We start from the raw sequence: 114,418 nt of genomic DNA, 5'->3' as shown, positions 1-114,418 counted from the left end.
TTGTCTACATCAGTCGTGATGCGCGCTTGCGTATGCCGTTCGTCAACCTGGGGCTGTGCCCGGAGTTTGGTTCGAGCCTGATCCTGCCGCGTTTGCTTGGGCATGCGAAGGCAGCTGAACTTTTGCTATTGGGCGAGGGGTTTACCGGGGAGCAGGCTGCCGCCAGGGGCATCGCCACTGAGGCGTTGGGCAGTGGTGAAGCGGCGTTGGCCAAGGCGCGGGAAATGGCCGAGCGTTTTGAAATCCTGGCGCCGGGGGCGGTGCAGGTGACCAAGCAATTGATGAAAAGTGTGGACCGTGATCAGTTACGCCAGGTCATCGAGGAGGAGGGCGCGTTGTTCGTCCAGCGCTTGAAGTCACCGGAGGCGATTGCGGCGTTATCGGGGTTTATCGCCAAACGCTAACCCACATGAAAAGCAAAAAGCCCCGCCATTCGCATGGCAGGGCTTTTTTTCAGCGTGTCACTCAGACCATTGGGTCGCCAACGTGCAGGATCTTCATGCCATTGGTGCCGCCGATGGTGTGGTAGCTGTCGCCCTTGGTCAGGATGACCCAGTCGCCTTTCTCCACGACGCCACGCTTGATCAGTTCGTCGATGGCCGCTTGGCTGACTTCATGGGGCGGCAACGACGCCGGGTCGAACGGAACGGTGTACACGCCACGGAACATGGCCGCGCGGGCCTGGGTTTCGCGGTGAGGGGAGAACGCGTAGATCGGAACCGAGGAACGAATGCGCGACATGATCAACGGCGTGTAGCCACTTTCGGTCAAGGCGATGATCGCTTTGACGCCCGGGAAGTGGTTGGCGGTGTACATGGCTGCCAGGGCGATGCTCTGGTCGCAGCTTTCGAAGACCTTGCCGATACGATGGCTGGAGGTCTTGCTGGTCGGGTGCTTTTCGGCGCCGACACAGATGCGTGCCATGGCCTGCACAGCTTCCAGCGGGTACGGGCCGGCGGCACTTTCAGCCGAGAGCATCACGGCGTCGGTGTAGTCGAGCACGGCGTTGGCCACGTCGGATACTTCGGCGCGGGTCGGCATCGGGTTTTGGATCATCGACTCCATCATCTGGGTCGCGACGATCACCGCTTTGTTGTGGCGGCGTGCGTGCAGGATGATCTTCTTCTGGATACCGATCAGCTCGGCGTCACCGATTTCCACACCCAGGTCACCACGGGCAACCATCACGGCGTCGGACGCTTTGATCAGACCGTCGAGAGTTTCGTCGTCGGCCACGGCTTCGGCGCGTTCGATCTTCGCCACCAACCAGGCAGTACCGCCGGCTTCGTCGCGCAGTTTGCGGGCGTATTCCATATCAGCGGCGTCGCGCGGAAAGGACACGGCCAGGTAGTCCACTTCCATTTCAGCAGCGAGCTTGATATCGGCCTTGTCTTTTTCAGTCAGGGCCGGGGCAGTCAGGCCACCGCCGCGACGATTGATGCCTTTGTGATCGGACAGCGGACCGCCGATGATCACGGTGCAGTTCAGTTCGGTCGGGGTGGCGGTGTCGACACGCATTACCACGCGGCCGTCATCCAGCAGCAACTCGTCACCGACGCCGCAATCCTTGACGAGGTCCGGGTAGTCGATACCCACGACGTCCTGGTTACCTTCGGTCAGCGGGTGGCTGGTGGAGAAGGTGAATTTGTCACCGATCTTCAGCTCGATACGCTTGTTGGTGAACTTGGCAATACGGATTTTCGGGCCTTGCAGGTCACCCAGCAGTGCGACGAAGCGGCCGTGCTTGGCGGCCAGGTCACGCACCAGCTTGGCGCGAGCCTTGTGCTCGTCCGGGGTGCCGTGGGAGAAGTTCAGACGGGCAACGTCCAAACCAGCCAGAATCAGCTGTTCGAGGACTTCCGGCGAGTTACTGGCCGGGCCAAGGGTGGCGACGATTTTGGTACGACGGACGGACATGCACAGACTCCTGAGTTCAAGCGCTGAGGAAGGCTACTATGCTCTTTGGTTGTAGTCATTGTTCGTTTGCACTACTTATCGCCGATTCACTTGTTTTCGCGCCGATTGAATAGATGAACATCTTTGAAGATTTTGGACGAGGGGTCGATACACTGCACAAGACAGGAGAACCTTCATGCGAATTTTGCTCATTGCTGCCCTGGCCGTCAGTGTTGTCGGCTGCACCCGCTGGTCGATGGACCACCATTTGAACAACGCCTACCGCGCTTACAAGGTCGGTGACTGCGAGCGTGTCACCTTGGAATTGTCCCAGGTCGACCGCGAGAGCCGCACCCGGCGTTATGTACAGCCAGAGGTCTCGATGTTGCGCGGGCAATGTCTGGAACGACAGAAACTGTTTGTCGACGCGGTGCAAACCTACCAATTCATCATTAATCAGTACCCGTCGAGCGAATACGCCTACCGAGCACGCGCAAGGTTGGACACCCTGCAACAACTGGGTCACTACCGCGGCGTGAGTGTTGCACAGCCGCGTCCAGCCTCATTGTGATGAGATTCGCCACTTTATAACTGGCCTCTTGCCAGTCTTGGGCTATTCTTTGGATGTCCGTTTGTATAGGTTTCTATTCAAATGGAGGCAGGGCCCGGATTCGGCAGCTGTCTAGTGACAGAGCGTTGTCTTTTGTCATACCGAGATCCAGGGAGAGCGAGCAATTACGCTCGTTCCGAATCACTGGACCGGCCACAACCATGGCCACTGCATGGCGATCTCACCATGTTTACCGACCGACGGATTGAGCGGCATCAACTACGTTATTTCCTCCAGGTGTTTAACCGTGTTACCGACAAGCCCATCGGCTATTTGGGCAACGTCTCTTGCGACGGGCTGATGTTGATCAGCGAGTTGCCCATGATGGTCGATGCTGATTTCGAGCTGCGCCTGAAAATTCCCGGGGCTGACGACACCTTCCATGCCGTTGACCTCACGGCAACCTGCCTGTGGAGCCGTGAAGATATCAACCCGCAGCGTTACGACTCCGGGTTCAGCGTGCTTCAGGCTCCAGCGGAATATGGGCAACTGATCAAGTTGTTGTTGCGGTACTTCAGCTTTGACTCATTGCAGGCTTCAGCCTAAGAAGCAGCGAGCGGTCGACGCGGCTGGGGTGTTGCTGTCCAGCCGTAGTCGTACGCTTTTTTCAGAACACTCCCGCTTTCTTCCAATCCAGATAGCGTGTCACCAAGGCTGCTCCCACGTCTGATGGCAGCGTATCCAACACCGACAGGCCGTGAGCGTTCAAGCGGTCGTGCAGTTCATTCCGGGTATTGAGGTAGTCGACAGTGCCGCTGTAGGCCAGGGCTTCGGGCAAGGTTTGCACAGGGGACTGGCGCAGTAGATCGAGCACTTCCTCTCGCATGCTGGCCACCATTACCCGATGTTGGCGACTGATGCGCTTGACGGCGCAGAGTAGCGCTTCATCGTCCTCGTCTCGCAGATTACTGACCACAATCACCAATGCCCGACGCTTTTGCCTAGAGAGCAGTTGACTGGCCGCCGCCTCGTAGTCGGCAGTTCGACGGGTGGTGTCCAGGTCATATACCGCATTGAGCAGCAGGTTCAACTGACTGCTCCCTTTGACCGGCGCCAAGTAGCGTGGCTGGTCAGAAGCAAAGGTGCACAACCCCACGGCATCGCCCTGGCGCAAGGCCACGTAACTGAGCAGCAGGCAGGCATTGAGTGCGTGGTCGAAATGGGACAGCTCATCATCCTGGCTCCGCATGCGTCGGCCGCAATCGAGCATGAACACGATCTGCTGGTCGCGCTCGTCCTGATACTCCCTTGCGATGGGGGTACGTTGCCGCGCCGTGGCTTTCCAGTCGATCTGCCGCAGGCTGTCGCCCTCACGAAACTCGCGCAGCTGATGAAACTCCAGCCCCAAACCGCGACGCTGACGTTGACGCACTCCCAGTTGACTCAACCAGTTATCCACCCCCAGCAGTTGTGCCCCGTACAGGCGAGCGAAGTCTGGGTAGACGCGGGTGGCATCCTCGACTTCGATGAAGCGCCTGGCGGACCAGAGCCCCAATGGGCTGGGCAGATGGATTTCGCAGCGGCTGAACGTGAAATGCCCTCGCCGCAGGGGGCGCAGGCGATAGCCCAGTTCACTGCGTGCACCGGGGCGCAACTCAATGGATTGGGGCATGTTCTCCATGCTCAACCCATCGGGGACGTGATCGAACACCTGAACCGTCAGCGCCTGCGAGGAGTCGTGTTCCAGGGCCAGACGTACGTCGCCCCAGCGACCCAGCGCCAGGCTGCCGGGCATATGCCGATGCACGCGAGGCGACGGTCGACGGCGCAGTCGCGCGGCGTCCAGCAAGGCCAGCAGCAACAGCGCCAGGAGCAAGCCCCACGCCACCGAGTGCAAGGTGGCGGGCACCTTGAACTGCAAGGCGGTTGCAGTGCCTAGCAGGATGCTCAAGCCCAGCAGTACGCCAAGCCAAGCTGATAACAGGCGGGTCGGTTTCATGGGCGATTCATTGCCGGGGAGCTGCAATCTGGTCGAGTAACTGTTTGAGTACCTGGTCGACCTCCAGCCCGTCGATGTCCAGTTCTGCCGCTATACGTACGCGATGACGGAGTACTGCAAGAGCGCAGCTCTTGACGTCATCCGGCGTGACGAACTGGCCCCCGCGCAACAATGCTCGAGCGCGGGCGCCGCGGACCAGTGCGATGGAAGCTCGCGGGCCTGCGCCGATGGCCAGACCTGGCCAACTGCGGGTGGCTCGTGCAAGGCGCACGGCATAGTCGAGTACGTGTTCATCCAGGGCTAGCTCACTGGCGATCTGTTGCAGTTGCAGCACATCTTCGGCCTGTAGCACGGTGCGCAACGGTTGCACATCCAGCATGTCGGCCCGTGAAGAGCGTGTCACTTCGCGCACCATATCCAGTTCCTGCTGCGCGTCGGGATAGTCCATGCGTACCTTGAGCATGAACCGGTCCAGCTCGGCTTCTGGCAGGGGGTAGGTGCCTTCCTGCTCGATAGGGTTCTGGGTGGCCAGCACCATGAAGGGTTGCCCGATGGGCAGCGCTTCACCTTCGAGGGTTACTTGTCGTTCCTGCATGGCTTCGAGCAGGGCGGCCTGGGTCTTGGCCGGGGCGCGGTTGATTTCGTCGGCCAGCAGCAGGTGGGTGAATACCGGTCCCTTGCGCAGCTTGAATTGCTCGGTGTGCAGATCGTACACGGCATGGCCAGTGACATCGCTGGGCATCAGGTCAGGGGTGAACTGGATCCGCGCGAAGTCGCCGTCAAAGCAGCGGGCCAAGGCGCGTACCAGCAAGGTCTTGCCCAGCCCGGGTACACCTTCAAGCAATACGTGGCCGCCGGCGATCAGTGCAGTCAGCACATCATCGATCACCTGATCCTGCCCGATCACCGCCTTGCGCAGTTCCATGCGCAAGGCCTGGGCTTGCTGGCTGGCGTGCTGTAAGGCTTCACCGGACAGGGTGTTAGCGCTGGGAATTTCGCTCATAGGGCATTCCTGAGAGTTTGCAGGCATGCCACCTGCCGGCTGAAATCGGCGCTGGAAAGCCGTTTTGCCGGGAGTGGGCCGAGGGCCTGGCTGATGACGTGAGAGGGTTGGCGCGTAAGGTGTTCCAGTACCCGCCATTGTTCTGAGTTGTCGAGATGTTCGAAGCCTGGATGGCGGCGTCGGGCCGCACGTAGGATGTCGTGCTGCAAAGCCTTCAGTAGCGTGCCTTGGCCGCTGCGGCGCAGCAGGAAGTCGGCGCTGGCTTTCAGGTGTTCGTGCAACTGCCGGCGCGCCTTCGAGGCGGGGGCTTGGATCGGGCCCTGGCGCATACCCGCCTGCCAGAGTACGAGGGTTATCAGCGCAATGAGTGCTACCACCGCCTGGGGGAAATATCGCAACAGCAGGGTGAACAGATCATCCACGTCGCTGTTGAACAACAAAGTCACGGCAGTCCCCTGGTTCAGGTGCCACAGCAGCCAGGCATTGTCGTGTTTGCCGATATCGGGTGTTTTCCACAGTTCGCTGTCGGTGATTACCGTAACGCGGCCTTGCCCGAGGTTAAGTTGCATCAGGTGGCTAGACCTGGCGCTATTGGCTGAAAATTGTGCGATGTGCTTGGGGTCGATGAGGTTGAAGTCAGTGTCGAAGCTGAAGTAGGCCGGAGCGGTGTCATTGTCGACATAGAGCTTGGTCAGGTCTGGCGTTTTGTTTTTACGGGCCGGTGCGGGTTCTTCGGGGTCGTCACTCAGCGTCTGGTGGATATGCAGGCGATCTAGCAACAGGTCGCCGCTCTTGCCGGTCTCTTCATCCCACAGCGCTTCGGCCACTAACAATAGATGTCCGCCGGATTTGGCCCAATCCAGCAGTTGCCCTACCTGGCGTGGCGACATGTTGCTACGTTCGCCCAGTAACAACAGGCTATTGCCGGCGGCGGGCAGGGTGGCCAAGCGTTCGAGGCTATTGGCATGTGCCACGGCCAGGCCTTGCTGGCGCAGAAAATATTCGGCAGCCAGATAGGGGTTGGCAAGGGCTTCCGGGGCGGGGCCGCGGTCCACCACTTTTTCATAGGGGGTCGCTTTGCTCCAGGCGTAAAATCCGCCCGCAGTAAGCAGGCATGCCAGGAGCAATCCTATCCCTAATAAAAAACGGTTCATCGGGCGCCCTCCGAGCTGAACAGGGCACGCCAATCGCTGCATAATTTTTGCTGTGCTGAGGCGGGTGGGAGTTGATGGCCGTAGGCTAGGTTTTGCCAGTGCCGAGTCAACTCTTCACTGAACGCCAGCAGTTGCGGTTGCTGCAGCAGGTAAACGCGTTGCAGCACCTGGCCTTCAGTGTCGGCGTTTTTAAGTGGCAGGTTGAAGTCATGCAACAAGCGGCTCAGAAGACCACGATACAAAAGACCCAGGGCTTCCCGTGGTTGGCTAGGCCAGAGTTGTTCTGCAGTGCTGGCGATATCCGTGGGCAAGGTCTCGGTGCCCAATTCGAGGCCGAAAAGTTGTGCGGGCACTGGCCTGGCTGCTTTGGGGCCGCGTGGTCCGCGCCGGGTGACAAAGGTGCGTAGCCAGTCACGATAGCGCCACACCAACAGGGCCAGGCCGCCGATAAGTACGCTCCACAGCAGCACTTCCAGGCCTTGGGCCACATGCTTGAAAGTATCGCTGTTGAGGTTATCCAAGAGTGTCTGCAGCCACGCCGGAAGTTTGCCGTCACCGTGTGCCTTGTTTTTAACGGCGGGCTTTTCCTCACCAAAGCGATAGCGGGTGACGGTTTCCGGGTTTTTGAACGGGGGCTTTTCCAGCAGCGAATGGATTGACTGGCTTGCGCTTTCAGGGCTCAGCGGTTTGCTTTCATCAGCCATGGCGGGTGGGGTGTATGGCAGTAATGTCAGCCCTAACGCCAGTAATAAAAGTGACGCCACATTGCTCAGGCGCTGGCGTAGGCGGCGGAATACCAGTTCCAGGTCCCAGGCTTCCAGCACGGTGCGACGATTGAGATAAAGGCTGAAGCCACAGGCGACATAGACGGGCTCCCAAAACACCAGAATCAAGGCGTAGAACGCGTTGCCCAGATGCTCCAGCCACACCGCTTCGGAGCCGGTCGCCAGCGCCAACCGCTGCCAATCCCAATCCAGTTCAAGTTGTTGCGGGATGAGTAGATAGAACAGCGCCATGCAGCCAAACCATAGGCCGATTTCCAGGTGCACCCCGACAGTGGTTAACCAGCGAGCGGCGCCGGCGTTGCGCTGCAGCAGTACACCCAGGCGTTGCTGACGCGCCTGGCCGTCCATGCCTTCAAGCTGACTGACCGGCATCACAAAACTGCGGCTGAGGCTGAGTCTGCGCCAGGTCAGGCTGGCCAGCAGTTGGCTGTTAAGCAGTTTTGGCCATTGGCGCACAGCCTGCTTTAGGCTAGGCGCTTCGCCGAACAGGGCTGTGGAGAGGATATATAAAGGTAAGCGGTCGAAAGCCGGTTTCAACCACCAGAACAGGAACATGGCCATGGAGGGGTAATTCCATAGCAGTGCGGTGAGCAACGCAAAAACCGGAAGGGTCACCAGCGCCCAGCTCCCCATCAACAGCAAGCGATGTTCCTGGGCCATTAATACGCCAAGATCCATGGCCTCCCAGGCGGTACGTGGGCGAATCACTACGCTGGCATCACTCAGACGCATGGCGAGCCCTTCCGGCAAAGGTCAGGTAAGCGCCCACCAACAGCCACAGTGCAGCGCCCACCAGGTATTTGATCCAAGGGGCTACCTGGGTGGTGGAAGACCAGTAGGCTTCGATAAAGGCTGCGATCAGTAGAAACACCATGACGCCGCACAGGAGTTGCACGCTCTTGCGAGCGGCAAGTCGCAAGGATTCGCTTCGTGTCAGTTGCCCAGGTGCAATCAGCGCCCAGCCCAGTTGCAAGCCTGCGGCGCCAGCGAGGGCGATAGCCGTCAACTCAAAGGCACCATGGCCGATGACAAATGACCAGAAGGTCTGCCCATAGCCGATTTCAGTCAGGTGCCCGGAAATCGCGCCGATGATCAGCCCGTTGAATATCAGGAAAAACACACTGCCCAGGCCGAACAGCAACCCGGCGGCGAATGTCTGGAAGGCGATGCCGATGTTGTGCATCACGTAGTAGCCAAACATCATCCAGTCTTCGCTCGATGCTCGCTCGGCGGCTCGACCCAAGCGGCTGGCATCGGGGTCATACATGCCCTGCATCTCCGCCACTTGCTGGGGGCTGACAATGCTGTAGATCAGGTCGGGAAACAGATAGACCAGCAAGGCAATGCTCAGCAGGCTGCCAAAGAACAGCAGGCTGGCGATCAACACGAAGCGCCACTGTTCCCGCACCTGTCGCGGAAAGTCGGCCAGCAAAAAGCTCAGCACATTCGCCGCCAATTGGCTGCGGTGGCGATAGAGTTGTTGATGTCCGCGCAACGCCAGTTGTTGCAGCGGGTCCACCAGGTAACTGCTGTAACCGCGCTCCTGGGCCAGGGCCAGGTGCTGGCATAGACGCCGGTATTGGTGAGGGAAATCGGCCATGTCACCGGCCTTGGCCTTGCCTTGTTCCAACTGTTTCAGTTGTTCGGCAAAGGCTTGCCATTGCGGTTGGTAACGGCTTTCGAAGAGGCTCTGTTTCATGCTGGCCCCAACAGGCCACGGGCCAAGCCATTGAGTTGCTCCACGGCTCGGGCCGGGGAGACTTGAAGTGGCGTTGCGAGGATGGAAGCGAGTTCGTGTACCCGCTCGGCGGAGAGTTCGCCTTGGCGTTCCGCGAAACCCAGGATCGCCCGCTGTTCACTCAGGTCCAGGGCAAACGGCAAGCGCAGTGCTACAGCTTGAGGCACCTGGGGGCGTTTCAGGGGCTGTTCTCGGTAGATCACCAGGGTGCCGGCGGCCAGGTCACCAAGGCGTTTGAAGTGAGGGTGTTGCAGGCAACTGATCGCGCCAAGAAAGTAGCCGAACGGCAGCATGTCGACAAACCGCAGCAGGTTGCGGATCAGCGAGGCTGACCAACTGATGGGCGTGCCGTCGTCCTGCACGACCCGCAAGCCCATAACCTGTTTACCCGGTGAGCAGCCCTGATTGAGCACCTCGAACAGCACCATGTACCACCAACTGACCAGGAACAGCAGCAGCGAGCCCAGGCCGATACCAATATTGCCGAGCAGGGCCAGTGGCACCAGAAGTACGCCCACTATCACTGCGCGGGCGACGAGGTCGAAGGCAAATGCCAGCGCCCGTGGCACCAAGCCGGCGGGGCGCAGTGGCAGGTCGATTCCTTCTGGGGTCTCGATCTGGTAGCGGGTATCCAATGGGATTGATGGCATCGCGATCCTTGGCAGTGCAGAGCGGCTGGGTGGCACGGATGCTAACAGCGTCGGCGATGGAAGCAACTATTCAAGGTTTTGCTGGATGTTTGTACAGGTTATTTGGTGCTGGCCCCGAACAGGGCTCAACGCCTAGACTTTGTGGATCTTCAGCACAGGAATAGCCCGTGACCTCCATTTTCTGGTACGACTACGAAACCACCGGCATCAACCCGCGTAGCGATCGACCGCTCCAGGTAGCTGGCATTCGTACGGATCTCGAACTGAACGAGGTCGGCCCACCTGTCAACATTTACTGCCAGCCCAGCGACGATATCCTGCCCCATCCCGCCGCCTGTGCCATTACCGGGATCACCCCTGCCATTCTGGCCGAAAAGGGCCTGGCGGAGGCTGATTTCATGACTCGCGTACATGCCGAACTGGCGGCTCCGGGGACGTGCGGTGCCGGCTATAACACGTTGCGGTTTGACGATGAAATGACGCGCTACAGCCTGTATCGCAATTTTTTCGACCCTTACGCGCGCGAATGGCAGGGCGGTAATAGTCGTTGGGACTTGATCGACGTGGTTCGCACCGCTTATGCCCTGCGCCCGGAAGGTATCGAGTGGCCGCAGCAGGACGGGCGCGTGACCCTCAAGCTTGAGCGTCTGACTGCCGCCAATGGTATCGACCATGGTCAGGCCCACGATGCGTTATCCGACGTGCGCGCCACAATCGCCCTGGCTCGATTGGTGCGCGAGAAACAGCCCAAGCTTTATGATTGGCTGTTTCAACTACGCAGCAAACAACGGGTAATGGACCAAGTGCGATTGCTGCAACCGATGGTGCATATCTCCGGGCGGTTTTCCGCCGAACGTCATTACCTGGGCATTGTGCTGCCCCTGGCCTGGCACCCGCGCAACCGCAACGCGCTGATTGTCTGCGACCTTGGGCTCGATCCTCAGGGGCTGCTGGATATGGATGCCGACATTTTGCGTCGACGCTTGTACACCCGCCGTGATGAGCTCGCAGAAGGTGAGTTGCCGGTACCGCTCAAACTGGTGCATATCAACCGCTGCCCCGTGGTTGCGCCCTTGAACGTACTGCGGGTCGAAGATCGTGAACGCCTGCAATTGGACATGAATGTTTTCCAGTCACGGGCTCTGCGGCTAACTGACGCACAGGAACTTTGGCTCGATAAATTGGCAGTTATTTACGGCGAGGAAGATTTTGCACCGAGTGTCGATCCCGAACAGCAGCTTTACGAGGGTTTTATCGGGGATCGTGATCGACGGTTATGTGAGCAAATTCGCGCGGCTGAACCTGCGCAATTAGCTCGTCAGCAGTGGCCTTTTGATGATCACCGTCTGCCTGAATTATTGTTTCGCTACCGGGCGCGTAACTTCCCCGATACGTTGAACAGCGAAGAGCTACAACGCTGGAAATTTTTCTGTCAGCAACGTTTGTCAAATTCCGAATTTGGCGCACCGAATACCCTTGAGGCATTTAATCAAGCGCGACTGGAGTTGATGGTTAGTGCGACGCCGTTTCAGCAGCAGGTGCTGGAGCAATGGCAGGAATATGCCGACTCTTTAGCTGCTCGTATGGACCTGTGATAGAGGTTTGTAAAAAATACGATCAATAAAAAACGCCAGCATGCTGGCGTTTTTAATGGGTCGCGCATCAGGCGCAGACCTGGTGAAGCTTAGCCCAGCAGGGTAGCCCAACCTTCAACCACGTCACCGCCCCACTTGGCTTTCCACTCTTTTAGAGTTTTGTGGTTGCCACCTTTGGTTTCAATCACTTCGCCGTTGTGCGGGTTTTTGTATTGTTTGACTTTGCGAGCACGTTTGGTGCCGGTAGTTTTCACAGAGCCACGTGGAGCTTTAACTTTCGACTCTGGGTCCAGCAGCGCGATGATGTCACGCAGGGATTTGGAGTACTCACCCATGAGGGTGCGCAGTTTGCCTTCGAATTCCAGCTCGGTTTTCAGTTTGTCGTCTTGGGACAGGTTCTTCAAACGAGCTTGCAGCTCTTTGATAGCTTCTTCGGTGGCGCGGTATTCGTTGATCAGAGACATGTGGACTACCTTATGTAGAACGCTGATTGACAGGGATAGTGGCCTAATAATAGTCAGGCGATTTGCTCAAGTAAACATTTAAGACTGCATTTAGGTGAATTACTTTGAATGTTTGTGAATGCGCTATGCAATCGAGTTAATTAAGTAGGTGATGCACCTGAAGATAATGCCGTTAATTTTTTGTATAACTGCGTCAGCCTGCGCTGTTCGTTCATATAGGGGTGGTAAAACCATACGCTATTAAGGGATGTGCCTCGGGGGCGGATCAGAATAAGGCTCATTGAATACTGCAGTTTTTCTGCACAATCGCTAGAATGGCGGCCTTTGCGAAGTTCTGGAGTTTCCCCCTAATGCGCACTTTTCGGCTGGTGATTGCTTGCCCGGACCGGGTCGGCATCGTTGCCAAGGTCAGTAATTTTCTGGCCTCCCATAACGGCTGGATTACTGAGGCGAGCCATCACTCGGACAATCTCAGCGGTTGGTTCTTCATGCGTCACGAAATTCGTGCCGACACACTGCCCTTTGGCCTGGAGGCTTTTCGCGAGGCATTTGCGCCAATCGCTGAAGAGTTCTCGATGACTTGGCATATCACCGACACCGAGCAGAAGAAGCGCGTGGTGTTGATGGCAAGCCGCGAATCTCACTGCCTGGCCGACTTGCTGCACCGCTGGCACAGTGACGAACTGGACTGCGAGATCGCGTGCGTAATCTCAAACCATGACGACCTGCGCAGCATGGTCGAGTGGCATGGCATCCCTTACTACCATGTGCCGGTCAACCCTCAGGACAAGGAGCCTGCATTCGCCGAGGTTTCTCGCCTGGTGAAGCAGCATGAGGCTGACGTGGTGGTGCTGGCGCGCTACATGCAGATCCTGCCGCCGGAACTGTGCCGCGAATACGCCGGCAAGGTGATCAACATTCACCATAGCTTCCTGCCGTCGTTTGTGGGGGCCAAGCCTTACCATCAGGCGTCTCTGCGTGGCGTGAAGTTGATCGGTGCAACTTGCCATTACGTCACCGAAGAGCTGGATGCCGGCCCGATCATCGAGCAGGACGTAGTGCGTGTCAGCCATAGCGACAGCATCGAGGACATGGTGCGCTTCGGTCGCGATGTCGAGAAGATGGTGCTGGCCCGTGGCCTGCGTTACCACCTGGAAGACCGCGTGCTGGTGCACGGCAACAAGACCGTCGTGTTCTGATCAAGCCGTTTTGATTGAAGAAAAAAGGGCCTGGGCGTTAAATCGTTGCAGGCCCTTTTTCTTTGTCTGTCGTTGAGGATTGATCGATGAGTGACCCACTGGAAAAAGCCACCTCCAAAGCACCGTCGACACTAGGTGAGGGGTGCTTGAGCCGTTACGACCCGGAAGATCTGGACAGTGAGGACGGCACCGAATTTCCCGGTGCCGCCGAGTTATGGGAACGCGAGCAGGCTAAGTCAGATCCCGCTGCAAAATAAAGCGAATCAGATCCGGAAGCTGCCCACCAATTGTTTCAACCGCGCCGCTTGCTGTTCCAGGTCGGAGCACGCGCGCAGGGTCGATTGCAGGTTTTCCACGCCTTCCTGATTGAGGGTGTTGATTTCAGTGATGTCCATGTTGATCGACTCCACGACCGAGGTCTGCTCCTCAGTGGCAGTCGCCACCGACTGGTTCATGCCGTCGATTTCCCCAATACGTTGGGTGACGCTGTTAAGACGCTCACCGGCCAGGTTAGCGATTTCCACGCTGTCATGACTGTGTCGCTGGCTTTCGCTCATGGTGCTGACCGACTCCCGGGCGCCGACTTGAAGTTCCTCAATCATCTTTTGTACTTGTTGCGCCGATTCCTGGGTGCGGTGTGCCAGGTTGCGCACTTCGTCGGCGACGACTGCAAACCCGCGTCCTGCTTCACCGGCACGTGCCGCTTCAATCGCAGCGTTCAGCGCCAGCAGGTTGGTTTGCTGGGAAATGCTGGTGATCACTTCGAGAATCTGGCCGATGTTCACTGTCTTGCTGTTAAGCGCTTCTATATTGCTGCTGGAGGCGCTGATCATCGCGGACAGCTCAGTCATCGCCTTGATATTGCGCTCAACCACCTGTTGACCGTCTTCGGCCAAATGCCGCGCATCGCTGGCCTGGTTGGAGGCTTGCGCGGCATTACGCGCGATTTCCTGAGCTGCGGCGCCCAGTTCATTGATGGCAGCAGCCACGCTGTTGGTGCGGTTGGCCTGTTCGTCGGAGTTGACCATCGACGAGTTGGATGCGCTGACAACCCGCAGTGCTACTTCATTCACCTGCTCGGTGGCCGAGGACACTTCGCGGATGGACGTGTGAATACGCTCCACGAAGCTGTTGAACGCATTACCCAGGATGCCGAACTCATCGTGGTTCTGGATGGTCAGGCGACGCGTCAGGTCACCTTCGCCGTCGGCGATGTCCTGCATGGCGCGGGTCATCACATGCAGCGGTTGCAGCAGGACGCGAATCAGCATGCCCAGCAGGGCAATGATGATCACTACGGCAATGATCGTGGCGATCACCGCTGAGGTGCGAAATTCGCTGAGCATGGCGAAGGATTTGTCTTTATCCACCGAAATACCCAGGTACCAGTTCACCGACGGCAGGCCTTTGATCGGTGTGAAGGTCACGATGTTGTCCTTGCCATTGGCTTGAACTTCACTGAAGTCGCCGCTGATCTTCGGCGTGCTTTTTGGATACATGTCGGCCAGGGTTTTCATCACCAGGCTTTTGTCCGGGTGTACCAGCACTTTGCCGTCGGCGCTGACCAGGAACGCGTAGCCCATGCCACCGAAGTTCAGCGCGCCAATGTTATCCACCAGGGTTTGCAGGCTCAGGTCGCCGCCCACCACGCCAATGCTCTGGCCGCCTTTGGCGCTGGGGGTGGCGATGGAAATGATCAATTGACCTGTAGCGGCGTCGATATACGGCTCGGTCAGGGTCGAGCCGTTGCTGCTCTGGGCGCCCTTGTACCAGGGGCGAACACGTGGGTCGAAGCCATCCGGCATCTTGGTGTCGGGGCGAATGGTGAAGGCCCCTTTGCTGTCACCAACGTAGGTTGCCATGAAGGACGACGTCAGGGTTTTCTGTTCCAGCAGGCTGGCAACGGTCGAAGGCTCAGGGTTGATAGCGATGTTTTGTGCAGCGTTTTCCACCAGCGCAATACGCCCGGTGAGCCAGGTTTGAATGTTGCTTGCGGTGACATCGCCCATTTCGTGCAGGTAGCTGTTGAGGTCTTCACGAATGGCGTTACGTTGCAGGTAGTCGTTGTAGAGGGTGAATAGAGCGAAGGCCGCGATGACGATAAGGGAGGCTGCAAGCAGGATCTTGTGGCTGAAACGCAGATTTTTATTCATAGCTTGAAGGGTCCGCTAAGGTCTTAATATCCAAAGCGCGTCCTTGTGGAACACGCGGAAGGGTAGCGTAAAAAAAGTTTGATATTTCCGTTGGTCCCTGTAGGAGATATCTGAGCGATTTTTAGACTTTATGGGTCTCACATCTCTCTTATCGACCTGGCGGCACTAAAGATTAACCATGGGTGACGAAATGCCTGACTCCACACAACTTCTTATCGGTGCCGGTCTTGATGGCCAGCCAATTGCCCAGGCCATGCGCCTTGCCAACCGCCACGGGTTGATCGCAGGCGCCACGGGCACAGGCAAGACCGTCACGTTGCAGCGCTTGGCCGAAGCCTTCAGTGATGCGGGCGTCGCGGTATTTGCGGCTGATATCAAAGGCGACCTCTGTGGCCTGGGTGCCGCCGCCAACCCTCAGGGCAAGGTGGCCGAGCGCATTGCCGGGATGCCTTTCCTTAATTACACGGCCAAGGCTTACCCCGTCACGCTGTGGGATATCCATGGGCAGTCCGGTCATCCGTTGCGCACCACCATCAGTGAGATGGGGCCGTTGTTGCTTGGCAGTTTGTTGGAGCTGACTGACAGCCAGCAGTCGGCCCTTTATGCCGCATTCAAGGTGGCGGATCGCGAAGGCCTATTGCTGCTGGATCTCAAGGATCTCAAGGCACTTCTCAATCACCTTCGCTACCACCCGGAACTGCTTGGCGAAGACGCGGCGCTGATGACCACAGGCTCCAGTCAGGCGCTGTTGCGGCGCTTGGCTGTCTTGGAACAGCAGGGTGCCGAGGCGTTGTTTGGTGAGCCGGCCTTGCAGCTTGAAGACATCTTGCAGCCCACAGGCGATGGGCGCGGACGTATTCACTTGTTGGACGCTAGCCGCCTGGTGCATGAAGCGCCGAAGGTGTATGCGACCTTCCTGTTGTGGCTGTTGGCAGAATTGTTCGAACAACTTCCGGAGCGCGGTGATGCGGACAAACCGCTGCTGGCGCTGTTCTTCGACGAAGCGCATCTCTTGTTTGCCGACACTCCCAAGGCTTTGCAAGATCGCTTGGAGCAAGTGGTGCGGCTGATTCGTTCCAAGGGGGTGGGGGTGTATTTCGTCACTCAATCGCCGGGCGACTTGCCGGATACCGTGCTGGCGCAACTCGGTTTACGGGTGCAGCACGGCCTGCGGGCGTTCACCACGAAAGAGCAGAAATCCTTGCGGGCGGTAGCGGACGGCTTCCGCCCCAACCCGACATTCGATGCGTTATCGGTTTTGACTGAGCTGGGCACCGGTGAGGCATTGGTGGGTACGCTGCAGGAAAAAGGCACGCCGGAGGTCGTTCAGCGCGTATTGGTCGCGCCGCCGCAATCGCGCATCGGGCCGCTCAGTGCGGCAGAGCGTGCCGCATTGGTGGCCACTTCACCGTTGCAGGGTCGCTATGACAAGCCGATTGATCGGGAGTCCGCCTATGAAGTGTTGATGGCGCGCAAGGAGCTGGGGCCTAACGAAGAGCCCCGGCAGGGCGCCGAGGAGCCCAGCTTCACAGACAAAGCTGGGGCGTTCCTTGGAACAACCGCAGGCAAGGCGCTGAAGTCAGCGATGCAGCAGGCGGCCAACCAGATGGGGCGTCAATTGGTGCGTGGTTTGTTGGGGTCTTTGCTGGGCGGCAGTAAGCGCAAGTAGTGCCTCAGGCCTTGGGCTTGCCATGGGCGGCCAAGCGCTCAAGCGCGGCGCGCAAGCCTGGATCGTTGATGCCGTCGGCCGTGGCCTGAATCGTCTCGGCCGCATGCTCCGACAGGTCCAGAGTGTGTCCGACTGCGCCTTGCTGCACGGTCGGTGGCTGTACCTTGAACTGGATACGCGTCAAGCTGGCGAACTCATCGAATGCCATCAATTGACGCTGCAGGCGTTTTTGCTGATAGCGCAAACGGGTCGCCCAATGACCGTCGGTGACAATCAATAGCAAATTACCTTCACGCCACGACGCCACGTGGCAATGCTCGCGGGCGGCGGGTTGTAGTTGGCTTTCGAGCAGGCGTTGCAAATGGCCCAAGCGTTGCGCGTGGCCAAAGATGGCTTTCAGCGGCTTGGCTTCGCGAAGCAACACGCTGGGCGCGCGGGCTGTAAGAGGGCGAAATGCCATGATTGGACACCTTAAGTAACAGAGCGGCCATCTTAGCAGAATGCGTCTGCGCGGCCCCTGACAATGCATTGCCGGGCGGTTTCCCAGGAAATCAATCGGCTCCATGGGTTGAAGTTCGCGCAAAAGCCCTTATTTTAAACAAGCCCTCTCACAGCACCATGCCAGCATCGGGGAACAACGCCACTTTCCTCACCCACGATTCCGGGTAGAATGCGCGTTCGCATGCGGCCGTGAGGGCTGCTCGGGCCACTCACGGTGCGCCCTCCATCCCTATGTGTGGAAGAACCTGCCGATATGTTTGCGCCTTTGTTAAAGAAACTTTTTGGAAGCAAGAATGAGCGCGAAGTCAAACGCATGCTCAAGACGGTGCAGCTGGTCAATGCCTTCGAAGAGCAGATGGTTGCCCTGTCGGACGAGCAATTGCGCGCCAAGACCCAAGAGTTCAAGGCCCGCATAGCCAAAGGTGAAACCCTCGACAAGCTGCTTCCCGAAGCCTTTGCGGTTGCCCGTGAAGCCGGTAAGCGTGTCATGGGCATGCGCCACTTCGACGTCCAGTTGATCGGCGGCATGACCTTGCATGAAGGCATGATTGCCGAAATGCGTACCGGTGAAGGCAAGACCCTGGTAGCTACTCTGGGTGTTTACCTCAACGCACTGTCCGGCAAGGGCGTGCACGTTGTGACGGTGAACGACTACCTGGCTCGCCGGGACGCCAACTGGATGCGCCCGCTGTATGAATATCTCGGCCTGACCGTCGGCGTAGTAACGCCGTTCCAGCCGCCGGAAGAGAAGCGCGCTGCTTACGCGTGCGACATTACCTACGGCACCAACAACGAATTCGGTTTCGACTACCTGCGCGACAACATGGCGTTCAGCATGGATGAAAAATTCCAGCGTGAACTCAACTTTGCCGTGATCGACGAAGTCGACTCCATTCTCATCGACGAAGCCCGTACCCCACTGATCATCTCCGGCCAGGCCGAAGACAGCTCGCGCCTGTACACCGAGATCAACAAGTTGATCCCGCGTCTGGAGCAGCACATCGAAGAAGTGGAAGGCGTTGTGACCAAAGAAGGTCACTTCTCCATCGACGAGAAGACCCGCCAGGTCGAACTCAACGAAGCCGGTCACCAGTTCGTCGAAGACATGCTGACCCAGATCGGCCTGCTGGCTGAGGGCGAGAGCCTGTACTCGGCGCACAACCTGGGCCTGTTGACCCACGTGTATGCGGGCCTGCGCGCCCACAAGCTGTTCCATCGCAACGTCGAATACATCGTGCAAGATGGCCAAGTGGTATTGGTTGACGAGCACACCGGCCGTACCATGCCGGGTCGTCGTCTGTCCGAAGGCCTGCACCAGGCCATCGAAGCCAAGGAAATGCTCAACATTCAGGCCGAAAGCCAGACGTTGGCTTCCACCACCTTCCAGAACTACTTCCGTCTGTATAACAAACTGTCCGGCATGACCGGTACTGCGGACACCGAAGCGTTCGAATTCCACCAGATCTACAACCTGGCTGTGATGGTGATCCCACCGAACAAGCCGCTGGCGCGTAAAGATTTCAATGACCTGGTGTTCCTGACCGCCGAAGAGAAGTACGCGGCGATCATCAACGACATCAAGGACGGCATGGCCCAGGGCCGCCCGATTCTGGTGGGTACCGCCACCATCGAGACTTCCGAGCACGTGTCTAACCTGCTCAACAAGGAAGGTATCGAGCACAAGGTTCTTAACGCCAAGTTCCACGAAAAAGAAGCTGAGATCATTGCCCAGGCCGGTCGCCCAGGCGCATTGACCATCGCCACCAACATGGCCGGTCGTGGTACTGACATCCTGTTGGGCGGTAACTGGGAAGTGGAAGTCGCCTCCCTGGACAACCCTACCCCTGAGCAGATCGCCCAGATCAAGGCTGACTGGCAGAAACGCCACCAGGCTGTGCTCGAATCCGGTGGTTTGCAGGTGATCGCGTCCGAGCGTCACGAATCGCGCCGTATCGACAACCAACTGCGTGGTCGTGCCGGCCGTCAGGGTGACGCCGGTTCCAGCCGCTTCTACCTGTCTCTGGAAGACAGCCTGATGCGCATCTTCGCCTCGGATCGGGTGAAGAACTTCATGAAAGCCTTGGGTATGCAGTCCGGTGAAGCGATCGAGCACCGTATGGTGACCAACGCCATCGAGAAGGCCCAGCGCAAGGTTGAAGGCCGTAACTTCGATATTCGTAAGCAACTGCTTGAGTTCGACGACGTCAACAACGAACAGCGTAAAGTGATTTATCACATGCGTAACACGTTGCTGGCCGCTGACAACATTGGCGAGACCATCGCCGATTTCCGTCAGGACGTGCTCAACGCGACCGTCAGTGCACACATCCCGCCACAGTCCCTGCCAGAGCAGTGGGATGTTGCTGGTCTGGAAGCCGCGTTGAAGAGCGACTTCGGTGTCGACTTGCCTGTCCAGCAATGGCTCGACGAAGACGATCACCTGTACGAAGAGACGCTGCGCGAGAAGCTGATGGCCGAGCTGCTGGCCGCGTACAACGAGAAAGAAGAGCAGGCGAGTGCCGAAGCACTGCGCACCTTCGAGAAACAAATCGTACTGCGCGTGCTGGACGACCTGTGGAAAGACCACCTGTCGACCATGGACCACCTGCGTCACGGCATCCACCTGCGTGGTTACGCCCAGAAGAACCCGAAGCAAGAGTACAAGCGCGAGTCTTTCACGCTGTTCTCCGAGTTGCTGGATTCGATCAAGCGCGATTCGATTCGCGTGCTGTCCCACGTTCAGGTGCGCCGCGAAGACCCGATCGAGGAAGAAGCTCGCCTGCGTCAGGAGGCCGAGGCACTGGCTGCGCGCATGCAGTTCCAGCACGACGAAGCGCCGGGTCTGGAAGCGCCTGAGGTGTTGGGCGAAGAGGTCGATGTGGCCTTGGCTCAGGCGCCGGTTCGCAATGACCAGAAGCTGGGCCGCAACGAACTGTGCTACTGCGGTTCGGGCAAGAAATTCAAACACTGCCACGGCCAGATCGAATAAGATTTTCGCCTGACGCTGCAATACCTAGCGCCGCGACCGGCCTCTGCCGTCGCGGCGTTTTGCCATTAATTTCACCGTCGATCACGACGGCACAGACATCATTTATCTTTAAGGAGCGCGTTCATGGCTGTTGGTCTTGGTCCTTTGCCCACATTGCACCCGGTTGCCGGTTTTGAGCTCGGTATCGCGTCGGCCGGCATCAAGCGCCCGGGGCGCAAGGATGTGGTGGTGATGCGCTGTGCCGAAGGTTCGACCGTCGCCGGCGTTTTCACCCTCAACGCCTTCTGTGCCGCTCCGGTGATCCTGGCCAAGCAGCGCGTTGCCGGCTCCATCCGCTACCTGCTGACTAACACTGGCAATGCCAACGCAGGCACCGGTGAGCCTGGTCTGGTCGCAGCTGCGCGTACCTGCGCCAAGCTGGCCCAGTTGACTGGCGTGGATGCCAGCCAAGTGTTGCCTTACTCCACCGGTGTCATCGGCGAGCCGCTGCCGGTTGAGAAAATCGAAGGCGCCTTGCAGGCCGCGTTGGACGACCTGTCTGTGGATAACTGGGCGGCCGCCGCCACTGGCATCATGACCACGGACACTTTGCCGAAAGGCGCGAGCCGTCAGTTCGTGCACGACGGCGTGACCGTCACCGTGACCGGTATCAGTAAAGGCGCGGGCATGATCCGCCCGAACATGGCAACCATGCTCGGCTACATTGCTACCGACGCCAAAGTTTCCCGCGACGTGCTGCACAGCCTGATCCTCGACGGCGCCAACAAGTCGTTCAACCGCATTACCATCGATGGCGATACCTCGACCAACGATTGCTGCATGCTGATCGCTACCGGCAAAGCTGATCTGCCGGAAATTACCGAGGCCAGCGGCCCGCTGTTCGCGGCATTGAAGCAGGCTGTGTTCGAAGTGTGCATGGACGTGGCTCAGGCCATCGTGCGTGACGGCGAAGGTGCCACCAAGTTCGTGACGGTTGAAGTCAACGGCGGCGGCAATCACCAGGAATGCCTGGATGTCGGCTACACCGTGGCCCACTCGCCGCTGATCAAGACGGCACTGTTCGCCTCCGACCCCAACTGGGGCCGCATCCTCGCCGCCGTTGGCCGTGCTGGTGTGCCGGATCTGGACGTGAGCAAGATCGACGTGTTCCTCGGTGACGTGTGCATCGCCAGCCGTGGCGCCCGTGCCGAGAGCTATACCGAAGCACAGGGCTCGGCGGTGATGCAGCAGGAAGAAATCACCATCCGCATCGAGTTGGGCCGCGGCGATTGCAGCGAAACCATCTGGACCACCGACCTGTCCCACGAGTACGTGAAGATCAACGCGGAATACCGTACCTGATAGAAGAGGATAACCGCGGTGAAACGAGTGCATGTAGCAGCAGCGGTGATCCGCGGTGTCGACGGCAGGATCCTGCTGGCGCGCCGCGCGGATACCCAGCATCAGGGCGGTCTCTGGGAGTTTCCCGGTGGCAAGGTGGAGGCCGGTGAGTCGGTCGCCACGGCCCTGTCCCGTGAATTACAGGAAGAACTGGGTATCCAGGTCGCCACGGCTCGGCCGTTGATCAAGGTGCAGCATGACTACCCGGACAAGCAGGTCTTGCTGGATGTCTGGGAAGTCTCGGCTTTTACCGGCGAGCCCCACGGTGTCGAAGGGCAACCCCTGGAATGGGTGGCGCCTCGGGATTTGCTCAACTACGAGTTCCCGGCCGCTAACGCTCCAATCGTTGCCGCCGCGCGCTTGCCTGCCGATTACCTGATCACCCCCGGCGAACTCGAAACCCCGACGCTGTTACGCGGGATTCAGAAGGCTGTCGCGGGCGGCATCAAGCTGGTCCAACTGCGTGCGCCGAACGGTTACGACCCCAAATACCGCGACCTCGCGGTAGATGCGGTGGGTCTGTGCGCTGGCAAGGCGCAGTTGATGCTTAAAGGACCGTTTGAATGGCTGGGGGATTTTCCTGCCGCCGGCTGGCACATGACCTCGGCGCAACTGCGCAAATACGCGAGCAAGGGCCGGCCGCTGCCGAAAGACCGTTGGTTGGCTGCTTCCTGCCACAACGCTGAAGAACTGGCGCTGGCAGAAATGATGGACGTGGATTTTGTCACGCTGTCGCCGGTGCAGCCGACCCAGACCCACCCTGATGCCCAGCCTTTGGGTTGGGAGCAGGCGGCAGAGTTGATCCGTGGGTTCAGCAAACCGGTGTTTCTGTTGGGCGGGGTTGGACCTGCTGATCGGGAGCAGGCTTGGGAAGCTGGGGCTCAGGGTGTGGCGGGTATCAGGGCGTTCTGGCCACAAGTTTGAAGCTGCTCTGGCGGGCCTCATCGGGTGCGACGATTCGACTTGCCCCCGATCAGGCCCTGCGAGTCAGCGAATCATGATCAGTGTGGCTTAGCCGCCGCCTGCCACAAAATCTCCGCAATCCCCTGGCGCCTGGCAATCACCCGCGCCGCCACAAACAGCAAATCCGACAGCCGATTGATATACGCCAACCCCACTCCCTCTAACGGCTCCACCGCGTTGAGGTGCTGACAGCGCCGCTCCGCACTGCGCGCCAGGCTGCGACACACATGGGCCTGGGCGATCAACGCCGAGCCACCGGGCAGGATGAAGTTTTCCAGCGGCCCGACCTCTTCATTCCAGCGATCAATCGCGGCCTCCAGCCGATCCACTTCCGCTGCGTTCAGCGCCTTGTACACCGGCATCGCCAGCTCACCGCCGAGGTCGAATAATCGATGTTGGCATGGGGTCAGTACCTCGATCACATCTTTGAGTTCCGGATGCTTGCCACTCTGCTCTTCCAGGCCCGCCAGTAATAATCCCAGTTGGCTGTTCAGCGAATCGACTTCACCGATGGCCTCAACTCGCGGGTGGTCCTTGGGTACACGGCGACCGTCGCCGAGGCCGGTTTCGCCTGTGTCTCCAGTACGGGTGTAAATCTTCGACAGGCGAAAGCCCATGATCAGTGCTCCAGTTGGGTCAGTTCATTGGGCGGCAGTTGGCTGCCCGCCAAGGGTAAGCGCAGGGTAAAACAGGTGCCTTGACCGAGGGTGGAATGCACCTCCATCTGCCCTTTGTGGTTGTTGGTGACGATGAAGTACGAAACCGAAAGCCCAAGCCCAGTGCCCTGGCCGATCTCTTTGGTGGTGAAGAACGGCTCGAAAGTGCGTTTACGTACGTTCTCACTCATGCCGATACCGTTGTCTTCCACCTGAATCTCTGCCCACGGCGGGTTAAGACGTGTGCGCAGGATGATGCGCCCCGGTTCGCGATCGTCTTCACGTAGATGAATGGCCTGGGCTGCGTTTTTCAGCAGGTTGAGCAGTACTTGTTCCAGCTCGTTGGCAGTGCCGGGCACCGGGCCCAGTTGGGGGTCGAACTGACGAATGATCGCCTGGCCCTTGAAGTCGAAACCGATGGCCAGATCGAAGTCGTTACCGGCAATTTCCACGGCCTGGTCGATCAGCGCCGGCAGGTCGCAAGGCGCCATCTGCCGATTACTGCGGCGGCTGAAACTGAGCATGTGAGTGACGATCTTGGCCGCTCGCGCACCGGCTTGCTGGATGCCATCCAGCAATTGTGGCACCTCACGGCCTTCCAGGTAGCGGTTGATCTTTTCCAGTTCGATACCTGCCTGCTCGGCGAATTCCAGGTTTTTGGGTAGGTCGGACGACAGCCGGCGCCGGATGTTCTGCACGTTATGCAGGATCGCCCCCAGCGGATTGTTGATCTCGTGAGCCATACCGGCGGCAAGCCCACCGACCGAGAGCATTTTTTCCGACTGCACCATCATTTCTTCCAGGGACAGACGCTGAGTGATGTCGTCGATACGGATCACCACGCCTCGCCCGGCACCGCCCATCAGCGGGTAGAAGGTCAGGGCGTAATGCTTGGGTTCATCATCCTTGATCCAGGTGACACGCTCGATGCGTTCTACCGTGTGCTGCTCCACCGTAGCCTTGATCTGCGGCAGGTACGGCTTGAGCGGTTGAAAAGCGAGGTAGATCGGCTGATTCAGCGCTTCATCCAGGCGCGTACCGGAAAGCGCGCTGGCTTCCTGGTTCCACTGGGTGACGTAGAGTTGTTCGTCCAGGGCGATCAACGCCGAGGGCATCGAGTCGATGATGCTGTTCAGGTAGTTTTGAAAACCGGTGAGTTTTTTCTCGATCTTGCTGCGAACCTGGACTTCCAGCTCCAACTTTCGGTTGGTATGGCGTGTTTCTTCGGCCAAGCCTTGGGCTTGGTCATAAGCGGCCTGGGAGTCGTCCCTTGCGCGCTTGAGCTGCTGTTCGCGAGCTTCGATACGCGAGAGCATAGTGTTGAAAGCTTCGGCCAGGCTGCCGATTTCATCGCGGTTACCACGGCCGGCGCGCAGGGCGTAGTTCTCTTCGCGGGTTACTTGGCGCGACAGTTCTTCCAATTCGTGGATCGGCCGGGTAATCAGGCGCTTGATCTGCCGGGCGATGATCAGCCATAGCAGCACACTGAAAATCAGGATACCCAGGCTGGCCGTCAGCGTGCCGGTGTAGAAGGCCACCGGCAGTTCGCTGCTGGCCACCAGCAGCAAATGCCCGGAAGGCTGGCCTGCCCGGGGCAGGGTGATGATCTGGTTACTGCGAAACTCGGTAACACGCCACGCCTCGATATGCCGATAGTTGTCCGGCAAGTGCAGGCGATCACCGTGTTGCATCTGCGCCAGCCGGTTGCCTTCGCCGTCATACAGGGCGGCGGCGCGTAATGGCGAATAGCTGGTCAGCTCACTGAGCAGGGCATCGGCTTGGGCGGGGGATTCGAGTGCTTCGGCGGCGAGGCCCGGGTTGGATACCAGGCGACCGATGGCCTGCAACGCCTGAGGTGCCATGCTTTCCTGGGAAATCCAGTACGCAGCGCTGATAAAGGTCAGGTTGGCCACCAGCAATACGGTGGTCAACAACACCAACAGGGCGGCCAGCAGTTTCTGCCCAACCGGTAGATTTTCGAGGCGCTGGCGCAGCGGCATCAGGGTTATCCCAGGTGATAGACAGGCGGGCAGGGTAGCGCGTGGTTCAGTCGCGGGGCAATCCGCGTGCAACTAACTGATCAATCAAACGCACCTGCAACTGCTGCAAATGCGGCAGGTTCAATTGGTGGCGTGCGGCCGCCTGGCAAGCATAGCCCAACAGGTAACTGATTTCGGTGCGGCGGGCGTTGGCGACGTCCTGGTACATGGAGGAGTAGTTAGCGGCTGTGGCGTGGATCACCCGTTCCACTTCGTGTTGCAGGTCCAGCGCGGCGTCGGGTTGGCCGCAACATTCCAGCAGCTCACCGAGTTCAGCGCACAGGGTTGCCACTTCACATTGATGGGTTTGCAGTTCGCCGTTGCGGCACTGGTAAAGCACGGTCAGCGGGTTGATCGCGCAATTGAGCGCGAGCTTGCGCCATAGCCTCGTAAGAATGTCGGTGCTCCATTCGTGGGGGATGCCGGCGGCGTGAAGGTCGTTCAGCCACAGCGGTGGGGCAGGGTGGGCTGCATCCCCCAGCCAGGTGTAGCCGTGGCCTGCAAACACCACGCGCCAATCGCCGTCGCGAAACGCGCCTTCGGTGCTGGAGGCGAAGATGCAGCGTGCTTGGGGGAACTGAGCAACCACTGCGTCCTGGCTGCCAAGGCCGTTTTGCAAAAGGACCAGCTCGGCGTGTGGCGACAGGCGATGCTGCAAATGTGCGACGGCGCTCTGGGCGTCGTAGGCTTTGCACGCAACCAGCAGGCGATGAATCGGCTCGGGGTTGTCAGGCGTTTCGCCAATCACCGGATAAGTCTTTTCTATACCGTGTTCGACCAACGTCAGCCCCTTACCGGCCTGATAGCTGGCAAGGCGCGCCTTATCGCGCAGAATCATCCTCACGGGCAGGCCGGCGCGAGCCAAGCGCGTGGCCCAGAGTGTGCCCAGGCTGCCGGCGCCGAGAATATGCCAGGTGGTCGACATCAGTTTGTGCTCCGTAGGGTCGCCTGCGGTGAACGGGGCGAAAGAACCGCTATAATGCCCCGGCATTTTAGCTCGGGCGCGCTCCATCTCTACTGAACCCGCCCCTTATATTGGAGAAATCACATGCCTTCGTTCGACGTGGTATCTGAACTGGACAAACACGAAGTCACCAACGCCGTCGAGAACGCCGTCAAGGAGCTGGACCGTCGCTATGACCTGAAGGGCAAGGGCAGCTTCGAGTTCAAGGAAAAGGAACTGACCGTCAACCTGACCGCTGAAGCCGATTTCCAGCTGGAAGCGATGATCGAGATCCTCAAGCTGTCGTTGGTCAAGCGCAAGATCGATGCACAGTGCCTTGAAATCAAGGACGCCTACGCTTCCGGCAAGCTGATGAAGCAGGAAGCAGTGTTAAAGGAAGGCATCGACAAGGAGCTGGCGAAGAAGATCGTCGCCCATATCAAGGACGCCAAGCTGAAAGTCCAGGCGGCCATCCAGGGTGAGCAGGTTCGCGTCACTGGCAAGAAACGTGATGACCTGCAAGAGGCCATCGCTGCCCTGCGCGCCAAAACCTTCGACATGCCGCTGCAGTTCAATAACTTCCGCGACTGATGGCATTTTGGGGAACCAGCGGGCGATTTTGACGTCCCACGCCCCATAACCTGTGCCTGCACTTGAGCCCTACGGGGCTCATTTGCGTTTTTAGGCCGTCAATAAAGCCGCACATCCGCCAAACAGGAGACGATAGATGGATTTCAATGCTGAAGTGGATCACCTGATCAAGACCTCACAGTCGTGGATCCCGATGATCATGGAATACGGCAGCCGAGTACTACTGGCAGTGATCACCCTGGCCATTGGCTGGTGGCTGATCAACGTATTGACCCACCGTGTAGGTCGCTTGCTGGCTCTGCGTAACGCGGACCTGGCACTGCAACACTTCATCACCAGCCTGGCGAACATTGCGCTGAAGGTCATGCTGATTGTCAGCGTGGCCTCGATGATCGGCGTGGCGACTACCTCGTTCGTGGCGGCCATCGGTGCCGCGACCCTGGCCATTGGCTTGGCATTGCAGGGCAGCCTGGCCAACTTCGCCGGTGGCGTGCTGATTCTGTTGTTCCGCCCATTCCGCATTGGTGACTGGATCGAAGCCCAAGGCACCTCGGGCACTGTCGACAGCATCCAGATCTTCCACACCGTGCTGCGCACTGGCGACAACAAGACCGTGATCGTACCTAACGGCATCCTGTCCAACGGCATCATCACCAACACCAACCGTCAGCCGACCCGCAAGGTGGTGTTTGATGTGGGCGTGGATTATGACGCCGACCTGCAAAAAGCCCGTGACGTGCTTCTGGAACTGTCAAAAGATCCCCGTGTACTGACTGATCCTGCAGCGGTTGCGGTGGTCTCGACCTTGGGCGATAGCTCCATCACGGTTTCCCTGCGTTGCTGGACCAAAACCCCGGATTATTGGGATGTAGTCTTCATGCTCAATGAACTGGCGCGTGATCGTTTAAAGGCGGCGGGGATTGATATTCCGTTTCCGCAACGGGTTATTCGTGTGGTTCAGGAAGCGGCTGTGTAATCAGTTGCTTTATTAACTTGGCCGCTTGGTCAGCTATTGCTGTTAAAGACAAGGGGCTTCATGCCCCTTGTTTTTTGTCACTCCCCTTTGGCAACTATCAAGTTTTAATCGACGCCGAGTAACACAACTAGTAAGCCTAGGTTTCTTAGTTAGCTTGCTATGTAAAATTGAAGCGCTTTTTGTAGGTCATAAAAAAACCGGCGACCTGATTAAGGGCGCCGGTTTTTATTAGCGTTACGCGTTAGCGCAATCAGCTGACCACTGAAATTACAAGATGCTCAGTGGGTATTCTACGATCACACGGGTGTCGACCAGGTTGTCGTAGTTGGTCGCGCGGTAATCGCTGTTGGTGCCGCTGTAGATTGCGTTACGAACGCGGAAGGACAGACCTTTGGCCGGGCCTTCTTGCAGTACGTACTTGGCTTCCACGTCCCACTCGTGCTCTTTACCATCGCTGGAATCTGCAACGGTAACGTTGCTACCGCGAGTGTAACGGGTCATGAAGCTCAGACCTGGCACGCCGAACGAGGCCATGTTCAGGTCGTAGCGAGCCTGCCAGGACTTCTCGTCTTCGCCAACGAAGTCGGAGATTTGCACGGAGTTGGCCAGGTAAACGGTACCGCCACCGTCGACACCGTAGTTGTAACCGGTTTTACCAGAGGACTGCTGGTAAGCCAGGGTGAACTTGTGTGCGTCGATGCTATACGCAGCTGCCAGGCTCCAGACGCGGTTGTCCAGGTCGCCGTTCAGCTTTTTGCCGTCGTCCTTGCTGCGGTAGCCGTTGAAGTCGAAACTCAACGATTGCTTGTCGCTCAGTGGCAGGGTGTAGAAGACGTTGACGTACTGCTTCTTCCAGTAGTCTTCAACATCGGAGGCGTGGAACGCGAAAATGAAGTTCTCAAGGCCCGAGTAGGTAAAGCCAGCGATATTCGCTGCACTCAGCCCTGGGTTTTGCTTGCCGGTAACACGGCTGCGACCGTTGATGCTGTCACGGCCCATGCCGGTTTGCGCGCTCAGTGCGGTGAAGCGGCCAGCGGTCAATTCCAGACCTTTGATCTCGTTGCTGGTGATCAAGGTGCCGGTGGCGACTTCAGGCAGCAGACGGCCGTCGTCGGTAGTGAAAACCGGGCTGGATACGAACTGGTTACCATATTTCAGCACGGTGTCGGAGATGCGGAGTTTCGCTGCCCCAGCCACTTTGGACTGAGTGGATTCTGGCTCGCCAGCGCCATTGGTTGCGAACAGACCGTTACCGGCACGGCCCGCACCGCCATCAAGCTTATAGCTGCCCATGCCCATGAGATCGACGCCGAAGCCGACGGTGCCTTGGGTGTAGCCGGATTGGTAGGTGAGCAACTCGCTGATACCGGTGTCCTGACGGTAGCCGCTGACTTTGTCGTCGGTGCCGGTGGTGTAGGTACCGTTACCACGACGCACGTTACCCACGCCGTCCTTGTAGTCACGGTTCATGTACATTGCACGGGTTTTCGCGGTCAGGGTGCTATCTTCGATAAAGCCCTTTGCGTCGTCCTGAGAGGACGCGATTGCGAACTGCGAGGTGCCTGCAGAAACAGCCAGGGCGATCATGCTCCACTTCATCACGCGCATCGTGATTTGCTCCTTTGGTTTTCGGAAGAGTACTGCCGTCCCACCTGTATTTTTATCTGGGCGGCTCTTTCTTTTTTGTGTCGGCGCAAAGTTATATCACGCAGACTCTAATGACGATACTTACCAAACTTTCCTTTCAGCTTCTTTACGAGGCTGTCGTAAATTGCTAGCTCCATGTCGCAAATTCACAGTCCTGAATGTTACGGGACTGACAACTTCAATGCTGTTTTCAGACCTCTTTCGAAGTTTGAAACCTTCCGTGGGGCGCATCGAAACGCTGCTGTTCTTTTATCGCGAAACACCTGCTTCCAAACGGGTGTCGTTGCCGACGATGTGAGTGTGAATGCAACAAGCGCGCCCAAACCGGTAACCGAATGTCATTTTTTCGTGAAAAGCGTGGTGGGCGTGTAAAAACCTCATAAGTACGGGGTTTTTACGCCGTTTTGTTTGGGCTTGACGTGCATGGGTTACGCCTGTTCGGTGGTACTAAAACACTGTGCCAGAGAAAAACGTTACCGGTTCACCCTACAAGTGGGTAGTCGGCGGATCCCTTTGATGCACAAGTGGGTCATTTTGGTGCGCCCTTGAAAGGCCCGGATTAGCGTAGCTCAAATATTTGCCTGCCTCTTAAGAGTGCAGGTTTTTATCGGTTTGCGTTACGTTGCTGCCATTCGCCGTGAAGCTTGGCGCGTTCAAAGGTATGCTGGCGCCTGAAACTGACCTGCCGAACGGAGTGCCCGTGGTGTTCGCCTTAGATCAACGTTTGCAACAAGACACACTGGTCATCGGGGACTTCCCGCTGTGCCGCCTGCTGCTGTCCAATGATTCGAACTACCCCTGGTTCATCCTGGTGCCGCGTATCAACGGTATCAGCGAAGTGTTTCAGCTGGATGTCGCAGATCAACATACCCTGTGGCAAGAGACCACTGCCTTGGCGCAGTGGCTGAATGAAGGGTTGGCCGCCGACAAGATGAACATTGGCGCGCTGGGCAACGTCGTGAGCCAATTGCATGTGCATGTGATCGTACGCAAGCGTGATGACGCTGCCTGGCCTGCTCCAGTGTGGGGCAAGCATCCGGCCCAGCCGTACACTGAAGAGCAACTGGTCGCCATTCGTTCGCGTCTGCGCGAGCTGCTGCCCGCCGACTTTATCTTTACCCAGGGCTGAACCATGGATCTGCAAGACCGCGTCACTGAACTGGAAAGCCGCCTGGCCTTCCAGGACGACACCATCGAAACCCTGAATGACATCCTGGTCACCCAGCAGCGGGCCGTCGAACGGCTGCAGTTGCAGATGACCGCGCTGCTTAAGCGCCAGGAAGAAATGGGCGGGCAATTCGAGTCATCTGAAGAAGAAGCGCCGCCGCCTCACTACTGATCGACAGGCAATAAAAAAAACCGCGACCCAGCCAGGCTGGATCGCGGTTTTTTTGCTGCGACGGCTGGAATCAGCGACGCGGCAATGCAGCGATCACGTCTTCGGCTTGTAGGCCTTTGTCGCGATTCATCACGGAAAACTCCACGCGCTGGCCTTCAACCAGAACACGATGGCCTTCGCCGCGAATGGCCCGGAAGTGGACGAAGATATCGTCGCCCGAATCACGGGAAATAAAGCCGAAGCCTTTGGATGTGTTGAACCACTTGACGGTACCGGTATCCCGATTGGTCATGTCGTAGTTTTGCGACGCGGCCGCGGGGGACGAGCGGTAGAAGCTGATAGCCAGGTGAAGAGCGATGGCGACCACAGCAATTACCAGGCTGAGCAGGATGGCCGGATGGCCGCCGACTTCAGGCATGGGTGCCAGGAGGGTGAGGGTTTGTACGACAACGGTCAGTACCAGCAGCGCGCTGACCAGGTTTTGCAGTTGATGGCGCGTGCCTTTGTTCCAGTAAGGGATTACTGGGGCGAGCGTCAGGTTAAGAAGGCCGAACAAGGCCAGGTACAAAGCGTCATGTTGTTGCAGGTAGGGCAGGCTTTCAGGCTGCAGGCTCGGGATAAAGGACAGCAGCAACGCTGCAACGCCCGTTAGCAGGTGGACGATTTTCAACATTTTGATTAACTCACGTTAAGACGGATCACAAGGAAGAGCTGACTGGCACGGTTCGCTTCTGAACAATGGGAGGCGTTGGGCACGTGCACGGGTATCAGCCTATGCCGCTCGCCGTGAAAAAACGGCGGCGACACGCTGCCTATTTAACAGCAAAGGCTGTGCCTACTCAAATCAAGCATTTTCGTGCTTTGCAGGGTGCGGGGCATTTCTGCGTGAAACGCTGGTCCTAGACAGGTGCGGGTGTTTTTTGGGCGTTTGGCGGGAATTTTCCTGCGTGGCTCAAATGACTTGGTTGCCGCCGAAGAGGGCGTAAAGCGCAGGACCATTTGCCGCACCGTGTCCTTGGCGGGCTGCGCGTCAGCAGCACTCTTGCTACAGTGGTCCTGCACCTGATCAATGAATGCTTGTCAATTGAAGGGGATAAACATGGCAATCGATATCGGTATCAGTGAAGAAGATCGTAAATCCATCGTCGATGGGCTATCACGACTGCTTTCCGATACCTATGTACTGTACCTGAAGACCCACAACTTCCATTGGAACGTCACGGGCCCCATGTTTCGGACGCTGCACTTGATGTTCGAAGAGCAGTACAACGAGCTGGCGCTGGCGGTTGACTCTATTGCCGAGCGTATCCGTGCCCTGGGTTTTCCGGCGCCGGGCGCCTATTCGATCTATGCCCGTCTGTCTTCCATCAAGGAAGAAGAGGGCGTACCCAGCGCAGAAGAGATGATCAAGCAGTTGGTGGCGGGCCAGGAAGCTGTCACACGAACCGCGCGGGGTATTTTCCCGTTGCTTGATAAAGTCAGCGATGAGCCGACTGCGGACCTGTTGACCCAGCGTATGCAGGTTCACGAGAAAACCGCGTGGATGCTGCGCTCTCTTCTCGAAAATCAGTAGTCGTTGACCCGGAGTGGCGCCATCGCGGCGCCACTTGCTTGTTTCCATGCATTTCCTAGCGTTGTCCTACGCCTTTCAACGTCCCGTCTTCTGGCTGCCTGCCTCGTCCTGCTGTTTTATAGGGTCACTGCCCAATGGGAGGACCCGTGGGCTGCTGTTTGGCAATGGAGTGTCAGGTGTATGTCACGTGGAGTGGATATTGGAGTAATGGAAACCGGTGGTTTTCATAAGATAAACGTCGACCCCTTCGCCAAGGGGTTCGATATGGGGCTGGCCAAGCCAATGTCCCGATCGGTACGGCTCAATGGGTTTTCCACTTGTCTGCGGCTCGAGCAGATCTATTGGAACATTCTCACGGAAATAGCCAGGATCAATGCCTGCTCTGTCAGTGCGCTGCTGTCATATGTCGATCGGGAAGTGCACTTGCGGTATGGAGGTGTGAAGAACTTCAGTGGCTTGGTCAGGGTTGTGTGCGTGGTTCATCTATTAAAAGGCCGTGTTGCCTCGCCAAACCCTGAGTGATCGGTCGGCTTTGGGGCCGGTCCGCCGTCGAAGTGGACCAGGCTCCGGGCAGAAAGCCGGCTGCGCTGCCTCGATTTACCAGATATAATCTCGCGCTTTGCTGCTGCCGGGGCTTTCTCCCTCTGCTCTACTCCAAGAGCGGGCGCGGCACAGTAACGATCGATCGCCGAGACATCGCCATGCCCATGTACGACTATCAATGTGCTTCCTGTGGACATCAGTTGGAAGCCATCCAGAAGATCAGCGCCGCGCCGTTGGTCGATTGCCCGGCCTGCCAGGCACCCGAGCTCAAGAAGATGTTGTCCATGCCAGGCTTCCGCCTGAGCGGCAGCGGCTGGTACGAGACCGATTTCAAGACCGGCTCGAAGAAGAATCTGGCCGGCGGCGACAAAGCAGACTGAGTTGAACTCCACGCGCAGGCTACTGCATTATCCGTCCCCTGCTTAACTGTGCGGTGACGAGGCAAGCCTCCACCGAATTTCGAATTACGAGAAGTGAAACCACGACCATGATGCGCAGCCACTATTGCGGCCAACTGAACGAGACCCTGGAAGGTCAGGAAATTACCCTTTGCGGATGGGTTCACCGTCGCCGCGACCACGGCGGGGTGATCTTCCTCGATATCCGTGATCGTGATGGTCTGGCCCAAGTGGTATTTGACCCGGACCGCGCCGAGAGCTTCGCCGCCGCTGACCGTGTGCGCAGCGAATACGTCGTGAAGATCACCGGCAAGGTTCGCCTGCGTCCGGCCGGTGCCGTGAACGCGAACATGGCGTCCGGTGCAATCGAAGTGCTGGGTTATGAGCTGGAAGTGCTGAACGAGTCGGAAACTCCGCCGTTTCCACTGAATGAATATTCCGACGTCGGCGAAGAAACCCGCCTGCGCTACCGCTTCCTCGACCTGCGTCGTCCGGAAATGGCCGAAAAGCTGCGTTTGCGTTCGCGCATGACCACCAGCATCCGCCGCTTCCTCGACGAAAACGGCTTCCTTGACGTAGAAACGCCAATCCTGACCCGGGCCACCCCGGAAGGCGCGCGTGACTACCTGGTGCCTAGCCGTACCCACGCCGGTTCGTTCTTCGCTCTGCCGCAATCGCCGCAGTTGTTCAAGCAACTGCTGATGGTGGCCGGCTTCGACCGTTACTACCAGATCGCCAAGTGCTTCCGCGACGAAGACCTGCGCGCCGACCGCCAGCCGGAATTCACCCAGATCGACATCGAGACCAGTTTCCTCGATGAAAAAGAGATCATGGGCCTGACCGAGCAGATGATCCGCAACCTGTTCAAGGAAGTGCTGGACCTGGAATTCGGCGAATTCCCGCACATGACCTTCGAAGAAGCCATGCGCCGCTACGGCTCCGACAAGCCAGACTTGCGTAACCCGTTGGAACTGGTGGACGTTGCCGACCAACTGAAAGAAGTTGATTTCAAAGTTTTCAGCGGCCCGGCCAACGACCCTAAATGCCGCATCGCGGCCCTGCGCGTGCCTGGCGGCGCGAGCATGCCGCGCAAGCAGATCGACGACTACACCAAGTTTGTCGGCATCTACGGTGCCAAGGGCCTGGCGTACATCAAGGTCAACGAGCGCGCCAACGGTGTTGACGGTCTGCAATCGCCGATCGTGAAAAACATTCCGCTGGACAACCTCAACGCGATTCTGGATCGCGTTGGCGCGGTCGACGGCGACATCGTGTTCTTCGGTGCAGACAAAGCCAAGATCGTCAGCGAAGCCTTGGGCGCGCTGCGCATCAAGCTGGGCCACGACCTGGACCTGCTGACTTGCAAGTGGGCACCGATGTGGGTTGTCGACTTCCCGATGTTCGAAGAGAACGACGACGGCAGCTTCAGCGCCTTGCACCATCCGTTCACCGCGCCGAAGTGCTCGCCTGAGGAATTGGAAGCCAACCCGGCTGGCGCACTGTCCCGTGCCTACGACATGGTGCTCAACGGCACCGAACTGGGTGGCGGTTCGATCCGTATCCATCGCAAAGAGATGCAACAAGCGGTATTCCGCCTGTTGGGCATCAACGAAGCGGAGCAGGAAGAGAAGTTCGGCTTCCTTCTCGACGCCCTGAAGTACGGCGCGCCGCCTCACGGTGGCCTGGCGTTCGGTCTCGACCGTCTGGTGATGCTGATGACCGGTGCCCAGTCGATCCGTGAAGTGATCGCCTTCCCGAAAACCCAGAGTGCTGCGGACGTCATGACCCAGGCTCCGGGTGTGGTGGATGCCAAGGCGCTGCGCGAACTGCACATCCGTCTGCGCGAGACGCCAAAGGCTGAGTAAGGCTGCTGCGTGAAAGCGCTATAGGGTTTTACGCAGTCAAAAAGGCGCATCTTCGGATGCGCCTTTGCGTTAAAGAGCTGTATCCCGCCTGGGGCGGGGTTGATCAAGGTTTCTAGAGAATTTCGGAGTTGTGTTATGGCTGGCCATTCCAAGTGGGCGAACATCAAGCACCGCAAAGAGCGTCAGGATGCCAAGAAAGGCAAGATTTTCACCAAGTGGATTCGCGAACTGACCGTCGCTGCCCGTCAAGGCGGTGGTGATCCGGGCTCCAACCCGCGTCTGCGCCTGGCACTGGACAAAGCGCTCGGCGCCAACATGAGCCGCGACATTATCGACCGCGCTGTGGCCCGTGGTGCCGGCGCTGCCGATACCGACGACATGGTTGAGCTGACCTACGAAGGCTATGGCCCAGGCGGCGTGGCGGTGATGGTCGAGTGCATGACCGATAACCGCAACCGCACTGCCGCAGCTGTGCGTCACGCATTCAGCAAGTGTGGCGGCAACCTCGGGACTGACGGTTCGGTGGCCTATCTGTTCGAGCGCAAGGGCCAGATTTCCTTTGCGCCTGGCACGGATGAAGATGCGCTGATGGAAGCCGCGATGGAAGCGGATGCCGACGACGTGGTGACCAACGAAGACGGTTCCATCGATGTATTCACCTCGTTTGCCAGCTTCTATGCCGTGCGCAACGCCCTAGAAGCTGCTGGTTTCAAAGGCACCGACGCGGAAATCGTGATGCTGCCGACCACCAGCGCCGAGTTGGACTTGGATGGCGCGCAGAAGGTGCTGAAGCTGCTGGATATGCTGGAAGACCTGGATGATGTGCAAAACGTGTATTCCAACGCCGATATTCCGGAATCCGTGGCCGAACAGCTAGGCTGAGGAATGACGTAGATCCAAATGTGGGAGGGGGCTTGCTCCCGATGGCGGTCGTCCAGTTAGACATAAGCTGACTGACACACTGCTATCGGGAGCAAGCCCCCTCCCACATTGGAACTACGGTGTATCAAAAAATGTGTTTATCCAACCTGCAGGCGTTATGACTTTAATCCTAGGTATCGACCCCGGTTCGCGCATCACCGGCTTTGGTGTGGTGCAACACACCCCGCGCGGCTGCGTCTATGTCGCCTCGGGCTGCATCCGCACCGGCGCGGGCGAGTTAGCCGAGCGCCTGCAGATTGTTTATCGCGGCGTGCGCGAAGTGATCCAGACCTACGGGCCGGTGACCATGGGCATCGAAAAGGTATTCATGGCAAAAAACGCTGACTCGGCGTTGAAGCTCGGCCAGGCCCGTGGCGCTGCCATCGTCGCCGGCGCCGAAGAGAGCCTGGAAATCGCGGAATACACTGCTACTCAGGTCAAGCAGGCCGTGGTCGGCACCGGCGCCGCTAATAAAGAGCAGGTTCAGATGATGGTCATGCACATGCTCAAGCTCACCTCAAAACCGCAGATTGATGCCTCTGACGCCCTGGCTATTGCCATTTGCCATGCACACACTCGTTCCAGCCTGCTGCCCCACGGGTTGGGCACAGCACGCAGTCGTGGCGGGCGGCTGCGTCTCTGATAGCATCAGCGCAATCGAAATTTGCGGTCAGGCCTCGATCTGACCCCCACGCTTTAAGGATTTGAACCGTGATTGGACGCTTGCGCGGCACCCTGGCTGAGAAACAGCCGCCGCATCTGATTCTGGATGTAAACGGGTTGGGGTATGAACTCGAAGTGCCCATGACCACACTCTATCGCCTACCGTCGGTCGGTGAGCCGATAACGCTGCACACCCATTTGGTGGTGCGCGAAGACGCGCAATTACTCTATGGTTTCATCGGCAAGCGTGACCGAGACTTTTTTCGCGAACTGATTCGCCTCAATGGCGTAGGGCCGAAACTGGCGCTGGCCTTGATGTCGAGCCTGGAAGTAGACGAGTTGGTGCGTGCCGTTTCGGCCCAGGACACCTCGGCTTTGACCAAGGTACCGGGTGTGGGCAAGAAAACCGCCGAGCGCCTGTTGGTCGAGCTCAAAGACCGCTTCAAGGCCTGGGAGGTTGTGCCGAGCATGTTCGCCCTGGTGCCGAACCAACCGGATATGCCGGCGAGCCAAGTAGCGAGCGCCGAAAGCGATGCGGTCAGCGCGCTTATCTCTCTGGGCTATAAGCCGCAGGAGGCAAGCAAGGCGGTGTCGGCTATTAAAGACAAGAACCTGAGCAGCGAAGACATGATCCGCCGAGCCCTGAAGGGAATGATTTAAGTGATTGAAGCTGATCGTCTGATTGCGGCCACTGGCCCGCGCGACCGTGAAGAAGTTCAGGACCGGGCCATCCGCCCCCTGAGCCTGGCCGACTACATCGGCCAGCCCACCGTGCGTGAGCAAATGGAGTTGTTTATCCAGGCCGCGCGCGGGCGCAGTGAATCCCTGGATCACACATTGATTTTCGGTCCGCCGGGGCTGGGTAAAACCACCCTGGCCAATATCATTGCGCAGGAAATGGGGGTGTCGATCAAATCCACCTCCGGCCCGGTGTTGGAGCGTCCGGGTGATCTTGCGGCGCTGCTCACCAACCTTGAACCTCACGACGTACTGTTTATCGACGAGATTCACCGGTTGTCGCCCATCGTTGAGGAAGTGCTGTACCCGGCGATGGAGGACTTTCAGCTCGACATCATGATCGGCGAAGGTCCGGCGGCGCGCTCGATCAAGCTCGACCTGCCACCGTTCACCCTGGTGGGGGCGACGACTCGTGCGGGCATGCTCACCAACCCATTGCGAGACCGTTTCGGCATTGTTCAACGTCTTGAGTTCTATAGCACGGCGGATCTGGCGACCATCGTCAGCCGTTCGGCGAGCATACTTGGCTTGCCCCTGGACCCGGAAGGCGCGTTTGAGATTGCGCGTCGTGCACGTGGCACGCCACGGATCGCCAACCGATTGCTGCGTCGTGTGCGCGATTTTGCTGAAGTGCGGGCCAAGGGGCATATCACCAAGGCAGTGGCTGACTTGGCGCTGAACTTGCTGGACGTGGACGAGCATGGTTTCGATCACCAGGATCGACGTCTACTCTTGACCATGATCGAGAAATTCGACGGCGGCCCGGTGGGCGTTGACAGCCTGGCTGCGGCCATCAGTGAAGAGCGGCACACCATTGAGGATGTTCTTGAGCCGTACCTGATTCAGCAGGGCTACATCATGCGTACGCCAAGGGGGCGGGTGGTGACGCGTCACGCTTATCTGCACTTTGGGTTAAACATTCCGTCACGATTGGGTGAGATGCCCGTGGTAGACGAATTCCTCGATGCAGTGGACGATTAAAAGCTTGATGGGAGTCGATTTATTCGATGTTTGTGCTGTCCCAGTGTCTGGCGTCGTCATTCAGTCACTGCAAATGTTTCAAAGAATGAAAAAACAGTTGCCCAGCCGGATTGGCAACCTCAGGAGTAAGCACTAGAGTATGCGCGCGCAAAACGGGGATCAGTCGTTCGCACATCGCTGTCGCGTTTATTACGAGGACACCGATGCCGGCGGCATCGTTTATTACGTCAATTACCTCAAGTTCATGGAGCGGGCTCGAACCGAGCGGCTACGGGAGCTGGGCTTTGCCCAATCCCAGCTGGCAGGGGAGGACCTGTTATTCGTCGTGCACTCCAGCGAGGCGCGTTACCACGCGCCGGCGCGACTGGACGACGAGCTTCTGGTTAGCGCTGAAGTAATCGAATTGAACCGTGCCAGCCTGCGTTTCAAGCAGCAGGTCAGGCGGGCAACGGATGCAACGCTGCTCTGTGAGGGGCAGTTCCTGGTGGCGTGTGTACGCACCAACAGTTTGAAACCTCGGGCCATTCCCGAAACTCTACGTGCGGCCTTTGCCGCCGTGAGCGGCGCGGGTAAACAATCAAAGCAGGAGATTTAGCGTGGAACCTACCGTCGTCGACCATTCCTCCATGTGGAGCCTGGTCAGCAATGCCAGTGTTGTGGTTCAACTGGTGATGCTGATCCTGGTAGCCGCATCGGTTACCTCTTGGGTCATGATTTTTCAGCGCAGCAACCTGCTGCGTGCCGGTCGACGTGCCCTGGAGAGCTTTGAAGAGCGCTTCTGGTCGGGTATCGACCTGTCCAAGCTCTACCGCCAGGCCGGCAGCAACCCGGACCCGGATTCGGGTGTGGAGCAAATCTTCCGTGCCGGCTTCAAGGAATTCTCGCGTCTGCGTCAGCAGCCGGGTGTTGATCCGGAAGCAGTGATGGAAGGTGTGGCTCGTGCCATGCGCGTCGCCATCTCCCGTGAAGAAGAGAAGCTGGAGCAGAGCCTGCCGTTTCTCGCCACTGTTGGTTCCGTCAGCCCGTACATCGGCCTGTTCGGTACCGTGTGGGGGATCATGAACTCCTTCCGAGGCCTGGCCCAGGCCCAGCAAGCTACCCTGGCCACAGTGGCCCCAGGTATTGCCGAAGCTCTGATCGCTACCGCGATCGGCCTGTTCGCCGCTATCCCCGCTGTTATCGCCTACAACCGTTTTGCCGCGCGCGGCGAGAACCTGATTGGCCGTTACTACACCTTCGCCGATGAATTCCAGGCGATCCTGCACCGTAAAGTGCACACCAGCGAAGAATAAGCAGGTACTCCCCGATGGCTTTAATCACTCGAGCTCGAACCAAGCGCAAGCCGGTCGCCGAGATGAACGTAGTGCCTTACATCGACGTGATGCTGGTGCTGCTGGTGATCTTCATGGTGACCGCGCCGATGCTCAACCAGGGTGTGAAGGTTGATCTGCCCAAGGTTTCCAGCGAAGCCTTGCCTCAGGACAACAATACCCAGGTCTTGACCATCTCGATCAAGGCTGACAAGACCTATTATTGGAACCTTGGCAGCGAAGTCGACACCCAGAAGCAGCAGGACAAGGCTCTGACCCTGCCGGCGATGACTGATGCTGTGACCAAGATCATTCGCTCCGGCAACGAAGGCGGCAAGCACACCCAGGTCTTCATTCGCGGCGACAAGTCGGTCGACTACGGCTCCGTCATGGGCGCCATGGGCGGGCTGCAGAAGGCCGGCGTCGGTAACGTTGGCTTGATTACCGAGGCGCCCTGATGCAGCAACAGCGAGAGCCGTCCGCCTCGGAAAGCTACTTCTGGCCTAGCGTCTGGGCAATTGCCCTGCACGTCCTGGTGTTTGGCATGTTGTTCGTCAGCTTTGCCATGACCCCGGACTTGCCGCCAGCCAAGCCGATCGTGCAGGCGACCCTGTATCAGCTGAAATCGAAAAGTCAGGCCACCACCCAGACCAATCAGAAGATTGCGGGTGAGGCCCAGAAGTCGGCTGCGCGCCAGACTGAAGTCGAACAGATGGAACAGAAGAAGGTCGAGCAGGAAGCGGTGAAGGCTGCTGCGGAACAAAAGAAAGAAGAGGCGGCTCAAAAGGCCGAGGAATCGAAAAAGGCTGACGAAGCGAAGAAGGCCGACGAGGCGAAAAAGGCTGATGAAGCCAAGAAGTCCGAGAAAGCTGCCGAAGCTAAAAAGGCTGAAGAGAAACAATTGGCTGATATAGCCAAGAAGAAATCTGAAGAAGAAGCGAAAAAAGCTGCCGAAGAAGAGGCCAAGAAAAAGGCCGCTGAAGAGGCCAAGAAAAAGATAGTCGAAGACGCGAAGAAGAAAGCCGCCGAAGACGCCAAGAAAAAAGCTGAAGCAGACGAGGCGAAGAAGAAGATCGCCGACGACGCGAAGAAGAAAGCTGCCGCCGACGCCACCAAGAAAAAGGCCCAGGAAGCAGCGCGTAAATCCGCCGAAGAGAAAAAGGCCCAGGCCTTGGCAGATTTGCTCTCCGACACGCCGCAGCGTCAGCAAGCCTTGGCCGATGAGCGTGGTGATGAAGTCGCGGGCAGTTTCGACGACCTGATTCGGGCACGGGCAGCAGAAGGCTGGACACGTCCACCTTCGGCGCGCAAAGGCATGACAGTAGTGCTGCAGATCGGCATGTTGCCGGACGGTACGGTGACTTCGGTCAGCGTGGCCAAGTCCAGTGGTGATGGTTCGTTCGACAGTTCGGCGGTTGCCGCAGTCAAGAACATTGGCCGGTTGACCGAGATGCAGGGAATGAAACCAAGCGACTTCGCTCCCTATCGTTCATTCAAGATGACATTCACACCTGAGGATCTAGCCTTGTGAGAAACCTTCTTCGAGGAATGCTTGTCGTTATTTGCTGTATGGCAGGGATAGCGGCGGCGGATGAAAAGAACATCCTGGTAACCAGCGGTAGCGACCGGGCCACCCCGATCGCTGTTGTACCGTTCGGTTGGCAGGGCGGCAGTGTGCTGCCGGACGACATGGCCCAGATCGTCAGCGACGACCTGCGCAACTCCGGTTACTACGCGCCGATTCCGAAAGGCAACATGATCAGCCAGCCCAACCAGGCCAGCGAAGTCGTGTTCCGTGACTGGAAAGCCGTTGGCGCCCAGTACCTGATGGTCGGCAACATCGTGCCGGCCGGCGGTCGCCTGCAAATCCAATACACCTTGTTCAACGTGGCCACCGAGCAACAGGTCCTGACCGGCAGCGTTTCGGGCACCACCGAACAACTGCGGGACATGGCCCACTACATCTCGGACCAGTCGTTTGAAAAACTCACCGGTATCAAAGGGGCGTTCTCGACACGCCTGCTTTACGTAACGGCTGAGCGTTTCTCTGTAGATAACACTCGCTACACTCTGCAGCGCTCGGACTACGACGGCGCACGTGCCGTGACGTTGCTGCAATCGCGTGAGCCAATCCTGTCGCCGCGCTTTGCGCCGGACGGCAAGCGCATTGCCTACGTGTCGTTCGAACAGAAGCGTCCGCGCATTTTCGTCCAGCACATCGATACTGGTCGTCGTGAGCAGATCACCAACTTCGAAGGCCTCAACGGCGCGCCAGCCTGGTCGCCGGATGGTTCGCGCCTGGCATTCGTGCTGTCTAAAGACGGCAACCCGGATATCTACGTGATGAACATGGCTTCGCGCCAGATCAATCGTGTTACCAGTGGCCCGGGTATCAATACTGAACCGTTCTGGGGCAAGGATGGTTCGACCATCTATTTCACCTCTGACCGGGGCGGCAAGCCACAAATCTACAAATCGAGCATTAGTGGTGGCGGAGCGGAACGAGTGACCTTTATTGGTAACTACAACGCTAACCCTAAGCTTTCGGCTGATGAAAAGACGTTGGTGATGATTCACCGTCAGGATGGCTTCACTAATTTCCGGGTTGCGGCCCAGGATTTGCAGCGTGGAACCGTAAAAATCCTCACAGATACCAACCTTGATGAGTCAGCTACTGTTGCGCCCAACGGCACCATGGTAATCTACGCCACCCGCCAGCAGGGCCGGGGAGTCTTGATGCTCGTGTCCATTAATGGACGCGTGAGGCTCCCGCTTCCTACCGCTCAAGGCGAAGTCAGAGAACCGTCCTGGTCCCCTTACCTGAACTGACGCGGCGCTACAAAAAGAAGTACTTAACACACTGGGGTTCATTAGGAGTTTCACGATGGAAATGCTGAAGTTTGGTAAGTTTGCTGCTCTGGCTCTGGCTCTGTCCGTAGCCGTTGGTTGCTCGTCTAAAGGCGGCGACAATGCCGGTGAAGGCGCAGCTGTTGATCCAAACGCTGGTTACGGCGCTAACACTGGTGCAGTTGACGGCTCCCTGAGCGAAGAAGCTGCTCTGCGCGCTATCACCACTTTCTACTTCGAATACGACAGTTCGGACCTGAAACCAGAAGCCATGCGCGCTCTGGACGTTCACGCGAAGGACCTGAAAGCTAACGGCGCTCGCGTTGTTCTGGAAGGTAACACCGACGAACGTGGTACTCGTGAGTACAACATGGCACTGGGCGAGCGTCGTGCGAAAGCCGTTCAGCGCTACCTGGTACTGCAAGGTGTTGCTCCAGGCCAACTGGAACTGGTTTCCTACGGTAAAGAGCGTCCAGTTGCTACTGGCCACGACGAGCAGTCCTGGGCTCAAAACCGTCGCGTCGAACTGCGTAAGTAATTCGTCATGCGAACGTGCCGTCGTGCTCTAACTGTATTGGCTCTCAGCTTCGCACCGCTTGCGGTGTGGGCTGCGGTTCCTGTGGAAGATAGCAACTCTGGCTATAACAATAGCGGGAGCAGCTATCCGCCAGCAGGTTATGGCACGAACGGCGCCTATGCTGGGGGGGCGGCTACGTCCGCCCCTTCGGCACAGGGCGAACTGTTCAACCAGCTGCAACGCATGCAGGATCAATTGGCGCAGCAACAAGGCACCATTGAAGTTCTGCAGAATGAAGTGCGTCAGCTGAAGCAAGAAGGCCTGGAGCGTTACCAGGATCTTGATCGACGCATAGGAGCCGGCGTTACACCTGCCGCTACTCCTGATAATTCTTCTGCCGGTGGCGCGCCAAGCGCCGCTGCCGGTGGTGCAGCAGTAGGGGCCGCGGCCGCGAGCCAAGCCCCTGCCGCCAGCAGTGAACCGGGTGATCCTGCGAAGGAAAAGCTGTATTACGATGCAGCCTTCGACCTGATCAAAGCCAAGGATTTCGATAAGGCCAGCCAGGCGTTTACCGCCTTCCTGCGCAAATACCCAAACAGCCAGTACGCGGGCAACGCCCAGTACTGGTTGGGCGAGGTGAACCTGGCAAAGGGTGATTTGCAGGGGGCGGGCCAGGCATTTGCCAAGGTCAGCCAGCTGTACCCCAAGCACGCCAAGGTGCCGGATTCGCTGTACAAACTCGCTGACGTAGAGCGCCGCCTGGGTCATACCGACAAGGTCAAAGGCATTCTGCAGCAGGTCGTTGCCCAATATCCGGGCACTTCTGCTGCACAGTTGGCTCAACGGGATCTGCAACGCTTGTAAGCGATGCTGCCCGTTTAGAAGAAACCCGCGCCTGGCGCGGGTTTTTTCGTTAGAATCCACGCCCTTTTATGACACCCGCTTCCTGGGGCCTACGCGTTGGCGGGGTTCCTTGAAGTGCCTGACGGAGGCGGACAGCCTGTTTAGCTGTTACGCCCGTGGCGACTATGCAAGACACATTACGCATCACCGAAGTTTTTTACTCGTTACAGGGTGAAACGCGCACCGCCGGCCTGCCCACAGTATTTGTGCGCCTGACCGGCTGCCCGTTACGTTGCCAATACTGTGACAGCGCCTATGCCTTCAGTGGCGGCACCGTTCGAACCCTTGAAGACATTCTGGAGCAGGTTGCCGGCTACCGGCCGCGTTACGTCTGTGTGACAGGCGGCGAGCCCCTGGCCCAGCCCAACGCCATTCCTTTGCTCAAGCAGTTGTGTGATGCCGGTTACGAAGTCTCCCTGGAAACCAGCGGTGCTTTGGATATCTCCGCGGTAGACCCGCGTGTGAGCCGAGTGCTAGACCTCAAAACCCCAGGCTCCAAGGAAGCGCACCGCAACCTTTACGAGAACATCGAACTGCTGACGCCCAACGATCAGGTCAAGTTTGTCATCTGTTCTCGTGAGGATTACGACTGGGCTAACTCCAAGTTGATCCAGTACGGCCTCGAACGCCGTGCCGGTGAAGTGCTGTTCTCCCCCAGCCACCATGACCTGAACGCACGCGATCTGGCCGACTGGGTGGTTGCCGATAACTTGCCCGTACGCCTGCAATTGCAGCTGCATAAATACCTGTGGAACGACGAGCCGGGGCGCTGAGATGACTGATCAAAAGCGCGCAGTCATTCTGCTATCCGGTGGTCTCGACTCCGCCACATTGGTGGCCATGGTGCGAGCGCAAGGCTATAGCTGTTACACCATGAGCTTCGATTATGGCCAACGTCACCGCGCCGAGTTGAACGCGGCTGCGCGTGTCGCCCGCGACCTCGGTGTGATCGAGCACAAGGTGGTTGGCCTGAATCTAGGCGGCATGGGTGGTTCGGCGTTGACCGACAACACCATCGACCTGCCAGAAGCACCCTCGGAAGGCATCCCGGTCACTTACGTACCGGCACGCAACACAGTGTTCCTGTCCCTGGCCCTTGGCTGGGCCGAAGTGCTTAACGCCCGCGACATCTTTATCGGCGTCAATGCGCTGGATTATTCCGGTTACCCGGACTGCCGTCCGGAGTTCGTCGAATCTTTTGAGCGCATGGCCAACCTGGCCACCAAGGCCGGTGTAGAGGGGCAGGGGTTTCGTATCCAGGCGCCGCTGCAAAACATGAGCAAGGCCGATATCGTGAAGGCTGGCGTAGGACTTGGCGTCGATTACGCGCTGACTGTTTCCTGCTATCAGGCAGACGAAGGCGGTAGTGCCTGTGGGAAATGTGACAGCTGCCGGCTGCGTGCAGAGGGCTTCAAAATGGCCGGAATTACGGACCCAACGCGTTATTTCTGATTTATTTCAAATAAGGTGTTGAATAATCCTTAGAAATCAGTATTATACGCGCCACCACACAGCGGGTCGTTAGCTCAGTTGGTAGAGCAGTTGGCTTTTAACCAATTGGTCGTAGGTTCGAATCCCACACGACCCACCATTTTTGGCGGTTTAGAAAATCCGGAAGGCCCACGTAAGTGAGGATTTCCGGGTTTTTTTTTGCCTGCGATTTGGAGCTTACCTGCCGGTGCGCAATGCACCAGGCTATACCAGCATTTGGCAAACCTCCCTGTTGACTCTCCCGTTACGGGCACACCCTATTCTGAACGCTCAACTTTCAGGATGAAGTGATGATGAGTAAGCGAGTTCTGGTGATTTTGGGGCATCCCTCAACCGACAGTTTCTGTGGAGCACTGACCGACACTTATGTGGAGGCGGCTACACGTGCGGGGCATGAGGTGCGTCTGTTACGGCTGGATGCGCTGCGCTTCGATCCCGTGCTGCACGATGGCTACAAGCAGGTTCAGCTCTTGGAGCCTGATCTGCTCAAGGCGCAGTCCGATATCACATGGGCTGAGCACCTGGCGTTTGTGTATCCCATCTGGTGGGGAGGGATTCCGGCCTTGATGAAAGGCTTTTTCGATCGGATATTCCTTCCCGGTTTCGCCTTCAAGTACCGCGAAGGCAAAGCCTTTCCCGACAAGCTCTTGAAGGGGCGCACCGCTCACCTGCTGGTCACGATGGATACCCCGCCGTGGTACTACAAATGGTTCTATCGCATGCCGGGGCTGCACCAGATGCGCAAGACCACGTTGGAGTTCTGCGGCATCAAACCGTTGAAGACCCTCACGTTCGGGCCGATCCTCGGTTCCGGCGATTCCCAGCGACAAGCCTGGCTCAAGCAAGCTCAGGAGATCGCTGCTCGTTGACACACCGCTGTACAGCATCGCCTTGCAACAGGCGATGCCTGCTTCATCTCTGCCACTGCATAGCCTTTTGACACTGTCGGGTTTCAGACGCCGCACACATGTGTGAAGATGCGGCGCGCCAAAGTGCGCACCCCCCGTCTGTGCCATAAAAAAGGACTTTTACATGTATATCGGCAAAGCAGCCCAGCTGTCGGGCACGACAGTCAAGACCATCCGCCACTATGAAGACATTGGTTTGCTGCCACCGCCTGCGCGCGAAGGTAAGTACCGGGTCTATAGCCAGCAAAGCGTTGAACTGCTGACGTTCATCAAATGCGCGCAGCAGCTTGGCTTCAAACTCAAGGAAATGCAGGCGATCCTTCAGGATCACCGCGGCCAGGAGCTGCCGTGGGATTTGGCCAACCAGGCCATTGCGGATAAAAAGCTGGAACTGAAGACTCAGATCGAAGGGTTGCAAAGCATCTACGACGGCCTTGAACAGTTCGAAAGCAGCCTCAAGGACGCCCAGTACCAATGCCAGTTTGAACATCTGTCCAAAACGGCCTGAACGAACGTGCTGCACAATCTCATGAAGCGGTGTGTGCGCTTCGCAAACGCCGGCAATCCGTGGGTGCTCAATGGATATGGCCGGCGTCGTCCTCTTCAGCGTCTATCCCAAAGCGCCCTGGCGTTCTGGGTGTTCGCGTTCATCTCCCCGTTGCTCGGGCACAATGGCTGCGAAGAACCACGGAGATATCAGCGTTACTAACAAAATGGTCATCACACCGCTGGAGAACAGAGCCAGCGCGACCAGCGTGCCCAAGTCAATGACCGGCTTGTAGGCGGAAAACAGCAGGGCCAGGAAACCTACGGAGAAAATCACCACGTTGACCACCGTCGAACGCCCGACACTGTGCATCGCCGTCAAAATCGCCTCGTCCACGTGGATACCTTCCTGGACCAGCAACTTGATACGCGACAGCAGGTGCACCGCGTAATCCACCACGCCCACTACAAGGAACGTTACCAGTGTCGTGCCAATGTTCAGCTCAATGTTCAGCAGGTACATAAAGCCGTACACCGTCACCGAGGTGGTCAGCAGCGTCAGCATGCCCAGAATCCCCAGCCGGACGGATTTCAACCAGAACATCATCATCAGCGTGACCACCAGCAGCGCGAGCGAGAAGCTCAGGACTTGGCCCTGGGTGATCTCCGCCAGGATGCCGGTCCAGATTTTCGGCGTACCGGCATGGGTCACCTGCAGGTTGGCCGGCTTGTTCACCAACAGCCAGGCGTCCAGGCGATCAAGCATGTCTTTGTAGTCGCTGGCCACCGAAGAGGTCATGGTGTAGAGCGTCAAGGCCTTGGAGTAGTCGGCATTGAGCACGTTCTGCAAGTCTGAGCCGCCGCCGTTCTCGAACATCATGATGTGTTGCTCGATCAGCGAGTTTCCGTCGACTTCAAAGGTTTCCGCCTGCCCCTCATCGTTGACTGACGTCACCTGCTCCACGGCCTGCGGTACTCGCAGGTATTCGGGGTTCATGTCATTGAGCACAAGGTTCATGCGCTTGACGTAGGCCGCCACCGAATAGGTATAGCTGACGTTGGGCTGGGACTTGAGAAAGTGGTCGAGTTTGTCGAGGAACTGCACGGTCTCAGTGGTCAGCGCGCCACGCGGAGTCTTGGTATCGAACGCAATCCAGCCAGGGGAAGTGCCCGCGATCCGTGAGCGGTTGATGAACTCATCGGAAACACGCACCGGGCTGTCTTTCTTGAAGTAAGCGATGCCTGAGTCTTCGATATCGACCATGAAGGTAAACACCGTCATCAGCGCCAACATCGGCAAGCTGACCAACAGCACCGGTTTGCGCCAGCGGATCAGGCGGGCACAAAAAGCCACCAGGTAGCGCGAGATAATCGACTCTTTGTGTACGGTTTTACGCAACGGCTGGTCTTTACCCCAGATGGAAATCCACGCCGGAATCAACAGCAGCGAGATGATCAGCGCGGCCGTCAGCCCGATGGACATGAATACCCCGAAATTGCGGATGCTGACGATGTTGTTGGTGGTGGAGATCATGAACGTGGCGATGGTGGTCACGGTGGTCAACACGACCGGGACCACCATGCGGCGCATAGTCTCGCGGTTGGCCTCGCGGTACGTCTTGCCCGCATTGAGTTGCTCATAGTACTCAGCCATCACGTGTATCGCGTCGGCACAGCAGATCGTGAACAAAAATACCGGCAGCACACTGGTAAGCAGGTCGATGGGCACCTTCAACAATGCCATCAGCCCCAGCGTCCAGATTGTGCAGAAGAGGATATTGAACAGCGGCAGGAACACGCCCAAGGGCTTGCGGAAAAAGAACACCAGCATGGAGGTCACGAGCAGGAACACGATCGGAAACAGCAGCGCCAGGTCGTGATCGATGATCTCTTGTTGGGCGGCGATGAAGATCGGGGTTCCGGCGATAAACACTTCATCGGTGAACTGCGGATGTTTGCTCTGATAGTCAGCGACGATTTGGCGAACCTGTTGGTAAGCCCGCAGTTGCGCCTGAGCATCGTCTTGCTTGGTGCCTAACTCGGCCACCACCACCGCGACTTTCCTGTCAGGGGAAACCACTCCACCGACCATTTGCTCATTGCCCATGATCTGGGCTTCGACGAGTTGCGGGTCCATGTCCAAGGCGTGCAGTGTCTTGTGAATCCACAGTTCGCCGTCGGCGCTAAGGCTGATGTTTTCCAGGTCCGCCATCGAGGCCATTTCCTGGATCGGATTGATCCGTTCTGCCAGGAAGGCTAGAAACTGCTGATCGCGTTCCTCCCAGCCCTGGCTGCGGGCGTGATCGCGCAGGGCTTTGGCTTGGGCGTAATCGTTCTGGCTGAACCCATCGCCGAGGATATCGCTGGCCAACAGTTGGGCGCGACTGTCGCTTTCGTGTTTGCCGACAATGCGGCGCAACTCGACCTCATCGTCGGCATTGGCCAGCATCAGCCGGCGAAGGGCCTGGGAGATTTCGAACTGGGCGTTAAGCGACTGAGTGTTAAACACACTGTGCGCATTACTCTGGGCCACCATGACCGAGTCATAGGTGCCGGTGAATTCGTGTTGCAGTTCAATAATGGTTTTTCGCGCTGGATGGCTTTCCTTGAGCAAATAGGGATTGGTGTCCGACATCAGCGAGCCGAGGGCATAGGTGAAGTAGGCCGTGATCGCCACCAGCACAAATACAATCGTGCGCGCATAGCGCTCAACGAAGTTCAGGTATCGTTCCATAGTTCAATCGGTTCCACGAAAGGCAGGCGCAGTATTCAGCGAGCGGAGACGGCAAATTCAGGCAGGTCGCCAGTTTTGAGGCCGCGTTTGATCGCGGTCTGGTTGAACAGCCAGTCGTCCAGTTCGACGTTGTACTGCAACTGGTTGAACTTCAGTTGGGAGCGCGTGCCGGCGATGAAGTCTTCGGTTTCGCTGAGGGTGATGCTGTCGATCTGATCGACTGTCTCGACTTTCAGCGTCCGCATCTGCTTGAACATCACGCCTTTGACGTCGAAGAAATCCTGACGCATGACCAGCCTGTTCTGCTTGTCGATCCAGACCTTGAGTTGGTTGTAGCCGGTTTTGGCCAGGATCTGCGCAGACACCGGCGTGCGCTCGATGACGTAGCATTCACGCCCGTTGATGGTCTCTTCGCCTACCAGTGTCTGGCTGTAGTCGTCGGCCCGGATCTTGTCCAAATCCGCGTAGGAGTAATCACTGCCCATGAATGCGCCACGCTTGTCGGTGGTCGAGATCCGGCGGGTTTGCCGGCTGACCGGCAGGTACATCCATTGGCTGTCCTCGGCACTCAGGGCTTCGTGGGGGTTTTCGATGTGGAAGGCGACGTTGCGGACATCGTTGGGGGCCGAGAAGTACATGGTGAACTTGTCACTGTCCGGGTAATCCTTTTGCAGGTAGCTGAACTCGCGCACCCGGCTGTTGCCTTGCTTGTCCAGCAGGATCAGCGAAACCTGCGACATGAAGCTCTTGCCGTCATTGCGGTCACGGGCCTGACGAATGATTTCGTCGGCGTTCGGGGCGGCCAGAGCCCCCATGCTGGTGAGCATCAGGAGGCTGGCGGTCAGGACCTTGAGGGGCGGCAACATAGAAATTTCCTTTTCTTGAAGTGGTTTTTTTATTGAGGTCGGAACGGGGCTCAGAACAGATAACCCGCCGACACACGCAGTTGGTCGCGCTGGCTGTATTGGCCAAACGTGCGGTCTTCTTTGCCAAAAAACACATCCACCTCCAGCCCCAGCTTCAGCCAGTCCACGGGGGTGTACGTGAAGACGCCTTGCAGCAAGGCGTCGTCCTTGGCGGGAGGGGACATCGCCAGTACCAGGCGGGATTTGAGGCGGTCACGCAGGTGGGTGCCTTCGGCGGACAGCGTGAACAGCGGCTCGCGTTTGTCCTGCACCATGCCCTGCTGCCAGTCGAGCAATTGCTGCTCCTGCCATTGCACGGAGATCAGCCAGTTGCGCAGCAGGTAGTCCACGCCCAGCAAGGACTTGACCATCGGGCTCTGGCTGCTGCCGTGGTTACGGTACGGATTGGTGACGTGCCAGCGGTCGAAGTAGGCCACCTCACTGCGCACCACGATGCTGTGGCCGGCGTCGATCGCCAGGCCGGCACCGCCCATGCTGTAGCGGGGGAACTGGCGCTCCAGAACCACGCGCTGATCGTCAGCGATACCTTCGACGGCATACACCGGGTCTTGCTGGCGGGCGTTGAGGGCGACAAAGCTGGCGTCCACCGAACCGATCCTGCCGTTGGCGCTCATGCCATAGGAGAACCCCTTTTGCCCGCTGTAGTCCGGTTTTGAACCGACCAGGAACAGGTTCGGGTCCGGTACTGCGAACAACGGAGCGTCAAATTCGCTGCCTTGGGCCGGCGCCTGGTTTTTCAGGAAGTCGGTTATCCACAAGGCTTCTACTTCCCACTCGCCCACGGGTTGGGTCAAACGCACCATCGGCACCGCGATGCGGCTGTCTTCAAGCAAGGCCGTCACGCCTTCGCGGTAATCGATAGGGTTGACCTGGTCCAGCACCCGCAACTCATCGGCGCGGCCCCAGACGACTTGCTGCCAACCCACGGTGACCTCACCGTCACCCAGGTAATGGCCCCAATACAGATGCCGCCAGTCGGCACTGAAACGGTAGTCATCCCGTGCCTCCTGGCTATAAGGGTTATGCCCGTCATAGCGCGCGTCGTAGCGTACCCGGCCTTTGGCCTTGTAGTAGCCGCTGTCCCAGTTGTCTTCCAGGTTGGCCTTGAAATACACCGCTTTCTGCGTGACCGGATCATCCCCGTGCAAGCGCAGGGCACTGGCCAATCCCACTTCCGCGTCGGCATGGGTCGGCAGCAGGTCCGCACCCGCCAGGCGTGGCGCCAGCGATATCAGGCCAAGCAACAGGCTGCGTGTGAGCAATGCTGTGTTCATGGCTACATCCCCAACCCGGCGCCGCCGTCGATCATTAGGCTCTGGGCCGTGACGCCGGAGGCCTCCGGGCTGACCAGGTAACGCACCATGGCGGCGACTTCGTCAGCCTGGATGAAACGGCGCAACGGCAGCTTTTTCTTGGCATTGCGCAGGATCTGCTCCTGACTGATTCCGGCAATACTGGCTTGAGTCGCCAATTCGCCTTGAAGCATTGGCGTATCAATCCAGGCTGGCAAAATCGCGTTCACGGTAATCCGGCGCGGTGCCAGGTCCAGCGCCAGTGCTTTTGTCATGCCGATAATGCCGTGCTTGGAGGCGCAGTAAGCGGTGTTGCGGACCTTGCCGATGCGGCCCAGGATCGACGACAAATTGATGATTCGCCCTCGGTCCGCCAGCAGTGGCAGGCACAGCGAAGTGACATAAAAGGTGCCGTTCAGATTGACCGAAATCACCTTGTGCCAGTTGTCCAAGTCCTCCGGTTCGTTCTCGTTGCAGACACCGGCGCTGTTGACCAGGACATCGATGTAACCGAGGCGCACCGACAGGTCGTTGAATAACGCTTGCACGCTCGCAAGGTCGGCGATATCGACGCCATGGGTTTCGATGCTTGCGGCAAATGCCCCGTTGCCGACCCAGCTTTGTAGCTGGGCCAGGTCACGGTCCACCAGGATCAGGCGATGGGCTTCGTCGGTGGCGAAGTGTTCCGCGACTGCGCGGCCAATGCCGTTGGCGGCACCGGAAATCAAAAAAGTTCGAGATGCGCTCATGGCATTTTCAACCCGCCATTGACCGACAACACTTCGCCGGTCACATAGGTGGCGCGGTCGGCCAGGTACAGCACGGCCTCGGCGATATCCCCTGGCACGGCAAAGCGCTTGATCAGCAGACGCGACTGGACCTCCTGCTCGTGGGTTTCGAGCAAGGCGGCGGTCATGTCGGTGCTGACGATCCCCGGCGCCACCGCGTTGACGCGGATATTGCGCGGCGCCAACTCGACCGCCAGGGCACGTGTCAGCGCCTCCACACCACCCTTGGCGGCGGCGTAGCTGCTTTGGCCTTTGCCAGGCTTTTGCGCCGCCACCGAACTCAGGTTGATGATGCAGCCTTGACGCTGGCGCATCATGCCGGGCACCACCTGTTGGCAGCAGAGCAGTGTGCCGATCAGGTTGGTCTGGATCACCTCGCTGATGGCCTCGACCGAGAGCGTTGCCAGCAAACCATCCCGAGTAATCCCGGCGTTGTTGACCAGCAGGTCGATGCGTTCGAAGTGTTGTTCAACCTGTTCGAAAAACGCCTTGATGCTGTGCGCGTCGCTGATGTCGCACTGCGCGGTAAGGCATTCGCCGCCCATCTTTTCGACTTCATCGCGCACCGCCAGGGCCGCCGCTTCGTCACGCACGTAGTTGAATGCAACCCGGTAGCCGGCCTCGGCCAGTGCCAGTACAACCGCTTTGCCGATGCCGCGACTGCCTCCGGTGACTACCGCTGTTTTAGTGGTCATGGCCGTTCCTTAGAGTGAGTTGTGAGTCTTGAACTGCGCCAGGCCAAAGCCATGGATCGCCGCCAACGCACGAATCTGCTGCACTTGTTCGCGGCTGATGTCGCCGTAGGAGTAATGCTGGGTAATTCCCGCAAGCCCCATCAGCACCGACTCGGCCATGCAGGCATACAACTGGCCCTGTTTCAGGTAGGCCCGCACATTCGGCGCGAGCCCGTCGTCGAACGGCGTCTGGACAATGCCACCGTGCATGTACAGCACGTCGCTGCGCTGGGTGCCGATCGCTTGATCAACGTTCAGCGGCACGGCGATGTCGCAGATCACGCTGTGTTCGGCGAAATGCCCAGCGTCGAGAAACGGCTGCGCTGCGTTTGCCGCACACAGCACGATGCGTGCGCGCTTGAGTGCTTGCAGGTCATCGGTGACGGTAATGAAGGCGTTGGCCCCCAGGCGTTCTTGCACCAGGCGCGAGACCTGCAGGCCCAACTGCGAGCTGCTGCCGAAGTCCTTTATCAGCGCGTGAATGCCGTCGATGTCGAGCAGGCGCTGCGCCAGCAAGTCGTCGCTGGCCGTGCCCTTGAGAATCGAGCGGGCCGCGTCGGCGTAAATCAGATGGGCGGTTTTTTCCAGACGGCGCAGCGAGCCATCGCGGCCGCTGCCAATCAGGATCACGTGGTCGACAGCGGCTGACAGCAGCGACGCATAGGTCGACGCCACGTTACCGGCCGCGCCGACCACGGCTGCCGTTTGTGCGTGCAACTCAAGTCCCTGTTGTTTGCAGCCTTGCTCGATGGCCTCAAGGCCCATGCCGATGGTCAAGGCGTTACCGGACGTCAGCGCCATGTCCGGAATTTTCAGGGCCTGGCAGTTGTTGGTCACGATGGAGGTGTACATCCCCAACCCGGCAACGCGGTAGCCATCGGCGCGTGCGTCCAGGATGCGATTGCCGACTTCTTTGCGAATCACGTCGAGATCGCCGCTGATGATGTAGTCCGCCATGGCGTTGGAGTCCATGCACAGTGGGTACAACGTGAACTCCACGGCCATGCCCAGCTTCGAGCGGATCACCACCGGGCCCACGGGCGCCGCCCGGCGTTCCGGTGCGGTGCGTTGCATGAACACACATTTTTGTTCGGTGCTTAGTTGGCCGAGTGAGGGATCGACATCACCGAGGATGTCGGCATCGATCAAGTGATTGATAAAGGCCACGCGGGCGACGATGGGGGTGTCCTGCGGGGCGTTGGGCAGGGCGTTGACCTGGAAGCCGGTGTCGCGCGGCGCGACCGCCGGGATCAGGTCATTGCAAATGGTAGCGGCCAACGGGAACGCATCTCCGCGTTGCAGCATGTCGCAGACCTTTTGCAGGGCTTTGATCAGCCCGTCGATCTCGGCGAATGTGATGCAGGCGGGCGGCTCCAGGCGGATCACATTGGAGTTGCTGCCCGAAGGCGCCACGCGCAGGGCTTCAAACTGCAACAGGTAGCCGGCAATCAGGTAACCCAAGGCGTCGTTGTACTGGGCTGAAGCCTGCACCAGCGAGCTATTTGTGCTTTGGTCATGCAGCTCAAAGCCCAGCAACAGGCCGCGGCCCCGCACATCGGCGATCACCCCTGGGTAGGCCGCCTTGAGCTCAAGCAGTGAGGCCTTTAGGTATTCGCCCTTGGTGTGCACGTCCTTGAGCATCGCTTGGTCATCGGCAAACAGACGATTGAGTGCCGAGAGGGCGATGTGGCAGGAGGCATCGTCTTCGGCGAAGGTCGAGCTGTGGATATAGCTGAAGTCTTTTTCATAGTGGCTGCTGCGAATCACGGTGGCCGCGATCTTCATCAGGCCACCGCCCAGCGCTTTGGACAGGCAGTAGTAATCGCCTTGCAGATTGAAATGACTGCTGGCCAGGAAGGTGCCGGTCCGTCCGAAGCCCGACTGCACCTCGTCGATAATCAACGGGCACTGCTGCTCGTTACACAGGCGACGCAACGCCCGGTAAAAATCAGTCGAGAATTCGATGATGCCGCCTTCGCCCTGGATCGGCTCCATCAGTACGGCGGTGATCGCGCTGAACGCATCGCGCTTGACCAGCAGTTGATCCCCGCTCCATTGCAGGCTCAGCCAATGTCGGGTGTGGCGCGCGGGCAGCTCCTGGAGTTGATGGGGTTGCTGGGGGTCAATGAACTCCACGTTCAGGCCGAAACGCGCGAACGGCTGGCGATACTGGCGGCCGTACGTCAGTTGCACGGTGTTGACCAGTTTGCCGTGAAAACTGCCGCGCAAGGCGACAAAGACCGGCTCGACATGCAATTCGGCGAGGTTGTGCTGGCGCACCGCTTCAACCACCTGGCGCACCGTGGCCGTGTTCAGGTGCACGGGCAGCAGGCCTGCCGGCAAGTCGAGGTCAGCGACATCCACTTCGCGGTAGGCGCGGTCGCTGGAGGTCAATTGGGCCAGGGTGAAGTCGAGTTCGTCGAACTGGCGTTGCAGGTTTTTCTGACGACGAAACTCGGCATGTTTGACGGCAATTTCGACCGCTTCTGCACCACTGTTGGAAAAGGTCGAAATGTATTGTTCGTTGTTCTTCAGCTCGCGATTGAAGGCTTCGCTCAACGCGCGCGCTAGGGCTCCGGCCGTGCCGCGGATCGACATCTGGGCGTTAAAGGGCACGTCATTGCGCAACAGTGTGCAGAGCTGTTCGACAAACTGCGGGTCGTTGTGACCAAACAACGCCGCGCCATAGCCACCGAGAAAATCCGTCACGGTGACCTCGTCACCCTTGCGGTTGCGGTAGAACAATTGACTGCCCAGTGCGCGTTTGAACTCACACTCAAGCCCCAGGGCCTGGAGCAGATCTACAAACTTTGGGCGAACAAAATCACGGTAATCCATCACATCCATGTCCTATAAAAGAGGAGGGTGTTGTACAAAAAACGTCAGGCGTTATTGGCCTGCTCGCTGTACTTCAATTGGTAACAAGCGCTGAAACCGTTGTCGTCGCGGTTGAGCACCAGGCAATCGGTGAGCGTCGTTGAATAGGGAGCGCCCATCACAAAGGGCAGGTGCGCGGCCACGGGTTGGCTTAGCCCGGTAATTGGTGGCACGCGCTGGGCGAGCAGGGCGCAGCGGGCCAGGATCAGGTCTGCCAGGCTGGGAGCCGCACTGAGCAGGCCGGTCACCGGCACGCCACTGGTGATGTGGGCGCCGCCGGTGCGGCCCAGTACGTGGCTCAATTGCCGATCTTTGTCGGGCGTGCCGGTGCCAGTGCACACCAGCAGATCGGTTGGCTGGTCTGGCAGGTTCAGTGCCTCGATAGAGACATGGGCGGTCATTGTTTGCAGGCAGACCTGGGGTTCATCCCCCAGATCCTCCCGACGGCGCAACACCAGGGCTGCCGCGCCTTCACCCGCGATACCGCCCGTGCCTTGCGCGTCGAAAGCTCGCAGGGTCTCCGAGCCGTCCGCACTGATGGTGCCGGCCTGTACCAAGGCGCTGAGTGCCAGGGCATCGAGTTCGCTGCCCGCACCGACAATGATCGCTACATCAATGCGCCCGCTCTGCAACGCGGCACAGGCTTCACGCAAGGCTGCCAGGTTGCCGGAGACGCCCTGCATGTAGGCGTTGCATTCACACTCCAGCTTGAGCGCCAGGCTGGTCACGCCCAGCAGGATATTGCTCAGGCCCTTGAGCACCAGGAACGGATCCTGCGCCCGCTCCTGCAAAATACGTCGGGCCAGCAGGTGCATGTCTGCCCCTTCGCCCTGGCGGCATTCGTGGAGCAATTCGCCGTAGGACGCCAGAGAAGGATGGGTGTATCCACCCTGGCAGCAATAGAGCCCATAGGTCAGGCCGTCTGCACCGGGTGTCAGGTCGGCATCGGCCAGTGCCTGACGAACCGCGCTGACACCCCAGATGACGGCGGGCGTGCAGTAGCGTTGCAGGTTCTGCGCGAGGTCCTGACGACTGCGTTGATGATCGTCATAGTGGATCTGGCCAAAGGCCGTGACCCGCTCGCTATGAAACTGCAAGGAACGCAATGGCTTGATCCCGCTGCGCGACTCGCAGGCCGCAGTCCAGAACGCGTCCACGCCCCATCCGCTGGCCAAGACACAGCCGCTGCCGGCGATAGCGATGGGTGTTTGTGCGGCACTCATTGTGCGTGCTCCTGGTATTTGCCCAGCACCAGGCAGGTATTGAGCCCACCGAAGCCGAATGAATTGCTCAGCGCCACGTCAACCCGGCGGTTGACCGTCTGATGGGCGCAGTAGTCCAGATCACAGTCGTCGGCGGCGCTGTGCAGGTTGAGGGTCGGGGTAATCCGGTCGTGCTGGCAGGCCAGTGCGGTGACGATGAACTCGGGTGCGCCAGCGGCCGCGATCAAGTGCCCGAACTGGGACTTGTTGGCGCTGATTGCCAGCCGTCGATAGTGCTCGTCTTGGGCGAATACCGACTTGATGGCCAGGGTTTCGGCGGCATCGTTGAGCGGGGTGGACGTGCCGTGAGCGTTGATCAGGTCCACCTGTTGCGGGCGGATGCCGGCATCGTGCAAGGCGGTCTGCATCGCCAGGGCGGCGCCTCGCCCTTGCGGGTCGGGTGCGGTGACCTTGTAGCCGTCCAGGCTGCTGCCAAACCCCAGCACTTCGGCATAGGGCACGGCGCCACGGGCAAGGGCGCTCTCCAGGGTTTCGAGCACTACAAAACCACCGCCTTCGCCAGCAACCAGGCCGCTGCGATGGCGATCGAATGGACGGCAAAGCCCGTCGCCCCAGCGTTGCTCGCTGCTGGCTGCGCCCAACAGGTAAAGCGCGGTCATGGTGTCCAGGCTCAACACCGAGTCGGCCCCGCCGGCGACAGCGACGTCGACTTCACCCCTGCGGATCATCTGGAAGGCATTCCCGATGGCCTGGGACGCCCCGGCGCAGGCGCTGCTGATGTTGATCACCGGGCCTTCGCAACCGCTGTCGTCAGCGATCACCCTGGCCAGCCGGTCGTTGCTCTGGCACAGCGAGTGGGCCGCACTGACCTGGTCAGCCTTGGCCATCAAGTGGCGCCATGCAGGGCAAGCCTGCTGCTCGCCGGACACGGTCAGCAGCATGTCCTGAATGTTGTGGGCCGGTGCGCCGGACGCGCACAGTACGGCCGCATCGCGCAGTTGTGCGGCGCTCAGGCCGCTGTCGGTGATCGCTTGGCTGGCCGCCACCCAACCCAACTGGCTGCGTTTTTCCAGGGGCATCTGCCAGGCGCGATGGCCTTTCAAGTAGTCCGGCAGTTGGCGGGTGTCTACTGGCGCGGCGTAACGCACCGGGAAGCTACCGTCGGCCACGCCTTCGGGTTGCCATGGGCGGATGCAGTGCTCGCCGCGCAGCATCTGCGCCCACATTGATTGCCATTCGAAACCGAAACCGGTCACGGCACCCAGGCCGGTTATCACAATCCTTGGTGGGCTCATGCCTGTTTCTCCATGGCTTCTTTGGCCAGTAATACGGCGCCCCAATGGCCCGCACGGCTGTGATTGAGCAGCAATGTGTACCCATCGCGCTGGTCGTGAAGGGTCAGGGCGATTTCAGTCAACAGGGCGCTTGCTCCCAGATCGCCGGTCATGGGCCGGGAGCTGTGAAGCGTCGCCTGGGTGTCTGCGAGCAGAAGCGGCAGGAAGGGGGTGTCCGGCGCGGCGACGACGTGTGCTACGTCGCGCAAACCTACTTTCTCTCGGCTTAATGCTTGTTGGATGACCTTGTGCGCCACGGCGTTCGAGCGTTCGGGGCAAGCACTGTAACCACGGGCGAACCCGGCGATGCGCAAGGCGCCGTGGGTTGGCGTGCACGACGTCAGCAACAGGCACGCTGCGCCTTCCCCATAACGATCCGGCGCCGGGAGTGCAGGCTGTTCGGTGCTGTCGCGCAGGTACAGCGCAGGCGAGAGGTTCGGGCTACTGCTGACCACAACCCCGGCGTCGGCCCGGCCACCGGCGATGTGTTCGAACGCCTCAATCAGCGCATCGACTCCCGCATTTCCCTGTGAGCAGAAACCGCCCATCGGGCCACGGCAGTGCAGCGCCTCGGCTACATAGGCCATGACGCTGCTGTTGAGCATCATCAGTGCGTGCAGCGGCGGGGTATAAGCGAAGAGTTGTGCGAGCAGTGCGTCCGGTTGTTCGGCGATGGCCTGCACGGCTTCCCAGCAGGAACTGGGGCCGTCCACTTCCGGAATGGCGGCCATCAGCGCCACGCGCTCGCCAGGCAGGTGCAAGTCATTCAACGGGCCGGCAAGCTGCCCGGCGCAATACAGCAAACGGGCGCCCTGAGGTTCGACGCTGCGTTGAATCTTGCGGTCGAACACCGTGGTGGGCAGTCGCGGTACGGTCACGGGATAGGCCAGGTGGTCCGGGGCAAAATCCAACGGCTGGGCGGCCCGCACCGGGCCATGTAAATCGGCGCACTCAGTGCCTGCGTGGTTGAACACCGACGCAGCGATCAAGTAGACGGGTTTTGTCTGGAGACTGTTCATTTCATGCATTTCCCAACACCAGCGAACTGTTGACGCCGCCGAAACCGAACGAATTGGACAGCACCACCTTGATGGGCTGTTGCTGGGCTTCGGTCAGGAAGTTCAACTCAGGGAACTCGGCATTTGCCGGGTCATAGTTAAGGGTGGGGAGCAGCACGCCTTGCTGCAGACTCATCAGTGACAGCACCGCCTCAATGGCGCCGCTGGCCGCCAGGGAGTGGCCAATGGCCGATTTGTTGGCGGTGAATGTCATCGTGCTCACGGCGGTGCCGAATACCCGCTCAATCGCCAGGGCTTCACTGCGATCGTTGGCCTGGGTCGAGGTGCCATGGGTATTGACGTGATCGACGGCGTCGCAGTCCAAGCCGGCATTCGCGATGGCGGCTTGCATGCAGTGGGCGTAATGGCTGCCATCGCGGCTGCTGGAGGTGATTTTCTGCGCTTCGCAATAGTTGGCGTAACCCAGGACGCGGCCGATCGGGGTGGCCTTGCGTCGTTCGGCATGTTCCCTGGACTCCAGCACGATCATTGCCGCGCCTTCGCCGAGGACGAAACCGCAGCGGTCGTTCATGAACGGGCGGCTCTGTTGTTCGGCAGTGAGGTCGGCCCGCTGGCAAATGGCACCGAGGCCGTCGAAGCTGTAATAGGACAGTTCATGGGCCATCAACTCAACGGCGCCACAGATGGCCAAGTCGATCTCGCCGCGCTCAATGGCGCGAAACGCACTGCCGATCGCCATGGTGCCGGCCGCGCAGGCATCGGAATGGGTGCTGATATGGTCGCGAATGCCGAGCAGGTTGGCGATGTGCCAAGTCTGCTGATCAATCCGTCGAGCAAACGGGCCGCCCGCCAGTGTGTGCTGATCCAAGTAGCGATCAAGGTCGACGCTGCCGGCGTCGTCCATATAGCGGCTGGCCTCTTGCAGGTCACGGCTCACGCAATGCTTGTTGGCGCCGAGGAACACACCGCTGGCCGCGCGGGAGAAGTCCGCGGGAACCAGGCCGGCCTGCTGGAGCGCTTGCCTGGCAACAAACTCGGCGAGCAGGCACTGACGGGGCAGTGGCGTGGCGCCCACCGCAACCTGAGCGCCAATGGCGTGCCACTGATCGTGACCGATATAACCTGCGGCGTTTACCGCAAAACCCAGCTCGGCAAACACCGGGTGTTGACGAATGCACGACCGCTTGGAGCTGATCTGCGAAAACAACGTTGCAGCGTCCAGTACCGTGGGCGCTACCAGCCCGTAGCCTGTGACTAAAACCTCTCGCGGCCCCATGAAAAACTCCTAGGCCGTTTCTGGCAAACGGGACGCGGCAAACTGCTCTACCAGTTGGCGAGAAATTTCGTCGCCTTCCAGCGGCGTCAGTCGCGCACTGCAACCGCCGCACACCACTTGGCGACGCTCATTGAGACGTGCCTGCTCGGCGTTGCACTCAGGGCAGGTGGCGGGCAAGTGGTCAAACATCCGGTAGCACTGTTCGGCCCAATTGCGCACGGTCGTGGCCGCGAACACATCTGCCGGCTGCATGCCTGGACGCAATTGGCCGGGCGCAAATGCGCTCAGGCTTTGCTCCAGAAGGTCTACGCCGGACTGGGTGATACGGCCTTTTTCGACCAGCTCGCTCACGTCGCCAAACACCGCTACCGCATGGTCCAGCACGCTGGTCTTGGGCAATGTGCAGCCGTAATGGCGACCTAGCTGAAAACTCAGGTCGACGATATCCAGGGAGTCGGCATTGAGGTCCTCGACGATGCTGCTGTGTTCGTTCACCTCTGTGAGGTCCATCACCAACAGCTGCGCGAGGATTTCGCGGGTAGTGGTAATGACGCTGTTCAAGTCCAATGGATTGTTCATCGGCTATCTCCCTATAACGCGTGAATGGGGGGCTAAGCAGTGGCGCTGAGGGGCCATTTGCTTGAGGTGATGTGTGAAGGCGGCGCAGCGTAAACCCTCCCCTGAGGGGGAGAGTCAATGTGCCATTACCCTTTTTTGTCGGACAATCGAACGCGTCAAAAGCCAGATTAGGCTTTTGAATCCATTCGATATTCTGTAGCCTTGCGCAGCTTCACTTTTAGCCGTGCTTGATGAACACAATCACTTCGTCCGGCGGCGCCCGAAGGGCTCCAGAGCCGGTGGTACACTCGACTTTCGCGCTACTGCGCCTGCAGGTCTTGCGAACATGACGCAGATATCTGAACGCCTACTGGTTCAAGCCCACCTCGACGCCAAGCAGCCCAAGGCCCTCAGCGCCGATGAAGAGGCGAGCCTGCGTGCCGCCATCGCCGCCGAGCTGAAAGCTCAGGACGCGGTATTGGTTGCCCACTTCTATTGCGATCCGGTGATCCAGGCCCTGGCCGAAGAAACCGGCGGCTGCGTCTCCGACTCCCTGGAAATGGCCCGCTTCGGCGCCGCCCACCCGGCCAAGACCGTACTGGTCGCCGGTGTGCGTTTCATGGGCGAGACCGCCAAGATCCTCACCCCCGAAAAACGCATCCTCATGCCAACCCTGGAAGCCACGTGCTCCCTGGACCTTGGTTGCCCGGTCGATGAATTTTCGGCGTTCTGCGACCAGCATCCCGAGCGCACGGTGGTGGTGTATGCCAACACCTCGGCGGCGGTCAAAGCCCGAGCCGATTGGGTGGTGACCTCCAGCTGCGCGCTGGAAATCGTCGAAAGCCTGATGGACAACGGCGAGACCATCATCTGGGGACCGGACAAGCACCTGGGCACTTACATCCAGCGTCAGACCGGTGCCGACATGCTGCTGTGGGACGGTGCCTGCATCGTCCACGAAGAGTTCAAGTCCAAGCAGCTCGAAGACATGAAGGCGCTATACCCCGATGCAGCGATCCTGGTACATCCGGAATCGCCGACCGCGGTGATCGAACTGGCGGATGCCGTAGGTTCTACCAGCCAACTGATCGCTGCGGCGCAACGACTGCCGAACAAAACCTTTATCGTCGCCACCGACCGCGGCATCTTCTACAAGATGCAGCAGCTGTGCCCGGACAAGGTCTTCGTCGAAGCGCCCACGGCCGGTAACGGCGCGGCGTGCCGCAGTTGCGCGCATTGCCCGTGGATGGCGATGAACACGCTGGAGCGCACGTTGCAGTGCCTGCGTGAGGGCAGCAATGAGATTTTCGTCGAGCCGTCGGTGATTCCTCACGCTGTTCGACCGCTCAAGCGCATGCTGGATTTCACCCAGGCGGCGCGCCTGAAGCTGGCGGGCAACGCCTGAACCGAGGCAAGCTCGGTTAAAAATGTGAGAGGGGGCTTGCCCCCGATGATGGTGTGTCAGTCAATAGAAATATTGAATGTAGAGCCGCTATCGGGGGCAAGCCCCCTCCCACATGTAGATCTTTAATTAAGAAGGGTTTTATTTCTTTTGCTTCGGGATGCGCACTAACTGGGTGTCCGAATAGATGTCATGCCAACCGCGTTTCTGTTTATCGAACAACGCCCAGATAAACCCCAGCCCCACGCACAACCACGACGCAATCGACACCACAAAGCGCAACAGCGCCTGCCACAGGCTGATGCGCGAGCCATCGGCGTTCTGCACGCGCACGCCCCACACCTGCATGCCCAGGGTCTGCCCGGAATGGGTCCAGAACTTGGCGAAGAAGCCGAACAGCACAAAGAACAGAATCGTCGACAGCAGCGGGTCGCCGTCCAGGGCACCGGATTCGGTGAGGGTGCGCATCCTGGCTTCGCCTAGAAATGCCATCCACACCAGCTTGTAGATAAACGCGGTGACGATCAGCAGGGCGGTGCACAACAGGAAGTCATAGAACATCGCTGCCAGGCGACGGCCCAGGCCAACGGCGGGGAATTCGCCTTGGGGGCTCAGCAGGGGTTTGGACATGGCAGGATTCTCTGAGGAAAAAACGCATTTTACGGAATCGCGTCCATAAAAAAGCCCCTGATGTCATATCAGGGGCTTTTTGTCGCAGTAAGGATCAACCTTCTGCTTGTACTTCGTCAGCCTGCATGCCTTTTTGGCCCTGCACCGCAACGAATGTCACTTTCTGGCCTTCTTTGAGGCTCTTGAACCCGTTGCCCTGAATAGCGCGGAAATGCACGAACAGATCCGGACCGCTTTCTGGAGTGATAAAACCAAACCCTTTTTCGTCGTTAAACCACTTGACGGTACCGCTCTGACGATCAGCCATTTTCTTATTTCCTTGACGCTATAAATTAATGACAGCCCCTTTCACATGAAAGAGTACTGGGCTGGGTTGCAGGAAAGTAAGAGACGTCGAACGGGTTGTAGCACAACTACTTCAGCTACTGCCCAGGTCCAGGTTCCAAGCGACCCATGCAAACACAGTGGGCAAACTCTACGCCAACTAATAGAGAAAAAACAAGCCCTGCAAAACCCCATGTTTTGCTCGGCCTCATGACACTTCGTTGAATAATGTAGAGCGGACTTATTCGATAGATTCGCTCACTTGTTATAGCGGTACACCTATAACAATAACTATCGAGAATGCACTGTTTTATGGCGGTTGCGTTACAGATTAGTGCACGTTAACGCAACCGCGTTACTTATAGGAACAGTCAATCAACCACGATAGTAACGCTGTGGCACGAATGGCATTTTACTTACACGAAGCGGCACCTTTTTCCCACGCACCAACGCAGAGACTTCGGTATCCAGTGCAATGAATGCGCTGTCCAGGTAACCCATGGCCAAAGGGCCGCCGAGGCTGGGGCCAAAGCCGCCGCTGCAGACGCTGCCGATCACAGTGCCGTGCTCATCGACAATTTCTGCCCCTTCGCGCACCGGAGTGCGTTCCTGGGGTAACAGGCCGACGCGTTTGCGGCTTACACCGGTCTGCTGCTGGGTGAAGATTCGGTCGGCACCCGGGAAGCCGCCGGCACGTGCGCCATCGGCACGGCGGGCCTTGGAGATGGCCCACAGCAGGCTGGCTTCAATCGGTGTGGTCTCGGTGTTCATGTCGTGGCCGTACAGGCACAGGCCGGCTTCCAGGCGCAGGGAGTCGCGGGCGCCCAGGCCGATGGCCTGTACTTCGCTCTCGGCCAACAGGCTGCGCGCAAGGCTTTCGGCATTGGCCGCAGGTACGGAGATTTCAAAGCCGTCTTCACCGGTATAACCGGAGCGGCTGACGTAGCAGTCCACACCCAGCAGGCGCAGCGAAGCGAACTGCATAAAGGTCATCTTGGTCACTTCCGGCGCCAGGCGCGCCAGCACCTTCACCGCTGCGGGGCCTTGCAGGGCAAGCAGGGCGCGTTCTTCGAACAGCGGCTCGATGGTGCACTGATCACCAATGTGTTTGCGCAGGTGCGCCAAGTCCTGGTCCTTGCAGGCGGCGTTGACCACCAGGAACAGTTCGTCGTTGCCCAGGTTGGCAACCATCAGGTCATCCAGGATGCCGCCTTGCTCGTTGGTGAACATTGCGTAGCGCTGCATACCTACGGGCAGGTCGATGATGTCCACGGGCACCAGGGTTTCCAGGGCCTTGGCGGCATTGGCGCCGGTCAGGCGGATCTGGCCCATGTGGGACACGTCAAATAACCCGGCGTGTTCACGGGTGTGCAGGTGTTCCTTCATCACACCCAGTGGATATTGCACCGGCATGTCATAGCCGGCGAAGGGCACCATGCGTGCGCCCAGTTCGATGTGCAGGGCGTGCAATGGGGTTTTCAACAGGGTTTCGGTGGACATATTCAGCTCCTGAAAAACGTGCTGCCGCGCCTTTAGGCGTCAGCACTCGATAATGTTGACCGCCAAACCGCCACGGGCGGTTTCCTTGTATTTGCTTTTCATATCGGCACCGGTCTGGCGCATGGTGCGGATGACCTTATCCAGCGAAACGAAATGCTGCCCGTCGCCGCGCAAAGCCATGCGCACCGCATTGATGGCCTTCACCGAGCCCATGGCGTTGCGCTCGATGCACGGCACCTGAACCAGGCCGCCAATCGGATCGCAGGTCAGGCCGAGGTTGTGTTCCATGCCGATCTCGGCAGCGTTCTCCACTTGGGACACGCTGCCGCCCAGCACTTCGCACAGCGCCCCGGCAGCCATGGAACAGGCCACGCCGACTTCGCCCTGACAACCGACTTCGGCGCCGGAGATCGACGCGTTTTCCTTGTACAAAATCCCGATGGCGGCGGCGGTGAGCAGGAAGCGCACCACGCCGTCTTCGTTCGCGCCTGGGATAAAGCGCATGTAGTAATGCAGCACGGCCGGAATGATCCCGGCTGCACCATTGGTGGGCGCCGTGACCACGCGCCCGCCGTTGGCGTTTTCTTCGTTGACCGCCAGCGCGTACAGGTTGACCCAATCGAGCACCGACAACGGATCACGCAGCGCCGATTCCGGGTGCTTGCACAGTTGGCGATGCAGCGCGGCGGCACGGCGTTTGACCTTCAGGCCACCGGGCAAAATCCCTTCATTGCGACAACCGGCGTCCACGCAGTCCTGCATCACCTGCCAGATTTTCAGCAGGCCAGCGCGGGTTTCCGCCTCAGGGCGCCAGGCACTTTCATTGGTCAGCATCACTTGGCTGATGGACAGGCCGTAAGTGGCGCAATGGCCGAGCAAGTCCTTGGCGTGCTTGAAGGGGAATGTCAGCGGCGTGGCATCTTCGACAATCCGGTCGGCACCGGCGGCGTCTTCATCCACTACAAAACCACCGCCGACCGAGTAGTACTCGCGGCTGCGAATCTGGATGTTGGCAGCGTCGAAGGCACGAAAAATCATGCCGTTGGGATGGTAGGCGAGGGGCTTGCGAATCATCGCCAAGTGTTCTTTCTCGTTGAACGCAATGCTGTGTTCGCCGAGCAGGTTCAAGCGGCCATCGCTGCGCATCTGCGCCAGGCGTGCGGCGACGGTTTCAGTGTTCACGGTGTCCGGGTGTTCGCCTTCCAGGCCAAGCAACACAGCCTTGTCGCTGCCGTGACCTTTACCGGTGGCGCCGAGGGAACCATAGAGTTCCACCTTGATGCTGCAGGTGGTGGTCAGCAGGTTGTCACGTTTGAGGCCTTCGACGAATCGAGCGGCGGCGCGCATGGGGCCGACGGTGTGGGAACTGGAGGGGCCGATGCCAATCTTGAACAGGTCGAACACGCTTAAAGACATGAGTGGTTCTCCGGTTTCTTATTATGTTTTGGGTGTGCTCGGTCAGTGTGGGAGGGGGCTTGCTCCCGATGGCAGTGCGTCAGTCAACAGAGATGTTGAATGTAAAACCGCCATCGGGAGCAAGCCCCCTCCCACATTTGATTGAGTTCAGCCTCAGGTTACGCGTAGCTCTCGATTGAAGGGCATGCGCATACGAGATTGCGATCACCAAACACGTTGTCGACCCGACCAACCGGCGGCCAGTACTTGCCTTCGATCAGCGAAGCAACCGGATACACCGCCTGTTCACGGCTGTAGGGGTGGCTCCATTCGCCCACCAGTTCCGCCGCAGTGTGCGGGGCGTTCTTGAGTGGGTTGTCGTCCTTGTCCAGGGTGCCGTTTTCCACTGCGCGGATTTCTTCGCGAATGGCGATCATGGCGTCGCAGAAGCGGTCCAGTTCTTCTTTGGATTCACTTTCCGTCGGCTCGATCATCAAGGTGCCGGCCACCGGGAACGACATGGTCGGTGCGTGGAAACCGAAGTCGATCAGGCGCTTGGCCACGTCATCCACGCTGATGCCGCTGCTGTCTTTCAGTGGGCGCAGGTCGAGGATGCATTCATGCGCCACCAGGCCGTTGCTGCCGGTGTAGAGCACGGGGTAGTGCTCTTCGAGGCGACGGGAAATGTAGTTGGCATTCAGGATCGCCAATTGCGAAGCGCGCTTGAGGCCAGCGCCGCCCATCATGCTGATATACATCCAGGTGATCGGCAGAATGCTCGCGCTGCCGAACGGTGCCGCACAGACCGCGCCTTCCTTGCGCTCCATGGCCGCGTGGCCCGGCAGGAATGGCGTGAGGTGGGACTTGACGCCAATCGGGCCAACGCCCGGGCCGCCACCGCCGTGAGGAATGCAGAACGTCTTGTGCAGGTTCAGGTGGGACACGTCGCCGCCGAACTTGCCCGGGGCGCAGAGGCCGACCATCGCGTTCATGTTAGCGCCGTCGATGTACACCTGGCCGCCGTTGTCGTGGATGACGCCGCAAATCTCGCGGATGCCTTCCTCGAACACGCCGTGGGTAGACGGGTAGGTGATCATCAGTGCCGCGAGGTGATCGCGGTGCTCGATGGCCTTGGCGCGCAGGTCTTCAATGTCCACGTTGCCACGTGCGTCGCAGGCGGTCACGACCACGCGCATGCCAGCCATGTTGGCGGTGGCCGGGTTGGTGCCGTGGGCCGACGACGGGATCAGGCAGATGTCGCGGCGTTCGTCGCCACGGCTCTGGTGATAGGCACGAATGGCCAATAGACCGGCGTATTCGCCTTGGGAACCGGCGTTCGGCTGCAGCGAGATCGCGTCATAGCCGGTGGCCGCGCAGAGCATGGCTTCCAAGTCGGAGGTCAGTTGCAGGTAGCCGGCGCTTTGTGCGGCCGGTGCGAAGGGGTGCAGGGCACCGAATTCGGCCCAGGTCACCGGGATCATTTCGCTGGCGGCGTTGAGCTTCATGGTGCACGAGCCCAGCGGGATCATGGTGCGGTCCAGGGCCAGGTCTTTGTCTGCCAGCTTGCGCAGGTAGCGCATCAACTCGGTTTCGGAGTGATAACGGTTGAACACCGGGTGGCTGAGGATCGGCGACTGGCGCAGCAGCGCGGCCGGCAGGGTGCTCTCAGTTTCCGCGAAGGCTGGCAGGGCCTTGCCGTCGGCGAAGATCGCCCACAGGGTTTCGATATCGGCTGGGGTGGTGGTTTCGTCCACCGACAGGCCAACACGCTCAGCGTCCACCACACGCAGGTTGATGCGCTGGGCGCGGGCCTTATCGTGCAGGGCGGCGGTGTGGGCGCCGGTGTTGAGGGTGAGGGTGTCGAAGAAGTGTTGCTGCTCGACCTTCAGGCCCAGCGCGGTCAAGCCCTTGGCGAGGATCGCGGTCAGTTGGTGAATGCGCTGGGCGATCTGGGTCAGGCCTTTAGGCCCGTGGTACACGGCATACATGCTGGCGATGTTGGCCAGCAGCACTTGGGCGGTGCAGATGTTGCTGGTGGCCTTCTCGCGGCGGATATGTTGCTCGCGGGTCTGCATGGCCAGGCGCAGGGCCGGCTTGCCGAAGCGGTCAACAGACACACCGACCAGACGGCCCGGCATGTCGCGCTTGAACGCATCCTTGGTGGAGAAGTACGCCGCGTGCGGGCCACCGAAGCCCAGCGGCACGCCGAAGCGTTGTGCGCTGCCGATGGCTACGTCGGCGCCGAATTCGCCCGGAGGGGTCAGCAGGGTCAGGGCCAGCAGATCGGCGGCCACGGCTACCAATGCGTTGGCGGCGTGGAAGCGTTCGGTCAGTTCGCGGTAGTCGAACACGTCACCGTTGCTGGCCGGGTATTGCAGCAGGGCGCCGAAGAACGGGCTGACGTCGGTCAGTTCACGCTCATCGCCCACAACCACATCAATGCCCAGCGGTTCGGCGCGGGTACGCAGCACGTCGAGGGTCTGCGGGTGACTGTGCACCGAGGCGAAGAAGGCGTTGCTGCCTTTGTTCTTGCTCAGGCGTTTGCAGAAAGTCATGGCTTCGGCAGCGGCGGTGGCTTCGTCCAGCAGCGAGGCGTTGGCGATCGGCAGGCCGGTGAGGTCGCTGATCAGGGTCTGGAAGTTCAGCAGCGCTTCCAGGCGGCCTTGGGAAATTTCTGGCTGGTACGGGGTGTAGGCGGTGTACCAGGCGGGGTTTTCCAGCAGGTTGCGCAGGATCGGTGACGGCGTGTGGCAGTTGTAGTAGCCCTGGCCGATGTAGGTCTTGAACAGTTGGTTCTGGCTGGCGATGGCCTTGATCTTCGCCAGGGCCTCGGCTTCGCTCAGGCCGTCTTCCAGGCCGAGCACGCTGGTGCCCTTGATGCTTTCCGGGATCACACTGGCGCTCAGGGCTTCCAGGGAGTCAAAGCCCAGGCTGGCGAGCATGTGCTGCTCATCTTCCTGGCGCGGGCCGATGTGGCGGGCGATGAATTCGTTAGCGGTGCTGAGATTGATCGTCATGGTGCGCTCCTCAGGCTTCAGCGTTGGCTTTGATCAGGCGGTCGTACGCATCCTGATCCAACAGCTTAGCCACTGCGTCGGCATCGGCCGGTTTAAAGCGGAAGAACCAGCCTTCGCCCGTTGGATCTTCGTTGACCAGTTCCGGGCTGCCATCGAGCTTGTCGTTCACTTCGAGGACTTCACCGTCCAACGGCATGTACACACCGCTGGCAGCTTTTACCGACTCCACGGTGGACGCTTCGGCGCCCTTGTCATAGGTCTGCAGCTCAGGCAGTTGCACGAAAACCACATCACCCAGCGCGTTCTGCGCAAATGCGGTAATGCCCACGGTGACGCTGCCATCGGCTTCGGCACGCAGCCATTCGTGATCTTCAGTAAAACGCAACTCGCTCATGGAAATTCCTCAGGGCCAGATTCGTCTGGTGGACGGGATTGGAATAATGGGGAGTTACTTAGCAAGATCGCGGCCAATGTTATTAATCACTTATAAATCAATAGCTTAATAATTTTGGCTGCGACGTTGGCGATGGCGGCTGTAGCGATTTCGATACAGCGCGGTGCGCGAAAAAAAGCCTATGTGGATCAAAGCCTTGCATGGCGCGTAAAAAGCAGGACTGTAGCGATATCGTTCCGCTGTAGCGCTTTCAGTACGGTGAAGGTCGCTTTCAGCCCTTTGTGCAAGATAGATGTACTGCTTTGGGCGTCCCCTGACGCTTTAACGTGCCGTGATCTCGTTATCAGGATGCATCCCATGCGTGCTTCAACTGCAAATTCTCCGGAGCTCACCCAGGCGCGGATGTCCCGCGATTACTTATCCAAAGTGTTTGCCCATCGCTTGAGCCTGACCGCTGTGGCCCAGTCCATGATCCAGGGCTGGCTGGAGGAGCGGTTCGTCGGTGCGCGCCTGCGGGCGCACACTGCTTGGATCGGTGTGATACAGGCTGGCGGTGGTTACACACAGCTCATCACGTTGAGCGATGCGCTGATCAAACGCTGCATGAGCGGCGAAGCGCTGAACTACACGCCAGGCCATCATCAACTGCTGACTCGTTCGGGCGAGCGGGTGTTCGAGGCGGTGACCGACGCGATCACCGTGGACGACATCGAACAGATGCTCAACGCCCTGGCCCCCGGTGTGCTGGAGGGGTTTGCCGAGCGGTTGGTGGACTACTGGAACGAGCGCGTGTCGGACGGTTCGGCGCACAGTCGCTGGGACGCGGTCGGCCGCCAATTGCGTGCGTGCCTGATGACGGCGCGGCAGAACCCTCCACTAAGCTCGGAGCACGCGCGCGCGCTGCTGGGGCAGGGCGATGAACATACCCAGGTCTGGAGCGACCGCGCGGATCGCGAAGCGTTGGGCCAGCCGCATGTATTGCGGATCTATCAGGTGTTTGCGGTCCAGAACGAACGCCAGGGCGAATGGCTGCCTTTGCTGGTGTTGCAACGTCAGGTGCAGGGCCAGCGTGTCACGCTGCTGTACGTCCCGGCGCTGAACCTGCTGACGCTCGATAACCTCGACGCGTTGGGCAATCTGTTGCCGCGCTATATGAACCACTATTTGCCCGGGGTTCCCGTCCACTGGGTGCTGCGTGAGCCCGAGGGCAACGTGTTCGATGCCCTGGCCCAGACGTTGCTGGAGCGCCAGTTGCGCAGCCTGTATCGGGTCGATTGGTCGGCACTGCCGGAGATTGGCAGTTATGAACAGTTGTTTATTTCACTCACCTCACCGCTGGCCTGGTTCGACCCCGACGCACTGCAGCAACCCCACGAAGAACAGTTGCCGCTCTGGTTGCAACTGGCCGGCAGCGCAGATCGTCTGGTTTATGGCCAGTGGCTTGAGCGCCTGCAGCAAACCACCGGTGGCGCATCATTTCTGGATGGCCTCGACTCAATAGATGTCTACGCGCGCAACGCCCTGCGCCGGCAAATGCGTCTGGACCGCCCCGGCCAGACGATCATCGACCCGGATGATTACCAACTGACCTTCGAGCGCACCCAGGGCGGCACCGTTGGCTGGACCCAACGCACCGCTAGGACCTTGACCCAATGGTCGCTGGAAAACCCCTTCGTCACGGCATATGCCAGCGTGCAGATCAGCCATCAGACCCAGCCGGAAAGCGTGCCCGGCTGGCTGACAGCTGCGTACCTCAAGCAACTGATCGAACGCGTGGACGTGGGCAAGCACTATCCGACGCTGCTTGAGCGCGCGTTGATTTCGGACCCGGTGGACTGTCCACGTCGGCGTCGCTTGTTTGTCGATCAGATGACGATCCAACTGCCCATGCGCGCCTTTGAAAACAGCCTGCGCCGGCGCCACGGTTTTACCCGGACCGGCGCCCTGGTGGTGCGCACGATGCTGCAGGAAGACCCGCTCAAGCGTGTGCTCAGTGGCGAGGTGATTGTGGCGCGGCCCCTGGCGTTCCTGCTCCATGCCGGCGGGCGTGCCCACAAGGCGGACAACCTGTTTGTGATCGGCCCGCGCGATAACAGCCCGCTGCCCCACATTCTTTATCGGCCGGATCACGTCGACGCCGTGTTGCAACAATTCCCCAGTCGCCAGGCGCTACTTGATGAAATCGCTCGCGTCGACAGCGATCTGCAGCGCCTAGTGTTGCAACGCTTGCCGGACGCCAGTCGGGCGTTGTTCGGCAATGGCGGTTTTCTGCGGCCCCACGTTCAGCGTTTTCTGCCGGGGGATGAATACGACGCGCAGCCCACTTCAAGCCCGGTCCTGCTCAGTGATGAAGTGATAACCGGTGATTTTCTGGCGGTCGTGTTCGATGAAAACGCCCACAGCCTCTGGCAACTGGCGGTGAAGCAGTCGGCGTCCAACGAGGCGTTGCGCTGGGCCGTGTTCAAGAATGATCTGTGGCAATTGTTCAATGCGCTGCTGCCCATGATTCGCGGGCCGGTGGCGGTCGCGGGCTGGCTGTTTCAAACCTTCAAGACGTTTCGCGCGGTCCTGGCGCTGCCGCCAGACGCCAGCCAGGAAGACGCCGCCGCTGCCCTCACCGAACTGATCGGTAGCCTGGCCGGCTTGCTCCTGAGCCCGGTGGTCAAACTGGATGAACGTTTGGGCCTGAGTGCGAGCAAAGCCGTCACCACCGGCACGGTGCACACCACGGACGTCATCCCGGTCGGCCACGTTCGCCAACCAACGTCGACGTTTGCCTGGCCGCGTTCGCTCGCGGATATCACCGCCATGGATTATTCCTGGGCTAATTCACGGCTCAAGCTCAATTCGCAGCAGCAGGCAAAGCTTGAGACCTTCCAGTGGGCGCCTGGTCGGGGAGAGCGTGGGCCCGACAGGCCCGCGGTGTTCTCGGCCGACAGCCCGGTGCGCGGCCAGGTCCAGGTGCTGCGCGACGGTGGCGCTGCGAGCCAGGAAAACTACACGTTGCTCGACAGCAAGGTATACGGCGTGACGGCAGAGGAAGGTGGCTGGCGAATAGCTGATCTCAGGGATCCCCAGCGCCTGGGGCCGTGGCTCAGAAAGAGCGCGGATGACGTATGGACAATCGACCTCGGCCTGCGCTTGCTCGGTGGGCAGAAGAGAAGCCCGGCTGCGCGGCGCTATGCGCAAGTCGAGCGCAAGAGTCTCTTGATTAAGGATGAGTACGACGCGGCTGTCGCTGAACTCATAGCGTGCGAACGCAAAGTGAAGGCAGCCGAAAGCCTGTGCGAAAAGGCCCATTCAAGCGCTGAAGGGCAATTTACCGACCAGCACCGGCGCGATGCCAGGATGCGCTTTTTGGCGGAAATGGAAAAACAAGAGGGAGCGCAACAAAAACAACTCAATCTGCTTATCCGCAAGAACAGCATTAAGCCCATGGATGGTTTTGAAAGAGAGCATTGCGCGCAACTGAAGACCATGCTGGAAACCATGCGCCGACGCATGTACGTATTGACCTTCAATCGTCGTGAGGAGCAGTTGCCACCAGCGCGCATAGAGCAAGTGACCGCGCAGTTTGAGGATGCTGACGTGACGGTGTCCCAGGCCGCCGAGCGTGTGCTGAACGAAGAAGCGCATAAGATCGGCGAGTTTCAGCAATCCATGGTTAATCTGAGCTTCTGGGAACGTGTGTTCTACCAGCGTTTGCAGGGTGTACCTGGCTATAAATCCTTCGTCGGCGACTTGGCGCCTTCGTCCTATGGTGCGCCGCTCGACTGGAGGACGCTGCAGTTGCAGACCCTCAAACAGATGATCTGGCGTCGACGGCCGACGCCCGAAGAACACGACGATTGCATGCGGGTCAAGGGGGCGATCGACGAGGCGATTCAATCGGCCCAGTCGCAAAAAACCATTGATGAAGCGGGTGTGCTCAGTGTGCAGCAGCGCATTGAAGGTATTCGGGCGATTCTGCACGAGTACGCCAGCACCCTGGCGATACTCGCGGAGTACCGCGAAGCACTGCCGGAGGTGATTCACAGCGACATTGAAGTGCCTGTGGAGTCGACAATCCTCAGTCTGGATCAAGAGTCGCGAATATCGTTGGCCAAACTGCTGCGCGAGCAGGAGGGTAGCCCCCAGGCCACGGCATTGCGACGCCCTGGCGCCGATCAACGACTGGTCCGTGACTCGAAAAAACGCTACCAACTGGGGCGGGTGCGTGCGCGTACGCCGGATTCGGGTGAAGAGATCGTCGACCTGATCAGCCCGGTTGATCAGCGCGTGGTGGTCAGTTTGCAGGAGCGGGCCGGTTCAACTGAGTTCGAAGCGATTGCCGAGGCGGCGCCCGTTGTGCCGCGTCCGACACGTTCCCTGGAAAACCTCAAGGGCGACGCCCGCCGTTTGTTGCAACGCGAACCCATGGTGCTGCAACAGGCGCGCAACGAGGCGCTCGGCAATACCCCGCCGGAGAACGTTGAGGCGCGGCTGACGCGGCAATCCGCGACCGTCCGGGCGGTTGCCGACAAGTTGCGCAAGGCGCTGCCAGCCGCGCCCGATGTTGTGTCGCAGACGTTGCTGGATGATCTGGAGAAGGCCGCGCAGCGGTACCTGGAACAGGGGCGATTGTTGCGCATCGAGATGATCAAGCGTATGCCGCCCAATGAAAGCGGGATCGCCTGGCTTCATGCTCAAGACCAACTGCAGATCGTGCGCATCGAGGGGCGTATTGCCCTCAAGCGCGTCGATGATTTTTTGCAGGAGTATGTGGTCAAGGACAAGCAGGGCAGGGTGCTGGCGTACGCGCACTTTCATTATTTGACGCCCACCGCAGCGGATGCCGATTTCAAGGCCGGGCATCTGAAACTCCCGGAGCAGCGCTTTACTAGTTTCCGCAGCCTGGCCGACAAGACCGATTCGGATGTGGTCGCGATCTATTACTCGCGCATCAGCGCGCCCATGGCCGAGCGGCTGTTCTTTCGCGCAACTGACTCCGTCAAGCACCGAGGGCGGCGCGCGTTCTGGTGACGATTGGGTTCAGGATTTGCCGGGAATGCCGTACTTGCGCAGGCGATGGGCGATGGCGGTGTGAGAGGTCTGCAGGCGGCTGGCCAGTTGTCGGGTCGAGGGGTAGCTGACGTAGAGCGTCTCCAGCAGGCCGCGTTCGAAGTCCTCGACCGCCTGTTCGAGGCTGTCGACTTCGCCGTCGCTCTGGCGTGCCACCGAGGTGCCGGCGATGTCCAGATCGCCGATGTCCACCAGGCTGCTTTCGCAGATGGCGGCGGCGCGGAAGATCACGTTCTGCAACTGGCGCACATTGCCTGGCCAGCGATTGCCCAACAGCGCCGGGTAGGTGCCTGGCGCCAGGCGGCAGACCGGACGCTGGATCTGCGCGCAGGCTTGCTGCATGAAGTAACGCGCCAGCAACAGAATGTCCTGGCCACGCTCGCGCAGCGGCGGTACTTCGACGTTGAGCACGTTGAGGCGGTAGAACAGGTCTTCGCGGAACGTGCCTTCGGCGACCATTTTTTCCAGGTCGCGGTGGGTGGCGCTGAGGATGCGCACATTGACCTTCACTTCACGGTCGCCACCCACTCGCCGAAAACTGCCGTCATTGAGGAAGCGCAGCAACTTTGCTTGCAGGTACGGTGACATTTCGCCGATTTCATCGAGGAACACCGTGCCCTGGTTGGCCAGCTCCATCAGCCCCGGCTTGCCGCCGCGCTGGGCACCGGTGAAGGCGCCGGGGGCATAACCGAACAGCTCGCTTTCGGCGAGGTTCTCCGGCAGCGCCGCGCAATTCAATGCCAAAAACGGTGCGCTGTGGCGCGTGCTGATAGCGTGGCAGGCGCGCGCCACCAGCTCTTTGCCGGTGCCGGTTTCGCCCTGGATCAACAGTGGCGCATCCAGTGCCGCGACCCGTTGGGCGCGTGCCTTGAGGGTGCGGATCGCCGGTGATTCGCCGAGCAGCGCATCAAAGCCTTCGGCGTGGTCGTGGTGCAGCGCCGACAGTTGTTCGCCGATGCGGTTGGGTTGGTACAGCGTGAGCAGGGCGCCGGCGTCGGTGATCGGCGTGGCGTCCAGCAGCCAGGTCTGACCGTTGATACTGATCTCGCGCAAGGGCAGGCGAAAGCCCTGCTCCAGCAAGGTATCGAGCAACGCCGTGTCATTGAAAAGCTCGGCGATACTTTCCCCGGCCGGTTCGCGTCCGTACAACGCAATCAGCGCCGGGTTGGCCAGCAGGATCTTGCCCGCACTGTCCAGGGCCAGCACCGGGTCGGTCATCGCTGCCAGCAAAGCATCGAGTTGCAGGTGGCGGCGTTGGCCGGGGAGGATGTCCACCACCCTTACCGCTTGCACGCCCTGAACGCTGAACAGCGCGTCGCGCAACTCTTCCAGTACCTCGGCGCTCAGCGTCGGGGCGTCGATGTAGACGTTGGGCGGCACCATTTCCACCGCATCCAGGTTGAGATTGCGCCCACCGAGCAAGGCCAGGACTTCCTGGGTAATGCCGACGCGGTCGATGAAGCTGACGTGGATACGCATGGGGCGCTAACAATTCTGGGGAGCGGGAGACGGCAAGTATGCCTTGGCGCGGATGTAGATCAAAATGTGGGAGGGGCGGTGCGACGATTCGACTTGCTCCCGATAGCAGGGTGTCAGTCAGCTTACTTTCAGTTGACACACCGCCATCGGGAGCAAGCCCCCTCCCACATTTGGAGCAGGGTTGTGTCAGTTATTCCAAGTGTTCAGGCTTGATCGGGTCGCCGGATTTCACATCCAGCTGATGCCGCACATCCTCGAACATCTGGTCGTACTGCTTGTGCATCGAGCCATTCAACACTGCGATCTTCGGCATCCCGTACTTCTGCGCGATGTTCATCGCGTGCCGCGCGAAGTCGAAGGCCTGGTCCTTGGGCAGATAGAACTCTTCGTTGATGTCCTTACCCTGCACCGAGCCGTGCAGCTTGAACAGCATGCCCGTGCCTTCCTTTGGGTCCTGGCTGACTTCATAGTCAATGCACAGGTTGTAGCTGTAGTCGTCCTTGTTAAGGGCGTGACGTTCGACGTGCAGGTGACCGGGTTCAAAGGTGGCCATAGGCGTATCTCCTCTACTTCACAGATAGGTGATGCCAGGTGTTGCCGTGCTGATGCGCGTGCCGGCGCTGCCCTGGACGATGGCTTCGATGTCCGAGAGTGAACCGATGACCGCAGTTTTGCCAGTCTGACGGGCGAATTCACAGGCGGCCTGCACCTTGGGCCCCATGGAGCCGGCGGCGAAGCCGAGTTTTTCCATGTCATCGGGATGGGCCTGGCCGATGGCCTTTTGCGTCGGTTTGCCAAAGTCGATGAACGCTGCGTTGACGTCGGTGGCGATCACCAGCAGATCGGCGTTCAGTTGCGAGGCCAATAGCGAAGAGCACAGGTCTTTGTCGATGACCGCTTCAATACCTCTGAGCTTGCCGTCTTCACCGTACATGGTCGGGATACCGCCACCGCCGGCGCAAATCACAATGGCGCTTTTTTCCAGCAGCCATTTGATTGGGCGGATTTCAAAGATGCGTTTGGGGCGTGGGCTGGCGACGACGCGGCGATATTTATCGCCATCCGGGGCAATGGCCCAGCCTTTCTCGGCGGCGAGTTTTTCCGCTTCCGCCTTGGAGTACACCGGGCCGATGGGTTTGGTGGGGTTCTGGAAGGCCGGGTCCTTGGCGTCCACTTCCACCTGGGTGAGCAGGGTGGCGAACGGCACTTCAAAGTCCAGCAGGTTGCCCAGTTCCTGTTCGATGATGTAGCCGATCATGCCTTCGGTCTCGGCGCCAAGCACGTCCAGCGGGTAAGGAGATACGCTGGTATAAGCGGCCGCCTGCAACGACAACAGGCCGACTTGCGGGCCATTGCCGTGGGCGATCACCAGCTCGTTGCCGGAGTGAATCTTGGCGATTTGTTCGGTGGCGATGCGGATATTGGCGCGTTGGTTGTCTGCGGTCATGGGTTCACCACGGCGCAGGAGGGCGTTGCCGCCCAGGGCTACGACGATGCGCATAATTCAATCCTTCTATGGGTGTGAACACAGAGGCCAATGTGGGAGGGGGCTTGCTCCCGATAGCGGTATGTCAGGCAACTTATCTGTAGCTGATCCGCCGCCATCGGGGGCAAGTCGAATCGTCGCACCGCCCCTCCCACACTTAACCCGTGTAGCCTTTAGATATCCGCGAGTGCCGACACCAGGATCGCCTTGATGGTGTGCATGCGGTTTTCCGCTTGCTCAAAGGCGATGTTGGCCGGCGACTCGAAGACGTCCTCGGTCACTTCCACGCCATTGGCCAGGTTCGGATACCGCGCGGCAATGTCCTTGCCGACCTTGGTCTCGCTGTTGTGGAACGCCGGCAGGCAGTGCATGAACTTCACGCGTGGGTTGCCCGAGGCTTTCATCATCTTGGCGTTGACTTGGTACGGCAGCAGTTGCTCGATGCGCTCGTCCCACGCTTCCACCGGCTCGCCCATGGACACCCAGATATCGGTGTGGATGAAGTCCACGCCTTTGACTGCTTCTTTCGGGTCTTCAGTGATGGTGATGCGTGCGCCGCTTTCCTCGGCGAATGCCTGGCACTGTTTGATGAAGTCTTCATGGGGCCACAGGGCTTTCGGCGCGCCGATGCGCACGTCCATGCCGAGCTTGGCGCCGATCATCAGCAGCGAGTTGCCCATGTTGTAACGGGCGTCGCCCAGGTAGGCGTAGCTGATGTCATGCAGCGGCTTGTCGCTGTGCTCGCGCATGGTCAGGGTGTCGGCGATCATTTGGGTCGGGTGGAATTCAGCGGTGAGGCCGTTGAACACCGGGACCCCGGCGAACTTGGCCAGTTCTTCGACGATTTCCTGTTCGAAGCCACGGTATTCAATGGCGTCAAACATGCGGCCCAAAACGCGGGCGGTGTCTTTCATGCTTTCTTTGTGGCCGATTTGCGACGAAACCGGGTCGATATAGGTGACATGGGCACCTTGGTCATGGGCCGCCACTTCGAACGCGCAGCGGGTGCGGGTCGACGTTTTTTCGAAGATCAGCGCGATGTTCTTGCCTTTGAGGTGTGGGCGCTCGGTGCCGGTGTATTTGGCGCGCTTGAGGTCGCGGGACAGGTCCAGCAGGTAGTTCAGCTCGCGAGTGGTGTGGTGCATCAGCGAGAGCAGGCTGCGGTTGCGCATATTAAAAGCCATGGTGGATCTCCTTAGGTTTCGGTTATCCCCTCGGCTGCTGCTGGATAAGCAGCGGCCAAGGCCAAAAATTAATAGTCGATAGGGTCGCGGATGATCGGGCAGGTCATGCAGTGGCCGCCGCCACGGCCACGGCCGAGTTCACCGGCGCTGATGGTGATGACCTCCACGCCAGCCTTGCGCAGCAGGGTGTTGGTGTAGGTGTTGCGGTCGTAGCCGATCACCACGCCTGGCTCCAAGGCCACTACGTTGTTGCCGTCGTCCCACTGCTCGCGCTCGGCGGCGAAGCTGTTGCCGCCGGTCTCGACCACGCGCAGGGCCTTGAGGTTGAGCGCGGCGGCAACGGTCTCGAGGAAGTTGGTTTTCTCCCGTTGGATGTCGATGCCGTGGGGCTTGCTGTCGTCAGGGCGCAGGGTGAAGGGCACGATCTGGTTGACCACTTCCGGGAAGATGGTCACCAGGTCGCGGTCGCAGAAGCTGAACACGGTGTCCAGGTGCATCGCCGCGCGGGATTTCGGCAGGCCGGCAACGATTACCCGTTCCACAGCTTTGTTCTTGAACAGGTTGCGCGCCAGTTGGCCAATGGCCTGGTGGGACGAACGCTCGCCCATGCCGATCAAGACCACGCCATTGCCAATGGGCATGACGTCACCGCCTTCCAGTGTGGCGGCACCGTGTTCCTGGTCGGGGTCGCCGTACCAGATCTGGAAGTCGGCGTTGGTGAACTCGGGATGGAATTTGTAGATGGCGCTGGCCAGCAGGGTTTCCTGGCGTCGCGCCGGCCAGTACATCGGGTTGAGCGTCACGCCGCCGTAGATCCAGCAGGTGGTGTCGCGGGTGAACTGGGTGTTGGGCAGCGGCGGCAGAATGAAACTGGCGTGGCCGAGGAAGTCGCGGAACATCTCGATGGTCTTGCCACCGAAGCTGCTCGGCAGGTCATCGGCCGACACGCCACCAATCAGGAACTCGGCGATCTTGCGCGGCTCCAGGCTGCGCAACCAGGAGCTGACTTCATCGACCAGGCCCAGGCCCACGGTGTTGGAGGTGATCTTGCGTTCCAGGATCCAGTCCAGGGCTTCGGGGATGGCAACGATATCGGTCAGCAGGTTGTGCATTTCCAGCACATCAATATCCCGCTCGCGCATTTTGGTCACGAAGTCGAAATGGTCGCGCTTGGCCTGGGCCACCCACAACACGTCATCGAACAGCAGTTCATCGCAGTTATTCGGGGTCAGCCGTTGGTGGGCCAAGCCTGGGGAGCACACCATGACTTTGCGCAGTTTGCCGGCTTCGGAATGTACGCCGTACTTCACTTTTTCCGTGGTCATTACAGATCCTCCAAGGAGCAACAGTTACAGAGTCAGGAAGCCGTCGTAGAGGCCATAGGCTGCCACCAGGGCGCCAATGACGACTGCGGCGAAAATCAGCTTCTCGACGTTGGTGAAAATCGGTTTGCCCAGTTCATGCTTAGCCTTGGCGAACAGGATCGCGCCGGGGGCATAGAGCAGGGCGGACAACAGCAGGTACTTGGTGCCGCCGGCGTAGAGCAGCCAGACCGCGTAGATCAGCGCGACTGCGCCGATGAACAGGTCTTTCTTGCGCTCTTTGAGGGCGTTTTCGTAGGTTTCACCGCGCACCGCCAACAGCAGCGCGTAGGCCGCCGACCACAGGTAAGGCACCAGGATCATCGAGGTGGCGAGGTAGATCAGCGACAGGTAGGTACTGGCGGAAAACAGCGTGATCACCAGGAACACTTGGACCATGGCGTTGGTCAGCCACAGGGCATTGACCGGCACATGGTTGGCGTTTTCCTTACGCAGGAACTCCGGCATGGTGTGGTCCTTGGCGGCGGCGAACATGATCTCCGCACACAGCAGCACCCACGACAGCAACGCCCCCAGCAGCGAGATGATCAAGCCGACACTGATCAGCACCGCGCCCCAGTGGCCTACCACATGCTCCAGCACCGCAGCCATTGACGGGTTCTGCAACTTGGCCAGTTCCGGCTGGGTCATGATGCCCAGGGACAGCACGTTCACCAGCATCAGGAACAACAGCACAGTGATAAAGCCGATCACGGTGGCCTTGCCGACGTCGCTGCGTTTTTCCGCACGGGACGAGAAGATGCTCGCGCCTTCGATGCCGATGAACACCCACACGGTGACCAGCATCATGTTGCGCACTTGGTTCATCACGCTGCCCAGGTCCGGGTTTTTTACGCCCCAGATGTCAGCGGTGAAGATGTCCAGCTTGAACGCGAACACGGCGATCAACACGAACAGTACCAGTGGCACCACCTTGGCGACCGTGGTCACCAGGTTGATGAACGCCGCTTCCTTGATCCCGCGCAGTACCAGAAAATGCACGGCCCACAGCAACACCGACGCGCCAATCACCGCTGCGGGTGTGTTGCCTTCGCCGAAGATCGGGAAGAAGTATCCGAGTGTGCTGAACAGCAATACGAAGTAGCCGACGTTGCCCAGCCAAGCGCTGATCCAGTAGCCCCAGGCTGACGAGAAACCCATGTAGTCGCCGAATCCGGCCTTGGCGTAGGCGTACACGCCGCCATCGAGGTCGGGCTTGCGATTGGCCAGGGTCTGAAACACGAACGCGAGGGTCAACATGCCGATGGCGGTAATCACCCAACCGATCAATACCGCGCCAACATCAGCGCTGGCGGCCATATTTTGCGGCAGGGAAAAGATCCCGCCGCCGATCATTGAGCCCACGACAAGTGCAACCAGTGCACCTAATCGAAGTTTTCCGGGGGATTCAGACATTGCATAACTCCAATGCAGGAGAAGAGAGACCACAGAATAATTCCGTGTGCTAATCAAACAGCTGACTCAGATCACTTCATTGGCACATCCCATTGTGAATAAATGACTTAGGCTGGAAACTCGTGGGCGATAAAAATCCTTGGAAACGCGCTGCGCAGAGCGGTTAACCCCATTAAATTTAATTATTTGGCCGGTGAGATGGACGTTTGAAGCTAAACCTTTTTGCCGGATGTGCAAACTATTTGAGCGGTGTTTCACTTATTCGCTATAAATATTAAGAGTTGATGCACTATTTAAAATCTAAATAAGCCTAAATGTTGTTAATTTAAATGCCATTTGGTTATGAACGGATTGATTTAATCGCCATCCCTAATAAACGCTACACTCGCTGATTTAATTAGTTGAGTGCTCAGTTGTCAGCTCAACTCGGTTTTTCAGTCAGGAGTGTTCATGTCTCAACCGGCCCAGAAACTTCGACTCAGCGCCCTGATCGCCTTGGTGGTGGGGTCGATGATCGGCGGCGGGATCTTTTCCCTGCCGCAAAACATGGCCGCCCGTGCCGAGGTGGGCGCGGTATTGATCGGCTGGGCGATCACCGCCGTCGGCATGTTGACCCTCGCGTTTGTGTTCCAGACCCTGGCCAATCGCAAACCCGAGTTGGACTCAGGGGTGTATGCCTACGCCAAGGCCGGTTTTGGCGATTACATGGGGTTTTCGTCGGCTTGGGGCTATTGGATCAGTGCTTGGATGGGCAACGTCGGTTACTTCGTGTTGCTGTTCAGTACCCTTGGCTACTTTTTTCCGGTATTCGGCCAGGGCAATACGCCGGTTGCCATCGGCTGCGCATCGTTGTTGCTGTGGGCGGTGCATTTCCTGGTCATGCGTGGGATCAAGGAGGCGGCATTCATCAACCAGATCACTACCGTGGCGAAGATCGTGCCGCTGCTGATGTTTATCGTGATCGCGGCCGTGGCCTTTAAAGCCGATATTTTTACCCGTGACATCTGGGGCCTGGGCAACCCGCAGCTCGGCAGCGTGGTGGATCAGGTGCGCAACATGATGCTGGTCACGGTGTTCGTGTTTATCGGCATCGAAGGCGCCAGCGTCTATTCGGCGCGGGCCGATAAACGCTCGGACGTCGGGCGCGCCACGATGATTGGCTTTCTTGGCGTGCTGGCGCTGTTGGCGCTGGTGAATGTGCTGTCCCTTGGGATCATGAGCCAGCCAGAGCTGGCCAGCCTGCAAAACCCCTCCCTGGCGGGCGTGCTGGAGCATATTGTCGGCCCTTGGGGCGCCCTGCTGATCAGCCTGGGCCTCGCGGTGTCGCTGTTGGGCGCATTGCTGTCCTGGGCGTTACTCTGCGCGGAAATCCTCTACGCCACGGCTCACGACAAGACCATGCCGGCGTTCTTGAAGAAGGAAAACGCCAACCAGGTGCCGGTCAATGCCTTGTGGCTGACCAATGTGATGATCCAGATTTTTCTGGTGATCACGCTGTTTTCCCACAGCACTTACACCACGCTGATTTACCTGGCGTCGTCGATGATTCTGGTGCCGTACCTGTGGTCGGCGGCGTATGCCGTGCTGTTGAGCGGGCGGGGAGAAACCTATGAAGGTGCCCACCGCCATCGCATCAAGGACCTGCTGGTGGGGTTGATCGCCCTGGGCTACGCCCTGTGGCTGCTCTACGCGGGGGGGCTGAAATACCTGCTGCTGTCGGCGCTGCTGTATGCGCCGGGCGTGATCCTGTTCGCCCTGGCCAAGCGCGAACAGGGCCAGCCGTTGTTTACCCATGTTGAGAAGGGCATTTTCAGCTGCGTGATCGCCGGTGCAGGGCTGGCGGCGTATGGGTTGTACAGCGGGGTGTTGTCGTTGTAGTGGGGGGACTGTGCTGGCCTCATCGGGAGCAAGCCCCCTCCCACATTTTGATGGGTGAACCTATTCAAAATGTGGGAGGTCCCACTACCTTTTCGACGTGTAGCGCTGTCGCGTAGCAAACGGGCGAGCTGGCTTGCGCCGCGCTGGGGGGGAAGCGCCCCTGATTAAGACGAATGCGGTGTATCAGGCACTCTTCTGTGCCTGGTTTTGGGGCTGCTTCGCAGCCCAACGCGGGGCAAGCCCGCTCGCCACAGTTACAGTGTTCCTCCTTAACTGACTGGCATTAGGACAAGCCCGCTCGCCACAGGAATGCGCTCGTCTGAAATGGTTTATGCAAGACTCAGGGCTTGCTCCCCATAGCGGCGGTCAAGTCACCATTGCGGCCTGTGCGAGCCCAACTCTCCAGCCGGTAAATCCCATTGCAATGGCGTACCGCCGATGGTCAGCGGGGGCAGCAGCCGGTGGGCCTGGCCCCAGGCGGTTTGTTCCACGACCAGGCCTTGATCTCCAGGTTCTTCCTCTCGCAACGCCGGTTGCTCCGGAGCCTGGCCTGCTTCCACCAGTAACGTCGCGGTGCGCGCCAACGACAACCGCGCGGAACCACCGCGCCCGGACTGCAACCGTTCGCCCAGCGCCTGAATCGCACTGGCCGCCATGAGGTACCCGGTCGCGTGATCCAGCGCCTGCAACGGCAGCGGCACCGGTTTACCCGCGTGTTTCCAGAGCATGCCCGCCTCGGCGATCCCGCTGCTCATCTGCACCAGGCTGTCGAAGCCCCGACGATTTCGCCACGGGCCGCTCCAGCCATAGGCGTTGAGGCTGACGTCGATCAGGCCGGGGGCGATGTGTTGCAGTTCTGGGGCGGTGTAGCCCAGGTGCTCCAGGGCGTCAGCGCGGTAACCGTGGAGCAGGATGTCGGCGTCCTTGAGCAAACGCTCGAACATCATCCGGCCTTCGGGCGTTTTCAGGTCCAGGCGCGCGCAGCGTTTGCCCAAGGTCATTTCCGGGACCACGCCGGGTTCGTTCCAGGTCGGGGAGTCGATGCGCAGTACATCCGCGCCGAGGCCGGCAAGAAAACGACTGGCCACGGGGCCGGCCAATACGCGGGTCAGGTCCAGCACCTTGAGGCCGGCCAGCGGGCGTGCGGCCGAGCCGAGCCAGGGTTTGTCGGTTGTGGTTTCGAAAGTCCGGCGTTGGACCAACGCCTCGGCGTTCACCGCCAACCCTTGCGGATGTTGCTGCCAGGCGCGCCACGCACGCATCTGCGCCGCGCAGCCACCTTGGTCGACAATCGCCTGTTCCAGTTCGGCGGCGTTCCACGCAGCGACCTTGCCGGCCATCTCGGCGCGGTCGGCGACCTTGCCCAGCACACGTTCGGCGGCGGCGCGGTGATGGGGCGCGTTGGTGTGCAGGCGAATCCAGCCATCGGCGCTGGCGTAGTCGCCGGCTACCGGGTCCCACAGTGGCGGCACTTGCCAGCCTATCGGGCGGATCGAGGAAGAAAACCAGAAAGAGGCGAGGCGCCGGTCCACACTCACGCTGGGCAAGCGCCCGGTCTGTTGCTGGATCAGTTGTGCGACGGCCTGCCCGGCGGCGCCGATGCTGGCACTGGCCAGTTCGGTGACGGCGTAGGTCGAGGGCAGGGCGCCAGCCTCGGTGAAGGTCAGCGGGGTGTGGGGTAGATCGAGTGCGGCTTGGATGGGAGTCAGCAGGTCAGTCATCGAAGGCCCTCCGTAAGAGAAGGGCCACTATAGAAGATCATCACACCGGCGTTGCAACCCCAGGTTCCAACGGCAGGTCGATGCTGGCGATAAAGCCGCCGTCAGGATGATTGGCCAGGATCAGGCTGCCGCCATGGCGTTCGGCTGCACGCCGCGCAATCGCCAGGCCCAGGCCGTGGCCTTGGGCAGTCTGGCCGGGCGCGCGGTAGAACGGCTCGCCCAGTTGGCTCAGGTGTTCGGCGTCAACACCGGGGCCATGGTCGCGCACGCTGATCAGGATGCGCTCGCCGTGGCGCTGTGCCCGTAACTCGATCGCCTGGCCTGGCGGGTTGAACCGTTGGGCATTGCGCAGCAGGTTGTCGACGGCGCGTTCGATCATGGTCGGCCAGCCCTTGAGCTGCAGGTCATGTTCGCTGGCCAGTTGCACCACTTGGTCTGGCGCGCCGAGCTGGGCGTCTTTTTGCAGGGTCTTGAGCAGGGGGTTGAGGTCGACATCCTCAGCGCTGGCGTTGTCGGCATCGACGCGTGCCAGTACCAGGATCTCGCTGATCAAGGCTTCCAGGCGGTCGCATTCGCGAGTCAGGCGCGGCCAGAGTTTTTCTCGTTCTTCGGGCCCGGCGCGTTCGGCCAGGGCCAGCGCGATCCGCAGGCGGGCCAGGGGCGAGCGCAGCTCGTGGGACACATCGCGCAGCAACTGGCGCTGGCTGCCGATCAGGCTTTGCAAGCGCGCGCCCATGCGATTGAAGTCAGTGGCGAGTACACCGAACTCATCACGCCGATTGGCCAGGCGCGCCAAGCTGTTTTGCTGGTAGGTGGCCTGGCCAAGGTCATGCACCGCACCGCGCAGGCGGCTCAGCGGGCGGGTGATGGATAAGGTGACGAACAGGCTGAACAGGGTCAGCACCACCAGGGCAATGGCCAAGGCGCTCAATGGCCACGTCAGGCTGCTGCGGTGCCATTCGTCGAGCTCCGGGTGGGCGATGCGGTAGATCAGCAGGTACGTGTCGCCGGTTTTCTCGCTGGTGTACTCGGCGGTCAGACGGCGCCAGGGAAGGTGGCCTTCCTTGCTGTCGTTCTGTCGGGCTTCAAAGGCGGCGGCGCGGCGCGGGAAGGTGCCACGCACCACTGGCTCGCCGCTTTCGTTCAGCACTTGCACGTCGAGGTGATACTGGCGCTTGCGCTGTTGCAGCAATTCCTGGGCAGCATCTTCGCCCTGGGTTTCGTAGAGTTGGGTCCACTCTTCGGCCAGGTTTTTGAGGCCAGGGTGCCGGCTGAGAATCCAGGCGTCTTGATTGAGCATGTGTCCAAGCAAGATCGACAACCCGGCAACCAAGGCGATGGCCAGCCAGAAACTGGCCAGGATGCGCCAGAACAATGAACGCACAGGAAACCCTCAAACAGGAAAAGCCCAGTGGCGGGAGCCACTGGGCTGGGAGCTTTAACGCGGGAGCATTATTGCGCTTTTTGCGGCTGTTGCGCTTTCCAGGCCTGGAATTCCTTCCATTCGGCTCGACGCTGTTCCTGCTTCTTGACGATCTCGTCAAACTTCTTCTGCTGGTCAGGCTTGAGCACGGCACGGATATCGGCCTGCGTTTTCTGCTTGCCGGCGGCGATTTCATCCTGCATGGCTTTCTGGTCAGCGGCCGGGAGTTTGTCCAGGTACTTTTTGGTCAGGTCTTTGCGAGCGTGCCATTGGTCGCCCATCAGCTTGCCGATCTGCTGGCGCTGTTCCTTGCTCAGGTCCAGTTGGCTGAAAGGGCCGCCTTTGCCACGCGGACCGTGTTCACCGCCGTGGCCCGGGCCGCCCATCATGTGGCCTTCAGGACCGCCCATCGGGCCTGGGCCTTCGGGCATCGCGGCCATGGCAACGGTTGGCAGGGCAGCGGCGAACATCAAAGCGATAAGGGTCTTGCGCATGGTGATTCTCCTGTCTCTATTCCGGTGAGTCCGGATGTGAGTAGGTTACCCAGATCAAGGTCAGCGGCAGTCAGGGGAGCGTAAAGCTTGGGTAAAGACGATTTTGTGCTAACTGACAAAACTTTCAGGGGGCGTAGTAATAGCCTCGGCTGCGCAACGCCACGATCCGTGGACGTCCGTCCGGGTGCGGGCCGATCTTTTTGCGCAGGTTGCTCACGTGCATGTCCAGGCTGCGGTCGTACAGGGTCAACTTGCGGCCCAGGGCGATCTGCGCCAGTTCCTGCTTGTCCAAGGGCTCGCCGGGCTGGCGCAGCAAGGCTTCCAGCAGGCGGCTTTCGGAGACGGTGAGGGTAAATTCCTGTTCATCAATGCTGACCACACCCCGTACCGGGCTGAAACACAGGTCGCCCAGCTCAAGCTGGCTGGACACGGCGGCCGGGTGGCTGCGGCGTAATACCGCGCGCAGGCGGGCGGTCAGTTCACGGGGGTCGCAGGGCTTGGCGAGGTAATCGTCGGCACCCAGTTCCAGACCGAGGATGCGGTCCAACGGTTCGCCCCGGGCCGATAGCATCAGCACCGGCAGCTCCGGGTGATCGTTGCGCAATTGCTTGAGCAGCTCCAGGCCGCTGCCGTCTGGCAGCATTACGTCGAGCACGACCGCTGCCGGAGCACTGTCGGCCAAGGCCTTGCGCGCGCTCAAGCCATCGTGGCAGGCACGCACCTGAAAGCCTTCCTGGCTCAACCAACTGGTCAGCAGCTCGCAGAGCTCCTGGTCATCATCTATCAGTAACAGCTCGCTCATGACTCACTCAATTTAGCCATTGTCGACGGCGACGGTGCCCCCCGCTGGCGAAGATCCCGCACAGCAAGGCGATCAGTGCGACGGCCCCGCCGGTGACAAACCACTGCTGTTGCTCGGTCAGCCATCGGCTCAAGGTACCGCCCTGTGAATCTTTGAGTTGCTGGGCCAGCTTTTGGTTCTCTTGGCGAAGGCGACTCAATTGGGCGCTTTCGCGCGTAGCATCCGCGCTTTGCAGTTGTTTGGTCAGTGCTTCACGCTGCCGTTCGCTTTCTTTCAAACGTTGCTGCAGCTCGCTGATCTGGCTGCCGGCACTCAAGGACAAGGGCGTGGAACTGCCGGTGTTCGAGGTTTCTTCAGCGTGGGCCGTAGCCCCGATTGTTAACACTGCCAACAGACAAAACTGACGTAAGCGCATCGGAACTCCTAATTCCACACGAATATTCAGAACGTTGTCGGCAGGTTACCGAGAATAATGAGTAATAAGCAGCGCGCCGAACGCAATCGGTTCGGCGCAGCTTGGGTTAAGGCAGGACTTGTTTGAACGGCTTGATCACGACATCGGCGTAAACGCCCGCCGCGACATAAGGATCAGCCTTCGCCCAGGCCTGAGCATCGGCCAGGGAGGCGAACTCGGCGACGATCAGACTACCGGTGAAGCCAGCGTCGCCTGGGTCGTTGCTGTCTACGGCCGGGTGCGGGCCGGCCAGTACGATGCGGCCTTCGGCTTGCAGCACTTTGAGGCGCTCGACGTGTGCCGGGCGAACGGAAAGGCGTTTTTCCAGCGAGTTGGCAACGTCAGTAGCAATGATTGCGTAGAGCATGTCAGTCCTCGGTTTTCGGCGTAGTGGTCTCGGCATCATGCAGGTGGCGCGACAGATAAATGCCCTGGGCGACCAGGAACAACACGGTCATGCCCAGGCTGCCGAACACTTTGAAGTCGACCCAGTAATCCTGGAAGGTAAAGGCCACGAACAGGTTGGCGGCGCCGCAGAAGATGAAAAACACGATCCAGGCGATGTTCAGGCGCGTCCAGACCGGTTCTGGCAGGGTGAGCGCGTGGCCCATGATTCGCTTGATGAGCAGGCGGTCGCCGATGAAGTGGCTGCCGATAAACGCCAGGGCAAACAGCCAGTTCACCACCGGGGCTTTCCATTTAAGAAAGGTTTCGCTGTGGAAGGCCAGGGTCAGGCTGCCGAAGACCAGGCACGCGACCAGGGTCAGCCATTGGCTTTTTTCCAGTTTGCGCTGGGAGATGAAGATAGCGCCGTAGACCACGACAGAGCTGATGATCAGCACAGCGGTGGCGCTGTAGATGCCGCCGAAGGTGAGCTCGTGGCCGGCCAGATCGATGACCCGAGGGTCGAGTTTGTAAACGATGAAGAACAGCAACAGCGGGATGAAGTCGATGAATTGTTTCACAGTAAGAGCCAGAAGCTGGATGTGGCGGCATAATAACAAACATCCTTGGTTGCGAAAGCGCCAGCTGACTTGAGGTTACACACTCCCGTGAATGTTGATTTGCACTGCCACAGCACGGCCTCCGACGGCGCCCTGGCGCCTGCGGTACTGGTTGCGCGTGCGTTTGAAAAAGGCGTGCGAGTCCTGGCGTTGACCGACCACGACACCCTTGAAGGTCTTGACGAAGCGCGCGCAACCGCCCACTCGTTGGGCATGCAACTGGTCAACGGTGTTGAATTGTCCTGCACCTGGGGCGGGGCCACCATTCACGTGCTCGGTTATGGTTTCGATCAAAACGCCGCGCCGTTGATGGAGGCTATCGCGCAATTGCACGATGGCCGCTGGCTGCGGTCCGAAGAAATAAGCCGCAAGCTGGCCCTCAAAGGCATGCCTAATGCCCTCGACGGCGCCCGCGCGATCCAGCAGGAGCTGGGCGACAGCGGCAATGCGCCGGCCCGTCCGCACTTTGCCGATTGGATGGTGCGTGAAGGTTTTGTTAAAGACCGCGCCGAGGCTTTTCGCAAATGGCTGGGCGCCGGCAAGTTGGGCGATGTGAAGCAACATTGGCCGACCCTTGAAGACACCGTCGAGACCCTGCGGGCCTCCGGGGCCTGGGTCAGCCTGGCGCATCCCTGGCATTACGATTTCACTCGCAGCAAGCGCCGCAAGCTGATCAGCGACTATATTGGAGCGGGTGGCCACGCAATCGAAGTGGTCAACGGGCATCAACCCGCCGAACAGGTCGGCAGCCTGGCGATTCTTGCCCGCGAATTTGGTCTGCTGGTCAGTGCCGGCAGTGACTTTCATGGCCCAGGCGGCTGGTCCGAGATCGGCGAGTACCGCGCGATCCCGGAAGATTTGCCGCTTTTGTGGGGGCGATTCAAGCATGACCCCATTGTTGCCACCGTCTGAACAGGTAGAGCTCGTGAGTCAATTCTTCCAGATTCATCCGGAAAATCCCCAGGCGCGCCTGATTAAACAGGCCGTGGAGATTATTCGCGCCGGCGGCGTGGTGATCTACCCAACTGATTCGTCCTACGCCATCGGTTGTCAGATCGGTGACAAGGGCGCGGTCGAACGTGTGCGGCGCCTGCGTCAGCTGGACGACAAGCATAACTTTGCACTGATCTGCAGCGATCTATCCCAACTGGGGCTGTTCGCCAAGGTCGATACCGGTACTTTCCGCCTGCTCAAGGCCCACACGCCGGGGCCTTACACCTTCATTCTCAACGCCACACGCGAAGTGCCGCGCCTTCTGCTGCATCCCAAAAAACGCACCATCGGCCTGCGTGTGCCGGAGCACCCGATTGCCCTGGCGTTGCTGGCGGAGCTGGGTGAACCGCTGATGAGCGTTTCGTTGATCATGCCTGGCGACACTGAGCCGCTGGAAGACCCGTACGAAATGCGCCAATTGCTGGAAAAGCAGGTAGACCTGATCATCGATGGCGGCTTCGGCGGCGGCAAAGCCTCCACCGTGATCAACCTGGCCGACGGCGAACCTGAAGTGATCCGTGTGGGTTGTGGCGATCCGGCGCCCTTTATGGTCGAGGCCTGAATGTCGTCAGTGGAAACCGTCGACCCCCAGGCAGGTGCGCAGCAGGAGCTGCCGTTTGCGATGGTGTACGGCCAGGCCGTGCTGGAAATGCCCCTGGATCTGTACATTCCGCCGGACGCCCTGGAAGTCTTCCTTGACGCCTTCGAAGGCCCGCTGGATTTGTTGCTGTACCTGATCCGCAAGCAGAACATCAACATCCTCGACATTCCGGTGGCGGAAATCACCCGGCAGTACATGGGTTATGTCGAGTTGATGCAGTCGGTGCGCCTGGAGCTGGCAGCCGAGTATCTGGTGATGGCCGCCATGCTGGCCGAGATCAAATCGCGCATGCTGTTGCCGCGTTCGGAGACGGTGGAAGCCGAAGAGGACGACCCGCGCGCCGAACTGATCCGTCGCCTGCAAGAGTACGAACGCTTCAAGGCGGCCGCCGAAGGCATCGACGGTCTGAGCCGCGTGGGCCGCGACGTGGTGGTGCCCAAGCTGGATGCTCCCGAAGCTCGCGCACGCAAGCTGCTGCCGGACGTAAGCCTGGAAGAGTTGCTGATGTCCATGGCCGAGGTACTGCGCCGGGGCGATATGTTTGAACACCACCAGGTCAGCCGCGAGGCCCTGTCTACTCGCGAACGCATGAGCGATGTGCTGGAGCGCCTCAAGGGCGGCGGCTTTATGCCGTTTGTCGAGCTGTTCACCAAAGAAGAAGGGCGACTGGGGGTGGTGGTGACCTTTATGGCGATCCTCGAATTGGTCAAGGAATCCTTGGTCGAGCTGGTCCAGAATGAGCCTTTTGCGGCTATCCACGTGCGGGCGCGAGCCGAATAAAGAGCTGAATCGATGAATCTGACTGAACCCCGCGAACTGGCGCCGTTGCTGGAAGCCTTTCTCCTGGCCTCGGGTAAACCGCAATCCCTGGAGCGCCTGTTCGAACTGTTTGAAGAGGCTGAGCGCCCTGAGCCGCCGGTGTTCAAGAAAGCGCTGGAGATCTTGCGCAAGTCCTGTGAAGGCCGCGCGTTTGAACTGCGCGAAGTGGCGTCGGGTTATCGTCTGCAAATTCGTGAGAAATTTTCCCCGTGGGTCGGCCGCCTATGGGAAGAACGCCCTCAGCGTTACTCACGGGCGATGTTGGAGACCATGGCGCTGATCGCCTATCGCCAGCCGATTACTCGGGGTGAAATCGAAGATGTGCGGGGCGTGGCGGTCAACAGCCATATCGTCAAGACGTTGCTGGAGCGCGAGTGGATCCGCATCGTCGGCTACCGCGACGTGCCGGGCAAACCGGCGATGTTCGCCACTACTAAGGTGTTCCTCGACCACTTCAACCTGAAAAACCTCGACGACCTGCCGCCGCTGGCCGAATTGCGTGAGATGGAAGCCGAGCCGGTGCTGGACTTCGACGACGCCCCGGTGCCACCAGGTTTGCAGGAACTTGCCGATGCCACGGCCGAGCCTGAAGAACCGAAAGACGAAACCAGTTTCCACACCCTTTTGCTGGAACTGGACGACATGGAGCAGGGGATCAAGACCGACTTCGATGATTTGCTGCGTGATGGTGCGGCTGAGCCTGAAGCCGAAGTGAACGTTGAAGTTGAGCCTGAAGTCGAAGCTGAACCTGAGGAAGATATCCTTGGCGTGGCTGAAGCCCGCGAGAAACTCCTGGCTGCCGTTGCCGCTCTCGAACCGCCGCCGCTGAGCGATGAAGAAGACGAAGCCCGTGCATTGGCCGAAGCTATTGAGGCGGAACGCCGCGAATTCGAAGACTGATGCGGTCAATGCGGGATGTGAGAAGACATGAGTTCAACCAAAGACCCTTGCATCAGCGTCTGCAAATTCAGCGATGAGATCTGCGTCGGGTGCGGTCGCAGCAAACGCGAAATCCGTGCCTGGAAGAAACTCGACAAGACCGACAAGCGCACTGTCCTGGCCGAAGCCGAACTGCGTTTGTTGGCCTTGGGCGCCACCGGTCGGCGGAAAAACAAATGACTTGGCGCATATCGACTAGTCTGTGATGCGCAATGCGCGCCTTACGCGTATGATTCGCGACCCTTTGCCGACCTATTCGGCCAAAGCCCCGCTTTCAACACTCTTCAGGCCACGCCTGAATCGACCCACCGGGAGGTGCTTAAGATGAACGATAAAGACCAGAACGACAGCCAGGAAATCGGCCCTGCAGGCGAAAAGCTGCAAAAGGTGCTGGCGCGTATCGGCGTGGGCTCGCGCCGCGACGTCGAAGCCTGGATCACTCAGAAGCGCATCAAGGTCAACGGCGTCGAGGCCACCCTCGGTCAGCGCGTCGATCTGCACGATGCAATCACCATTGATGGCAAAGTCATCAAGCGTGAAGAGGCCGCCGAATCGGTGCGCCGCGTGATCATGTACAACAAGCCCGACGGCGAGATCTGCACCCGTGACGACCCGGAAGGCCGTCCGACCGTGTTCGACAAAATGCCTAAGCCCAAAGAAGGCCGCTGGATCAACATCGGTCGTCTGGACATCAACACCACCGGCTTGCTGATGTTCACCACCGACGGTGAACTGGCCAACCGCCTGATGCACCCGTCCTACGAGATGGACCGTGAATACGCGGTACGTGTACGTGGCGAAGTCGATGACGAGATGATCGAGCGCTTGAAAGCTGGCGTCGTCCTCGAAGACGGCCCGGCCAAGTTCACCGACATCAAGCAGGCTCCAGGTGGTGAAGGTTTCAACCACTGGTACCACTGCGTGGTGATGGAAGGCCGTAACCGTGAAGTACGTCGCCTGTGGGAATCCCAGGGCCTGGTGGTGAGCCGCCTGAAGCGCGTGCGTTTCGGCCCGGTGTTCCTGAACTCCGACCTGCCGATGGGCCGCTGGCGCGAAATGAGCCAGTACGAAGTCGACATCCTCAGCGCCGAAGTGGGCCTGACGCCAGTTGCCATGCCGCAGATGAACGCCAAGAGCAAAGACAAGCTTGAGCGCATGCAGCGCAAATCGTCGCGTCCTGTGGCACGTACCGAGCGCGTAGCGCGCACTGTGCGCCCGGCGCTGGATGCGCCGGCGACTGGCGGGCGTATCTCCCGTCAGCCGCATATTGAAGGTGAGCGTCGTCCAACGGCCCCATCGCGTCAGGAAGGCGAGCGCGCACCGCGTGCACCGCGTCCTGCGCCGGCCGGTGGTCGCAGCAACCGTGGCGAAACGGATCGCCCGGCCGACAACGCCAGCACCAAGCGCCCAGCCAAGCCGGCGGCAAACAAGCGTCCCGGCCCGAAACTGGTCGCGGACGAGCCGTCGGGCAAGCGCCGTGGCGCTCCAGCGGGTTCGGGTCAGCGTCCGGGGTTTGGTCGCAAGAAGCCGCAGTGATGCAATAAGCGCTGCATAAAAAAAACGCCAACTGTTGAAGTTGGCGTTTTTTTTGCGGCGGGATTTGCGCCTGGAGCGTTTCACCGGATCGTTATTCGTCGAGTGATGGTGTGCGGTGTGGGCTAAACAGTTACCACCGGCGTTCACCACCGCGGCACTAGATTGAGCCCTGCACTCACTTATGCCACGAGGCGACGACCATGGATATCCGCATCAATCACCGCTACATGACCCGTGAACAGAAAGCCCTTTTTATCCAGGCCATCCTGCTGCTGAAAAACGACGTCCAAAGTGTCCTGCGTCCCGGACAGCAAATGCGCTATGACGATTACGTACAGGTTCACAGCAACGCCTTCGACGGCCCGGAGGCTTTCACGCCGATGCCGCACCGCTCGCCGCTGTTTTTCCCTTGGCACCGCGTATTCCTGCGTCAATTCGAGCGGGATCTGCAAAGCGCGGTTAACGATACCAGCGTCACCCTGCCATTCTGGGACTGGTCGATGGAGGGCTCAAGCAATCCATTCACGCCTGGCTTTTTGGGCGGCGATGGCGACAGTGCTCAAGCCCAGCGTGTAACGTCGGGCCCATTCGCTTATCAGGACGGGCGCTTTGAAATTCGCCAGGGGGTTCCGGAGGGGGATAAGGGCTTGCGCCGCGAACTGGGCGCAGGGCCCGGCGCGCATCTGCCGAACTCCGAACAAGTGCTGGATGCGCTGGCCAAGACGCCGTATGCCCCAGGGCCGGACAGTTGGGGCAATTTCTGTGAAGGCGTGCTGCATGACCCTGTGCATCGCTGGGTGGGCGGTAACATGTCGATGCCGTCCTCACCTAACGATCCGGTGTTTTTCCTGCACCACTGTTACCTTGACCTGTTGTGGGAGCGCTGGAAGCGTCAGCATCCCACCTCTTTGCCCTATTATCCGGTATCGGATATGCCTGGGCTGGACCGTCAGGCCACACTGGTCTTCCATGCTCCGAACAATCCCGCTCCTTGGCCGGAGACCTGGACTGTTGACAGCGTGATCACGACTGAGAGTCTGGATTACACCTACGGTGTGTTCACTTCAGTACCCGCATCCCTCGGCTCGCCGACGCTGACGACATGCGAGATGGGCTCGCAGAACGTGTGACTCTCCTCTGACACACCTGATCGATCAAGAAAACAGCAGCAGGCTTGCTCGCGCAGGCGGTGTGTCGGGCGCTTTACACAGGCGTTGTCATACGGCCTCGCGAGCAAACCCATACTGGGAATATCGTTAGAACGCAAAGGTGCCATCGAACACTGGCTTGTCATCCAGTGCCAGCACCCCACTGGCGAAGATCAGGTCCAAGTGATGGCTGCCTTTCTGCCCTCCACCTAGACCCAAGTGCAGCCCACAGTGGCGCTCCTCGAACCCGGCATTGCGCGCATACAAGTCTTTCACCCCTTCATTGGTGCCAATTCCCAATTCCTCCACCCGACGATTGGACGGGTTGGCGTTCAAGTATTTGTTGAAGTCATCCACCAGCCCGGGCACATCGCTGGCCACGCTGCAGACGGTCGAATTCTCAATCCACAGCTCCAGCGGTGATTGCAGCACGCCGTATTTGCGCGCGAACGGGATGGTGCTGAGAAAGGTGCCGACAAACCGTACCTGCCCGTTGATGGCCTCGCTGTGGGTGGCGATCTCACCGGGGGCAAGGTCGTGGTTGCCCACGCCGTTGATATTGGTCCACTTCTTGATGCTGCTCAGCGGCGCCTCAAGGCGTGAGCCGTGCTTATCGGTAAAGCTCAGCACATTCGCCTGGCCCATGCGCCGGATCAGCGTGGCGTTGAGGTCGGCAATGCGTTGCGGTTCGACGCTGAAGGTGTCGTAGAAGTAGTCACCGTAATCCTTGAACAGCAAGGACTTCTTCCAGTGTTCAGCCATCACACCCTGCAGGGCACGGATAAAGTCAGGGCCTTCGGCGCGAGGGTTGGGCAGGGTCGAGGAATCGTACAGAAACAGATACAGGTCACAGCCTTCAATAGCCTCGGCCAGGGTGTCGCTGGCGGTCAGGTCCAGGCGCTGCACCTGGAAGTTGAAGCGTGCGGCGTTGCTGTGGTTGATGGCTTGGGCGATGGCATCGTAGCGCTCGGTATGGCCCAGCAGTACGTTTGGGCAGTTCAGGCCGCTGAGGGCCGGGTGGTGGGCGAGGTAGTAGAGAAAGTGTTCAACGGCGCGGGCCTTGTCCATGACGTCTGTCCTTGTGTGCCTTGGGTAAGGGGGCAGGCGCCGTGCACAGCACCTGCCGGATGCCTGCCGGTTAGAAAGGCCACATCGCGGTGCCAAATGGCACTACGGCATCAGCTTGCATCATTTCTACGGCGGCCTCATGGGTCGGCGCTTCAAACCAGTCGTCGAGTTGCAGTTCGGTTTCCAGGTCGTTTTCCAGTGCTTGCATGGTGTATCTCCTAGAGGACGGTGTTTGAGAACTGCCTGCCAACGGGCGTCGCTGGCAAGTGGAATGAACCTAGGAGACCCTGTTGTTTAATGCAAAATATTTATTGACACGGTTTCATTTGGATTTTTTCTTCTGTTTTTTAGCGGGCGTTTTTTTCTGAGGAAATACAGTGAGCTGCCAGCGCCTTTTGCGCGGAAATTTCTTACCGCCAATTTTTCCAAAGATGACAGCTGTAACGCAGTGTTTCCGGTATGTAACGATTAGTTTACGAGTAAGTCTCGGCGTTGTTGGTCAACTCAAGGCTGTAAGGAATCCCTGACAGATCGTCGCACGCACCGTTCGGGGGCGGGCGTAAGCTGTCGAGCGGTGTACAATGCGCCGCGTTTTACTGTGACCCCCTTTGCGTAACCCGCAAAAGGCCAAGACCTCGGGGTTTGCCGACCCTGATCATTCCGCCTGGCCACGAGCCTGGCGGGTTCGATTTCGTCACAGATAAAAACAAACAGGTGACGCATGACCGTTAGAAAGACGCTGTACTCCTGGTGCCTTCGCTGGGGTTTGAGCGGCGCTGCTTGAGGCGGAATTCAAGTCAGCCACGTGCATTCACATCATCAAACCTTGCGTGAGACCCTTTTTATGAGTGGACCCAATTCCTCTTCAGGCGAGCTGAAACGCGGCCTGAAAAATCGGCACATCCAGTTGATCGCCCTCGGTGGCGCCATCGGCACCGGCTTGTTCCTCGGCTCGGCCGGGGTGCTCAAGTCCGCCGGCCCGTCGATGATCCTGGGCTATGCCATTTGCGGCTTCATCGCCTTCATGATCATGCGCCAACTCGGCGAAATGATCGTCGAAGAGCCGGTCGCCGGTTCCTTCAGCCACTTTGCCCACAAGTACTGGGGCGGTTTTGCCGGCTTCCTGTCGGGTTGGAACTGCTGGATTTTGTACATCCTGGTGGGCATGTCCGAGCTGACCGCCGTCGGAAAATACGTGCACTACTGGTGGCCGGAGATCCCGACGTGGGTCTCGGCAGCGGCGTTCTTCGTGTTGATCAACCTGATCAACCTGGCCAACGTCAAAGTCTTCGGTGAAGCCGAGTTCTGGTTCGCCATCATCAAGGTAGTGGCGATCGTCGGCATGATCGCCTTGGGCAGCTATCTGCTGGTCAGCGGCAGCGGCGGCCCGCAAGCCTCGGTGAGCAACCTGTGGGAACACGGCGGGTTCTTCCCCCATGGCGTGGGTGGCTTGGTGATGGCCATGGCGATCATCATGTTCTCCTTTGGCGGCCTGGAAATGCTCGGCTTCACCGCCGCCGAGGCCGATCAGCCACGCACTGTGATCCCCAAGGCGATCAATCAGGTGATCTACCGCATCCTGATTTTCTACATCGGCGCCTTGGTGGTGCTGTTGTCGCTGACGCCATGGGACAGCCTGCTGGCGACCCTTAATGCGTCCGGCGATGCCTACAGCGGCAGCCCGTTCGTGCAGGTGTTCTCGATGTTGGGCAGCAACACCGCCGCGCACATCCTCAACTTCGTGGTCTTGACCGCAGCGTTGTCGGTGTACAACAGCGGTACCTACTGCAACAGCCGCATGCTACTGGGCATGGCCGAGCAGGGCGATGCGCCCAAGGCCCTGGCCAAGATCGACAAACGCGGTGTACCGGTGCGATCCATCCTCGCCTCGGCGGCCGTGACCCTGGTGGCCGTGCTGATGAATTACTTCATCCCGCAACATGCCCTGGAACTGCTGATGTCCCTGGTTGTGGCCACGCTGGTGATCAACTGGGCGATGATCAGCTTCTCCCACTTCAAGTTCCGCCAGCACATGAACCGCACAGGCCAAGTGCCGCTGTTCAAGGCGCTGTGGTACCCGTATGGCAACTATGTGTGTCTGGCGTTCGTGGTGTTTATCCTGGTCATCATGCTGATGATTCCGGGGATCCAGGTGTCTGTGTATGCGATCCCGGTGTGGGTGGCGTTTATGGCGGTGTGTTACTGGATCAAGAACAAGCGCAGTGCCGAAGCGGCGCTGACTGCGGCAAGTGTGCTGAAGTAAGCCCGCTGGCATAAACAGGAAACCCGGCGCTTTGCCGGGTTTTTTGTTGGCGGGGCGGTGATTTGAGCGGATTTCGTCTCAATGATGCCAAACTGTTCAAAGGCGCCGTGATTTCCAAAGCCCAGGCGTCGATGTTGTTGTCCGAGTAGGGCTTGTCCGTTTCGTAAGGTTTTTGATTGATGCTGGTTATTTCCAACAACGTGCACCTGCCCGACGCCGAGATCGAGCTGACCGCCATCCGTGCCCAGGGCGCGGGTGGGCAGAACGTCAACAAGGTGTCGAGCGCGGTGCACCTGCGTTTTGACATTCCGGGGTCGTCGTTGCCGGAGTTCTACAAGGAGCGGTTGCTGGCGCTGCGCGACAGCCGGATCACCAGCGAAGGGGTGCTGATACTCAAGGCCCAGCAATATCGCACGCAGGAACAGAACCGTGCCGATGCGTTGGAACGTCTGGTGGAGTTGATCCTCAGCGCCACCAAGGTGGAGAAAAAGCGCCGGCCGACCAAGCCTACCCTGGGTTCGAAGAAGCGGCGCCTGGAATCCAAGACCAAGCGCGGCAGCATCAAGGCGGGGCGTGGCAAGGTCGACTTTTAGTCGCCGCGTGCCTCGCGGGCCAGGGGCGCTTGCCGGTAGAGGTACACGCTCAGCAGCAAGCCACCGAGGGCGGCGAGGGCGGCGAACAGGAAGATCGACGCAAAACCGAAGCCTGCCGCCACGGCCCCGGCCAACGGACCGGTGATGCCCAGGGACAGGTCGATAAACAGCGAGTAGGCGCCTACCGCCGAACCGCGGCTGGACGCGGGCACCAGGTTGACCGCTTCCACCCCCAGTGCCGGAAACACCAGTGAAAACCCGAACCCGCTCAATGCCGCGCCGGCCAAGGCCAGGTTGGCGTCAGGCGCCAGCCACAGCAACAGCAGGCCGAGGATCTCTACTGACAGGCACGCAATCGCCACGCGAAAGCCGCCGATGCGGTTGATCAAATTCCCGAACAGTAGCCGTGCGCCGATAAAACTGGCGCCAAACAGGCTCAGGGCCCACACCGCGTTATCCCAGTGCTGAGTGTTGTAATACAAGGTGATGAAGGTGGCGATGGTGCCAAAGCCGATGGACCCCAAAGCCAGCGCGCAGCCGTGGGGCAATACGCGGCCCAGCACGTTCATGAACGGTAAGCGCACACCGGCCACGATCGGCGCGGCAACCTTGTTCCAGGCCAGCAACAGGCCGACGACGGCCAGCAGGATAATGCTGACGCCCATGCTCCACAGCCCGAAATTCTTCACCAGCACTACGCCCAACGGCGCGCCGACGGCCAGCGCGCCATAGCTGGCAATGCCGTTCCAGGAGATGACCTTGGCCGTATTCGCCGCGCCAACTCGGCCGATGCCCCAGCCGATGGCGCCAGACCCCACCAGGCTTTCTGCGCTGCCCAGTACCAATCGACCGACGAGCAGGCTGCCCAGGCTGACAGCCGGCAGGTTTGAAAACCACGCAGCGAGCAACATGAACACGCCACTCAGGCCGCAGCCCGCCAGGCCGATCAGCACCGCGCGCTTGCTACCCAGGTTATCGATGATTTTGCCCGCGTAAGGACGGCTCAGCAGGGTGGCCAGGTATTGCACGCTGATCACCAGCCCTGCGATCACCGCGCCATAGCCCAACTCACTGTGGACATAGCCCGGCAACACGGCCAGGGGGATACCGATATTCAGGTAGCCGATAAAGGTGAACAACACGATGGAAACAACTTGCAGCGTGACCGCTATGGGGCGCTGGGTATCTGGCATGGGGAGAGGTCCACTGTCGCAGCAGGTAAAGATAGGCTGCTAATGATACCGGTGCTTTGACGTGTGCAGGGCGGTAAAACGCAAAAACGTCAGATCAAAAAGACGTCAGGTTTTGGTCGGGGCCAGTAATTGGGTGGTGACCAGAGCAGCCAAGGCGTTTTCCTGGGTACCGAAGCGCTTGAGCAGTACGGCTTGCTTGTCCGCGCTGAGGCGGTTCCACACCTTGACCATCTGCAAGGCGGCGTCGAGTACGGCGGTGTCCGGGGTATTGGGGAGGGTATCGGTCATGGTGGGGATCTCGGAGGATTCAGGCAGTGTGGAAAGCGCTCAAAGCTGCGCTTTCCACACGGTCTGGTACGGCGTCAGTCCTGGCTTTTGCTGTCGACTGGTTTTGCTTCTTTGGCCTCAGGCTGCTTCGCGCTGGCCTGCTGCGGTGTTGGCTGCTCAGTTTCGTGCAGGCTTGGGAAGGGGAGATTAGGTATCTCGTGCATCGTCGTCGCTCCTCGCAAGGTCTGTTTTTTCAATCGCAGGTGATTCCGCGCTCTCAAAAAGCTTTGGCAGGATACAGCACTGTAAATGACAAAAAGACTTTTATATCGGCGGATGCACGAACCTTTATGGCTTCACGCAAGTGACAAGAGGTCACACCGTTCAGAACGGCACCTTGCCCAGGATCATGTCGCGGTACATCACAAAATCTCCCAGCAGGCTGTAGAACGGGTGCTGAAAGGTTGCCGGGCGGTTCTTTTCGAAGAAGAAGTGTCCGATCCAGGCAAAGCTGTAGCCGGCAATCGGCACGGCCAGCAATAGGCCTAACGACCCCCTGCCAATGGCATAGGCCAAAATACCGATCACGAGGGTGGTGCCGATAAAGTGCAGGCGACGGCAGGTGCTGTTGGCATGTTCGGCCAAATAGTAAGGGTAAAACTCGGCGAAGCTATTGAATCGCTTGACGTTTTCCACGGTGACCGGCCCTTTTGATTGTTGTGCCGCCCAACAGATGTTCGGCGGGGAGCTTATTTGAGTCTAGAGTGATCAGTGGTAACAGCCAGTGACATTAGATGCCACTTTAGTATCCTTGAATTCCTGGCTGCCGTTATGAGCCTGCTTTATTAAGAAGACGCCATGAGCGAACGAACAACTTCTGCAAGCTGGGCGATGGGGATAGTCAAGGCACTGGAAATGGATGGTCTGGATTGCCGCGCCCTGTTCAAGCAACTGGGCCTTGACTACGCCGCCCTCAATGACCCCGATGCTCGGTTCCCGCAAGACTCCATGACGCGCCTGTGGCAACGGGCGGTCGAGCTGTCGGGCAACCCCGCGATTGGCCTGAACATGGGCAAGGTAGTGCGCCCGGCGTCGTTTCATGTGGCGGGTTATGCGTTGATGTCCAGTAACACCCTGGCCGAGGGCTTCATGCGGCTGGTGCGTTACCAGCGGATCATTGCCGAAAGCGCCGACTTGAGTTTCCGACTGCTGCCCGAAGGCTATGCGCTGATTCTGACGGTGCATGGCGATCATCTGCCGCCCACAAGGCAAAGTGCCGAAGCCTCTCTGGCCTGTGCATTGGCACTATGCGGCTGGCTGACCGGCCGTACCTTGCAGCCGCGTAAAGTCATGTTGCAAGGTGAACAACCGGCGGACCTGGAGCCTTATAAGCAAGCTTTCCATGCACCATTGGAGTTCAACGCGCCCTATGACGCGTTGATTTTCGAACGCGCCGACATGGACGCACCGCTGCCGACGGCCAACGAGGCGATGGCGTTGTTGCACGACCGTTTTGCCGGTGAATACCTGGCGCGCTTTTCCGAGAGCCGCGTGACCCACAAGGCGAGGCAAGTGCTGTGTCGTCTGCTGCCCCAAGGCGAACCCAAGCGTGAAGTGGTGGCCCAGACGTTGCACCTGTCCCAGCGCACCTTGCAGCGGCGTCTGCAGGAGGAGGGCACGAGTTTCCAGACCCTGCTCGACGACACCCGCCGCGAACTCGCCGAGCAATACCTGGCACAGCCGAGCATGACGCTGCTGGAGATTGCCTACCTGCTGGGCTTTGCCGATCCGAGCAACTTCTTCCGCGCGTTTCGCCGCTGGTTCGATACCACGCCCGGCGAATACCGGGCGCGGTTGCAAGACACGTCGACCGTCAGTGACGCCAGAACGCCGGGATGCACAGAACAAAGACTGTGATGATCTCCAGCCGGCCCAGCAGCATGCCCAGGGACAGGATCCACTTGGCCGCATCCGGCAGGCTGGAGAAGTTGCCCGCCGGGCCGATGGTTTCCCCAAGGCCAGGGCCGACGCCGGAGACGGTGCTGGCGGCGCCGGTGAGTGCGGTCATCCAGTCCAGGCCCAGGAGTGACAGGGCTAACGCGATAGCGCAGATGGTGATGGCAAAGAAAAACGAGAAGGTCAGGATCGAGCGCACGATCTCTTCGTCGAGACGGTGGCCGTTGTACTTCTGCTTGATCACCGCGCGGGGGTGAATCAGCTGGTTCAAGTTGGCCTTGAGCAGGATATAGGCGACCTGGAAGCGGAAGATCTTGATCCCGCCGGCGGTGGAACCTGAACAGCCACCGATAAAGCCCAGGTAGAAGAACAACATCAGTGAGAAGTTGCCCCACAGACTGTAGTCCCCCAGCGCAAAGCCGGTGGTCGTGACGACTGAGGTGACGTTCAACGCCACGTGCCGCAGTGCATCCAGCCAGTGCAGGTTGGTGGTCCACCAGTACCAGGTGCCGAGCACCAGCCAGGTCACTACCAGCAAACCGAGCAAGCCCTGTACCTGCTGGTCCCTGAGCAGCGCCCGGCGGTTGCCGCGTAAAGTGGCGACGTACAGGGTGAATGGCAGGCTGCCGAGGATCATCACCACCACCGCGACCCAATGCACCGCCGGTTGTTTCCAGTGGGCCAGGGATTCGTCGGAGGTAGAGAACCCACCGGTGGAAATCGCCGACATCGCATGGTTGATCGCGTCAAACAGGCCCATGCCGGCCCACCAGAACGCCAGGCTGCCGAGGATGGTGATGCCTACATACGCCGACACAATCAGCCGCGCCACCATGTGTGAGCGGGGCATAACCTTTTCCGAACGATCCGAGGACTCGGTCTGGAACAGGCGCATGCCGCCAATGCGCAGCAGCGGCAGGATCGCTACCGCCATGCCGATAAAGCCGATACCGCCCAGCCAGTGCAGCAGCGAACGCCACATCAGGATGCCCGGCGACATACTGTCCAGCCCGCTGAGCACCGTAGAACCGGTGGCAGTAATGCCGGACATGCTTTCGAAAAACGAGTCGGTGTAGCTGATGTGCTGGGTCAGCAAAAACGGTAGCGCGGCGAACACACACACCACCACCCAACTGGTAACCGTGAGCAGGTACATGTCCCGCGGGCGCAGGTGCACGTGCTCGGGGCGACCGGGGATTACAAGGGCAAGGCCAGCGATAAAGGTGATGAGGCTGGCCCACAGGAACGAGGGCAGGTCGCTGGTGCGTTCGAAGATCACCAGGGTGGCCATGGGCACGACCATGGCGATCGCGAGGGTGATCAGGAAGATGCCGATGATGAAACCGATGATGCGTAGGGTCGGCAACGCCATGAAATGAGCTCGAAATAGGGCAGAGGCGTCATTCTACCTAGGGTGCAGGGCATGTAAACCGGGCCTTGAAAGCGACGCAAATCAAATGAGGGAGGGGGCTTGCCCCCGATGGCGGTGCGTCAGCGAAGGAAATATCTGCTGAACCAGCGCTATCGGGGGCAAGCCCCCTCCCGCATTGGTTCCTGAGTGTTGGTACTGCTGTGAAAGGCAGGTAAAAAAAAGGCGACCCGAAGGTCGCCTCATTCAACACGGCACTGATCAGAACTCGTGATCAGCGTTATCCGGGTTCAGGTCGCTGATGCCCAGCTTGCCCGCTGCGGCTTCGATCGAACCGGTCTGCTTGACCAGCGAAGCAATCGCGTCGCGCACGATTTGGTTGCCTGCGTCGTTGCCGGCCGCGATCAACTGGTCGTAGTGCTCACCCTTGTTGGCATGATCAACGATGACCTGCATCTTGGCTTCGGTCGCAGCCAGGTCGGCCTTCAGAGCGGTGTCGGCAGCCGGATCGGCCTTGGCTACCAGGGACGACAGGCTCGCGCCGGTCATCTTGGTGCCGTCGACGCGGGTGTATTCGCCCAAGTAGACGTTGCGGATGCCTTTGGCGTCGTAGAACTGCGAGTTGTGGGTGTTATCGCTGAAGCAATCGTGTTCGTCTTCCGGCGAGTTGGCTTCCAGGGAAACCTTCATGCGCTCACCGGCCAGCTCGCCCAGGGACAGGCTGCCCATGCCGAACAGCATTTTGCGCAGCCCGTCGGTGGCAGGTTCTGCCTCCAGGGTGGCGCGGTAGTTGTCTTCGACGTTGGGTTTCCAGTTGCCGACCATTTCCTGCAGGTCGCTGACCAGCAATTGGGTCACGGCGCTGAGGTAGGCACGACGACGCTCGTTGTGGCCGCCAGTGGCGCCATCGCCGGTCAGGTAGTCCGAGGCAGGACGGTTGCCGGCGCCAGGGCCGGTGCCGTTCAGGTCTTGGCCCCAGAGCAGGAATTCGATGGCGTGGTAGCCGGTGGCGACGTTGGCTTCGGAACCACCCAGCTCGTTGAGACTGGCGAGTTTTTCCGGGGTGATGTCCTTCACGTCGATCTTGTCTTCGCCGACCTGGATCTCGGTGTTGGCGATGATGTTGGCAGTGGCGCCAGGGTTACCCAGGGCGTGCTCGTAGGATTTGTCGACGTAGTCGATCAGGCCTTCGTCCAGGGGCCAGGCGTTAACCTGACCTTCCCAATCATCAATGATGGTGTTGCCGAAGCGAAACACTTCGCTCTGCAGGTACGGCACTCGCGCTGCAACCCAAGCGGCACGGGCGGCTTTCAGGGTTTCGTCGTTGGGCTTGGCGAGGAAGGCGTCGATCGCGGTTTGCAGGGTTTTTGCGGTGGATTCGGCATCGCTGTACACCGCGAAGACCATATCGGCGTAATGCGCGACAACGGCCTTGGCAGCCGCTTCGTCGACCTGACCGGCAGGAGTGGCAGCCGCTGGAGCGGTGGTGCTGGCGGCCGGGGTCGGCGCCTGGGGCGCTGCGGCCTTGTCTTTACCTTCGCCGCAACCGGCGAGAGAAATGGCAATGGCCAGCAGACTGGCGGTGGCCAGGGGCATACGAATCATGGCGAACATCCTGCTTCGGTTGTTAATAGGGCACGCGGGGGCGCGCAAAACTGCAACATAATGCGAAAGATTTGCATTTTGTGTAAAGGGTTAAACGCGGGAAATATTCAGTATCGTTTTGCCACGTCAGAGAATGGCTGCGTTATTACGCTCAGCCTGCTTCAGAAAAACTGCCAGCTCCCGGGCCTGCAAGGGTTTGCTGTAGTAGTAGCCCTGACCTTCATGACAGCCCTCAGAGATGATGTAGGCCTCTTGCTCGGCGGTTTCCACGCCTTCAGCGATGACCTGCATGCCCAGGCTTTTGCCCAGTTGGATAATCGCCCGCACGATGGTGGCATCGTCGTCGTCGTCCAGCAGGTCTTGGACGAAGCTTTTGTCGATCTTGATCTTGTCCAGCGGCAGGCTCTTGAGATAGCTGAGCGATGAATAGCCGGTGCCAAAGTCATCGATGGCGATCAACGCCCCGGAGCGGCGCAGGCTCAGCAGGTGTTGGGCGGCGGTGCTGATGTCTTCCATCAGCCCGGTTTCGGTAACTTCCAACTCCAGGCTGCGCGGCGGTAAACGGTAAATCTGCATCAGGTTATTGACCACCCGCGGCAATTCGGCGTGGTGTAACTGCACGGTGGACAGGTTGACCGCCATGCGCAGGTCGATGAAGCCCTGGTCATGCCATTCGCGCAATTGCCGGCAAGCCTGGTCCAGCACCCATTCGCCGATCGCAATAATGGTGCCGTTCTGTTCGGCCAGCGGGATAAACAGGTCCGGCGGCACCAAGCCGTGTTCTGGATGTTGCCAGCGGATGAGCGCTTCCACACCTACCACATGCTGGTCGCGATAGCTGATCTGCGGTTGGTACACCAGGTGAAACTGGTCGCGTCCCAGGGCTTCCCGCAGGTCTTTCTCCAACTCACGGCGACGGCGCATCTCGCTGTCGACGCTGGCGATATAAAACTGATAGCGGTTGCGCGAACGGCTCTTGGCCAGGGTCATGGTCTGTTCGGCTTTTTGCAGCAGCTTCTCGGTGCTGTCACCGTCTTCCGGGAACAGGGTGATGCCGATCGTGGCCCGCAGACGAATCTGTTCGTGGTCGAGGGCGAATTCCCCTTCCAGATCGTCGAGGATACTTTGCGCCAGTTCGGCGGCTTCATAAGGCTGTTCGATATCGGCCTGTACCAGGGCGAACTGGTCACCCCCCAAGCGGGCGAGCGCGCCGAGGCGGCCGCTGTGGGCCCGCAGACGGTCGGCCAGGGCGAGTAGCAATTTATCGCCGGCCTGGTAGGTGAACTGCTCGTTCACGCTTTTAAAATCATCCAGCCCCACGCACAACACCGCTACGCGGCGCTGACGGCGGCCGGCGTCGATCAGGATCTTGTCCAGTTGCTCCTGCAGTTTCTGGCGATTCGGCAGGCCGGTCAGGAAATCATACTGGGCCATGCGCAGCAGGCTGCTTTCTGCTTCGTGGCGCAGATGGGTATTACGTTCGATAGATTCGAGTAACTGATTGGCGGTATTGATCCACAACCCTAATTCGTTGCGTTCATGGCCCTTGAGCTGCGGGATCTTGTGTTCGCTGGGGCGGTCCGGGTTGATCGACGTTAGGTGCCCGATAATCCGCGACAGCGGCTTGGTCAGCAGCCAGTGATACACCAAGTACAACACCAGGCCCATGGCCAATGCGCGTAATACCCCGGAAATAAAGATGATCACTGAGCTGACAATAAAGCCTTTGCCATAGGTGGCGGTGTCGAGGGTAATGCTCAGGTCGCCGTAGTACTCGCTGTAGGGGCCTTTGCCGACCAATGCGGTGGTGAACGTGCGCTCCTGTCCCAGAATCAGGTCGGTCAACCAGCGGCTGGAGGAATGCTGCAAAGCGCGGCTTTTTTCCGCGAGCATGGTTTCGTTGGGATGGCCGATGGAGGCCATGCGCACGGCATCGTCCTGAAACAGACCTTCAATCACCTGCATACCCATCTCGCGGTCCAGGCTGTAGACAGCCTGGGTCGAGGGGTCGCGGAACATGTCGAGGATGCGCTGGGCATCTTCGGCCACGGCCTGGCGCGTCTTGTAGGCATCGAAAACGATCTGCGCCACGCTCAGCGCAACGCCCACGACCAATGCCGACAGCAGCACAACCCGTAGCAACTTCACCGACAAGCTGTTTTTGAGTTCCAGCTTCAAAGGGGCATTCCTTGTCTCATGCGGGTGGCCTTCAATATGCCATGAGTATTGGCAATCTGGTGATGGCAGTCAAAGGAACATTGCAGGGAGAAGGGGATGGATGTTTTGTTCGGGCAGGGGGCAGGAAAACGGCGGATTTGATCCGCCGTTATTTGTTACGCGTGCGAGTGCGAAGGGGCGTCAAGCGGGTGGCGGATTAAAACTCAATCTTTGGCGGGGCTGGTGGCTGTTGATCCGCCCCTAACTGAGGAGCCTTGGCGCCCAATATGTCCTTAACCACATCCATCCCTATTTCCGCCGCTTTACCCAGGACAGGCAAGAGCGCGGAGGCTGCGCCGCCGATCATCGACATTGGATTCATCACTGATTCTCCGACATTGAGTGAGAGGTGTATTCCTCTCACCGGTTGGGTGGCGTATTCCGCTTATTGAGTTCCGCACTTCCCGGTCGGTCCAGAGTCGACGCCCACAAAAAAGCCCGGCAATCGCCGGGCTCTTTCTACTGCAAGGGTTGCTTAGGCAGTGAAGGTTTTGCCTTCGAACTGCTCAGCCACGAACTTCCAGTTGACCAGGTTCCAGAACGCTTCCACATACTTTGGACGTACGTTGCGGTAGTCGATGTAGTAGGCGTGTTCCCAAACGTCGCAGGTCAGCAGCGGGGTGTCGCCGCTGGTCAGCGGGTTGCCGGCGCCGATGGTGCTGGCCAGGGCCAGGGAACCGTCAGCCTTTTTCACCAGCCAGCCCCAACCGGAACCGAAGGTGCCGACGGACGTCTTGGTGAACTCTTCCTTGAACTTGTCGAACGAACCGAACGCAGTGTTGATGGCTTCAGCCAGAGCGCCGGTTGGTTGGCCGCCGGCGTTTGGCGCCAGGCAGTTCCAGTAGAAAGTGTGGTTCCAGACCTGAGCGGCGTTGTTGAAGATGCCGCCCGAAGAAGATTTGACGATCTCTTCCAGAGTCTTGCCTTCGAACTCGGTGCCAGGCACCAGGTTGTTCAGGTTCACGACGTAGGTGTTGTGGTGCTTGTCGTGGTGGAACTCCAAGGTTTCCTTGGAGATGTGCGGCTGCAGGGCATCGTGTGCGTAGGGCAGCGGCGGCAATTCGAAAGCCATGATGATTCTCCTAATCAGGTCAGTTGCGGTGAGCGCAAGGCCGATCACGGGCGGCCAAACAAGCGCCGGGGAGTTTGTACTCTTTGCGGCGCAGGGGCAGGATCATAGCACCGGGGGTGCGGCAAAACCACGCAACAACTGTGTGGGATAGAGGTTCCAGAGCCTTTTGGAATAAGTTCATGGCGCGCTTATTAATTGGTAAGCCACGCTGAACATCATCACTGCCACCACCAAGTCCAGCAGCCGCCATGTGGCCGGGCGTGCGAGCCAGGGGGCCAGCCACGCGGCGCCGAGTGCCAGGGTGGCAAACCACAGGAATGATGCACTTGCGGCCCCTGCTACGTAGGCGCCAGGTTCGGTCTGTTGCGCGCCGAGTGAGCCGATCAGCAGCACCGTGTCCAGGTAAACGTGGGGGTTGAGCAGTGTCACCGCCAAGGCACTGAGCATCACCGCGCGCAACGAGCGCACTTTGAGGTTGCCGCCTTGTTCCAGGCTCTGTGTCGAGAACGCCCGACGCAGTGCCAGGGTGCCGTACCACAACAGGAAGGCCGCGCCGCCCCAGCGGGCAACCGCCAACAGCAGCGGGTTCTGCGCAAGGACCGTGGCCAGGCCGAACACCCCGGCCGCCACAAGTAGCGCATCACACACCACGCACAACGCCGCCACCGGCAGGTGATGTTCACGGCGCAGGCTTTGCGCCAATACAAAAGCGTTCTGCGTACCGATGGCCATGATCAGTCCCAGCGCCACCAACAGCCCATTCAGATAGCTTTGCCACATAGGGTTTACTCCGAGTCCGTAGCCAGTTGCCGCAACACATGCATCGCGCGTTCTGCATCGGCCCGGCCGACAAATAGATGGTCGTGGTAGTAGCCGGCAATCACGTTACAACTGATCCCAGCCTTGCCCAGCGCACTGGCGAAGGCGGCCGTCAAGCCAACGGCTTCCAGGGCTGAATGCACATTCAGGGTGATCCAGGCGGCTACGTAATCGAAGGCCAACCCAGCGTGTTCGGCTTGCTGGCGTTCCAGGATCAGCGTCAGGCCTTCCTGTTCACGGAAGCTGCCGATCACTTCGCATCCTGCCGGGATGTTGTGATCGGGCAGGGTGCAGAACACGTAATCACCGTCATTGAGGTGAGGGCTCATACTGCGCAACAGGGTTGCCAGGGCGGTTTCGCCGGCCATGTGAGATTCCTTAATAGAAGTAAGCAATGCTGGTCATTCTCACGGGCTTACCTGTATAAGAAAAACCAATACTGCTGATCGCTCATTAGAGAAACTGATGTTCGACTATAAATTGCTTTCCGCCCTGGCGGCGGTGGTGGAACAGGCTGGCTTTGAACGAGGCGCCCAAGTGCTGGGGCTGTCGCAATCGGCGATTTCCCAGCGCATCAAATTATTGGAAGCGCGCATCGGCCAGCCGGTGCTGGTGCGCGCCTCACCGCCGACGCCGACCGATATTGGGCGACGTCTGCTTAACCATGTGCAGCAGGTGCGCTTGCTGGAGCGCGATCTGCAAAGCCAGGTGCCCGCGCTGGACGAAGAAGGCATGCCCGAACGCCTGCGCATCGCCCTCAATGCCGACAGCCTTGCCACGTGGTGGGCTGAGGCCGTCAGTGACTTCTGCGCCGAACAGCATTTGCTGCTGGATCTGATTGTGGAAGACCAGACCGTTGGTCTCAAACGCATGCGCGCTGGTGAAGTGGCTGCGTGTATCTGCGCCAGCGAACGTCCGGTGGCCGGCGCCCGCAGTCTGTTGTTGGGCGCCATGCGCTATCGGGCCCTCGCCAGCCCGGCCTTTGTTGCCCGTCACTTTCCACAGGGAGTGCGCGCCGATCAACTGGCCCGCACACCAGCGCTGGTGTTTGGTCCGGATGACTTCCTACAGCACCGCTACCTGGCATCCCTCGGCGTGGACGGTGGTTTCGAACACCATTTATGCCCATCGTCCGAAGGCTTTATCCGCCTGGCGGAATCCGGGCTTGGCTGGGGGTTGGTGCCTGAACTGCAGGTGCGCGACCAGCTGGAAAAGGGTGTGCTGGTGGAGTTATTGCCAGATAAGCCCATCGATGTGCCGTTGTACTGGCATCATTGGCGCAGTGGCGGGCAGTTGTTGGGCCTGCTGACCGACCACCTGGCCCACGCATGTGGCCAATGGTTGGTGCCGTTGGACTGAGAGCGGTCGTCAAGGCAACAGCGATGAAAAACGAAAGAACACGGGGTAATACATGAAGATTCTGGTCACCGGCGCAAGCGGCTTCATCGGCGGGCGCTTTGCGCGTTTCGCCCTGGAGCAGGGCCTGGACGTGCGGGTCAACGGGCGGCGCGCCGAGGGTGTGGAACACCTGGTACGGCGCGGCGCCGAGTTTATCCAAGGTGATCTGAACGACGCCGACCTGGTGCGCGACCTGTGCCGCGATGTCGAAGCCGTGGTGCACTGCGCGGGTGCGGTGGGACTGTGGGGGCGTTACCAGGACTTTCACCAGGGCAACGTGCTGGTCACCGAAAACGTCGTTGAAGCCTGCCTTAAACAGCGGGTTGGGCGCCTGGTGCACCTGTCGTCGCCTTCGATTTATTTTGATGGCCGCGATCATCTGGGCCTGACTGAAGAACAAGTGCCAAAACGCTTCAAACATCCCTACGCTGCGACTAAATACCTGGCGGAACAAAAGGTTTTCGGTGCCCAGGAGTTCGGCCTTGAAGTGCTCGCCCTGCGCCCGCGTTTCGTTACTGGTGCCGGGGACATGAGTATTTTCCCGCGCTTGCTGAAAATGCAGCGCAAGAAGCGCCTGGCGATCGTCGGCGACGGCCTGAACAAGGTCGACTTCACAAGTATCCATAACCTCAACGAAGCCCTGCTCAGCAGTTTGCTGGCCCCCGGTTCGGCGTTGGGGCGGGCCTACAACATCAGCAACGGCGCGCCAGTGCCGGTGTGGGATGTGGTGAACTACGTGATGCGCCAAATGGAACTGCCTCAGGTCACCCGGTATCGGTCCTACGGCTTGTCCTACAGCGTGGCGGCGCTGAACGAGGCAGTCTGCGCACTGTTGCCCGGGCGCCCCGAGCCGGCGTTGACGCGCCTGGGCATGCAGGTGATGAACAAAGATTTCACCCTCGACATCAGCCGCGCCAGGCATTATTTGGATTACGAGCCGAAGGTCAGCCTGTGGACCGCCCTCGACGAGTTCTGCAGTTGGTGGAAGGCGCAGGATCCGGGGCTCAAATAAGGTCACACCAGGCAACACATCGGGAACCGAATTCAGGGTTCCGGGTCGATCAGTGCGACGGGGCTGGGGCTTATACTCCCGTCGCTCGGCCACCAGCCAGCTAACTCACCGATTCAGGGTTGATTCATGCGTAACGATGCTAAAGACGATTTCGACAACGTTCCCAGCCTGCGGGCCGATCATGGGGATGACGATGATTTCGAACCTTCCCCGGCCACCTCGGTGCGTTCGCGCAACGTGCCGGTCGTCAAGGTCAAGGGCGCCAGCACCGGCCCGCTGTGGGCATTGATCGGCGCGCTGCTGATCGCCTTCGCCGGCCTGGCCTGGTGGAGCTTCCAGCAGATATCCCTGATGGGCCAGCAGTTGGTTGCCACCCAGGAAAGTTTTGCGCGGATCAGCGAAGAAGCGGCGGGGCGCCTGCAGGATATCTCCGGCAAGGTGGTAGCCAGCGAAGCCAGCGTGAACAACGGCAGCGAAGCATTGAAACTGCAGATCAAGCAGTTGGAAAGCCAACTGCTGGAGCAGGGCAAGCAGCAACTCGGCGTAGCCGGCCAGGCCACCGAACTGGACAAGCGTCTCGCACAAATGACGTCCAGCACCAACGAGCTGTCGAGCGCCAATGCCAAGCTGCAAGGTCAGGTGCAGGCCCTGACCGACGCCGTAGCCAGCCTCAAGGCTGCGCAAGGTGATGCAGGCAAGCGCGACGGTGAGATAAAAGAGTTGGTCGCCGACGTTGCCGCGCTGAAAAAACAAGGCAACCCAAGCGCCGCCATCGCCCGTCTTGAGCAGGATTTGGTTGTGCTCAAAAGCGCGCAGGACAACCAGCCGGCCAATAACGATGCGCCGACCAATAAAGAGTTCGATGTGTTCCGCATCCAGACCACCCGCAATATCACTACCCTGCAAAGCCAGGTGCAGAACCTGCAACAACAGCTCAACGCACCGGCGAAGATCACCCCTCTGGGTCAATGACCAAAACCAGCCTTAATGTGGGAGGGGGTTTGGTCCCGATGGCGGTGGATCAGTCAATAGATGTAACGACTGACACTCTGCTATCGGGAGCAAGCCCCCTCTTACATTTGGATTGGATGCTTAGGGTGGAATAATGCTCACCTTTAACATTGTCACTGCTTGGTGACATTTACCTTCCCCTTCGTTACTTGCCCTCATCTCGCCCTTGTTTAGACTCCGGTCACCCCACAAAAAATAATAAGGGCCACCCATGACTACGCAACGACTGCCTGCCAGCAGTTGGCTGAATGCACCTGCCCATCACGCTTGGCTCGCCGCCGAAGGGCAGCGCTTGCTGGCATTCGCCAAGGCCTCGCGTCTGCCTGAAGG

Annotated in this window: 106 protein-coding genes, 1 tRNA gene and 1 pseudogene (2 of these 108 only partly in view); 51 read left to right on the top strand and 57 right to left on the bottom strand. The window is 59.4% G+C overall.

The annotated features are described in order from the left end of the window. A protein-coding gene (locus CKW32_RS20005; RefSeq protein WP_095185775.1) for an enoyl-CoA hydratase-related protein crosses the window boundary here: on the top strand, positions 1-404 show its 3' portion. The gene continues 346 nt to the left of window position 1, outside the view; 404 of the gene's 750 nt are visible here — the last part of the coding sequence; the start codon falls outside the window, past its left edge; its stop codon occupies positions 402-404. 61 nt (positions 405-465) lie between these two features. Here CKW32_RS20005 and pyk read toward each other — a convergent pair whose 3' ends face one another. After that, positions 466-1,917, bottom strand: a complete 1,452-nt coding sequence (pyk, locus tag CKW32_RS20000; RefSeq protein WP_032890873.1) for a pyruvate kinase — start codon at positions 1,915-1,917, stop codon at positions 466-468. Between the two features lie 175 nt (positions 1,918-2,092). On the opposite strand from pyk, the gene CKW32_RS19995 reads away from it, so the two are divergent. Both CKW32_RS19995 and CKW32_RS19990 read left to right on the top strand, forming a co-directional pair. Then, entirely contained in the window at positions 2,093-2,467 is a 375-nt protein-coding gene (locus CKW32_RS19995; RefSeq protein WP_032890874.1) for a hypothetical protein, read from the top strand. A gap of 225 nt (positions 2,468-2,692) precedes the next feature. Beyond that, on the top strand, positions 2,693-3,052 hold the full coding sequence (locus tag CKW32_RS19990; RefSeq protein WP_095185774.1) for a PilZ domain-containing protein: 360 nt from the start codon (positions 2,693-2,695) through the stop codon (positions 3,050-3,052). Positions 3,053-3,113: 61 nt separating this feature from the next. On the opposite strand, the gene CKW32_RS19985 is transcribed toward CKW32_RS19990, so the two are convergent. The 6 genes from CKW32_RS19985 to CKW32_RS19960 are packed head-to-tail and all read right to left on the bottom strand — an operon-like array spanning position 3,114 to position 9,775. Continuing rightward, entirely contained in the window at positions 3,114-4,445 is a 1,332-nt protein-coding gene (locus CKW32_RS19985) for a DUF58 domain-containing protein (RefSeq protein ID WP_095185773.1), read from the bottom strand. A gap of 7 nt (positions 4,446-4,452) precedes the next feature. Next, positions 4,453-5,448 (bottom strand): MoxR family ATPase, encoded by a 996-nt coding sequence (locus CKW32_RS19980; protein ID WP_095185772.1) that lies wholly within the window; start codon positions 5,446-5,448, stop codon positions 4,453-4,455. Beyond that, complete coding sequence (locus CKW32_RS19975; RefSeq protein WP_095185771.1) at positions 5,445-6,602, bottom strand: DUF4350 domain-containing protein; 1,158 nt, start codon at positions 6,600-6,602, stop codon at positions 5,445-5,447. Before CKW32_RS19975 ends, CKW32_RS19980 begins: the two co-directional genes overlap by 4 nt. After that, positions 6,599-8,119: a DUF4129 domain-containing protein gene (locus CKW32_RS19970; RefSeq protein ID WP_095185770.1), complete on the bottom strand. Its 1,521-nt coding sequence runs from the start codon at positions 8,117-8,119 to the stop codon at positions 6,599-6,601. Before CKW32_RS19970 ends, CKW32_RS19975 begins: the two co-directional genes overlap by 4 nt. Further along, entirely contained in the window at positions 8,106-9,086 is a 981-nt protein-coding gene (locus CKW32_RS19965; protein ID WP_095185840.1) for a stage II sporulation protein M, read from the bottom strand. The genes CKW32_RS19970 and CKW32_RS19965 overlap by 14 nt, the downstream gene beginning before the upstream one ends. After that, complete coding sequence (locus CKW32_RS19960) at positions 9,083-9,775, bottom strand: RDD family protein (protein WP_095185769.1); 693 nt, start codon at positions 9,773-9,775, stop codon at positions 9,083-9,085. The genes CKW32_RS19965 and CKW32_RS19960 overlap by 4 nt, the downstream gene beginning before the upstream one ends. Positions 9,776-9,942: 167 nt before the next feature. On the opposite strand from CKW32_RS19960, the gene sbcB reads away from it, so the two are divergent. Beyond that, entirely contained in the window at positions 9,943-11,370 is a 1,428-nt protein-coding gene (sbcB, locus tag CKW32_RS19955) for an exodeoxyribonuclease I (protein ID WP_095185768.1), read from the top strand. Positions 11,371-11,459: 89 nt separating this feature from the next. On the opposite strand, the gene mvaT is transcribed toward sbcB, so the two are convergent. Continuing rightward, positions 11,460-11,834, bottom strand: coding sequence for a histone-like nucleoid-structuring protein MvaT (mvaT, locus tag CKW32_RS19950; protein ID WP_095185767.1), 375 nt, complete (start codon positions 11,832-11,834; stop codon positions 11,460-11,462). Between the two features lie 350 nt (positions 11,835-12,184). Here mvaT and purU point away from each other — a divergent pair, with 350 nt between their 5' ends. Continuing rightward, the gene (gene purU / locus CKW32_RS19945; protein ID WP_015885632.1) at positions 12,185-13,033 is read left to right on the top strand and encodes a formyltetrahydrofolate deformylase; all 849 of its coding nucleotides are present in this window, start codon (positions 12,185-12,187) and stop codon (positions 13,031-13,033) included. An 86-nt stretch (positions 13,034-13,119) separates the two neighbouring features. Next, positions 13,120-13,290 (top strand): hypothetical protein, encoded by a 171-nt coding sequence (locus CKW32_RS28335; RefSeq protein ID WP_163033193.1) that lies wholly within the window; start codon positions 13,120-13,122, stop codon positions 13,288-13,290. 6 nt (positions 13,291-13,296) lie between these two features. On the opposite strand, the gene CKW32_RS28900 is transcribed toward CKW32_RS28335, so the two are convergent. Continuing rightward, positions 13,297-14,061, bottom strand: coding sequence for a methyl-accepting chemotaxis protein (locus CKW32_RS28900; protein ID WP_371260758.1), 765 nt, complete (start codon positions 14,059-14,061; stop codon positions 13,297-13,299). A 93-nt stretch (positions 14,062-14,154) separates the two neighbouring features. Then, positions 14,155-15,186: pseudogene (locus tag CKW32_RS28895) on the bottom strand (cache domain-containing protein); the annotation flags it as partial. 190 nt (positions 15,187-15,376) lie between these two features. On the opposite strand from CKW32_RS28895, the gene CKW32_RS19935 reads away from it, so the two are divergent. Further along, positions 15,377-16,855 carry a helicase HerA-like domain-containing protein gene (locus CKW32_RS19935; protein WP_032891084.1) on the top strand — a complete coding sequence of 493 codons (1,479 nt, stop codon included), beginning with the start codon at positions 15,377-15,379 and terminating at the stop codon, positions 16,853-16,855. 4 nt (positions 16,856-16,859) lie between these two features. Here the strand turns inward: CKW32_RS19935 and CKW32_RS19930 are convergent, their stop codons facing one another. Continuing rightward, positions 16,860-17,315, bottom strand: a complete 456-nt coding sequence (locus tag CKW32_RS19930) for a DUF721 domain-containing protein (protein WP_032890886.1) — start codon at positions 17,313-17,315, stop codon at positions 16,860-16,862. 294 nt (positions 17,316-17,609) lie between these two features. Between CKW32_RS19930 and secA the strand changes: the two genes are divergently transcribed. The 3 genes from secA to CKW32_RS19915 all read left to right on the top strand — a co-directional run bounded on the left by secA (position 17,610) and on the right by CKW32_RS19915 (position 22,649). After that, the gene (secA, locus tag CKW32_RS19925; protein ID WP_032890888.1) at positions 17,610-20,345 is read left to right on the top strand and encodes a preprotein translocase subunit SecA; all 2,736 of its coding nucleotides are present in this window, start codon (positions 17,610-17,612) and stop codon (positions 20,343-20,345) included. A gap of 123 nt (positions 20,346-20,468) precedes the next feature. Further along, positions 20,469-21,686 (top strand): bifunctional glutamate N-acetyltransferase/amino-acid acetyltransferase ArgJ, encoded by a 1,218-nt coding sequence (argJ, locus tag CKW32_RS19920; protein ID WP_032890890.1) that lies wholly within the window; start codon positions 20,469-20,471, stop codon positions 21,684-21,686. A gap of 18 nt (positions 21,687-21,704) precedes the next feature. Continuing rightward, positions 21,705-22,649 carry a Nudix family hydrolase gene (locus tag CKW32_RS19915; protein WP_032890892.1) on the top strand — a complete coding sequence of 315 codons (945 nt, stop codon included), beginning with the start codon at positions 21,705-21,707 and terminating at the stop codon, positions 22,647-22,649. Between the two features lie 77 nt (positions 22,650-22,726). Here the strand turns inward: CKW32_RS19915 and CKW32_RS19910 are convergent, their stop codons facing one another. From CKW32_RS19910 to CKW32_RS19900, 3 genes are read right to left on the bottom strand one after another with little or no spacing between them, the layout of a single operon-like run. Beyond that, a complete protein-coding gene (locus CKW32_RS19910) occupies positions 22,727-23,305 on the bottom strand; it encodes a cob(I)yrinic acid a,c-diamide adenosyltransferase (protein ID WP_095185765.1) in 579 nt (192 codons plus the stop codon). Positions 23,306-23,307: 2 nt separating this feature from the next. Continuing rightward, positions 23,308-25,344 (bottom strand): HAMP domain-containing sensor histidine kinase, encoded by a 2,037-nt coding sequence (locus CKW32_RS19905; RefSeq protein ID WP_032890895.1) that lies wholly within the window; start codon positions 25,342-25,344, stop codon positions 23,308-23,310. A 46-nt stretch (positions 25,345-25,390) separates the two neighbouring features. Continuing rightward, complete coding sequence (locus tag CKW32_RS19900; protein WP_032890897.1) at positions 25,391-26,308, bottom strand: putative 2-dehydropantoate 2-reductase; 918 nt, start codon at positions 26,306-26,308, stop codon at positions 25,391-25,393. A 123-nt stretch (positions 26,309-26,431) separates the two neighbouring features. On the opposite strand from CKW32_RS19900, the gene CKW32_RS19895 reads away from it, so the two are divergent. Both CKW32_RS19895 and CKW32_RS19890 read left to right on the top strand, forming a co-directional pair. Further along, positions 26,432-26,917: a YajQ family cyclic di-GMP-binding protein gene (locus CKW32_RS19895; protein ID WP_003175814.1), complete on the top strand. Its 486-nt coding sequence runs from the start codon at positions 26,432-26,434 to the stop codon at positions 26,915-26,917. A gap of 136 nt (positions 26,918-27,053) precedes the next feature. Next, complete coding sequence (locus CKW32_RS19890; RefSeq protein ID WP_032890899.1) at positions 27,054-27,893, top strand: mechanosensitive ion channel family protein; 840 nt, start codon at positions 27,054-27,056, stop codon at positions 27,891-27,893. A 267-nt stretch (positions 27,894-28,160) separates the two neighbouring features. Here the strand turns inward: CKW32_RS19890 and CKW32_RS19885 are convergent, their stop codons facing one another. Continuing rightward, positions 28,161-29,501: an OprD family porin gene (locus CKW32_RS19885; RefSeq protein WP_095185764.1), complete on the bottom strand. Its 1,341-nt coding sequence runs from the start codon at positions 29,499-29,501 to the stop codon at positions 28,161-28,163. Between the two features lie 742 nt (positions 29,502-30,243). Here CKW32_RS19885 and CKW32_RS19880 point away from each other — a divergent pair. Both CKW32_RS19880 and CKW32_RS19875 read left to right on the top strand, forming a co-directional pair. Further along, positions 30,244-30,669 (top strand): HIT domain-containing protein, encoded by a 426-nt coding sequence (locus CKW32_RS19880; RefSeq protein WP_032890903.1) that lies wholly within the window; start codon positions 30,244-30,246, stop codon positions 30,667-30,669. Between the two features lie 3 nt (positions 30,670-30,672). After that, entirely contained in the window at positions 30,673-30,879 is a 207-nt protein-coding gene (locus CKW32_RS19875) for a SlyX family protein (RefSeq protein WP_032890904.1), read from the top strand. 70 nt (positions 30,880-30,949) lie between these two features. Here CKW32_RS19875 and CKW32_RS28735 read toward each other — a convergent pair whose 3' ends face one another. Then, positions 30,950-31,552 carry a cold-shock protein gene (locus CKW32_RS28735; RefSeq protein ID WP_032890906.1) on the bottom strand — a complete coding sequence of 201 codons (603 nt, stop codon included), beginning with the start codon at positions 31,550-31,552 and terminating at the stop codon, positions 30,950-30,952. A gap of 426 nt (positions 31,553-31,978) precedes the next feature. On the opposite strand from CKW32_RS28735, the gene CKW32_RS19865 reads away from it, so the two are divergent. From CKW32_RS19865 to CKW32_RS19770, 20 genes are all read left to right on the top strand, one after another. After that, on the top strand, positions 31,979-32,452 hold the full coding sequence (locus tag CKW32_RS19865; RefSeq protein WP_003193874.1) for a Dps family protein: 474 nt from the start codon (positions 31,979-31,981) through the stop codon (positions 32,450-32,452). A gap of 180 nt (positions 32,453-32,632) precedes the next feature. Continuing rightward, positions 32,633-32,974: a ribbon-helix-helix domain-containing protein gene (locus tag CKW32_RS19860; protein WP_095185763.1), complete on the top strand. Its 342-nt coding sequence runs from the start codon at positions 32,633-32,635 to the stop codon at positions 32,972-32,974. 179 nt (positions 32,975-33,153) lie between these two features. Next, the gene (locus CKW32_RS19855) at positions 33,154-33,375 is read left to right on the top strand and encodes an FmdB family zinc ribbon protein (RefSeq protein ID WP_010208103.1); all 222 of its coding nucleotides are present in this window, start codon (positions 33,154-33,156) and stop codon (positions 33,373-33,375) included. A 107-nt stretch (positions 33,376-33,482) separates the two neighbouring features. After that, positions 33,483-35,258, top strand: a complete 1,776-nt coding sequence (gene aspS, locus CKW32_RS19850) for an aspartate--tRNA ligase (protein ID WP_032890910.1) — start codon at positions 33,483-33,485, stop codon at positions 35,256-35,258. Between the two features lie 135 nt (positions 35,259-35,393). Beyond that, positions 35,394-36,140: a YebC/PmpR family DNA-binding transcriptional regulator gene (locus CKW32_RS19845; RefSeq protein WP_032890912.1), complete on the top strand. Its 747-nt coding sequence runs from the start codon at positions 35,394-35,396 to the stop codon at positions 36,138-36,140. 157 nt (positions 36,141-36,297) lie between these two features. Further along, the gene (ruvC, locus tag CKW32_RS19840; RefSeq protein WP_032890913.1) at positions 36,298-36,822 is read left to right on the top strand and encodes a crossover junction endodeoxyribonuclease RuvC; all 525 of its coding nucleotides are present in this window, start codon (positions 36,298-36,300) and stop codon (positions 36,820-36,822) included. A 68-nt stretch (positions 36,823-36,890) separates the two neighbouring features. After that, on the top strand, positions 36,891-37,502 hold the full coding sequence (gene ruvA, locus CKW32_RS19835; RefSeq protein WP_071489393.1) for a Holliday junction branch migration protein RuvA: 612 nt from the start codon (positions 36,891-36,893) through the stop codon (positions 37,500-37,502). Beyond that, the gene (gene ruvB, locus CKW32_RS19830) at positions 37,503-38,561 is read left to right on the top strand and encodes a Holliday junction branch migration DNA helicase RuvB (protein WP_003175801.1); all 1,059 of its coding nucleotides are present in this window, start codon (positions 37,503-37,505) and stop codon (positions 38,559-38,561) included. It begins immediately after the preceding gene. A 139-nt stretch (positions 38,562-38,700) separates the two neighbouring features. After that, complete coding sequence (gene ybgC / locus CKW32_RS19825) at positions 38,701-39,156, top strand: tol-pal system-associated acyl-CoA thioesterase (RefSeq protein ID WP_032890914.1); 456 nt, start codon at positions 38,701-38,703, stop codon at positions 39,154-39,156. Position 39,157: 1 nt separating this feature from the next. Then, positions 39,158-39,853, top strand: a complete 696-nt coding sequence (gene tolQ, locus CKW32_RS19820; RefSeq protein WP_032890916.1) for a protein TolQ — start codon at positions 39,158-39,160, stop codon at positions 39,851-39,853. 23 nt (positions 39,854-39,876) lie between these two features. Next, complete coding sequence (gene tolR / locus CKW32_RS19815; RefSeq protein ID WP_160384999.1) at positions 39,877-40,329, top strand: protein TolR; 453 nt, start codon at positions 39,877-39,879, stop codon at positions 40,327-40,329. Beyond that, entirely contained in the window at positions 40,329-41,402 is a 1,074-nt protein-coding gene (tolA, locus tag CKW32_RS19810) for a cell envelope integrity protein TolA (RefSeq protein ID WP_032890917.1), read from the top strand. Before tolR ends, tolA begins: the two co-directional genes overlap by 1 nt. A gap of 17 nt (positions 41,403-41,419) precedes the next feature. Further along, a complete protein-coding gene (tolB, locus tag CKW32_RS19805; protein ID WP_032890919.1) occupies positions 41,420-42,700 on the top strand; it encodes a Tol-Pal system beta propeller repeat protein TolB in 1,281 nt (426 codons plus the stop codon). Between the two features lie 55 nt (positions 42,701-42,755). Beyond that, positions 42,756-43,256, top strand: a complete 501-nt coding sequence (gene pal / locus CKW32_RS19800; RefSeq protein WP_003209827.1) for a peptidoglycan-associated lipoprotein Pal — start codon at positions 42,756-42,758, stop codon at positions 43,254-43,256. Positions 43,257-43,262: 6 nt separating this feature from the next. Then, positions 43,263-44,099 carry a tol-pal system protein YbgF gene (gene ybgF / locus CKW32_RS19795; RefSeq protein WP_032890921.1) on the top strand — a complete coding sequence of 279 codons (837 nt, stop codon included), beginning with the start codon at positions 43,263-43,265 and terminating at the stop codon, positions 44,097-44,099. Positions 44,100-44,263: 164 nt separating this feature from the next. Beyond that, on the top strand, positions 44,264-44,911 hold the full coding sequence (gene queE / locus CKW32_RS19790) for a 7-carboxy-7-deazaguanine synthase QueE (protein ID WP_095185762.1): 648 nt from the start codon (positions 44,264-44,266) through the stop codon (positions 44,909-44,911). A 1-nt stretch (position 44,912) separates the two neighbouring features. After that, positions 44,913-45,590, top strand: a complete 678-nt coding sequence (queC, locus tag CKW32_RS19785) for a 7-cyano-7-deazaguanine synthase QueC (protein WP_032890925.1) — start codon at positions 44,913-44,915, stop codon at positions 45,588-45,590. Between the two features lie 63 nt (positions 45,591-45,653). Next, a tRNA-Lys gene (locus CKW32_RS19780) sits at positions 45,654-45,729 on the top strand. A gap of 190 nt (positions 45,730-45,919) precedes the next feature. Then, positions 45,920-46,498 carry an NAD(P)H-dependent oxidoreductase gene (locus tag CKW32_RS19775; protein WP_095185761.1) on the top strand — a complete coding sequence of 193 codons (579 nt, stop codon included), beginning with the start codon at positions 45,920-45,922 and terminating at the stop codon, positions 46,496-46,498. Positions 46,499-46,661: 163 nt separating this feature from the next. Beyond that, on the top strand, positions 46,662-47,045 hold the full coding sequence (locus CKW32_RS19770; protein WP_032890929.1) for a MerR family transcriptional regulator: 384 nt from the start codon (positions 46,662-46,664) through the stop codon (positions 47,043-47,045). A 102-nt stretch (positions 47,046-47,147) separates the two neighbouring features. Here CKW32_RS19770 and CKW32_RS19765 read toward each other — a convergent pair whose 3' ends face one another. The 11 genes from CKW32_RS19765 to CKW32_RS19715 are packed head-to-tail and all read right to left on the bottom strand — an operon-like array spanning position 47,148 to position 61,805. Continuing rightward, entirely contained in the window at positions 47,148-49,757 is a 2,610-nt protein-coding gene (locus tag CKW32_RS19765; RefSeq protein ID WP_095185760.1) for an RND family transporter, read from the bottom strand. A gap of 35 nt (positions 49,758-49,792) precedes the next feature. After that, positions 49,793-50,623 carry an outer membrane lipoprotein-sorting protein gene (locus tag CKW32_RS19760; RefSeq protein ID WP_032890933.1) on the bottom strand — a complete coding sequence of 277 codons (831 nt, stop codon included), beginning with the start codon at positions 50,621-50,623 and terminating at the stop codon, positions 49,793-49,795. A 50-nt stretch (positions 50,624-50,673) separates the two neighbouring features. Next, the gene (locus CKW32_RS19755) at positions 50,674-51,957 is read right to left on the bottom strand and encodes a DUF1302 family protein (protein ID WP_095185759.1); all 1,284 of its coding nucleotides are present in this window, start codon (positions 51,955-51,957) and stop codon (positions 50,674-50,676) included. Positions 51,958-51,959: 2 nt separating this feature from the next. Further along, on the bottom strand, positions 51,960-52,724 hold the full coding sequence (locus CKW32_RS19750; RefSeq protein WP_095185758.1) for an SDR family NAD(P)-dependent oxidoreductase: 765 nt from the start codon (positions 52,722-52,724) through the stop codon (positions 51,960-51,962). Beyond that, on the bottom strand, positions 52,721-53,458 hold the full coding sequence (locus tag CKW32_RS19745) for a 3-oxoacyl-ACP reductase family protein (protein WP_032890939.1): 738 nt from the start codon (positions 53,456-53,458) through the stop codon (positions 52,721-52,723). Before CKW32_RS19745 ends, CKW32_RS19750 begins: the two co-directional genes overlap by 4 nt. Before the next feature lie 9 nt (positions 53,459-53,467). Then, entirely contained in the window at positions 53,468-56,335 is a 2,868-nt protein-coding gene (locus tag CKW32_RS19740) for an aminotransferase class III-fold pyridoxal phosphate-dependent enzyme (RefSeq protein WP_095185757.1), read from the bottom strand. 44 nt (positions 56,336-56,379) lie between these two features. Continuing rightward, entirely contained in the window at positions 56,380-57,597 is a 1,218-nt protein-coding gene (locus CKW32_RS19735) for a beta-ketoacyl synthase N-terminal-like domain-containing protein (RefSeq protein WP_095185756.1), read from the bottom strand. Beyond that, complete coding sequence (locus CKW32_RS19730) at positions 57,594-58,892, bottom strand: beta-ketoacyl synthase (protein ID WP_032890943.1); 1,299 nt, start codon at positions 58,890-58,892, stop codon at positions 57,594-57,596. Before CKW32_RS19730 ends, CKW32_RS19735 begins: the two co-directional genes overlap by 4 nt. Beyond that, positions 58,889-59,950, bottom strand: a complete 1,062-nt coding sequence (locus CKW32_RS19725; RefSeq protein WP_241089467.1) for a beta-ketoacyl synthase — start codon at positions 59,948-59,950, stop codon at positions 58,889-58,891. Before CKW32_RS19725 ends, CKW32_RS19730 begins: the two co-directional genes overlap by 4 nt. A 1-nt stretch (position 59,951) precedes the next feature. Next, positions 59,952-61,226 carry a beta-ketoacyl-[acyl-carrier-protein] synthase family protein gene (locus tag CKW32_RS19720; RefSeq protein WP_095185755.1) on the bottom strand — a complete coding sequence of 425 codons (1,275 nt, stop codon included), beginning with the start codon at positions 61,224-61,226 and terminating at the stop codon, positions 59,952-59,954. A 9-nt stretch (positions 61,227-61,235) separates the two neighbouring features. Further along, positions 61,236-61,805 (bottom strand): acyl carrier protein, encoded by a 570-nt coding sequence (locus CKW32_RS19715; protein WP_032890945.1) that lies wholly within the window; start codon positions 61,803-61,805, stop codon positions 61,236-61,238. A gap of 325 nt (positions 61,806-62,130) precedes the next feature. Between CKW32_RS19715 and nadA the strand changes: the two genes are divergently transcribed. Next, positions 62,131-63,189, top strand: coding sequence for a quinolinate synthase NadA (nadA, locus tag CKW32_RS19710; protein WP_032890946.1), 1,059 nt, complete (start codon positions 62,131-62,133; stop codon positions 63,187-63,189). Between the two features lie 138 nt (positions 63,190-63,327). Here the strand turns inward: nadA and CKW32_RS19705 are convergent, their stop codons facing one another. The 6 genes from CKW32_RS19705 to gcvH all read right to left on the bottom strand — a co-directional run bounded on the left by CKW32_RS19705 (position 63,328) and on the right by gcvH (position 70,446). Next, positions 63,328-63,816: an RDD family protein gene (locus CKW32_RS19705; RefSeq protein WP_032890948.1), complete on the bottom strand. Its 489-nt coding sequence runs from the start codon at positions 63,814-63,816 to the stop codon at positions 63,328-63,330. Positions 63,817-63,910: 94 nt separating this feature from the next. Then, positions 63,911-64,123 (bottom strand): cold-shock protein, encoded by a 213-nt coding sequence (locus tag CKW32_RS19700; RefSeq protein ID WP_014339904.1) that lies wholly within the window; start codon positions 64,121-64,123, stop codon positions 63,911-63,913. Between the two features lie 392 nt (positions 64,124-64,515). Continuing rightward, positions 64,516-65,640, bottom strand: a complete 1,125-nt coding sequence (gene gcvT, locus CKW32_RS19695; protein WP_032890950.1) for a glycine cleavage system aminomethyltransferase GcvT — start codon at positions 65,638-65,640, stop codon at positions 64,516-64,518. 39 nt (positions 65,641-65,679) lie between these two features. After that, positions 65,680-67,056, bottom strand: coding sequence for an L-serine ammonia-lyase (locus CKW32_RS19690; RefSeq protein ID WP_032890951.1), 1,377 nt, complete (start codon positions 67,054-67,056; stop codon positions 65,680-65,682). A 158-nt stretch (positions 67,057-67,214) separates the two neighbouring features. After that, complete coding sequence (gcvP, locus tag CKW32_RS19685; RefSeq protein WP_095185754.1) at positions 67,215-70,052, bottom strand: aminomethyl-transferring glycine dehydrogenase; 2,838 nt, start codon at positions 70,050-70,052, stop codon at positions 67,215-67,217. 10 nt (positions 70,053-70,062) lie between these two features. Further along, positions 70,063-70,446, bottom strand: coding sequence for a glycine cleavage system protein GcvH (gene gcvH / locus CKW32_RS19680; RefSeq protein ID WP_095185753.1), 384 nt, complete (start codon positions 70,444-70,446; stop codon positions 70,063-70,065). 357 nt (positions 70,447-70,803) lie between these two features. Between gcvH and CKW32_RS19675 the strand changes: the two genes are divergently transcribed. Then, positions 70,804-75,468, top strand: a complete 4,665-nt coding sequence (locus CKW32_RS19675) for a hypothetical protein (RefSeq protein WP_143499414.1) — start codon at positions 70,804-70,806, stop codon at positions 75,466-75,468. A 9-nt stretch (positions 75,469-75,477) separates the two neighbouring features. On the opposite strand, the gene CKW32_RS19670 is transcribed toward CKW32_RS19675, so the two are convergent. The 6 genes from CKW32_RS19670 to arcD (CKW32_RS19645) all read right to left on the bottom strand — a co-directional run bounded on the left by CKW32_RS19670 (position 75,478) and on the right by arcD (CKW32_RS19645) (position 82,433). Then, the gene (locus CKW32_RS19670; RefSeq protein ID WP_032890957.1) at positions 75,478-76,986 is read right to left on the bottom strand and encodes a sigma-54-dependent transcriptional regulator; all 1,509 of its coding nucleotides are present in this window, start codon (positions 76,984-76,986) and stop codon (positions 75,478-75,480) included. A 190-nt stretch (positions 76,987-77,176) separates the two neighbouring features. Then, on the bottom strand, positions 77,177-77,539 hold the full coding sequence (locus CKW32_RS19665) for a DUF5064 family protein (RefSeq protein ID WP_032890958.1): 363 nt from the start codon (positions 77,537-77,539) through the stop codon (positions 77,177-77,179). A gap of 18 nt (positions 77,540-77,557) precedes the next feature. Further along, a complete protein-coding gene (gene arcC, locus CKW32_RS19660; protein ID WP_095185751.1) occupies positions 77,558-78,487 on the bottom strand; it encodes a carbamate kinase in 930 nt (309 codons plus the stop codon). Between the two features lie 158 nt (positions 78,488-78,645). After that, a complete protein-coding gene (locus CKW32_RS19655; RefSeq protein WP_010208131.1) occupies positions 78,646-79,656 on the bottom strand; it encodes an ornithine carbamoyltransferase in 1,011 nt (336 codons plus the stop codon). A 68-nt stretch (positions 79,657-79,724) separates the two neighbouring features. After that, positions 79,725-80,981 (bottom strand): arginine deiminase, encoded by a 1,257-nt coding sequence (gene arcA / locus CKW32_RS19650; protein WP_032890964.1) that lies wholly within the window; start codon positions 80,979-80,981, stop codon positions 79,725-79,727. Between the two features lie 24 nt (positions 80,982-81,005). Beyond that, positions 81,006-82,433 (bottom strand): arginine-ornithine antiporter, encoded by a 1,428-nt coding sequence (arcD, locus tag CKW32_RS19645; RefSeq protein ID WP_032890966.1) that lies wholly within the window; start codon positions 82,431-82,433, stop codon positions 81,006-81,008. A 450-nt stretch (positions 82,434-82,883) separates the two neighbouring features. Here arcD (CKW32_RS19645) and arcD (CKW32_RS19640) point away from each other — a divergent pair, with 450 nt between their 5' ends. Continuing rightward, positions 82,884-84,311: an arginine-ornithine antiporter gene (gene arcD / locus CKW32_RS19640; protein WP_095185750.1), complete on the top strand. Its 1,428-nt coding sequence runs from the start codon at positions 82,884-82,886 to the stop codon at positions 84,309-84,311. A gap of 371 nt (positions 84,312-84,682) precedes the next feature. Here arcD (CKW32_RS19640) and CKW32_RS19635 read toward each other — a convergent pair whose 3' ends face one another. The 7 genes from CKW32_RS19635 to CKW32_RS19605 form a co-directional block, all read right to left on the bottom strand. Next, on the bottom strand, positions 84,683-86,032 hold the full coding sequence (locus CKW32_RS19635; RefSeq protein ID WP_095185749.1) for a CoA transferase: 1,350 nt from the start codon (positions 86,030-86,032) through the stop codon (positions 84,683-84,685). A gap of 40 nt (positions 86,033-86,072) precedes the next feature. Beyond that, positions 86,073-87,416 (bottom strand): HAMP domain-containing sensor histidine kinase, encoded by a 1,344-nt coding sequence (locus tag CKW32_RS19630; RefSeq protein WP_095185748.1) that lies wholly within the window; start codon positions 87,414-87,416, stop codon positions 86,073-86,075. Between the two features lie 68 nt (positions 87,417-87,484). Next, positions 87,485-87,949, bottom strand: coding sequence for an LTXXQ domain protein (locus CKW32_RS19625; RefSeq protein WP_032890971.1), 465 nt, complete (start codon positions 87,947-87,949; stop codon positions 87,485-87,487). A 124-nt stretch (positions 87,950-88,073) separates the two neighbouring features. Then, positions 88,074-88,751: a response regulator transcription factor gene (locus CKW32_RS19620; RefSeq protein ID WP_095185747.1), complete on the bottom strand. Its 678-nt coding sequence runs from the start codon at positions 88,749-88,751 to the stop codon at positions 88,074-88,076. A 7-nt stretch (positions 88,752-88,758) separates the two neighbouring features. Beyond that, entirely contained in the window at positions 88,759-89,166 is a 408-nt protein-coding gene (locus CKW32_RS19615) for a hypothetical protein (protein WP_032890973.1), read from the bottom strand. A gap of 106 nt (positions 89,167-89,272) precedes the next feature. Then, a complete protein-coding gene (locus tag CKW32_RS19610; RefSeq protein WP_027605568.1) occupies positions 89,273-89,572 on the bottom strand; it encodes a YciI family protein in 300 nt (99 codons plus the stop codon). Position 89,573: 1 nt separating this feature from the next. Further along, the gene (locus CKW32_RS19605; RefSeq protein WP_032890974.1) at positions 89,574-90,170 is read right to left on the bottom strand and encodes a septation protein A; all 597 of its coding nucleotides are present in this window, start codon (positions 90,168-90,170) and stop codon (positions 89,574-89,576) included. A gap of 87 nt (positions 90,171-90,257) precedes the next feature. Between CKW32_RS19605 and CKW32_RS19600 the strand changes: the two genes are divergently transcribed. From CKW32_RS19600 to CKW32_RS19570, 7 genes are all read left to right on the top strand, one after another. Further along, positions 90,258-91,121: a PHP domain-containing protein gene (locus tag CKW32_RS19600; RefSeq protein ID WP_032890975.1), complete on the top strand. Its 864-nt coding sequence runs from the start codon at positions 90,258-90,260 to the stop codon at positions 91,119-91,121. A gap of 13 nt (positions 91,122-91,134) precedes the next feature. Continuing rightward, complete coding sequence (locus tag CKW32_RS19595; protein WP_015885581.1) at positions 91,135-91,764, top strand: L-threonylcarbamoyladenylate synthase; 630 nt, start codon at positions 91,135-91,137, stop codon at positions 91,762-91,764. A 120-nt stretch (positions 91,765-91,884) separates the two neighbouring features. After that, on the top strand, positions 91,885-92,583 hold the full coding sequence (locus tag CKW32_RS19590) for a ScpA family protein (protein WP_177434294.1): 699 nt from the start codon (positions 91,885-91,887) through the stop codon (positions 92,581-92,583). A 12-nt stretch (positions 92,584-92,595) separates the two neighbouring features. Beyond that, positions 92,596-93,522 carry an SMC-Scp complex subunit ScpB gene (scpB, locus tag CKW32_RS19585; protein WP_032890978.1) on the top strand — a complete coding sequence of 309 codons (927 nt, stop codon included), beginning with the start codon at positions 92,596-92,598 and terminating at the stop codon, positions 93,520-93,522. A 27-nt stretch (positions 93,523-93,549) separates the two neighbouring features. Continuing rightward, positions 93,550-93,741: a DUF1289 domain-containing protein gene (locus CKW32_RS19580; RefSeq protein WP_095185745.1), complete on the top strand. Its 192-nt coding sequence runs from the start codon at positions 93,550-93,552 to the stop codon at positions 93,739-93,741. 144 nt (positions 93,742-93,885) lie between these two features. Further along, positions 93,886-95,097, top strand: a complete 1,212-nt coding sequence (gene rluB / locus CKW32_RS19575) for a 23S rRNA pseudouridine(2605) synthase RluB (RefSeq protein WP_095185744.1) — start codon at positions 93,886-93,888, stop codon at positions 95,095-95,097. 200 nt (positions 95,098-95,297) lie between these two features. Continuing rightward, positions 95,298-96,227 (top strand): tyrosinase family protein, encoded by a 930-nt coding sequence (locus tag CKW32_RS19570; RefSeq protein ID WP_095185743.1) that lies wholly within the window; start codon positions 95,298-95,300, stop codon positions 96,225-96,227. A gap of 126 nt (positions 96,228-96,353) precedes the next feature. Here the strand turns inward: CKW32_RS19570 and CKW32_RS19565 are convergent, their stop codons facing one another. Further along, on the bottom strand, positions 96,354-97,313 hold the full coding sequence (locus tag CKW32_RS19565) for a leucyl aminopeptidase (RefSeq protein ID WP_095185742.1): 960 nt from the start codon (positions 97,311-97,313) through the stop codon (positions 96,354-96,356). Positions 97,314-97,383: 70 nt separating this feature from the next. Then, complete coding sequence (locus CKW32_RS28330; protein WP_003175756.1) at positions 97,384-97,521, bottom strand: hypothetical protein; 138 nt, start codon at positions 97,519-97,521, stop codon at positions 97,384-97,386. Between the two features lie 636 nt (positions 97,522-98,157). Here CKW32_RS28330 and CKW32_RS19555 point away from each other — a divergent pair. Together CKW32_RS19555 and arfB are read left to right on the top strand one after the other, a co-directional pair. Further along, a complete protein-coding gene (locus tag CKW32_RS19555) occupies positions 98,158-99,576 on the top strand; it encodes an amino acid permease (protein WP_032890982.1) in 1,419 nt (472 codons plus the stop codon). 179 nt (positions 99,577-99,755) lie between these two features. After that, the gene (gene arfB, locus CKW32_RS19550) at positions 99,756-100,169 is read left to right on the top strand and encodes an alternative ribosome rescue aminoacyl-tRNA hydrolase ArfB (RefSeq protein WP_095185741.1); all 414 of its coding nucleotides are present in this window, start codon (positions 99,756-99,758) and stop codon (positions 100,167-100,169) included. Here arfB and CKW32_RS19545 read toward each other — a convergent pair. The 3 genes from CKW32_RS19545 to CKW32_RS19535 form a co-directional block, all read right to left on the bottom strand. Beyond that, the gene (locus tag CKW32_RS19545; RefSeq protein ID WP_095185740.1) at positions 100,166-101,362 is read right to left on the bottom strand and encodes an MFS transporter; all 1,197 of its coding nucleotides are present in this window, start codon (positions 101,360-101,362) and stop codon (positions 100,166-100,168) included. The genes arfB and CKW32_RS19545 overlap by 4 nt on opposite strands. A gap of 105 nt (positions 101,363-101,467) precedes the next feature. Next, entirely contained in the window at positions 101,468-101,650 is a 183-nt protein-coding gene (locus tag CKW32_RS19540) for a hypothetical protein (protein ID WP_095185739.1), read from the bottom strand. A gap of 363 nt (positions 101,651-102,013) precedes the next feature. Then, a complete protein-coding gene (locus CKW32_RS19535; RefSeq protein WP_032890988.1) occupies positions 102,014-102,325 on the bottom strand; it encodes a DUF962 domain-containing protein in 312 nt (103 codons plus the stop codon). Positions 102,326-102,487: 162 nt separating this feature from the next. Here CKW32_RS19535 and CKW32_RS19530 point away from each other — a divergent pair, with 162 nt between their 5' ends. Further along, the gene (locus tag CKW32_RS19530; RefSeq protein WP_032890989.1) at positions 102,488-103,546 is read left to right on the top strand and encodes an AraC family transcriptional regulator; all 1,059 of its coding nucleotides are present in this window, start codon (positions 102,488-102,490) and stop codon (positions 103,544-103,546) included. On the opposite strand, the gene CKW32_RS19525 is transcribed toward CKW32_RS19530, so the two are convergent. The 6 genes from CKW32_RS19525 to CKW32_RS19500 all read right to left on the bottom strand — a co-directional run bounded on the left by CKW32_RS19525 (position 103,503) and on the right by CKW32_RS19500 (position 111,035). Then, on the bottom strand, positions 103,503-104,957 hold the full coding sequence (locus CKW32_RS19525) for a TrkH family potassium uptake protein (protein ID WP_095185738.1): 1,455 nt from the start codon (positions 104,955-104,957) through the stop codon (positions 103,503-103,505). The two genes, CKW32_RS19530 and CKW32_RS19525, sit on opposite strands and share 44 nt — an antisense overlap. Positions 104,958-105,215: 258 nt before the next feature. Continuing rightward, positions 105,216-106,559: an imelysin family protein gene (locus tag CKW32_RS19520; protein WP_032890991.1), complete on the bottom strand. Its 1,344-nt coding sequence runs from the start codon at positions 106,557-106,559 to the stop codon at positions 105,216-105,218. 126 nt (positions 106,560-106,685) lie between these two features. Then, positions 106,686-108,737 carry a bifunctional diguanylate cyclase/phosphodiesterase gene (locus tag CKW32_RS19515; protein ID WP_095185737.1) on the bottom strand — a complete coding sequence of 684 codons (2,052 nt, stop codon included), beginning with the start codon at positions 108,735-108,737 and terminating at the stop codon, positions 106,686-106,688. Between the two features lie 514 nt (positions 108,738-109,251). After that, positions 109,252-109,848 carry a superoxide dismutase gene (locus tag CKW32_RS19510; RefSeq protein ID WP_032862548.1) on the bottom strand — a complete coding sequence of 199 codons (597 nt, stop codon included), beginning with the start codon at positions 109,846-109,848 and terminating at the stop codon, positions 109,252-109,254. A gap of 177 nt (positions 109,849-110,025) precedes the next feature. Next, positions 110,026-110,628, bottom strand: coding sequence for a LysE/ArgO family amino acid transporter (locus tag CKW32_RS19505; RefSeq protein WP_032890993.1), 603 nt, complete (start codon positions 110,626-110,628; stop codon positions 110,026-110,028). 5 nt (positions 110,629-110,633) lie between these two features. Beyond that, entirely contained in the window at positions 110,634-111,035 is a 402-nt protein-coding gene (locus tag CKW32_RS19500; protein ID WP_032890994.1) for an ACT domain-containing protein, read from the bottom strand. Between the two features lie 97 nt (positions 111,036-111,132). Between CKW32_RS19500 and CKW32_RS19495 the strand changes: the two genes are divergently transcribed. The 4 genes from CKW32_RS19495 to CKW32_RS19480 form a co-directional block, all read left to right on the top strand. Beyond that, positions 111,133-112,026: a LysR family transcriptional regulator ArgP gene (locus CKW32_RS19495; protein ID WP_095185736.1), complete on the top strand. Its 894-nt coding sequence runs from the start codon at positions 111,133-111,135 to the stop codon at positions 112,024-112,026. A 52-nt stretch (positions 112,027-112,078) separates the two neighbouring features. Continuing rightward, a complete protein-coding gene (locus CKW32_RS19490) occupies positions 112,079-113,077 on the top strand; it encodes an NAD(P)-dependent oxidoreductase (RefSeq protein WP_095185735.1) in 999 nt (332 codons plus the stop codon). A 126-nt stretch (positions 113,078-113,203) separates the two neighbouring features. Beyond that, entirely contained in the window at positions 113,204-114,049 is an 846-nt protein-coding gene (locus CKW32_RS19485) for an ATPase (protein ID WP_032890998.1), read from the top strand. 250 nt (positions 114,050-114,299) lie between these two features. Then, positions 114,300-114,418, top strand: the beginning of a protein-coding gene (locus tag CKW32_RS19480) for an AGE family epimerase/isomerase (protein WP_095185734.1). 1,141 nt of this gene lie beyond the right edge of the window; the window shows 119 of its 1,260 coding nt (coding positions 1-119); the start codon lies at positions 114,300-114,302; its stop codon lies beyond the right edge, outside the window.

This window comes from Pseudomonas sp. Irchel 3H9 (genome assembly GCF_900187495.1).
Classification (GTDB): Bacteria; Pseudomonadota; Gammaproteobacteria; order Pseudomonadales; family Pseudomonadaceae; genus Aquipseudomonas; species Aquipseudomonas sivasensis.
This window is presented reverse-complemented; position numbering and strand designations above follow the sequence as displayed.

Coding starts and splice junctions, on each gene's coding strand:
- CKW32_RS19995 (WP_032890874.1), top strand. CDS start 2,093: ATGCGAATTTTGCTCATTGCTGCCCTGGCCGTCAGTGTTGTCGGCTGC.
- tolA (WP_032890917.1), top strand. CDS start 40,329: ATGCAGCAACAGCGAGAGCCGTCCGCCTCGGAAAGCTACTTCTGGCCT.
- pal (WP_003209827.1), top strand. CDS start 42,756: ATGGAAATGCTGAAGTTTGGTAAGTTTGCTGCTCTGGCTCTGGCTCTG.
- CKW32_RS19990 (WP_095185774.1), top strand. CDS start 2,693: ATGTTTACCGACCGACGGATTGAGCGGCATCAACTACGTTATTTCCTC.
- CKW32_RS19520 (WP_032890991.1), bottom strand. CDS start 106,559: ATGATTCGTATGCCCCTGGCCACCGCCAGTCTGCTGGCCATTGCCATT.
- CKW32_RS19890 (WP_032890899.1), top strand. CDS start 27,054: ATGGATTTCAATGCTGAAGTGGATCACCTGATCAAGACCTCACAGTCG.
- CKW32_RS19540 (WP_095185739.1), bottom strand. CDS start 101,650: ATGACCGATACCCTCCCCAATACCCCGGACACCGCCGTACTCGACGCC.
- CKW32_RS19895 (WP_003175814.1), top strand. CDS start 26,432: ATGCCTTCGTTCGACGTGGTATCTGAACTGGACAAACACGAAGTCACC.
- arcA (WP_032890964.1), bottom strand. CDS start 80,981: ATGACCACGGAAAAAGTGAAGTACGGCGTACATTCCGAAGCCGGCAAA.
- tolB (WP_032890919.1), top strand. CDS start 41,420: ATGCTTGTCGTTATTTGCTGTATGGCAGGGATAGCGGCGGCGGATGAA.
- arcD (WP_032890966.1), bottom strand. CDS start 82,433: ATGTCTGAATCCCCCGGAAAACTTCGATTAGGTGCACTGGTTGCACTT.
- CKW32_RS19860 (WP_095185763.1), top strand. CDS start 32,633: ATGTCACGTGGAGTGGATATTGGAGTAATGGAAACCGGTGGTTTTCAT.
- CKW32_RS19705 (WP_032890948.1), bottom strand. CDS start 63,816: ATGTCCAAACCCCTGCTGAGCCCCCAAGGCGAATTCCCCGCCGTTGGC.
- CKW32_RS19980 (WP_095185772.1), bottom strand. CDS start 5,448: ATGAGCGAAATTCCCAGCGCTAACACCCTGTCCGGTGAAGCCTTACAG.
- CKW32_RS19500 (WP_032890994.1), bottom strand. CDS start 111,035: ATGGCCGGCGAAACCGCCCTGGCAACCCTGTTGCGCAGTATGAGCCCT.
- CKW32_RS19760 (WP_032890933.1), bottom strand. CDS start 50,623: ATGTTGCCGCCCCTCAAGGTCCTGACCGCCAGCCTCCTGATGCTCACC.
- nadA (WP_032890946.1), top strand. CDS start 62,131: ATGACGCAGATATCTGAACGCCTACTGGTTCAAGCCCACCTCGACGCC.
- CKW32_RS19715 (WP_032890945.1), bottom strand. CDS start 61,805: ATGAACAATCCATTGGACTTGAACAGCGTCATTACCACTACCCGCGAA.
- queE (WP_095185762.1), top strand. CDS start 44,264: ATGCAAGACACATTACGCATCACCGAAGTTTTTTACTCGTTACAGGGT.
- pyk (WP_032890873.1), bottom strand. CDS start 1,917: ATGTCCGTCCGTCGTACCAAAATCGTCGCCACCCTTGGCCCGGCCAGT.
- CKW32_RS19675 (WP_143499414.1), top strand. CDS start 70,804: ATGCGTGCTTCAACTGCAAATTCTCCGGAGCTCACCCAGGCGCGGATG.
- CKW32_RS19885 (WP_095185764.1), bottom strand. CDS start 29,501: ATGCGCGTGATGAAGTGGAGCATGATCGCCCTGGCTGTTTCTGCAGGC.
- CKW32_RS19565 (WP_095185742.1), bottom strand. CDS start 97,313: ATGGACAAGGCCCGCGCCGTTGAACACTTTCTCTACTACCTCGCCCAC.
- CKW32_RS19665 (WP_032890958.1), bottom strand. CDS start 77,539: ATGGCCACCTTTGAACCCGGTCACCTGCACGTCGAACGTCACGCCCTT.
- mvaT (WP_095185767.1), bottom strand. CDS start 11,834: ATGTCTCTGATCAACGAATACCGCGCCACCGAAGAAGCTATCAAAGAG.
- CKW32_RS19960 (WP_095185769.1), bottom strand. CDS start 9,775: ATGCCATCAATCCCATTGGATACCCGCTACCAGATCGAGACCCCAGAA.
- CKW32_RS19670 (WP_032890957.1), bottom strand. CDS start 76,986: ATGCGTATCCACGTCAGCTTCATCGACCGCGTCGGCATTACCCAGGAA.
- CKW32_RS19745 (WP_032890939.1), bottom strand. CDS start 53,458: ATGACCACTAAAACAGCGGTAGTCACCGGAGGCAGTCGCGGCATCGGC.
- CKW32_RS19655 (WP_010208131.1), bottom strand. CDS start 79,656: ATGGCTTTTAATATGCGCAACCGCAGCCTGCTCTCGCTGATGCACCAC.
- CKW32_RS19615 (WP_032890973.1), bottom strand. CDS start 89,166: ATGCGCTTACGTCAGTTTTGTCTGTTGGCAGTGTTAACAATCGGGGCT.
- CKW32_RS19935 (WP_032891084.1), top strand. CDS start 15,377: ATGCCTGACTCCACACAACTTCTTATCGGTGCCGGTCTTGATGGCCAG.
- CKW32_RS19910 (WP_095185765.1), bottom strand. CDS start 23,305: ATGGGCTTTCGCCTGTCGAAGATTTACACCCGTACTGGAGACACAGGC.
- CKW32_RS19755 (WP_095185759.1), bottom strand. CDS start 51,957: ATGAACACAGCATTGCTCACACGCAGCCTGTTGCTTGGCCTGATATCG.
- aspS (WP_032890910.1), top strand. CDS start 33,483: ATGATGCGCAGCCACTATTGCGGCCAACTGAACGAGACCCTGGAAGGT.
- arfB (WP_095185741.1), top strand. CDS start 99,756: ATGCTGGTTATTTCCAACAACGTGCACCTGCCCGACGCCGAGATCGAG.
- CKW32_RS19975 (WP_095185771.1), bottom strand. CDS start 6,602: ATGAACCGTTTTTTATTAGGGATAGGATTGCTCCTGGCATGCCTGCTT.
- CKW32_RS28735 (WP_032890906.1), bottom strand. CDS start 31,552: ATGTTGAAAATCGTCCACCTGCTAACGGGCGTTGCAGCGTTGCTGCTG.
- CKW32_RS19775 (WP_095185761.1), top strand. CDS start 45,920: ATGATGAGTAAGCGAGTTCTGGTGATTTTGGGGCATCCCTCAACCGAC.
- queC (WP_032890925.1), top strand. CDS start 44,913: ATGACTGATCAAAAGCGCGCAGTCATTCTGCTATCCGGTGGTCTCGAC.
- CKW32_RS19985 (WP_095185773.1), bottom strand. CDS start 4,445: ATGAAACCGACCCGCCTGTTATCAGCTTGGCTTGGCGTACTGCTGGGC.
- CKW32_RS28330 (WP_003175756.1), bottom strand. CDS start 97,521: ATGCAAGCACTGGAAAACGACCTGGAAACCGAACTGCAACTCGACGAC.
- secA (WP_032890888.1), top strand. CDS start 17,610: ATGTTTGCGCCTTTGTTAAAGAAACTTTTTGGAAGCAAGAATGAGCGC.
- CKW32_RS19720 (WP_095185755.1), bottom strand. CDS start 61,226: ATGGGGCCGCGAGAGGTTTTAGTCACAGGCTACGGGCTGGTAGCGCCC.
- CKW32_RS28335 (WP_163033193.1), top strand. CDS start 13,120: ATGAGTGACCCACTGGAAAAAGCCACCTCCAAAGCACCGTCGACACTA.
- CKW32_RS19485 (WP_032890998.1), top strand. CDS start 113,204: ATGCGTAACGATGCTAAAGACGATTTCGACAACGTTCCCAGCCTGCGG.
- CKW32_RS19855 (WP_010208103.1), top strand. CDS start 33,154: ATGCCCATGTACGACTATCAATGTGCTTCCTGTGGACATCAGTTGGAA.
- gcvH (WP_095185753.1), bottom strand. CDS start 70,446: ATGAGCGAGTTGCGTTTTACTGAAGATCACGAATGGCTGCGTGCCGAA.
- CKW32_RS19570 (WP_095185743.1), top strand. CDS start 95,298: ATGGATATCCGCATCAATCACCGCTACATGACCCGTGAACAGAAAGCC.
- CKW32_RS19495 (WP_095185736.1), top strand. CDS start 111,133: ATGTTCGACTATAAATTGCTTTCCGCCCTGGCGGCGGTGGTGGAACAG.
- CKW32_RS19525 (WP_095185738.1), bottom strand. CDS start 104,957: ATGGCGTTGCCGACCCTACGCATCATCGGTTTCATCATCGGCATCTTC.
- CKW32_RS19765 (WP_095185760.1), bottom strand. CDS start 49,757: ATGGAACGATACCTGAACTTCGTTGAGCGCTATGCGCGCACGATTGTA.
- CKW32_RS19845 (WP_032890912.1), top strand. CDS start 35,394: ATGGCTGGCCATTCCAAGTGGGCGAACATCAAGCACCGCAAAGAGCGT.
- CKW32_RS19530 (WP_032890989.1), top strand. CDS start 102,488: ATGAGCGAACGAACAACTTCTGCAAGCTGGGCGATGGGGATAGTCAAG.
- CKW32_RS19505 (WP_032890993.1), bottom strand. CDS start 110,628: ATGTGGCAAAGCTATCTGAATGGGCTGTTGGTGGCGCTGGGACTGATC.
- purU (WP_015885632.1), top strand. CDS start 12,185: ATGCGCACTTTTCGGCTGGTGATTGCTTGCCCGGACCGGGTCGGCATC.
- gcvT (WP_032890950.1), bottom strand. CDS start 65,640: ATGTCCACCGAAACCCTGTTGAAAACCCCATTGCACGCCCTGCACATC.
- CKW32_RS19970 (WP_095185770.1), bottom strand. CDS start 8,119: ATGCGTCTGAGTGATGCCAGCGTAGTGATTCGCCCACGTACCGCCTGG.
- CKW32_RS19965 (WP_095185840.1), bottom strand. CDS start 9,086: ATGAAACAGAGCCTCTTCGAAAGCCGTTACCAACCGCAATGGCAAGCC.
- CKW32_RS19750 (WP_095185758.1), bottom strand. CDS start 52,724: ATGAGCGCATCTCGAACTTTTTTGATTTCCGGTGCCGCCAACGGCATT.
- ybgF (WP_032890921.1), top strand. CDS start 43,263: ATGCGAACGTGCCGTCGTGCTCTAACTGTATTGGCTCTCAGCTTCGCA.
- CKW32_RS19620 (WP_095185747.1), bottom strand. CDS start 88,751: ATGAGCGAGCTGTTACTGATAGATGATGACCAGGAGCTCTGCGAGCTG.
- CKW32_RS19690 (WP_032890951.1), bottom strand. CDS start 67,056: ATGTCTTTAAGCGTGTTCGACCTGTTCAAGATTGGCATCGGCCCCTCC.
- CKW32_RS19580 (WP_095185745.1), top strand. CDS start 93,550: ATGAGTTCAACCAAAGACCCTTGCATCAGCGTCTGCAAATTCAGCGAT.
- argJ (WP_032890890.1), top strand. CDS start 20,469: ATGGCTGTTGGTCTTGGTCCTTTGCCCACATTGCACCCGGTTGCCGGT.
- CKW32_RS19740 (WP_095185757.1), bottom strand. CDS start 56,335: ATGGATTACCGTGATTTTGTTCGCCCAAAGTTTGTAGATCTGCTCCAG.
- rluB (WP_095185744.1), top strand. CDS start 93,886: ATGAACGATAAAGACCAGAACGACAGCCAGGAAATCGGCCCTGCAGGC.
- CKW32_RS19725 (WP_241089467.1), bottom strand. CDS start 59,950: ATGAACAGTCTCCAGACAAAACCCGTCTACTTGATCGCTGCGTCGGTG.
- CKW32_RS19490 (WP_095185735.1), top strand. CDS start 112,079: ATGAAGATTCTGGTCACCGGCGCAAGCGGCTTCATCGGCGGGCGCTTT.
- CKW32_RS19900 (WP_032890897.1), bottom strand. CDS start 26,308: ATGTCGACCACCTGGCATATTCTCGGCGCCGGCAGCCTGGGCACACTC.
- CKW32_RS19770 (WP_032890929.1), top strand. CDS start 46,662: ATGTATATCGGCAAAGCAGCCCAGCTGTCGGGCACGACAGTCAAGACC.
- CKW32_RS19875 (WP_032890904.1), top strand. CDS start 30,673: ATGGATCTGCAAGACCGCGTCACTGAACTGGAAAGCCGCCTGGCCTTC.
- CKW32_RS19930 (WP_032890886.1), bottom strand. CDS start 17,315: ATGGCATTTCGCCCTCTTACAGCCCGCGCGCCCAGCGTGTTGCTTCGC.
- CKW32_RS19635 (WP_095185749.1), bottom strand. CDS start 86,032: ATGACTGACCTGCTGACTCCCATCCAAGCCGCACTCGATCTACCCCAC.
- arcC (WP_095185751.1), bottom strand. CDS start 78,487: ATGCGCATCGTCGTAGCCCTGGGCGGCAACGCCCTCCTGCGCCGTGGT.
- ruvC (WP_032890913.1), top strand. CDS start 36,298: ATGACTTTAATCCTAGGTATCGACCCCGGTTCGCGCATCACCGGCTTT.
- CKW32_RS28900 (WP_371260758.1), bottom strand. CDS start 14,061: ATGGTCAACTCCGACGAACAGGCCAACCGCACCAACAGCGTGGCTGCT.
- CKW32_RS19555 (WP_032890982.1), top strand. CDS start 98,158: ATGAGTGGACCCAATTCCTCTTCAGGCGAGCTGAAACGCGGCCTGAAA.
- scpB (WP_032890978.1), top strand. CDS start 92,596: ATGAATCTGACTGAACCCCGCGAACTGGCGCCGTTGCTGGAAGCCTTT.
- CKW32_RS19625 (WP_032890971.1), bottom strand. CDS start 87,949: ATGCGCAAGACCCTTATCGCTTTGATGTTCGCCGCTGCCCTGCCAACC.
- CKW32_RS19545 (WP_095185740.1), bottom strand. CDS start 101,362: ATGCCAGATACCCAGCGCCCCATAGCGGTCACGCTGCAAGTTGTTTCC.
- CKW32_RS19730 (WP_032890943.1), bottom strand. CDS start 58,892: ATGAGCCCACCAAGGATTGTGATAACCGGCCTGGGTGCCGTGACCGGT.
- CKW32_RS19865 (WP_003193874.1), top strand. CDS start 31,979: ATGGCAATCGATATCGGTATCAGTGAAGAAGATCGTAAATCCATCGTC.
- CKW32_RS19905 (WP_032890895.1), bottom strand. CDS start 25,344: ATGCCGCTGCGCCAGCGCCTCGAAAATCTACCGGTTGGGCAGAAACTG.
- CKW32_RS19735 (WP_095185756.1), bottom strand. CDS start 57,597: ATGAGTGCCGCACAAACACCCATCGCTATCGCCGGCAGCGGCTGTGTC.
- arcD (WP_095185750.1), top strand. CDS start 82,884: ATGTCTCAACCGGCCCAGAAACTTCGACTCAGCGCCCTGATCGCCTTG.
- CKW32_RS19700 (WP_014339904.1), bottom strand. CDS start 64,123: ATGGCTGATCGTCAGAGCGGTACCGTCAAGTGGTTTAACGACGAAAAA.
- ybgC (WP_032890914.1), top strand. CDS start 38,701: ATGCGCGCGCAAAACGGGGATCAGTCGTTCGCACATCGCTGTCGCGTT.
- gcvP (WP_095185754.1), bottom strand. CDS start 70,052: ATGACGATCAATCTCAGCACCGCTAACGAATTCATCGCCCGCCACATC.
- CKW32_RS19610 (WP_027605568.1), bottom strand. CDS start 89,572: ATGCTCTACGCAATCATTGCTACTGACGTTGCCAACTCGCTGGAAAAA.
- CKW32_RS19510 (WP_032862548.1), bottom strand. CDS start 109,848: ATGGCTTTCGAATTGCCGCCGCTGCCCTACGCACACGATGCCCTGCAG.